The sequence below is a fragment of the Microbacterium sp. 2MCAF23 genome (genome assembly GCF_052115565.1).
Taxonomy (GTDB): Bacteria; Actinomycetota; Actinomycetes; order Actinomycetales; family Microbacteriaceae; genus Microbacterium.
In genome coordinates this window covers 170,602-282,871 of the sequence record NZ_JBFRGY010000002.1, presented here as the reverse complement: position 1 = coordinate 282,871, position 112,270 = coordinate 170,602, and the positions used below count along the sequence as shown (strand labels likewise).

The window sequence follows — 112,270 nt, the reverse complement described above, 5'->3', positions numbered from 1 at the left end:
ATCGCCCACGAGCTCGGGCTCCCGGCGCCGCTGATCACCGTGGGAATGCGCGAGCACGAGTTCGGTGAGGCGGAGGGCCTGCTCTGGGACCAGTACCGGGAGCGGTTCGGAGCGCGTCGCGACGAGGTGCCCGGTGCCGAGACTGCACAGCAGCTGACGGAGCGCGCACTCGCATCGCTCGCCCGGATCGATCTGGCGGCGCGGCGCCGCTCGGCACCACGAGTCGAGTCGGTGCTGGTGTGCACCCACGGCGGCGTGATCCGGGCCCTGCTCGAGCATGCCTCGGGTGGCACGCTCCCTGCGCCCGGCGAACGACTGGGGAACGCCTCCGAGCACCGATTCGCAATGGACGGCGGCGGGTTGCGGCTGCTCGACACGGCCACCGTCTGAACGTCGATCCCGTGGGGCGGCAACCCGGTCGGGAACGAGGTCGGGCGTAGGATCGAAGACGCCGCCGATCCCGAGGAGAGCCGTGAATCCTGCCCCTGCACCGACCTGGCGGATGTGGCTGATCTGGATCGTGGGCGTGTCGGCCTACGTGCTGTCGATCACGAACCGCACGTCCCTGTCCGCCGTCGGAGTGGACGCCGCGCACCTGTTCCAGGCCGACGCATCGACGCTGTCGCTCTTCGCGGTGCTCCAGCTCGCGGTGTACGGGCTCATGCAGATCCCCGTGGGTCTGCTGCTGGACCGTTTCGGATCCCGGCCGATCATGGTCGCCGGCATGCTGCTCATGGCCGTCGGCCAGCTCGTGATGGCGTTCGCGCCGAACGTCGGGGTCGCGATCGTCGCGCGCATGATCCTCGGCGCCGGCGACGCCGCGATCTTCCCCGGCGTGCTGCGCCTCGTCGCGATCTGGTTCCCCGCGCAGCGCGGCCCGCTGATGGCCCAACTGACCGGGATCGTCGGCCAGCTCGGTCAGCTCGTCGCGCTGCTCCCCCTGCCCGTCCTGCTGCACTCCACCACGTGGTCCGTCACGTTCGGCTCTCTCGCGGGGCTCGGCGTGCTGTTCACGGTCCTCGTATTCGCCCTGATCCGCAACCGCCCGCCCGAGCTGACCGAGGACGTCTCGGTCAACACCGACACCGGCGCGATTCGCGTCGTCACCTCTCAGGCGGATCTGCGCGTCTCCCTGCGTGAAGCTCTCGCGCATCCCGGGACCCGACTCGGATTCTGGACCCACTTCACGACGCCGTTCGCCGGTACGGCCTTCATGATGCTGTGGGGCATCCCGTTCCTCACGAGCGGCGAGGGCCTCTCGATCGGCGCGGCCTCGCTCGTGACGACGGTCTACGTGTTCTTCGGGATCCTGTTCGGTCCTGTCCTCGGGACGCTGTCGGCGCGCCATCCGACGAGCCGATCGCTGATGCTCGTGCTGCCGACGATCGCCCTCCAGGTGCTCGTCTGGCTCGGTGTGATCCTGTGGCCGGGCACGGCTCCACTGTGGCTGCTCATCCTGCTGGCCATCGCGCTGGCGACCGGCGGCCCGGCCTCGATGGTCGCGTTCGACCACGCGCGCACGCACAACCCCCAGCATCGGCTGAGCACCGCCACCGGAGTGGTCAACGGCGGGGGCTTCCTCGCCGCACTCATCGCGATCTTCCTGATCGGCCTGGCGCTCGACCTGCAGGGCGCGGGCACGCCTGCCACCTACTCGCTCGACGCGTTCCGCTGGGCGTTCCTCACCCAGGTCCCGCTCTGGGTGCTCGGCACGGTCTTCATCGTGCGGGAACGGCGCCTGACCCGGCGGGTGCTCGGGCTGGACCGCCCCCGGAACCGCTGACCGCGCGGCCCGGGACCGCGCGGTCAGTCACGTTCAGCCCAGCAGCATCGCCCGGCCGGGCTCCTGCAGCACGTCGGCGACGGCCTTCAGGAACTGCGCCCCCTCGGCCCCGTCCACGATCCGGTGGTCGAAGGACAAGCTGAGCGTCATGACGTCGCGCAGCGCGATCTCGCCCTTGTGCTCCCACGGCATGCGCCGCACTGCGCCGAGCGCAAGGATCCCGGTCTGCCCCGGCGGCAGGATCGGGGTGCCGGCATCGATCCCGAACACGCCGATGTTGGTGAGCGAGAACGTGCCGCCGACCAGATCGGCCGGCGGGGTCTTGCCGCTCCGCGCCGTGCGGGTCAGCTCGGCGACCGCCGCCGCGAGTTCACCGAGCGGCATCCGTTCGGCATCGCGGATGATGGGCACGATCAACCCGCGCTCGGTGGCGGCGGCGATGCCGAGGTCCACGAAATGCTGCTGCACGATCTCGCCCGCCTCGCCGTCCCACCGCGAGTTCAGCCCGGGATAGGACGCGAGCGCGAGGCAGACGGCTTTCGCGACCACGGTGAGCACTCCGATGCGCGGTGCGTCCGGTGCGGCGCTCGCCCGCAGCGAGGCGATCAGTTCGGTCGTCGCGGTGACGTCGACCGTGTGGAACGTGGTCACGTGCGGTGCGGTGAACGCGCTCTGCACCATCGCCTCGGCGGTGTGCTTGCGCACGCCCCTGATCGGGACGCGGGTGGTCGCCCGTTCCCCCCTGGCGGCGCGGGCGGGCGCTGCGGTCGGCGCCGGAGCTGCAGTCGTCTCGGCGGGCGCGCCTGCGCCGCGCTGCCCGACGCGCTCACGGTAGGCGTCCACGTCCGCGCGGGTGATCACCCGGTCGCCCAGCTCGGCGGAGACGAGCGCGAGGTCCACGCCCAGGCTCTTCGCGTAGGCCCGCACCGGCGGCGTCGAACGCGGACGCTCCCCGCGCACGGGCGGCGCGGGGACGACCACGATGTCATCGTGCGGTGCGGCGACGCGCACGTCGACGTCGGAGGCTACCGTGGTCGTCGCGGACGCGGATCCGGCCGCGGCCCGGCGGGCACGACGCTGCGGGCGGCCGTTCGACGGCGCCGCACCGTAGCCGACGAGGTTCGGCCCTGAGCCCTCCTCGACCTCGGCGGACGCCGGAGCCTTGGGGGCCGTGGCAGCCTGACCTTCGATCTCGAAGCCCACCAGCGGGGCGCCGACCGGAACGACGTCGCCGGCGGCGGCGTGCAGCGACGTGATCACGCCGGCGTGCGGTGAGGGCAGTTCGACGATGGCCTTGGCGGTCTCCACCTCGGCGAGCGTCTGGTTCAAGGTGACGGTGTCGCCCTCGGCGACCAGCCACTGCACGATCTCCGCCTCGGTGAGGCCCTCACCGAGGTCGGGGAGAAGGAACTCCTGCTTCATCGGTCGACCCCTTCCAGCAGTTGCTCGTCGTCGCAGACCCGGTCGACCGCGTCGAGGATCCGGTCGAGGTCGGGGAGGTGGAACTTCTCCAGCTTCGCGGGCGGGTAGGGGATGTCGTGGCCGGTGACGCGCAGCGGTGCCGCCTCGAGCCAGGTGAAGCACTTCTCGGTGATGCTGGCGATGACCTCGGCGGCGACCCCCGCCTCGCGCGCGGCCTCGTGCACGACCACGACGCGACCGGTGCGGCGCACCGAGGCACACACCGTGGCGTAGTCGACCGGCGACAGCGAGCGCAGATCGATCACCTCGAGCGACCGTCCCTCCGCCTCGGCGGCCTCGGCCGCATCGAGCGCCGTGCGCACCATCGCACCGTAGGTCACAACGGTGACGTCGGTACCGTCGCGCACCACTCGGGCGAGCCCCATCGGTGCCGCGTCCGCAAGTGGGGTCTCCAGGTCCACCTCGCCGTTGGCGTGGTAGAGCCGCTTGGGCTCGAAGAGGATGACCGGGTCGTCGCTGGCGATGGCCTGGCGCAGGCACGTGTACGCGTCCTGAGGATTCGACACGGCGACCACGCGGAGCCCTGCGGTGTGCACGAAGTACGCCTCGGGCGACTCGGAATGGTGCTCGGCCGCGCCGATGCCGCCGCCCCAGGGGATCCGGATCGTGATCGGCATCGGGACGGTGCCCTGCGTGCGGTAATGCAGCTTCGCGACCTGGGACACGATCTGGTCGAAGGCGGGATACACGAATCCGTCGAACTGGATCTCGACGACCGGGCGGTAGCCGCGCATGGCAAGGCCGACCGCGGTGCCGACGATTCCGGACTCCGCCAGCGGAGTGTCGATCACCCGCTCCGCGCCGAACTCGTCCAGCAGCCCGTCCGTGATGCGGAAGACTCCGCCGAGCTTGCCGATGTCCTCGCCGAGCAGCACGACCTTCGGATCTGCCGCCAGCGACTGCCGGAGGGCGGCGCCGAGCGCCTTGCCCATCGTCATCTGCGCCATGTCACACCTCCGCGAGAGTCGCGAGGTAGCGCTCGTAGTCGGCGCGCTCCTCGGCGATGCCGGTGTGCGGTTCCGCGTACACCCCGTCGAACACGGCGAGCGGTTCGCGCGTCCTGAGGCTGAGGCAGGCCGCCCGCATCTGCATGGCGGCCTCATCGGCCTCCGCCGCGAAGCCCGCGGCGATCTCGTCGGTGAGCGCACCCTCGGCGCGCAGCAGGGCCTCCACACGCGCCAGCGGATCCTTGCCGCGCCAGTACTCGAGCTCGGCCGGGTCCCGATAGCGGGTCGGGTCGTCAGCCGTGGTGTGCGGACCCATACGGTATGTGACCAGCTCCAGGAACGCCGGGGTTCCGCCACGGGCCTGCTCGAGAGCCCAGCGGGTCGCGGCGAACACCGCGAGCACGTCGTTGCCGTCCACGCGCATGCTGGGGATGCCGAAGCCGGGGGCGCGTCCGGCGATCGGATGCTGCGACTGCACGGCGACCGGCTCGGAGATCGCCCAGTGGTTGTTCTGGCAGATGAAGACGACCGGGGCGCGGTAGGAGGAGGCGAAGACCATGGCCTCGTTGACGTCGCCCTGGCTGGTGGCCCCGTCGCCGAAGTACGTGACCGCGACCTGGTCGGAGCCGTCGTGCAGGATGCCGAGCGCGTAGCCGACCGCGTGCAGGGTCTGCGCGCCGATGATGATCTGCAGCGGAGCCATGTGCATCACGGCGGGGTCGTAGGCGGCGCCTTCCTCACCGCGCCACATCCGCACGTAGTCGCCGGGTTGCGCCCCGCGCGCCAGCATCACGCCGGTCTCGCGGTAGCTCGGGAACACCACGTCGTCGTTCTTAAGGGCGCGGGCGGAGCCGATCTGCGCAGCTTCCTGGCCCTGACACGGGGCCCACAGGCCGAGCTGTCCCTGACGCTGCAGCGCGACACCCTCGGAATCGAGGCGGCGCAGCACGATCATGTCGCGCAGCAGCGACAGCAGCTGTGCGGAGCTGATGTCGGCCACGTACGGGGTCAGACGCGTGTCATTGCGGCGACGGCCGTGGGCGTCGATGAGGCCGGCCGGTTCGTCCAGGCCGATGCCGGTGACGGTGATCGGATCAAGGTGGGTTGACATCTTCGTCCTCCTCAGTGGATCCGCCCTCGTGAGAAGGATCCGGTGCGTCTTCGCTTTGCCTTGAGAGTACGTCCGCTTGACACGTCGCTCAAGCATTCCCGCAGGTCCTGAGCATGTTGCCAAATCAACGCCCTGAGCAGGGTGCTAGCCTTTGGCAACATGGCAACCCTCGATCGCACCGATCTCGACATCCTCGAGATGCTCTCGGCCGACCCTCGCACCACCGTGGTCGCAATGGCCGAGAAGCTGCGGCTCTCCCGAAACACGATCCAGGCTCGGATGGCCCGCCTCGACCAGACCGGCGTGTTCCTCCCCTACGAGCGCGCCTTCTCCCCCGCCGTGATCGGCTACCCGTTGCAGGCGTTCGTGAGCATCGGCGTCCGTCAGACCGAGCTGCCGCGGATCATCGCGGAGCTCGCGCGCGTGCCGGAGGTCGTGCAGGCGCACGGGCTGAGCGGCTCGATCGATCTGCTCGCCCTGGTCGCGTGCCGCGACGCCCGCCATCTCTTCGACACCGACGCCCGCATCCTCTCGATCGACGGCGTCGAGCGGACCGAGACCTCGCTCGCGATGGGCGAGGTCATCCCGTTCCGCGTCGGTGGTCTTATGGGGCTGGCACGGCGAGAGGCCGGAGGAAGCGTCTGATCGCTCCCGCCGCCTCGGCCGGTGTCTCGTAGTGGATCAGGTGCCCGACGTGTGCGATCTCGACGAGCTCGGCGTCGGGGAACAGCGTCGCCAGGCGCCGCTCCGCCTCGATCGGCGTGATGTCGTCGCGTTGCGCCGCGATCAGCAGCGTCGGGACGGCGATGTGCGGCGCGAACTCCCGGACATCGTGCGAGACACTCGTGCGGAAGGCCTGACTCAGGACCCCGCGGTCAGCGAACCGTGAGAAGTACGTGTCGTGCTGGTCGTGCACGAACCGGCGCAGTTCGGGATCCCGGGTCTTCGCCATGGCGATGCTCATGCCCCGCACGATGATCCTGTTGCGCAGGAGCTCGGTGCCGATGCCCTCGGGCAGCCGCGCACCGAGCGCGTAGTAGAGGATCGCGAGACGCGTGAGCACAGCCTTCGGACCCTCCAGTGCCGGCGCGCCGATCGGGTTGACCAGGATCAGCCGCGGGGTCTCCAGCCCGCCGGCGACAGCGGCAGAGGCCACGATCGAACCGAACGAATGCCCGAGGATCACGGCTCCGGGAGCCACCTCCGCGGCGAAGTCGATGAGCCACTGCGCGTACGCATCGATGTCGTGCACGCGGCCGGGCAGCGGCGCGGTCTCACCGAACCCCGGCAGATCAGGCATGATCACGCGGATCCCGGCGGCGAAGCCTGCCCCACCGGCACCGTGCAGGTGCGCGACAACGGGCTCCAGCCCGTGGTGCTCGCCACGGAAGCCGTGCACTGCCAGCACGGTGACCTCGGCGTCGTCGGGGCCGTAGCTCCAATACGCCGTACGCCCGCCGAGGACCTCGGCCTCCTGCCGGTGCACCGCGATGCGATCCAGACGCGCAGCATAGGGCGAGGGTGCGGGCATGCATCGAGTCTACGGGCGGGATCGGCATCGCCTGAGCGCACTGCCGCGTGCCGGAACGGCGATGTCCGAGCCGCACCCTACGGTGGCGTCATGACCGCTTCGACGCCCCTTCCGCCCTGGTTGACCCGCGTCGGAGTGTTCGACCTGGAGACCACCGGGATCGACGTCACCCGGGATCGCATCGTCACCGCGCACGTCGGTGTGCTCGACCACCACGGCGCGGAGATCGCGGCCCGCACCTGGCTGGCGGACCCTGGGATCCCCATCCCCGCCGGTGCCACGGCGATCCACGGCATCACGTCCGAACGCGCGTACCGCGACGGTTCCCCTGCTGCGCAGGTCGTCGCCGGGGTCGTGGCCGCACTGCGGTCGCTGCTCGATCAGGGCGTCCCGGTCGTGGCGTACAACGCGGCCTTCGATTTCTCCCTGCTCGCTCATGAGGCGCGTCGGCACCGGATCTCGCCCCTGGAGAACCCCTCCCCGGTGATCGACCCATTGATCATCGACAAGACCTACGACCGGTACCGGCCGGGCAAGCGGACCCTGGAGATCGTGGCCGCGCACTACGGCGTCGATCTGACCGGCGCGCACGACGCCTCGGCCGACGCCGTCGCGGCAGGGCGGGTCGCGCAGGCACTCGCGCAGCGCTTCCCCCTGCCGGAGAGCGCAGGCGAGCTGCACACCCGGCAGATCGGCTGGGCACGTGCGCAGGCCGCGAGCCTGACCGACTACTTCGTGCGGATAGGCCGGATCGAGCCCACCGAACGCGTCGACGGCCGCTGGCCCGTCCGCGACGACGATTCCTCCCGCCGTCACGCCCCCGCGGGATCCTTCTGACGCTGCCGCTCGATCGCGAAGAACCCGGCGCCATACCGCCCCCACGGTCCGGGTCGTAAAATGGAGGGTTACCCGATGGAGGGAGACGCGATCGCCATGACGACCGACACCGAGCGCATCGAGATGCTCGAACACGAGATCGAGAGGATGCAGACGGTCATCGACTTCCTGCACATGACGTTCGCTCAGGAGCCGAAGCGCAAGAATCGCTTCCGACGCGTGATCCGGCACGCAGAGGGCAAGATCGACGGCATCCGCTTCGCCCTCGAGACGATCCGCTCGACGGCGCCCGCCGTCGACGGCCCGGGCGCCGCATAGACAACGGAAGGCCCCCGCCTCGATCGAGGACGGGGGCCTTCGCAGAGGCGATTACTTGGAGGAACCGCCGAAGTTCTTGAAGCGCTGGTTGAACTTCTCGACACGTCCGGCCGAGTCCATGATGCGCTGCTTGCCCGTGTAGAACGGGTGCGAGGCCGAGGAGATCTCGACGTCGATGACGGGGTACTCCACGCCGTCCAGCTCGATCGTCTTGTCGCTCGTGACCGTCGAACGGGTCAGGAAGGTGTCGCCCGAGCCGAGGTCGCGGAACACGACGGCCTGGTACGTGGGGTGGATGTCAGTCTTCATGGGATTCCTTACGTGGTGCCCTGGATTGTGCCAGGGGCGAGGGAAGTCTGTGGCGCAACGAGCACCAAGGATCGATTCTAACAGATCACGCGGCGCGCGCCGCGTACCGCCCGTCGGCCCGGTCCAGCGAGATGGGCATGCCGAAGGCCTCGCTCAGCGCTTCTGCGGTGAGGGTCTGCTCGATCGGCCCCGCCGCGACGATCGCGCCGTCGCGCAGCAGCAGCACGTGCGTGAACCCGACGGGGATCTCCTCGACGTGATGGGTCACCATCACCATCGCCGGCGTCGTGGGCGACTGCGCGAATCCGCCGAGCAACGCGAGCAGCTCCTCGCGTGCGCCGAGGTCGAGGCTCGCGCTGGGCTCGTCCAGCAGCAGCAGTTCCGGGTCGGTCATCACGGCTCGGGCGATCTGCACGCGCTTCTGCTCGCCGTCGCTGAGCGTGCCGAAGTGACGTTCGGCGAGGTGCTCCAGGTGCCATTGCTCGAGCACCCGCATCGCACGGCGCTCGTCGATCGACTCGTACGACTCGTTCCACCGCCCCATCACGGAGTACGCCGCCGTCATGACGGTGTTCAGCACGGTCTCATCGGCAGGGATCCGGCGGGCCATCGCCGAAGAGGCGAAACCGATCCGCGGACGGATCTCGAAGACGTCGGCCCGCCCGAGAGTCTCCCCCAGGATGTCCACCCGGCCCTGCGTCGGGTGCATCAGCGTGTCTGCGAGCTGAAGGAGCGTCGTCTTGCCCGCGCCGTTCGGCCCCAGCACGACCCAGCGCTGGTCGTCCTCGACGGTCCAGGAGAGATGATCGACGATGTTGCGTCCGTCGCGGCGCACCACGACGTCCGAGAATTCGAGGACGGCAGACATGCCCTCAGCCTATCGGTCGGGCCGTGAGCTCCTCGTAGAGCGCCGTCGTCGTGTCGGCGATCGCGGCCCAGCTGAACTCCTCCGCCGCACGGCGCCGACCCGCCTCGCCATATGCCCGAGCCTGCTCCGGATCCGAGACGACCTCGGTCAGCACGGCGGCAAGATCCGACACGTAGCGGTCCGGATCCACGGGCGTCCCGGTGCCGTCCTGCACCTGCTCGATCGGTACCAGCCGTCCTGTCACGCCGTCGACGACCACCTCGGGTATGCCTCCTGTCGCAGTGCCCACGACCGCGGCGCCGCAGGCCATCGCCTCGAGGTTCACGATGCCCAGCGGCTCGTACACCGATGGGCAGACGAACGTCGTGGCGGCAGTGAGGATGGCGGACAGCTCGTGACGCGGAAGGAACTCCTCGATCCAGACCACCCCGGTGCGGGTCGCGGTGAGCTCGGCCACCAGACCGCGCACCTCATCCAGGATCTCCGGGGTGTCCGGTGCTCCCGCGCAGAGCACGAGCTGCACCTCAGGGGGCAGCTTCTCGGCGGCGCGGAGGAAATACGGCAGGCCCTTCTGCCGAGTGATGCGTCCGACGAAGACGACGGACGGCCGCGACGGGTCGATCCCGTGCTTCGCGAGAACCGCGGGATCGTCGACCGGCTGCCAGGCGTCGACGTCGATGCCGTTGTAGATCACGTGCACCTTCGCCGGGTCCACCTGCGGGTACGCGCGCAGGATGTCGTTGCGCATGCCTCCGCTCACCGCGATGATCGCGGCCGCGTTCTCGTATGCGAGCCGTTCGATGCCGCTCGAGACGGCATAGCCGCCGCCGAGCTGTTCGGCCTTCCACGGACGCAGCGGTTCCAGGCTGTGCGCGGTGAGCACATGAGGGATGCCGTGCAGCTGCGAGGCGATGTGCCCGGCGAAGTTCGCGTACCAGGTGTGGCTGTGCACCACGTCGGCCCCGGCGATGTCCGGCACCATGTCGAGATCCGTGCCGAGCGTCTGCAGTGCGGCGTTCGCATCGGCGAGTTCGGCAGGAGTCCGATAAGCCGTAACCCCCTGTTCATCCCTGTCCGCACCGAACGCCCTGACCCGTACGTCGACGCTCCCGCGCAGCGCTTTCACCAGTTCTGCGGCGTGCACGCCGGCCCCTCCGTAGATCTCGGGCGGGTACTCCTTGGTGATGATGTCGACGCGCATGTCCTGAAGGTAGTACATCGCGGCGACGGGGCTCTATGGTGGACGCATGTCGGCACCAAAGAAGGTTTTCGGGATCATCCTCGCCGGCGGCGAGGGCAAGCGACTCATGCCTCTGACGGCGGATCGGGCCAAGCCCGCCGTGCCGTTCGGCGGGCAGTACCGGCTGATCGACTTCGCGATCTCCAACCTGATCAACTCGGGACTGCGGCAGATCGTGGTGCTCACCCAGTACAAATCGCACAGCCTGGATCGGCATATCTCGCAGACGTGGCGGATGTCCGCGCTGCTCGACTCCTATGTCGCCTCGGTGCCCGCTCAGCAGCGTCTCGGCAAGCGCTGGTTCTCCGGTTCCGCCGACGCGATCCTGCAGAGCCTGAACCTGATCCTGGATGAGAAGCCGGACATCGTGGTCGTGATCGGCGCCGATCACGTCTACCGCATGGACTTCACCCAGATGATCGAGGCGCACATCGCCTCCGGCGCACGCGCCACAGTCGCCGGCATCCGTCAACCGCTCGCACTCGCCTCGCAGTTCGGCGTCATCGACGTCGCGGGCGATGACTCCGGCCGCATCAACGAATTCCTGGAGAAGCCCTCCGATCCGACCGGGCTGCCGGACTCGCCGCACGAGGTGCTGGCCTCGATGGGCAACTACGTGTTCGACGCCGACGCTCTCATCGAGGCCGTCGAGGCCGACGGCGAGCTCGCAGGGTCCGACCATGACATGGGCGGCGACATCATCCCGTACTTCGTGAACCGCGGCGAGGCCGGGTTCTACGACATGAAGCAGAACGAGGTTCCCGGTTCCTCCCCGCGCGATCGCTCCTACTGGCGGGATGTGGGCACGATCGAGTCGTTCTTCGACGCGCACATGGATCTCATCTCGACGCTGCCGATCTTCAACCTCTACAACATGGAGTGGCCGATCCACTCCCAGGCGGTGAACTCGCCGCCGGCGAAGTTCGTGCGGGACTCCGTGGGGCGGATCGGAAACGCGATCGACTCCATCGTCTCGCTCGGATCCGTGCTCTCCGGCACACACCTGGAGCGCAGCGTGGTCGGCCCCTGGACCCTCGCCGCTGGCGGATCGACCATCACCGACTCCGTGCTCTTCGACGGGGTGAGGGTGGGCCAGGGCGCGCGCGTGCACCGGGCGATCCTGGACAAGAACGTGGTGCTGCTGGACGGTGCGACCGTGGGCGTCGATCGTGAGCGCGATCTCGAGCGCGGCTTCACGATCACGGAGACCGGGCTCACGGTGGTGGGCAAGGGGCAGCGCATCGAGCGCTGACCACTCCCCTGCCGTGATCGTCACAGCGGCGGAGACGGCCGACCCCGGCCGCTACGCTCGTCGAGTGACTTCCGCGCGCTTCCTCGTCGTCCTCGATGCCGATTCCACGCTGATCCGCAACGAGGTGATCGAGCTCCTCGCGGACGAGGCCGGGCGCCGCGCCGAGGTGCAGGCCGCAACCGAGGCCGCCATGCGCGGGGAGGTCGACTTCGCAACGAGTCTGCGCTCGCGCGTGGACGCGCTGGCGGGAGTCCCCACAGCGGCGTTCGAGCGGGTGCGGAGCCGCATCCAGCCCACCCCTGGCGTGCGCGAGCTCATCGCAGCGGTGCACGAGCGCGGCGGCGTGGTCGGCGTGGTCTCGGGCGGTTTCCACGAGATCCTCGACGCCGTCGCGCCCGCACTCGGCGTGGACCGGTGGCGCGCCAACCGTCTCGAAGTCCGCGGCGACGCCCTGACCGGACGGGTCGACGGAGACATCGTGGACGCCGCGGCCAAGGCGGCCTCATTGCGGGAATGGGCCGCCGAGCTGGGCGTCGCGCCGCACGCCACGATCGCGATCGGCGACGGAGCGAACGATCTGCAGATGATGGCCGCGGCCGGGCTCGGTCTGGCCTTCAACGCCAAGCCCGCCGTCCGCGCCGCGGCCTCGCTCGTGGTGGGCCCTGTCGACCTGTCCGAGGTCATCCCGCTGCTCCCCTGATCGCACACCCGTGTCGCCAGACCGGACGGCGCCGGGTCTGGCGCTTTGTCGGTGGGCCTGCTTAGCGTGGATCCATGGACATCCTCCTCGTTCCCGGCCTGTGGCTCGACGCCGACTCGTGGGCACCCGTGCTCGAACCGCTTCGCGCCGCCGGTCATACGCCGCGCCCGCTGACCATGCCCGGAGCCGGCGTCCCTGCGCCGGAATCGTCCGGCATCCGCATGAGCGACTGGGTCGACACGGTGGTCGCCGCGATCGACGAATCCGCGGGCGATGTGGTGCTCGTCGGCCATTCCGGAGGCGGCAACGTCATCTGGGGCGCCGTCGACGCCCGGCCCGATCGCGTGCGTCGCGCCGTGTTCGTCGACACCGTCCCGCCTCCGCCCGGCAGCGGCATCAGCGAGTTCCCCGTCGTCGACGGAGTGATCCCGTTCCCGGGCTGGGACTTCTTCGACGCCGATGACGTCGCCGACCTCGATGCCCGGGCGCGGGCGGCGGCTGCCGAGACCGCGCAGAGCGTGCCGGCACAGGTGCCGACGGATCCGATCGCGCTCACGGATCCGCGTCGCTACGACGTGCCTGTGACGCTGCTCATGGGATCGCTCACTCAGCCCGAACTCGAGGGATACCTCGAGCAGTGGGGTTCGTACGGCGACGAATACCGCAGCATCCGCAACGCCGAGGTCGTGCGGATCGGATCCGGCCACTGGCCGCAGTATTCGGCGCCGGAGCGGCTCGCAGAGCTCCTGGTCGCGGCTGTGCACTGACAGCAGCGATCCCCGCCGGCTCGGCCCGTCAGGACTGCTTCAGTGCCCCATGCCGAGGCCGCCGTCGACCGGGATCACGGCGCCGGAGATGTATGCGGCGTCATCGGAGGCGAGCCAGGTGACCACCCCGGCCACCTCGTCGGCTGAGGCGAAGCGGCCGGCGGGGATGCTGGCCTTGTACTGCTTCTGCGTGTCCTCGGGCAGCTCCGCGGTCATGTCGGTCTCGATGAATCCGGGCGCGACGACGTTCGCGGTGATCCCGCGGGCGCCGAGCTCGCGGGTGAGGGAGCGCGCGAAGCCGACCAGCCCGCTCTTCGACGCGGCGTAGTTGATCTGCCCCGCCGAGCCGTAGAGCCCGACCACGCTGGAGATGAGGATCACCCGACCGAACCGCGCCTTGAGCATCCCCTTCGACGCGCGCTTCACGACGCGGAACGATCCGCCCAGGTTCGTCGAGACGACGCTGTCGAAGTCGTCCTCACTCATCCGCAGCAGCAGCGTGTCCTTCGTGATGCCCGCGTTCGCGACGACGATCTCCACGGGGCCGAGCTTCTGCTCGACCTCCGTGAACGCCGCGTCCACGGCCGCCGCGTCGGTGACGTCCGCGCGCACGGTCAGTGTGCCTTCGGGACCTTCGCCGCTGCGCGCGGTGACGGCGACGCGGTAGCCGTCACGCACGAAGCGCTCGGCGATCGCGCGACCGATGCCGCGGTTTCCGCCGGTGACGAGGACGACGCGATCAGTGCTCATGCGGGCTCCCAAGAATCGAGGTGTACGGCACGCAAGCCTATCGAGCGGAAGTGGCGGCAGGAATTGACAGAGCCCTGACGGCACGCGAATCTGTGAGGTGACCAGTCTCTGTGATCGACCGCGAGGAGCAGCATGAGCAACGACAACGGCGGCATCCCGCCCCAGGGCCAGCAGCCCCCCGCCTATCCCGGCGCGCCGGTGCCCCCGCAGCAGCCCGCCTACCCGGCCGCCGCCCCGCAGGCTCCGGTGCCGCCGGCGCCGGGCTACCCGGCCTCGGCCCCGCAGCAGCCGGCCTACCCCGCGCCGCAGCAGTCGACTGCGCCGACTTATCCGGGTGCCGCCCCCGCGTCCCCCGGATACCCCGCGCCGTCGTATGCGCAGCCGTACGGCCAGCCGTACGCTGCGCCGCTGAAGTCGAACGGCCTTGCGATCACGGCTCTCATCTGCGGCATCGCGGGCGTACTCCTGTGCTGGCTCGCCTACATCGTGATCCCCTTCCTCGCATCGCTCACCGCGATCATCACGGGCCACATGGCTCTGGGGAAGATCAAGCGTGATTCGGCGCTCGGCGGCAAGGCTCTCGCGATCACCGGCCTCGTGCTCGGCTACGTCGGCGCGGTCCTCAACCTGATCATCGGCGTGGGCTTCCTCCTGCTGATCATCTACGGCATCTCGCAGGGCAGCAGCAGCTACTGATCCGCCGCCCCCGGCATCCCGCCCGGTCGCGGCGGCGTAGGCTGGAGTCATCGTGAGAAGGACTCCAGACGCCGCCGTGACCTCCCTCCCGCGCGCACCGCGTGACGAGGCGAGGAATCGTGTGCGCCACTACGTGATCACGATGTCGATCCGCATGATCTGCTTCGTGCTGATGTTCGTGGTGCAGCCGATGGGCTGGTGGACCTGGGCGTTCGGCATCGCCGCCGCCGTGCTGCCGTACATCGCGGTCGTCTTCGCCAATGCCGGCGACGACTCCGTACCCACCGGCGTCGAATCGCCGCGCATCGAGATCGAGGCCCCTGCCGAGGAGCGGCCCTCCGCGTCGCAGGAGCCCCCGGTGATCACGATCTCCGAGACCGTCGCGCATCCCGCCGAGCCGCGCTCGTGAACCCCAGGGAACCCGTCCTGAAATGCTCGCGTGCCGGCTGTCGCGCGGCGGCGACGCATCGGATCGTGTGGCGCAACCCGCGAATCCACGGACCCGAGAGGGAGAAGGTGTGGCTCGCGTGCGGCGAGCACCTGAGGTTCCTGTACGACTATCTGCGCGCCCGCGACTTCCCGGCGCGCATCGACACGGCCGTGGGTGAGGGCGAACTCGAATGATGCGCCAGCGCCTGCTCCGCTGGAGCGCGTACCTCGCCGTCGCACTCGTCTTCGCGGTCGTGTGCGCCTATCTGTCGAACTGGCAGTTCTCCCGCAATGACGGCCGTCAGACGCAGCTCGAGCTGGTGCAGCAGAACTACCATGCGAAGCCCGTGCCGCTCGGCGAAATGCTGGCGCCGGGAGAGGCTCTTCCCGAGAAGGCGCAGTGGCACCCGGTCGAGTTGCACGGCCGGTACGAGCCATCGGGACAGCTGCTGGTGCGCAACCGACCGCACGGCGGCACCAGTGCCTTCGAAGTGCTCGTGCCGTTCCGCACCGACGACGGACGCGTGTTCATCGTCAATCGCGGCTGGGTGATCGCCGGGGACGGATCCGACGTGCCGACGTCGATCCCGGCGCCTCCCGCCGGAGAAGCCACGGTGGTCGCACGGCTGCGTCCCGCCGAACCGCTGCCGCCGTCGGGCCGCGGGGCCCCTGAGGGCCAGGTGCCCAGCATCAACCTCGCACTCGTGGCGGACAAGATCGGCGACGGGTCCGCCGTCGACACCGGCGCATACGGAGAACTCGTCAGCGAGTCCCCTGCGCCGGCCACCCGCCCGCACGCCTTCGAAGCACCCTCCGACGACCCCGGTCCGTTCCTCTCCTACGCGATCCAGTGGATCCTGTTCGCGATCATGGGCTTCATCTTCATCGGATACGTGATCCGCACCGAGGTCGTCAAGCACCGCGACGAGGCCGCCGGTCGCGCCCCGCGCGGGCCGCGGCGCCGCCGCGACCGCGACATGGCCGACGAGGACGCCCTGCTGGACGCCGTCGAGCAGCACTGAGGCGCTCGATTCGCACCTCCGCGTCGTCGCCGCTCCGAGAGCGACGGCGGTCGAGCGTCAGGCGAGCTCGATGAGGTCCTGATACTCCTGGGACCAGATGTCCTCGACACCGTCGGGCAGGATCAGCACCCGCTCCGGGTTGAGCGACTGCACCGCACCGGGGTCGTGGGAGACGAGCACGACGGCGCCCTCGTAGTGCGCGAGCGCACCCAGGATCTCTTCGCGAGAGGCCGGGTCGAGGTTGTTCGTGGGTTCGTCGAGCAGCAGCATGTTCGCCGCCGAGACGACCAGCGTCGCGAGTGACAGACGGGTCTTCTCGCCACCGGAGAGCACGCCCGCCGGCTTGAGCACGTCGTCGCCGGTGAACAGGAACGATCCCAGCACCTTGCGCGCCTCGGTCTCATTGATGTCGGGGGCGGCCGACATCATGTTCTCCAGCACCGAGCGGGAGACGTCGAGGTTCTCATGCTCCTGCGCGTAATAGCCGACCTTGAGGCCGTGCCCGGGTTCGAGCTGACCGGTGTCGGGCTGGTCGACCCCTGCGAGTATGCGCAGCAGCGTCGTCTTGCCGGCGCCGTTGAGACCGAGTACGACGACTTTCGAGCCGCGGTCGATCGCCAGGTCGACATCGGTGAAGATCTCCAGCGAACCGTAGGACTTCGACAGCCCCGAGGCCATGAGCGGGGTCTTGCCGCAGGGCGCCGGCTTCGGGAAGCGCAGCTTGGCGACGCGCTCGACCTGGCGCACCTCGTCGAGCCCCGAAAGCAGCTTCTCCGCACGGGCGACCATCTGATGCGCGGCGGCGGCCTTGCTGGCCTTCGCGCCGAACCGGGCGGCCTGCTGCTGCAGCGAGGTCGCCTTCTTCTCGGCGTTCGCACGCTCCTTCTTGCGGCGCTCCTCATCGGCCACCCGCTGGCGCAGGTAGTTCTTCCAGTTCATGTTGTAGATGTCGATCATCTGACGGTTCGCATCCAGGTAGAACACCCGGTTCACCGTCTCGCCGACGAGCTCCACGTCGTGGCTGATCACGATCAGCCCACCCTTGTAACCCTTCAGGAACTCGCGCAGCCACACCACGCTGTCCGCGTCGAGGTGGTTGGTGGGCTCGTCCAGGATCATGGTCTCGGCATCGGAGAACAGGATCCGGGCAAGCTCGATGCGCCGCCGCTGACCGCCGGAGAGCGTCTTGAGCGGCTGGTCGAGGATCCGGTCCGGCAGCGACAGGTTGTTCGCGATCGACGCGGCCTCCGCCTCGGCGGCGTAGCCACCCAGCGCCTCGAACCGCTCGGTCAGGTTCCCGAATCGCTTCATCGCCTTCTCGGCGACGGCCTGATCCGACGAGCCCATCTGCTCCGAAGCCTCGCGCATGCCGAGCTGCAGGGAGCCGAGGCCGCGTGCATCCAGGATCCGGGTGCGTGCGAGCATCTCCGGATCGCCGGAACGAGGATCCTGCGGCAGGTACCCGAGCTCACCGCTGCGCTCCACCTTGCCGTCGGCGGAGATCAGATCTCCTGCCAGCACCTTCGTGAGCGTGGTCTTGCCGGCGCCGTTGCGGCCGACGAGACCGATCTTGTCGCCGTCGGCGACGCGGAAGGAGACGTTCTCCATGAGGAGACGCGCTCCCACGCGGATCTCGAGATCGTGCACGGCGAGCACAGCAGACGTCCGTTCTTCAGAAGGGGGTGAGCGGCCGGATGGCCAGCCTCCCAGTATAGGACGCGTGGCTGGGCCGGATCTGCGTGCCGGGGACGGGACGAGCGGGCCTCAGTCCAGCCCCCGCGCGGCGAGGGCCTCCCCCACCGCGTCGGCGTGCCGCAGCGTGCGCACGAGCAGGGGAACAGCCATCCGCGGCCCCAGTCGCACTCCGCGGGCTTCCTGCGCTTCGCGGACGCGGCGCACGAAGCCGCCGACGACCGGGACCATCGTGAGAGTCAGCGACAGGACGAGGGCCACGGCCTCGGGGTTGACCCCGAGCGGTCGCAGCGGTCGGAGCAGCCATGCGATGACCGCCATCAGCTCGCTGGTCGATGTGGTGCGGGTGAGCAGTTCGGCCAGCAGCAGGAGCGCAACGAGCCGACCCGTGTTCACGATCGCCGCCGGGATGCCCACGAAGACCACGAGCGTCGCGCCCAGGATGAGCACCAACCAGCGCAGACGCCACCAGGCCTCCCCCAGAGCGCGAGCGCCGAGCCCGCCCAGCAGGAACAGCGCGCTGATCGCCGCCGCCGCACCGCCGACGGCGATGCCGGCGCCCTGCGTCGCCGGGACGAACGAGAAGGAGAACGCACTCAGCGCCAGGAGCGCGAGCTTGACCCCCGCGGGCGTCCGGTGCAGGAAGCCGGATCCGGGACGGTAGAGCGAGATCATCCCAGGGCCCTCAGGCGCAGACCTGCAGGTATGCGGAGATCACGTCGTCCGGCGCGCCCTGCGCGAGCACGCGCCCCTGCTCGATCAGCACGACCTCATCACAGCGCCCGGCGAGGTCGAGGTCATGGGTCACCAGGACGAGAGGCGCCTCCAGCTGCAGCAGCGCATCGCCGATGCGGCGGCTGTTGCGCAGGTCCAGGCGCGTGGTGGGCTCGTCGGCGACGACGAGCTCCGGACGGCCGATCAGCACCGAGGCCAGGGCGAGCAGTTGCTTCTGACCACCGGAGAGCTCCGACGCGGGCGCGTCGCGCAGCGCGCCCAGGCCGCACCAGTCCAGCGCCTCCTCCACGCGCCCGGTACGCTCATCCGCGGGGAGGCCCCGCAGCGACAGCGCCAGATCCTCCGCGGGCGTCGGCATCAGGATCTGAGCCTCCGGATCCGCGAACACGAAGCCCACCCGGCGTCGCACCTCGCGCGTGTTCCGCGCCGGATCCAGGCCTGCCACGCGCACGGATCCGGTCGTCGCGACGTGAAGCCCGTTCAGCAGCCGGACGAGACTCGACTTGCCCGATCCGTTCGCGCCGATCACGGCGGTCCTTCGCGCCGTCAGCGTCATCGACACGTCGTCGAGGATCGTCCGCCCGTCCAACTGCAGCGAGACCGCGCTGAGCTCGACGTCAGGCGACACGCGCAGCCGTCCGCAGGAACGCCCGCGGATAAGCCCGCTGCAGCGCGACGCACAGCACGGTGGCGGCGGCCGCCTTGATCAGGTCTCCCGGAAGGAAGACGAGACTCGACAGCGCCGTGGCGCCGAGCGGTACGCCTGTGACGAGCGCCTGTACGGGGATCCCGAACAGGTACACGACTCCGATACCCCCGAGCACGGCGGCCAGACCCGCTCGCCACCACGTGACACGACGCGAACCAAGGACCAGTCCGATCACGACGACGCCCGCGATCCAGCCCAGCAAGTACCCTGCGCTCGGACCGACGAACACCCCCAGGCCGCCTCGGCCGCCCGCCAGCACCGGAAGGCCGATCACGGCCAGGGCGAGGACGGCGAGCACGGACAACGGCGCCAGACGCGGACCGAGGATCAGGCCGGCGAGCATGACGCCGAGCGTCTGTCCGGTGATCGGCACTCCGCCGGGCAGCGGGAAGATCACGAGCCCCAGCGCGATGATCAGCGCTGCGAAGACGGCGATGCGGGCGGCGTCGGCGCCCCACGGACGGGAGGTCGAGGTCATGGGTTCCCCTTCGGATCTGCTTGCGCGCGGCGGATCGGTCACGGCCAGCGCGCTTCCTGAACAGTGTTCACCTGAACGGCGTTCAGTATACTCATCCGCATGACCCCTGCGCGCACCGGACGCCACGATCGCGAGCAGATCATCGGCGTCGCTCTCGAGCTGCTCGACCGCTACGGCCTGCCTGATCTGACCATGCGACGCCTCGCCACGGAGCTCGAAGTGCAGGCGAGTGCCCTCTACTGGCACTTCGACAGCAAGCAGGACCTGCTGTCAGCCGTCTCGAACCGGATCCTCGCGGGCATCCCCGAACCGACCCCCGGTGAGGACCTGCTCGATGCGGCGCACGCCGTACGCGATGCGTTGCTGTCGTACCGCGACGGCGCCGAGGTCGTCATGAGCTCCGCGGCTCTGCGTCCCGGGCCCTCCCGCGCAGAGGACGCGCTCCGCGCGGCGCTGTCGCCGACGCTTCCCGACGCGGGTCTCGCGGCCACGGCCGTCCTGCAGTTCATCCTGGGCCACACCACCCTCGTGCAGCAGCGCATGCACGGCGAGAGCTATGGCGCCGCGAGCTCCACGGGCGCCCTGGACCGCGGTGGCCATGACGCCGCGGTGTTCGACGCGGGGATCACCCTGCTCAGCCGCGGTGCGGATCTGACCTCGACACCGCGCTGACGGCATCCGCGTCGGTCGCACCGGGTCCGTCCCCGATCCGCAGCCCGGGCAGCACCGCGATCACGATGGCGGCTGCCGACACGGCGAACACCGCAGGGAACCCCGAACCGCCGATCGGCAGGCTCACGAATAGCAGCCCCGCGAGGGCGATCGTCACCGCGGATCCCGTCGAATCCGAGATCGAGAGCGCCGAGGAGTTGAACCCTTCGTCCGCAGGCGTCGAGTAGGCCAGCGTGAGCACGTTCAGACGGGGGTAGAGCAGCCCGATTCCGCCGCCCGCGATCCCCCAGAGCACCACGACCGCCCACGGCATCGACCTCGTGACGGCGAGGGCGACGAGCCCGAGCAGCGACGCCGACAGCAGCGTCAGGCTGATGACGACCATCCGTCGGCTGCCCAGCCTCTCGCCGTACCGTCCCTGCACGGCGGACGCCGCCGACCAGGCGAGGGCGGACGTGGTCAGGGCGAGTCCGGCGATGGTGGGGCTGAAATCGAACCGCTCCATGAGCATCCTGGGCACGTAGGCCTCTGCCGCGAAGAACGCACCGGCGACGAGGCCGCGCATCAGCACGACACTGGGAAGTCCCGGCGCCGCACGCAGCGCCCCGGACGGAAGCAAGGGGCGGATCGCGAGGGCGATGGCGACGATCGCCGCGAGGGCGACGGGCCAGCCGACGGCAGGGGCGGCATCGGAGGCGAACCCGACGGCGACCGCGGCGACCGCGACGACGACGGAGAGCAGGATCCGGACGCCGATCCGCCCTGCGGACGGCGCCGTGTCCGCAGGGGCGGCGTGATCCTGTTGCGTGCGCAGGTCGACGGCGCGGAGCCGGACGATGACGAGCAGGAATGCGATCACGTTCAGCACGGCGACGCCGAGGAAGGTCCAGCGCCAGTGCACGAACTGCGCGACGGCACCGGCGAGGAACGGGCCGATCATCGACGGGACGACCCAGGCGGCCGCGAAGGCGGCGAAGATGCGCCCGTGCAGTGACGGAGGGTAGACCCGCGCCACCACGACGTACAGTGCGACCGTCTGCCCGCCACCGCCGAGTCCTTGGATGAGCCGGCCCAGCACCAGCGTGTACATGTCGGTGGCGGCCCCCGCGATCACCAGCCCCACGATGAACAGCGCGACGGCCGTGTACAGCGGCGCCCTCGGGCCGACCCTGTCACTCCATGCCCCGCTGGCGACCATGCCGATGACGCCGGTCGCCAGCGTCCCGGCGAAGGCCACCGCGTACAGCGCATCACCGTGCAGATCGGCCGCGACCAGCGGCATGACCGTCGTCACCGCCAGCGCCTCGATGGCGCCGAGGAAGATGAGCACGACGGATCCGACCGTGATGCCGAGTCGGTGGCGGTCCCAGATGGTCGCGGCGGGGGCCGGCGTGGTCACCCGCGCACCAGCGCCGCGATCCGGAGCACGGCTTCGGTCAGCACCTCCGGCGAGCAGCCCAGATTGATGCGGACATGCCCGCGTCCTTCCGCGCCGAATGTCGGTCCGCGGTTGAGCGCGACCTTCGCCTCGCGCAGTATCCGGCCGGCGGGGTCGTCGCCCCAGCCGAGGTCGCGGAGGTCGACCCAGGCGAGATAGCCCGCATCCGGGAGGCGGTAGCGTGCACCCGGGATGTGCTCGGCGAGCAGTCGACCGAGCAGTCGCCTGTTCTCATCGAGGGCGACGAGGAGGCCGTCCAGCCAGGCGTCGCTCGCGGGATCCCAGGCGGCTACCGCCGCCATTGCGCCGAAGAGGCCCGTGCGCCACTCCACCTCGGGCGGCAGTCCGCGCACCACAGCGGCGGTCTGCTCGCTCGCGGTGACCATGATCGCGCATTTCAACCCGGCGAGGTTGTATGCCTTGCTCGCACTGGTGACCGCGTAGCCGATCTCCGCCGCGAGCGGTGACGCGGCGAGGAACGGCGTGAAGTCGATTCCCGGCTGCACCAACGGCGCGTGGATCTCGTCGCTCACCACGACGGCCCCGTGTGCCGCGGCGATCTCCGCCAGCCGCGCCAGCACGGCGCGGCTGTGCACCGTGCCGGTGGGGTTGTGCGGGTTGCACAGCAGCACGGCGCGCGCACCGCCGGCGAGGGCGCGTTCGATGCCGTCGACGTCGAGGACCCAGGATCCGTCCGAGTCCAGGAGCGGCACGCGCTCCGCGACGCCGCCGGCTTCCTCGATGCAGTCGAAGAACGGCGGATACACCGGCGGCGCCACGACCACCCGGTCCCCCGGTGCCAGCACCGCGCGCAGGATCTCGACCACGCCCATCATCACGTCGCACGTGGATCTAATGTGCGAGCCCTGCACGCTCCAGCCGAACCGGCGCTGCGCGTACGCGACGAACGCGTCCCGCAGGCCGGGGTCGGGCGGGGTGTATCCGGTGTCGCCCAGCTCGATCGCCTGGTGCAGACGCTCGGTGATCGCTTCGGCCAGGGGGAAGTCCGTCTCCGCCACGAACAGCGGCAGCACGTCGTCCGGATAGGTACGCCATTTGGTGCTGGAGCGGCGACGAAGCTGTTCGAGCGGCAGCGCGCGGAGGGCTGCGGTGCGTGCGGCGGCGAAAGTCACCCTTCGAGACTATCGACGCGGGAACGCCGAAGGGTCTGACGCCGTCATACGGCGTCAGACCCTTCGGTCGAAGCGTGTCAGATCGCGAAGCCGAGCGCACGCATCTGGTCGCGCCCGTCGTCGGTGATCCGCTCGGGGCCCCACGGCGGCATCCACACCCAGTTGATGCGGAAGCGGTCGACGACATCGTCCAGCGCCTGACCGGTCTGCTCCTCGAGCACATCGGTCAGAGGGCACCCGGCGCTCGTGAGCGTCATGTGGATGACGAGGGCGTCATTCTCCTCGTCCCAGGAGAGGTCGTAGATGAGACCGAGGTCGACGACGTTGATCCCGAGCTCCGGGTCCACGACGTCCTTGAGCGCCTCGGTGACCTCGTCGTACTTCTCTCCGGTCAGCGTTGCCGTCATGCCTTCAGCCTACGCTTCGATGGGAGCGGCGGGGTCGAGGAAGCGATCGTAGCCCTCGTCCTCGAGACGGTCGGCGAGCTCCGCACCGCCCTCCTCCACGATCTTGCCCGCGACGACCACGTGCACGTAGTCGGGGCGGATGTAGCGCAGGATGCGGGTGTAGTGCGTGATCAGCAGGACGCCGAGGTCCGTCTGCTCCTTGGCGCGGTTGACGCCCTCGGAGACGATCTTCAGCGCGTCGACGTCGAGGCCGGAGTCGGTCTCGTCGAGCACGGCGATCTTCGGCTTGAGCACCTCGAGCTGGAGGATCTCGTGCCGCTTCTTCTCACCGCCGGAGAAGCCCTCGTTGACGTTGCGCTGCGCAAACTTCGGGTCCATGCGCAGGTTCGCCATGGACGCCTTCACGTCCTTGGTCCACTGGCGGATCGAGGGCGCCTCGCCGTCCAGCGCGGTCTTCGCCGTGCGCAGGAAGTTGGTGACGGTGACACCCGGGATCTCGACCGGGTACTGCATGGCGAGGAAGAGACCCGCGCGAGCGCGCTCGTCGACGCTCATCGCGAGGACGTCCTCACCGTCGAGCGTGATCGAACCGCTCGTGACGGTGTACTTCGGGTGACCCGCGATCGTGTACGCCAGGGTGGACTTGCCGGATCCGTTCGGGCCCATGATGGCGTGGGTCTCGCCCGTGCGCATGGTGAGGGTGATGCCGTTGAGGATCGGCGTGGTGCCCGCCTCGGTCTCGACGGTGACGTGCAGGTCCTTGATCTCCAGGACGGTCATGGATGGTTCCTTCGTATTCGTGAAGCTTCGTGTGCGGATGCCGGGCTCAGAGGCCGCTGACATCCTTCGTGACGGTGGGGTCGATCATGAGGTCGTCTCCGACGATCTCCGTGACGTACACCGGGACCGGCTCGTAGGCCGGAAGGTTCAGCGGCTTGCCCGAGCACAGCGAGAACGCAGAGCCGTGGGCCCAGCACTCCAGCGTGGTGCCCTCGACGAACCCCTCGGACAGTGAGATGTCACCGTGCGTGCAGGTGTCACCGATCGCGTGGATCTGCCCTTCGGAGTCGAGCACGACCGCGATCGGCACCCCGTCGAGCTCGACGCGCAGCGGAGTGTCCTCCTGCAGGTCGCTCACGGCGCAGGCCCGCTGGGCGGTCACGCGTTCACCGCCTGCAGCTCGAGCTCGATCGCGGCGAGCAGCTCCTCTTCGAGGGAGGGCACGCCGAGACGCTGCACGATGTCGCTGAGGAAGCCGAGGACGACGAGGCGGCGCGCCTCCTCCTCGGTGATCCCGCGCGCCTGCAGGTAGAACAGCTGCTCGTCGTCGAAGCGTCCGGTGGCGCTGGCGTGGCCCGCACCCAGGATGTCGCCGGTCTCGATCTCGAGGTTCGGGATCGAGTCGGCGCGTGCGCCCTCGGTGAGCACCAGGTTGCGGTTCGCCTCGTAGGAGTCGGTGCCGGTCGCGTCGGGACCGATGAGCACGTCGCCGATCCACACGCTGTGCGCGCCCTGACCCTGCAGCGCGCCCTTGTACAGCACGTCGCCGATCGTGTGCGCGCCCTTGTGGTGCATATAGACCTGGCTCTCCAGGTGCTGACCGGCGTCCGCGTAGGACAGACCGTACAGGCGTGCCTCGGATCCGGCTCCGGCGAGTTCGACGTTCGGGTTGACGCGCACGACACCGCCGCCGAAGCTCACCACGAAGTGCGTGAGCGACGCATCGCGGTCGACGCGGGCCTGGTGCGCCGAGGCGTGGATCGCGTCGTCGGCCCACTCCTGCGCGCTCACGACCGTGAGCCGGGCGCCGTCTCGCACGAGGATCTCGACGTTCTGGGCGAGCTGGGCGGATCCAGTGTGCCGGAGCACGACCGTCGCCGAGCTGTTCGGGCCGGCCTCGATCACGATGTGCTGATCGGCGCGCAGCTCGGCGCCCTGCCCCACCAGCTGCACGAAGATCGGCTCGGCGATCTCCTCGTCGGCGGGGATGGCGATGTGCTGCGCCTCGGTGCCGCCCTGCCAGGCGACGGCGGAGACGACGTCCTCGGGACGGAAGAACTCGCCGCGCGGGGCATCGCCGAAGCCGAGTGCCGTACGGAGGTAGCGGGAAGGCGTCACATCGACCGTGACACCGTCGCTGTCGGAGCTGGTCTGGAACAGCCCGGTCAGCTGCGCGACGGGTGTGTGCTTCCAGTTCACCTCGCGACCGGTGGGCACGCCGAAGTCGGCCGCGTCGAACGAGTGCGGCCGCTCGGAGCGGGTCTGCACCGGCGCGGTGGCTGCGTTCGCGACCTGGGCGGCGGGGTCGATGTGGGCGTGCGTATCCTGCGCCTCAACGGGCGCGGTCGTAGCGGCGGTCATTCAGCCGACCGATCCTTCCATGCCCATCTCGATGAGCTTGTTGAGTTCCATCGCGTACTCCATCGGCAACTCGCGCGCGATCGGCTCGATGAAGCCGCGCACGATCATCGCCATCGCCTCGTCCTCGGGCATGCCGCGGGACTGCAGGTAGAAGAGCTGCTCCTCGCTGACCTTGGAGACCGTGGCCTCATGGCCGAGCTGCACGTCGTCGACGCGGATGTCGATGGCCGGGTAGGTGTCGCTGCGGGACTTCGTGTCCACGAGCAGCGCGTCGCAGCGCACCGTGTTGGCGGAGTGATGCGCGTTCGCATCCACCCTGACCTCGCCGCGGTAGCCGGCGCGGCCGCCGCCACGGGCGATGGACTTCGACACGATCGACGACTGCGTGTACGGCGCCATGTGGATCATCTTCGCGCCGGCGTCCTGATGCTGACCGGGACCGGCGAAGGCGACGGAGAGGGTCTCGCCCTTGGCGTGCTCGCCCATCAGGTAGATCGACGGGTACTTCATCGTCACCTTGGAGCCGATGTTTCCGTCCACCCACTCCATGGTCGCGCCCTCGTGCGCGACGGCGCGCTTGGTGACCAGGTTGTAGACGTTGTTCGACCAGTTCTGGATCGTCGTGTAACGCACACGGGCGTTCTTCTTGACGATGATCTCGACGACCGCGGAGTGCAGCGAGTCGCTCTTGTAGATCGGGGCGGTGCAGCCCTCGATGTAGTGCACGTAACTGTCCTCGTCGGCGATGATCAGCGTGCGCTCGAACTGGCCCATGTTCTCGGTGTTGATCCGGAAGTAGGCCTGCAGCGGGATCTCCACGTGCACGCCCTTGGGCACATACACGAAGGATCCGCCGGACCACACCGCGGTGTTCAGCGCGGCGAACTTGTTGTCGCCGGCGGGGATCACAGTGCCGAAGTACTCCTCGAAGAACTCGGGGTGCTCGCGCAGCGCGGTGTCCGTGTCCATGAAGATGACGCCCTGCTGCTCCAGGTCCTCGCGGATCTGGTGGTAGACGACCTCGGATTCGTACTGCGCGGCCACACCGGCGACGAGGCGCTGGCGCTCGGCCTCGGGGATGCCGAGGCGCTCGTAGGTCTCGCGGATGTCCTCCGGGAGGTCCTCCCAGCTCTGCGCCTGCTTCTCGGTGGAGCGGACGAAGTACTTGATGTTGTCGAAGTCGATCTCGCTGAGGTCGGCGCCCCAGGTCGGCATCGGCTTGCGGCCGAAGAGCTGCAGGCCCTTCAGACGCGTCTTCAGCATCCATTCCGGCTCGCTCTTGAGCGCCGAGATACCCCGCACCACGTCCTCGGAAAGGCCGCGTCGCGCGGTTGCGCCGGCCGCATCCGTGTCGTGCCAGCCGAACTCGTACACCCCCAGACCATCCAGCTCCGGGCGGTCGATCAGCACATCCGACATCACACTCTCCTCTTGGGCCGTAACGGTTCATCCGCCCCGGCACACCGTCGCTCCCATCGAGTCTGCAGGGGAACGGGTGCCGCTTCTGGGCCCTCATCATGGACGCAAAGCATTCGCGCCTAAACTGTTGTCGATGGCAGAGCCATGCACATTCCGCGCTCCTGCGACCATCGCCGACACCTGAGATTCTACAGGTTCCCTCCGACATCCGGGCCGCAGTGCGCCCGCCGGAAGGGTTCCGGAGGAGCCATGCCCGAGATCGTGACACCGTCCGCCCGCCGTACCCGCTCCGGATTCCTGGGCCGAGTCCATGATCGGCTTCCCGATCGGGTCGACCTCCGTGTGCGGATCGCCGCCTGGGTCTCGTTCGTGCTGGAAGTGGCGATCGTCGGCACCGGCGGCGCCGTCCGCCTCACCGATTCCGGGCTCGGCTGCGAATGGCCGCTGTGCACTCCGGACTCGCTGTTCCCGACAGCGGCGCAGAGCTATCACTCGCTGATCGAGTTCGGCAACCGCGGCCTCAGCTTCTTCGTCGGCCTCGCCGCGATCGCCGTGATCGTGCTCATCTCCCGCTTCCGCGCGGAACGACGCGACCTCTGGGTCATGTCATGGATCATCTTCGCGGGTGTGCTGGTGCAGGCCGCGGTCGGCGGGATCCTGGTCATCTTCCAGCTGCACCCGAACATGGTCGCGTTCCACTACCTCGTGTCGCTCGTGCTGGTCGCCGTGTCGGCAGCCTTCCTGGTGCAGATGCGGCAGCCGCGCGGCACACGGGTGCGCGCCGTTCCGAAGGGCGTCGCGATCCTTGTGCACATCACCTCGTTCGTGCTGGCGTTGACGGTGCTCTTCGGGGTGCTCACCACCGGCGCAGGCCCGCACTCCGGCGACCCCGCGGTGACGCTGCGCAACGGCTTCGACGCGACCCTCCTCGAGCACGTGCACTCCTGGCCGGCGTACGCCCTGTTCGCACTCACCCTTGCCTTGCTCATGATCACCCTGGCGAACTCGCTCTCCGCGATCCGCAATGCGGTGATCGCCCTGCTCGCGATCGAGCTCGTGCAGATCGCCGTGGGCCTCTACCAGGCGCGCAACGCGCTGCCTCCGCTCGCCGTGGGTGTGCACATGGTGCTGGCAGCGATACTCGTCGCGGCGTGCACGGTGCTCGTGCTGCGGCTGAAGCGCCCCGGGGCGACGTGGCCTGCAGCCGCAAGCACTCCGAGCGCCGGCACCGCGGACGCCGGGCCCTCGCACCCTCGCGACTGACGCGCCCTCTCGGCTGATCCGCTCCGCCGGTCAGCCGGCGCTGCGTTCCGCTCCCGGGCTGCCGTCCTGCGCCCAGGCGACCCCGAGGGCGAACAGCGTGGCCACGCCGTAACGCTCCATCGCCGCCGCGATCCTGCGCCGCCCGGTGCGCGGCGTGATGCCGAGCGAGCGGGATGCGGCATCCAGGGTCATCCCTCGTCGCATCCGGTGCAGCAGCTGTCCGTACCCGCCCGGATCCTTCTCGACCGGACTGGCCTGCTGCCAGAGCTCCGCGAAGTAGGCCTTCGCCATCCCGGCGATCACAGGGCTCGCGACGGCGAGCACGCTCTGGGGCGCCGTCTCGCCCCACACCAACGGCACCCCGGTGACATCCAGGTCGTCCACCCAGAACCAACTCGGCGGATCCGGCAGCATGCGGAACTCCACACCGGAGTCCCCGAACGCGCGCACCATGGCGGACAGCTGCTCGTCGAGCGGCATCGCAGGGATGATCGCCTGCACCGAGGAGTATGTCGACATCGCCGCGGCGAACGCCCTGCTGCGCTCGGGACTGCTCGCGCGATACCGGTCGAGGTCGGTGAGCACGGCCCGCACCCGACCACTGGAACCCACCCGGGATGCCTGGACGGCGAACCACAGGTCCTCGGCGGCGTGCGGGCCGTGGGCGCTCTGCAGCGAGAGCCGGTCCTGAGCCACCGCCTCGCCGAAGTTCCAGGACGAGGTGCGACGGGCCACGGCGTCCACGATCGCCGCGAGCTGGTCGCTGCGGGACTGCGCCTGGGCGCGCTCGGACTGCAGCACCCGTTCGATCGCGATCGCCGCGGCGTGCACCGGGGGGTTGAGCAGGATCAGCTCGTCCTGCAACGACAGGCTTCCCGCTTCGGCAAGGCGCTCCAGACTCGCGAGCGCGAGTCCGTGGTCGAGCCCGGAACGCGCGACGACCGCATGCACGTCGAAGGGGCGCTCGCGCAGCAGCAGATCCAGCAGCTCGTCGTCGCTCATGTCATGTCCTCTTGCGGACAGCGCGCGAACCGGTCCTTGCGCCGTCCTGATCAGGTCAGTTGGAATGTGTTCTGGACGCTAGCAGGATGTTCGGGATCAGGGACGGATCCTCACCTGCGTGCTAGGGACGCGGGTCCCGGCGCAGGGACGCCGGGACCTCTCCCCCTGATCCGCACTTGCGTGGTGCAGCGGATCGCGTCGGCGTCGGACGCATACCGGCCTCATAGGCGATGCAGACCGGACGCACGAGTTCGCCCGTGAGGCTGGGTCCATGACACGCGCATTGAATCGCAGCCTCCCGTTCTGGATCCTCGTCGTCGCCTCGATCGGCCTCATCGCCGCAGGGGTTCTCACCGTCCTCGACCATCTCGGCACCATGACCGCCACCCTCAAGGACGGCAGTGCGACCGGGCTCGAGGTGTACGGGGGTCAGTCCTGGATCGTGCTCGGTTCGGCCCTGATCGGGGCGGGTGCGCTGGGCGTGCTGCTCGCCCTCGCGCTCACGGTCCTCTCCACCCTGCTCGGCGCCGCCACGGCGCAGCCCGTCGACAGGGCGCCTCTCGCGTTCGACGACGTCGACCTCGGCCCGGAGCCCGAACTCGACCCCGAGGGGGCGCTCGACGCACCTGTCGCGCCGCACGAGATCGAGCGGGAGCAGCAGATCGAGACCGAAGCCGACGAGGCGACGACCGAGGAGGCTCAGAAGGGCAGCAACGGATCGATCGCGACGGCCACGAAGATCAGCGTCAAGTAGGTGATGGAGGCGTGGAAGACGCGCATCGGCTTGGCCGATGCGCCCTTCACCGCCTGCGCGTACAGCCGGTGCGACTCGTACACGAACCACCCGCCGAACACCAGCGCCGACACGGTGTAGACCAGGCCCATCCCAGCCACCGGGATCAGCAGCAGGGAGCAGGCCAGGGTCGCCCACGCGTACAGGATGACCTGCAGCCCCACCTGCGATGCGGAGCGGGTGACGCCGAGCATGGGCACGTCGACGTCGTCGTAGTCGTCCTTGTACTTCATCGACAGCGGCCAGTAGTGCGCCGGAGTCCACAGGAACACCAGCACGAACAGCACGAAGGCCGGCCAGTCCAGCGATCCGGTGACAGCCGCCCAGCCGATGAGCACGGGGAAGCATCCGGCGATGCCGCCCCAGATGATGTTCTGCTCGGTGCGGCGCTTGAGGATCATCGTGTAGATCACGACGTAGAAGAAGATCGCGGCGGCGGAGAGCATGGCGGCGACCCAGTTCGTGGTCAGCCAGAGCCAGACGGTGGAGGCGACGGCGAGCACCCAGGAGAACACCAGGGCTCCGCGCGGGGAGACCTCGCCGGTCACCAGCGGGCGCTTCTCCGTGCGGTGCATGTGCGCATCGATGTCGCGATCGATGTACATGTTGAAGGATGCGGCGGATCCGGCGCTCAGGGATCCGCCGATCACCGTGGCCGCGACCAGCCACAGGTTCGGCAGGCCGTGCTGCGCGAGGAACATCACCGGCACGGTGGAGACGAGCAGGAGCTCGAGCACACGGGGCTTGGTCAGCTCGACGTAGGCCTTGATGGTCCGCTTCAGAGAGCGCTCGGCGGCGACGGACTCGATGGTGGTCGCGATGCTGACCGCCTCCTTCATGCGCACACGGGAACTCATTCATCCTACGCCACGGTGCGGGTCCGGCCCGCCCCTCCTTCCCGCCCCGAGCACCGCTGCGAGGCGCGTCGCGCAACAATGTGTCGTGACCGGGCACACGGCGATGCGTCCGCACTATGCTGAAAACACTCGCGCGCCCGTCAACGTGCCAGCCCTTCCGTGATGTCGCGGGTGGCGCGCAGACAGCGGGCGCACACACTGTCTTCGAAAGGGCTCTGGAGTGTCGGAACTGCTGTGGGAAGAGATCGATCGGCGCGCGGTGGACACCGCTCGGGTTCTGGCGGCGGATGCCGTGCAGAAGGTCGGGAACGGTCATCCGGGTACGGCCATGAGCCTGGCCCCCGTGGCCTATCTGCTCTACCAGCGCGTCCTGCGCCACGACCCCGCCGACACCCACTGGATCGGGCGCGACCGGTTCGTCCTGTCCGTGGGGCACTCCTCCCTCACGCAGTACATCCAGCTCTACCTGGGCGGATTCGGCCTCGAGCTGACCGACCTCGAGGCGCTCCGCACCTGGGGCTCGCTGACCCCGGGCCACCCGGAGTACGGCCACACCAAGGGCGTGGAGATCACGACGGGACCGCTCGGCCAGGGCCTCGCCTCGGCGGTGGGCTTCGCCTACGCCGCCCGCTACGAGCGCGGCCTGTTCGACCCTGAGGCCGCCGCCGGCACGAGCCCCTTCGACCACTACGTCTACGTGATCGCCGGAGACGGCGATCTGCAGGAGGGCGTGACGAGCGAGGCCTCCTCGCTCGCGGGCCACCAGCAGCTCGGCAACCTCATCGCCATCTACGACTCCAACCGCATCTCGATCGAGGGCGACACCAACGTGGCCTTCACCGAGGGCGTGCGCGAGCGCTACGAGTCGTACGGCTGGCAGGTGCAGCACGTGGACTGGGTGCGCACCGGCACCTACGTCGAGGACGTGAAGGAGCTCTTCGACGCGATCGAGCAGGCCAAGGCGGAGACCTCCAAGCCGTCTCTGATCATCCTGAACACGATCATCGGCTGGCCGGCGCCCAACAAGAAGGGCACCGAGTCCGTGCACGGCAACGCCCTCGGCGCGGACGAGGTCGCCGAGACCAAGGTCGTGCTGGGTTTCGATCCGGAGAAGTCGTTCGTCGTCGAGGACGCGGTGATCGAGCACACCCGTGAGCTCGGCGCCCGCGCCGCCTCCGAGCGCGCCGCGTGGCAGCAGGACTTCGATGCCTGGGCCGCGGCGAACCCGGAGCGCAAGGCGCTCCTGGACCGGCTCGAGGCACACGAGCTGCCCGAGGGCATCGAGGACGCGCTGCCCGTGTTCGAGGCGGGCACCGAACTCGCGACGCGCGCGGCGTCCGGCAAGGTCATCAACGCCCTCGCCCCCGAGCTCCCCGAGCTGTGGGGCGGATCCGCCGACCTGGCCGGATCCAACAACACGACGATCGCAGGCGCCAAGTCCTTCATCCCCGCGACCTGGTCGACCCACGACTGGGACGGCAGCCCCTATGGCCGCGTGCTGCACTTCGGCATCCGCGAGCACGCCATGGGCTCGATCCTGAACGGTATCGTGCTGCACGGCCCGACCCGGCCGTTCGGCGGCACGTTCCTCATCTTCAGCGACTACATGCGCCCCGCGGTGCGCCTGGCCGCGCTCATGAACGTGCCGAGCGTGTTCGTGTGGACGCACGACTCGGTCGCACTCGGCGAGGACGGCCCCACGCATCAGCCAATCGAACAGCTCGCCTCGCTGCGCGCGATCCCCAACCTGACCGTGGTGCGCCCGGCCGACGGCAATGAGACCGCCGCCGCCTGGCTGGAGATCCTGCGCCGCCACGGCGGCCCCACCGGCATCGCGCTGACCCGGCAGAACGTGCCGAACTTCGCGCGCGGCACGGGCGAGGCATCGGGTGACACCTTCGCCGCGGCGTCGAACACGGTCAGAGGCGCATACGTCCTGGCCGAGGCTCCGAACGGCACGCCGGACGTCATCCTCATCGCGACCGGATCCGAGGTGCAGCTGGCCGTCGCCGCCCGCGAGGCTCTGGCCGCCGAGGGCGTCAACGCCCGCGTGGTGTCCGCCCCGTCCCTGGAGTGGTTCGCCGAGCAGGACGAGGCCTACCGCGAGGCGGTGCTGCCGTCGGGCGTCAAGGCTCGCGTCTCGGTCGAAGCCGGATCCACCCTCAGCTGGCACGGCATCGTCGGCTCGACCGGCCGCTCGGTTGGAATCGACCACTTCGGGGCCTCCGCCGACTACAAGACCCTGTTCCAGAAGTTCGGCATCACCACGGAGGCCGTCATCGCGGCCGCCCACGAGACCATCGCCGCTTCCGCGGCCGCTTGAGCAATACGTAAGAGGAGATCCGCATGACCACCCCCACCGCAGCCCTCTCCGCCGCAGGCGTCAGCATCTGGCTCGACGATCTGTCCCGCAGCCGCATCACGTCCGGCAACCTCGCCGAGCTCATCGCCACGCGCAACGTCGTGGGTGTGACCACCAACCCGACGATCTTCGCGAACGCGATCACCAACCCCGACGACACCTCGTACGACAGTCAGGTCGCGCAGCTCGCCGCCTCCGGTGCAAGCGCCGAAGAGGCGATCTTCGAGGCGACCACGCAGGACGTCCGCGACGCCCTCGACGTGTTCCGCCCGGTGTGGGAGGAGACCGGGCACGTCGACGGCCGCGTGTCGATCGAGGTCTCCCCCGACCTCGCGCACGACACCGAAGGCACCATCGCTCAGGCCAAGGAGCTCTGGGCCAAGGTCAATCGCCCGAACCTGCTCGTGAAGATCCCCGCGACGAAGGCCGGGCTGCCCGCGATCACGGCGGCGATCGCCGCCGGCATCAGCGTCAACGTGACGCTGATCTTCAGCCTGGAGCGCTACGCCGAGGTGATCGACGCCTACCTCGCGGGCCTCGAGCAGGCGAAGGCCGCCGACATCGACCTCTCGACGATCCAGTCGGTCGCGTCGTTCTTCGTGTCGCGCGTCGACACCGAGACCGACAAGCGCCTCACTGCGATCGGCACGGACGAGGCCATCGCGCTCAAGAGCAAGGCTGGTCTCGCGAACGCTCGCCTCGCGTACGAGCTGTACGAGCAGACCTTCGCGGGCGACCGCGCCGCGGCCCTGCTCGCCGCCGGTGCGAATCGCCAGCGACCGCTCTGGGCCTCCACAGGTGTGAAGGACCCGGCGCTGCCCGACACCTTGTACGTCACCGAGCTCGTCGCAGCCGACGTCGTCAACACGATGCCGGAGAAGACGCTCGAGGCGACCTTCGACCACGGCGTCGTCACCGGCGACACCGTCACCGGTACCTACGACGAGTCCCGCGCGGTGTTCGCCGGTCTCGCCGCGGTCGGCGTCGACTTCGACGACGTGACCCAGGTGCTCGAGGACGAGGGCGTCGCGAAGTTCATCGACTCCTGGCACGAGCTGCTCGGCCAGGTCCGCGAAGGACTGGAAGCCCAGCGGTGAGCTTCGAGATCCACACGTCCGGGGCGCCGAAGGCGGCGATCGACGAGGTCGTCCCGCGCCTGGTGGGCGAGCTGATCGCCTCCCGGATCACCAACGGCGATCCGACCGTGTGGGGCGAAGCCGCCGAGGCCGAGGCGAGCATCCGCCTCGGCTGGGTCGACGCCGTGAGCGTCTCGCGCCCCCTGGTGCCGGAGATCCTGGCACTCCGAGCCGACCTCGCGGCGAAGGGCGTCACCCGGGTCGTGCTGGCGGGGATGGGCGGATCCTCACTCGCTCCCGAGGTCATCTCGCAGACCGCCGGCATCGACATCACGATCCTCGACTCGACTTCGCCCGGGCAGGTGCTCGCGGCGATCGACGCAGGACTCTCCGACACGGTGCTCGTGGTGTCGTCCAAGTCCGGCTCCACGGTCGAGACCGACTCGCAGCGCCGCACGTTCGAGGCGGCATTCAGCGATGTCGGCATCGACCCCGTCGAGCGCATCGTCGTCGTCACCGATCCCGGCTCGCCTCTCGACGAGTCGGCGCGCGCCGCCGGCTACCGGGTGTTCAACGCCGATCCGAACGTCGGCGGCCGGTACTCCGCCCTCACCGCATTCGGGCTGGTGCCGTCGGGTCTCGCCGGCGTGGACATCACCGAGCTGCTCGACGAGGCCGAAGCCACGCTGCTGCAGGTCGCGATCGACTCCGCCGAGAATCCGGCGCTGCTGCTCGGCGCGGCGATCGCCGCGAGCGCACAGGCCCCGGGCGGGCCGCGCCGCGACAAGCTGGGTCTGATCACCGACGGCACCCACATCGTGGGTCTGCCCGATTGGATCGAGCAGCTCGTCGCCGAGTCGACGGGCAAGGAGGGCACGGGAATCCTTCCTGTGGTCCTGCTCCCCGTCTCCCCCGAGGTGGAGAACCGGCCGGTTGACCTGCAGCTGGTGCGCCTCGTCGACGATGCCGACGAGTTCCACCTCCGCGAACGCCACCCCGGCGAGATCCTCGTCAGCGGCACGCTCGGCGCGCAGTTCGTGGTCTGGGAGCACGCCACCGCTGTCGCGGGCTACCTGCTCGGAATCAACCCGTTCGACCAGCCCGACGTGGAGTCGGCGAAGGTCGCCACCCGTGGGCTGCTGGACGCGCGCCCGGAGCCGTCGCCCGCAGCCTTCGTGCAGGACGGCGTCGAGGTGCGCGCGTCCGACGCCTCTCTGCTCACGTCCGGCACGATCGCCGGGGTGCTCGACGCTCTGTGGCAGACGCTGCCGACGGATGGCTACGTGTCCATCCAGGCCTACGTGAACCGCCTCGAGATGCCGCAGCTGCAGGGCCTGCGCGAACTCGTGGCCGCGGACTCGGCACGTCCGACCACCTTCGGCTGGGGCCCGCGGTTCCTGCATTCGACGGGTCAGTATCACAAGGGCGGTCCTGCCCAGGGCGTGTTCCTGCAGATCCTGGAGCGTACGGACCTGGATCTGGAGATCCCGGATCGTCCATTCACGTTCGGCCAGCTCATCGAGGCACAGGCCGCGGGCGACGCCGGTGTGCTCGCCGCGCACGGCCGCCCCGTCGTGACCCTGACGATCACCGAACCACAGGACGATGTGCTCGACCTCTTCGAGGCCGCGCAGTAGGCATTCCACAGAGCACTCAGGAGAATCCCCCACTGATGACTGTTCCCGTCTCCCGCGGCCGCAACCCGCTGCGCGATCCCGACGACCGCCGGCTGAGCCGGATCGCGGGGCCCAGCGCTCTGGTGATCTTCGGCGTCACCGGCGATCTGTCGCGCAAGAAGCTGATGCCCGCCGTCTACGACCTCGCCAACCGCGGCCTCCTGCCCCCCGGGTTCGCCCTGGTCGGCTTCGCCCGCCGCGACTGGGAGGACCAGGACTTCGCCCAGGTCGTCTACGACGCCGTCAAGGAGCATGCGCGCACCCCGTTCCGCGAGGAGACGTGGGCGCAGCTGCTGCAGGGCATCCGGTTCGTCTCGGGCGAGTTCGGCGACCCGGACGCGTTCCGACGCCTGCGCGAGACGGTCGAGAAGCTCGACGTCGAACGCGGCACCATGGGCAACCATGCCTACTACCTGTCGATCCCGCCGAACCAGTTCCCGCTCGTGGCGCAGCAGCTGCGCGACTCGGGGCTCGTCGAGGGCCACGAGGACGCCGACCACTGGCGCCGGGTGGTGATCGAGAAGCCGTTCGGGCACGACTTGGCCTCGGCCCGTGCGCTGAACGACGCGCTCGAGGGCACCTTCCCGGCCGACTCGATCTTCCGCATCGATCACTACCTGGGCAAGGAGACGGTGCAGAACATCCTGGCGCTGCGCTTCGCGAACGAGCTGTACGAGCCGATCTGGAACCGCAACTACGTCGACCACGTGCAGATCACGATGGCCGAGGACATCGGCGTCGGCGGCCGTGCCGGCTACTACGACGGCATCGGCGCTGCCCGCGACGTCATCCAGAACCACCTCCTGCAGCTGCTGGCCCTCACCGCCATGGAGGAGCCGATCAGCCTGTCCGCAGAGCACCTGCGCGCCGAGAAGGAGAAGGTGCTGGCGGCGGTGTCGCTGCCCGACGACCTTTCTCTCGCGACGGCTCGTGGACAGTATGCGGGCGGCTGGCAGGGTGGTGAGCAGGTCACCGGGTTCCTCGACGAGGACGGCATGGATCCGGAGTCCGCCACCGAGACCTATGCCGCGGTGAAGCTCGAGATCAACACCCGGCGCTGGGCGGAGGTGCCCTTCTACCTGCGCACCGGCAAGCGTCTGGGCCGCCGCGTCACCGAGATCGCGGTCGTCTTCAAGCGCGCCCCGGAGCACCTCTTCGGCAGTGGACAGACCTCCGAGCTCGGCCAGAACGCGCTGGTCATCCGTGTGCAGCCGGACGAGGGCGTCACCCTCCGCTTCGGTTCGAAGGTCCCGGGCAGCGGCAGCAATGTCCGCGACGTGACGATGGACTTCGGCTACGGACACGCCTTCACCGAGGCCAGCCCCGAGGCGTACGAGCGGCTCATCCTGGACGTGCTGCTCGGCGACCCGCCGCTGTTCCCGCGCCATGAAGAGGTCGAGCTCAGCTGGAAGATCCTCGACCCCGTGGAGCAGTACTGGGCCGCCGAGGGCGGTCCCGTGGAGCAGTACGCTCCCGGATCCTGGGGACCGGCCTCCGCCGACGCCCTGCTCGCCCGCGACGGACGTGTCTGGAGGCGCCCGTGATCATCGATCTGCCCGACACCACCACCAGCCAGGTCGCGAAGAACCTGGTCAAGGCCCGCGAGGAGGGCGGCGTCGTCGCCCTCGGCCGCGTGCTCACGCTCATCATCGCCGCGACCGACGATGTCGCCGAGTCCGCCATCGACGCCGCGAACGACGCATCCCGCGAGCACCCGATGCGTGTGATCGTGCTGACCACGAGCGACGGGGATTCCCACCTCGATGCGCAGATCCGCGTCGGCGGCGACGCCGGTGCGAGCGAGGTCGTCGTGCTGCACGCCTTCGGCGACGCCGCGAGCAACGAGGAGAGCCTCGTCACGGGTCTGCTGCTGCCCGACGCCCCCGTGGTGGTGTGGTGGCCGCGCGAGGCTCCGGAAGCACCTGCGGCCTCTCCCCTGGGCCGCATCGCGCAGCGCCGCATCACCGATGCAGCTACCGCGCAGGACGTGCGCGCTCAGCTCGAAGTTCTCGGCCGTACGCACGTGCCTGGCGACACCGACCTGGCCTGGACCCGGCTCACGCACTGGCGCGAGCAGCTCGCGGCGGTGCTGGATCAGCCGCCGTACGAAGACGTCACGGCCATCGAGGTGCGCGGGTCCGCCGCCTCGCCGTCCACGGCGCTTCTGGCCGGCTGGCTGCGCCTCGCTCTCGATGTGCCGGTGCGCTGGGCGTATGAGAGCCCTGAGGTGTGGCACGAGGGCATCAAGTCGGTGCGCCTGACCCGTGCGAACGGCGACATCCTGCTGGAGCGCCCGGTACCGGGATCCGCCGTGCTCACCCAGCCCGGGCAGCCCGACCACGAGCTGCACCTGCCGCGGCGCACGCTGCGCGAGTGCCTTGCCGAGGAGCTGCGCCGCCTCGACCCCGACGTGCTCTACGGCCGCGTGATCACCGAGGGCTGGGAGCTGCTCGAGGCCCCGGAGCCGGTGGCCTGACGATGGCTGCGGATTCCCCCGCCAAGCGGGTCGTCATCGGCGAGGACCCGGCGTCTCTCGCCGGCATCGTGGCTGATCGGTTCCTCGTCCGCGTGCACGCACGCATCAGGGACGGGCGGCTCGCCCACATCGCCCTCACCGGAGGCAGCATGGGAACCGCTGTGCTGCGGGCGGTCGCCGAGCACCCGCGCGCGTCCGAGGTGGACTGGTCGCTCGTGCACTTCTGGTGGGGCGACGAGCGCTTCGTGCCGGCGGACGATCCCGACCGCAACGCGGGACAGGCGCGGGCGGCGCTGCTGGACCGCATCCCGGTCCCGCCGGAGAACGTGCACGAGATGGCGGCGAGCGATGCGGGGCTGAGTCTGGACGAGGGCGCCGCGGCCTACGCGGCGGAGCTCGCGCGCTTCGGCGATGCGGAGCGTGCCTGGCCGTCGTTCGCCGTGTGCTTCCTCGGCGTCGGCCCCGACGGGCACATCGCCTCGCTCTTCCCGGACCACCCGGAGATCACGGTGACCGACGCCGCGGTGCTGCCGGTGCGGAACTCGCCGAAGCCGCCACCAGAGCGGATCACACTGACCCGTCCGGTGATCAACGCCTCCAAGCGGGTGTGGCTCGTGCTCACCGGCGCGGAGAAGGCCTCGGCACTCGGTCTCGCCCTGGCGGGGGCGAACTACGAGAACGTGCCGGCCGCCGGCGCCAAGGGGCGCAAGCGCACCGTGTATTTCGTCGACGAGGCAGCGGCCGCCGAGGTCGCACCCGACCTCATCGACATCGATTACTGACCGACCCCGCAGGGCCGGATCCGGTTCCCGCTCAGGCCCCTGAGGATCCGTTCCCGCGCTCATCGGCGTCTCCGCCGGCGCGGGGAGCGTCTTCACGGCGGAACGGGGCCACGTTCGACGGCCACTCCGGCGCATCGGGATGATGACCCGGAGCACCCTCGGAAGCACGCCCGGGCGAGGCCGAGGGCGCGGCAGCCTGCGACGCGGCCCCGCTGGGCGGCGTCTGCGTCGTCGAAGATCCGGATTCCTCGCGCGCGCCGGAGGGCGTCGCATCGCCGGAACTGCCCCGAGTGATCGGCAGCTCCTGGCTCTCGCTGATGACCTGCGGATGATAGCGGGCGAGCGTGACCACGCCCCAGCCCGCGATCGCGCCGGAGACCCCGAAAGCGATGAACACCCACGGCGGCGCCGCTGCTCCCTCTTCGAGCACGAGCAGCCCGATCAGCACCGCCACCATGGGGTCGACCACGGTGAGCCCGGCGATCACCAGATCCGGCGGACCGGAGCCGTACGCGGTCTGCACGAAGTAGGCGCCTGCGGCACCCGCCGCGATCAGGGCGATCACGCACACGGCGGTGAGCCAGTCGAACTGCCCGAACTGGATCCGGCTGATCACGGCCTTGGCGAGCGTGGCCACGAAGCCGTAGAGGATGCCGGCGCCGGTCACATAGAAGAGCGCACGCATACGGCGCCGCAGGATCAGCCAGCAGGTGCCGAGCACGATGATGACGACCAGCAGGATCGTGAGGATGGTGAACAGCTGGATCTCGCTGATCTCGCGCTCCACGGCGAACAGGGCCGCGAACAGCACGAAGATGAAAATGCCGCCCACGCACGCGAAGATCGAGACGAGCGAGCGCTTGGTCGGCGCGACGCCCGTCACCCGGGCGTTCAGCAGCGTCGTGATGACGAGCGCGATCGCGCCGAGCGGCTGAACCACGATCAACGGCGCCTTGGTGAGCGCAGCCAGCTGGCAGACGATGGCGAGTGCCAGCATGAGGGTGCCGATGATCCAGGAAGGGCGTGTGAGCAGCCCGCGGACCTGCGCCCAGCTGAGGCCTGTGGCGGCGTCGGAGCCGCTGAGTCGCTCCACCTTCTCCACACCGCGGTGCTGGTACTGCGCGCCGAGCGACATGAACACAGCTCCGGCGAGGGCGAGAGGGATGCCCATCAGCAGACCGGGGTTCTGGAACACCCCGGCGAGATGCTCGCCGACGTCGGCCGTCCCCATGGTCCGCGTCACGTTCTCCAGCACCCTTCGAGCCTACCTGCCGCCCGCCGCCGACTAGGGTTGACGCGTGGCTGTGCTTCCGATTCGCATCATGGGCGACCCCGTTCTGCATTCCCCCGCCGATCCGGTCGGCGAGATCACCGATGAGATCCGCACTCTGGTGGCGGACATGCACGAGACCATGGACGTCGCCCCCGGCGTCGGACTCGCCGCGCCGCAGGTCGGTGTCGGCCTGCGGATCTACGTCTATTCGTATGTCGACGACGACGAGAACCCGTGGCGCGGGGAGATCATCAACCCTGTGCTCTGGATGGCGCCCCTCGAGCCTGGCTCCCCCGACCCGGACCTCGAGTCCGAGGGCTGTCTGTCCTTCCCCGGCGAGCGGTTCCCGCTGCGCCGCTCGGAGCGAGTGCTGGTGACCGGCATGGATCTGAACGGCGACGCGGTGCGTATCGAGGTCGACGGGTGGCGCGCCCGCATCATGCAGCACGAGTTCGATCATCTCGACGGCATCCTCTACGTCGATCGCCTCGACGACGGCGACTGGAAGACCGTGCAGAAGATCGCCCGCAAGCGTGGCTGGGGCCGCCCCGGCGCCAGCTGGCTGCCCGGCGTGGACGATCTCGAAGGCTGAACCCGAGAACTTCCACTCGGCACAGAAATTCCCCAGGACAGCGCATCTTTCGCGCAGGTTTGAGATTTCCTCTTCCGCACCGGTACGTTCGTACCGTTCCCGCGTTCTGCGTGGATTCATAGCTTCTAGAGGGGGAATTCCCATGAACGACCGCGCTCTTCTCCGCCGCGTCGCCGTCGTCGGCTCTGCGCTGGTCTTGGCCGCCGGGCTCAGCGGCTGCAGCGTGATCGGCAGCATCCTCGGCAACGGGGGCGGCGACGCGCCGCGCGACGACAAGGCCCAGGTCACCCAGAGCTCGAGCATCGGCATCTTCAATCTCAAGCTCGGCGACTGCAAGATGAGCGATTCCGGGACGACCGTCAGCGACACCGACGTCGTCCCGTGCGACAAGCCGCATGACGAAGAGGTCTTCTACGAGTTCAAGCTCCCCGACGGGGAGTACGACTCCGCCGCGATCGACAAGGAGGTCGAGAAGTGCGCGGGTGACGCCTTCACGACATTCATCGGCATCGCGTACGACGACTCGACGCTCGACGTCGCGTACATGACGCCGACGAAGGACACGTGGGAGGAGATGAACGACCGTCTCGTCCAGTGCATCGTGAGCGACCCGGCCGGACAGACCACGGGCTCCCTCAAGGGATCCGCGCGCTGAGCGCGCCGGAAGCCGCGTCCTAGGAAGGGTCCGCTGCGGTGGGCCCTTCCGTCGTTCACGACGTGCGCGACGACGCGCCCGGGCGTCGTGCCGTGGCGGAGTCGGGACGCAACCTTTGCTATAGTTGACGAGTTGCCCGCGCAGCGGGAAGCATTCCTCGGTAGCTCAATTGGCAGAGCAGCCGGCTGTTAACCGGCAGGTTCTTGGTTCGAGTCCAAGCCGGGGAGCCAACGTGTGGCCCCCGATCCCAGTATTTTCAAGGGATCGGGGGCCATTTGGCTATTCCGAACACTCGTGTGAAAGTCGCTCCAACTCACCTTAAACTCACCGAAAACAGCCGGTTCCCGAGTGGTCTACGCGTTGATACGCGTTAACACTATGCCGTGTGCGGCCTGCCTGCTTAGGGTGGCCTCATGACTGTGCATGATGCGACTGATTCAGGCCGCACCGACCGGCTCGCGGCGGCTGATCTTCCGACGTTGCTGACCAAGGAGGACGTGGCGGAGTACTTCGGCGTTTCGCCTCGAACGATCGAGGCGTGGCGTCAGGCTGATACCGGGCCGGCTCCGATCAAGATCGGCAAGCATCTTCGGTGGACAGCTACGTCCGTCCGGGAGTTCGTCTTGAGCCAGGACCAGAGCGTCGAGTAGTGCCGCCGGGCATGGCGTACGCAGAGTCCGCAGCTCACCGCTCCGGCGAATCATGCCGATTCGAGTTCGCCGGCCTCGATGAGAACGCCTCGGCGGCGCAGCGGCTCGGGCACCCTGTCGACATCGACGAGGTCTGTCAGTTCCGTCGCCCAGGGGGTCCATCGGGCGGTCGGATCCCCGGAGGTTTCGGTTACCCAATGTGGCGTCGGGATGCCACGACGGGCGGTCACATATTCGACGAGGCCGGCGATTGCCCACGTCCATCCGTCTTCCTTTGATTCCGGCTCGTCGATAGTCAGTGCAGCTACAGCGAGGACGTCGCAGACCTGGAGGGTGCTCGCAAATTGGAGGAGCGCCTGTGCGGCGGCGTTGCGGTCGCCGTCCCCGAGGTGGTCCTGGATCCGGGCGGCCGTCTCTGCCGCGCTTGCGCGGCCGTGCGTGTCGACCACGATAAGCCGGGCGCCGAGTCCACGCGCCCATGCCTCGGCCGTCGATACGCGGGGATCCCGACGACCATGCTCGTATGCGTAGATGGCGCTTGTGTCGATACCCGTGCGCGCGCCAAGGATCGTCGCGGGAAGACGTCGACGATGTCTAAGCCGGATGAGTTGATCAATCAAACATCGCCAAAGTATAGGGCGAATTCGCCCTATACTCCCGTGTTGCACAGGCGGCCGATTATCAGCAGCACGAGGCCCCGGGGAACCACGACGGTACATCTTCGACCGGTTCGATGAGCGTCGCCAGATCCTCGAGACCGAGCTGACCGCCGACTGCATCGAGTCCGAGCGCCTCGTCTCATTCCTCGAGAGACGTGACGAGTACGCTAGCCACAACGTCTTCTGGATGCGCGAGCTCACCCGCCTGAAGTTGGCCAGCAGATCGACAAGGGCATGGGTCTCAACGAGACACTTGCCCGAGGCTACTGCAGCGGCGTAGGCGACTGGGGTGCCCCTCAAGGCACGAATCGGGCCGCTCTCGCCAACTTCGGCAGTTCGCTTCGTAGTGCCCTATATGAATACGGCAGGCTGACTGGCTTCAGTCCGGCGAACACGGGCAGCAACGCCTCTTGGCGCTTGATTGCCTTCGCCTTCACCGTAAGCAGGTGAACCTCCGTTCGGTCAGGTTGCGGGACGTTCAGTCGGTCAAAGAGGCGATTGCGTGTCTCCTGAGCCACAACGAGGTCAATCTCCATCGCGTACCGGAAGCAGAAGAAGCCGACCCCTCGGAGGCTCGCCATCGCCTGCAGGTGGTTGTCTGTGAGTTGCGCGACCACTTTGCTGTAATCCGAAGCCTTCGGAAACAGCGTAGACAGCAACGAGTCCGTCTTGGCCTCGGCCCCGTACTGCGGGTAGCCCTTGGAATCCAGGCTCGCCTTGCGCTCACCATTCTTGTACGGGAGGAAGTAGTCCTTATCGACGACGAACGCGCTCGCGATCCCGAGTTCCCGGAGGATGTGAAACATGTGTGGAATCTGGTCGACCCCATCGAGCGCGACCAGACTCATGCCTAGCTCTGCGGTATCGGCGCCGGCCTCCTGAAGCAGCGCCAGGATCACCACGGAGTCGATCGGGCTCTCCGTAACAGTCACGAAGTCGGCAAAGATGAACTCGGAATTCCTCCGTCGATGGAACTTGTAGTAGGAGTCACGGTCCAATTTGTGTCGGGTGAAGAAGTCTGAGGGTATCTGCCGAATCTGCGCCTCGAGGCCACGGTTCTTCCCCTTGATTCGACGACACAGCACGACTTGCTCATGATCGAGGGAGTCCACGACGGTCGGTGAGTGCGTGCTGAAAAGGACCTGGAGACCCAGGCTCATGATCCGGTTGATGAGCTGACGCTGCGCCTGCGGGTGCAGGTTCTGCTCGGGTTCCTCCATCCCGAGGACGAACGTCTTGCTCTGAAGCTCCGCGAGGTATGCGTACAGCGCGAAGATAGCCATGCTCTGGGTACCGCTACCGCTGTCCGCAAGAGGGATAGACTGCCCTCCCTCGTTCACGCTCAGTGCGAGGTTGGCCAGGAGGAGCTTGTAATCGGGCTGCGATGAGTAGCTCAACTCGAAGCTGAAGGGGCCGTCGCTTGGTGCGACCTTACGAAGCTGCTTCTCGAACCCAGACAGAGAGTTCTTCTGCAGCTGGCCACCGAGCTTCGCCACCTGCGGGCTGACCCGGTCACGCTGGCGGTTCGAAGTGACCCACTCGTCAACGGCACGCTCCAATAGACCTGACGACGGCTCGTGCGCGACGGCATGATCTCGCCGAGTGGGGATGAGTGCGTATGCGACCTGCTTGCGGAGAGCATCGTGAAATCCGGGGGCAGCTGGCTGCCACTTGCCGGCGACAAACACGTTCCAGACGGCCTGTCGGCGGAACTTGAGTTGCGCTCGCACTTGGCCCGAACCCGACTGCACCCTCGGCAGGGCTGGGTCGTTCGCGAGCCCATCGATCGTGACCTCAATCACTGACTGCATCGTCCGGCTGTACGCATGGTTGCCGTTCTCGAAGTCGGCCTTCTCGCCGTCGAAGTTGAAAAAGGCGTTCAGTGCCCGAAGAATTGTCGATTTGCCCGAGCCGTTCTGGCCCACTAGCGCCACGGTGTCGCCGAGCTCGATATATGCCGATGCAATCGCTCGAAACTTCTCGATCTTGAGGCGCGTGATCCGGACGCTCCCGGACGGTGCCGCCGCAGCGACGCTGGGTACAGCAGTCACCGCCTTCACGCCCCCACTAGGGTCAGCAGCGAATCGTAAGAGTCGACGACGTCATACTTCACGCCGTCGCGCTCGGCCTTGTCGTTGAGGGCGGCGAAGAACTTCTTCGCACACTCGATCTTGGCGTTCTCGACGCCCTTGAGCTGGAGGGTCGACATGGAGCCCTTGGTCTCGGCGACGAAGTACACGTGCTTGACGTTTGTCACGTCGTCGCGGAAGGCGATGGCCCAGTCGGGGTTGTAGTCGCCGACTGGCGTCGGGATGAAGAACCCGCGGGGCAACTTGGAGTAGACGACAACCTCGTCGCTGACGTCGAGTCTTTCGACGAACGATCGCTCGACCTTGGAGTCCGTGACGACGTACTCGTAGACGCTCTTCTTGAGCTTGTCCCCAGCCTTCGTCAGATCCTGGGCGGTCTGGTTCTCGGTGAAGATCGAGGAGTCGTAGCTGCTGTCGAGCGGGTCGTAGGTCAGGTGCTCGACGATGACAGTTGCCTTCTGCTCGTTGATCAGGCGAGCAGTCTCGGTGATGAACTGCTCGGGGTTCTGCTTGAACTTCGCGAAGGTGCCGGGGTTGATGCCGGTGAGGATCGCTGCGCAGGTGCGCCTAGTGAGTTGAGTCTTCTCCGCGATCTCTCCGAGCAGGTCGTACTTCACGGTCGAGCCGGCCGAGACCGCCGAATGCTCGACCTTGGTCTCCGAGACCTTGAAGCCGGTGCCGGCTTCGAGTTGCTCGACCTCAAGGCCGACGACCTGTTTGCCGGCCTCGACAAGGTACTGCATTACGGTCACGTTGAGTGAGGTGTCGAGCACGCGAATGCAGTTGCGGATCAGCTCGGCGGAGTCGAACTCCACCTGGTAGACCGCCTTGTGGTTGATGCGGCCCCACAATTCTTGGAACTCGCGCTTCTTGAAGTTCGTCTCGTTGAACGGAATCCTCTTCGGCTTGCGGCCATCGGTCGGCTTGGGCACGTCGAGGTAGAGCGCGTCGACGAGAGGCCAGACGAAGTCGATGACCGTCTTGAGCGCCTCGGCTGTCGGAGCGGCGAGCGTCCCGTCTGCCCGTGCGTCCTTGTACGTCTGGGTGACGAAGCCGTCGTCATCAATGTAGTCGTTGCGGATCAGGTGGTTGTAGAGCGCCTGCGCGAGCGCCTTCTCCATGACGCTCGTCGAGCCGTTCTCGAGCGTGATCTGCTTTCCGGTGAAGTAGTCGACGCTCGCCTTGCGCGGGCGGGCCGACAGCGACTCGATGATCTCCTTCTGCAGCGCCGTGACGAAGTCGGTGTAGGACTCATCGGTGACGACAGTCAACTCGTTGATGTCATGCACGGTGACTGGGTTGTCCATCCGCTCGCCGTGTTGGTCGACCGACAGGCGCAGGCCTCGCCCGATCTCCTGTCGCCGCGTTGTAGTGTTGTCGCTCTTCTTGAGCATGCCCATCACGAAAACATTGGGGTTGTCCCAGCCCTCACGCAGCGCCGAGTGTGACCAGATGAAGCGCACCGGCTCCTCGAAGGACAGGAGCCGCTCCTTGTCCTTGAGGATCAGGTCATAAGCGTCCACGTCATCCGACTGACCTGCGAAGTCACCCCTTGCGGCGATTTTGCCGTTGACCATCTGCTTCGTCTTCTTGTCGATGGAGAAGTAACCCTCGTGGGTCGAGCGCACCGGGATCGCCTCGACGTGCTTGCGGAAGCGCTCTGCGGCCTCATCGAAGTCGAGCTGGCTGAGATGGTCAGCCAAGACTGCCTCGTACTCCTCCTCGAACAGCCGAGCGTACTCGCCAAGGGTGTCCTCGCGGGTGTAGTCGCGGTACTTGGCGACCTCGTCGATGAAGAATAGCGACAGCGTCTTGATTCCCTGCGCGAACAGCTCGCGTTCCTTGTCGAGGTGGGCGCGGATGACTTCACGGATCTGGATGCGACGTTTCTGATCCTCCGCGATGTCTTCGGTCACTTCACCGGCGCCGATGACATCGCCGTTGCTTAGCTCGATGATGTCGCGGTTCGCGTCGACGTCCCGGATGAACAAGCCCTTGTATGCCTCGATTCCGCCGGAAATGTCGTGCAGATTCATGCCCTGGCTGAGTCGCTTCATCTGCCGTTTGATGCCCTGGGCGGTTTGCACCTCCAGTTCGACGCGAGCCTTAGGGAAGTCAGCGCCCTTACCGATCTCCAGACCATCCACGTAGAGGTACGCCGTGCTTCCGGCCAAGTGCTTGACTGTGATGCCGCGTACGGCAATCTTCTTCACCAGTTTCTGGTTGTATGCATCGACGGCGTCGAGACGGTGCACCTTGGTGCGCTCGACCTTGTGCGTGGCTGAGTAGCGCAGCGCGAACAGCGCGTTGAACAGCCCGAGTGCCTCCAGCGACTTCGATGGCTTCTTCGCATCGCCCTCGATCTTCTGAGGCTCGTCGATGATCAGGATCGGCCGGTTCGCCGCGATCACATCAATCGGCTTTCGGGACTGGAAGTCGTCGAGCACTTCGTAGATGCGGCGGGCGTCCTTGCCCGTGGCGTTGAACGCCTGGATGTTGATGATCATCACCTGCACGCCCGCGTCAGACGAAAATCGCTCGACTTCGTGCAGCCGCGACGAGTTGTAGACGAATGTGCGTGGCTTGGTCCCGTATAGCTGCTGGAAGTGCTCCGCGGTGATGTCAAAAGACTTCTTCACGCCTTCACGGATCGCGATCGACGGCACGACCACGATGTACTTCGACCAGCCGTATCGCTTGTGAAGTTCCATGATCGTCTTCGTGTAGACGTAGGTCTTGCCGGTGCCGGTCTCCATCTCGATGTCGAGATTGAGTGGGGCCGCCGACTTCTTCACCGGGTCCTTGAGATCCTTCGACAGCGGCAGCCCACGACGCTGCTGGACCCGGTGGATGTTCTCCAGGAGCTGCGGCGGCGTCAGCGCGATCTCGGCGTTGCGAAGTCCAGCATCCTCCAACAGGGTCGCTGCGGCCTCCTTGCCGGGGTCGATGCGGTACTTCACCCCGTCGGCATACGGCTGCCCGCTGAACACATCGACCACGGCGTCGACGGCTTCGGTCTGATACTGCTGAACCTTGAATTGGAGCTTCATCGAGTCAGATCGTCCTAACCTCGGTCTCGGGGGACACCTCGCGGAAGATTTGCTCGGCGTTGATACGCGCCGCGTCGGTGGCGAAACCTGCGTCCAGGAAAACGGCGCGCAGAGGATGACGACCTGCGATCTCCTTCACAACGGCGTCGGTAACCTCATCTGCAAAGCACGCGATGAGGGCGCTGTCGGCGACCGAGAGCACCCGTCGCGCGCTAATCTCCTCGACCTCGATCGGTTCAGCGAGGTCGAGCCCCCAATCGAGCAACACCTGGAAAAGCAGGTCCTCGTCTTCGCGGTCGGACTTGACGCTGCCGACAGCATCTGTGAGCGCGACCTGCACGAGATCGTCCGCGGACACGAGGGTGTCGGTCATGTTGGTGGTCGCTACGTGAAGCGACCGAAAACCGACGTCGAGATTGACCCCAAGTAGTCCGGCAGCCTGTTTAGTTTGTGCCCCGGCCCGGCGCAGTCGTTCTCGGCTGATTCCGGCGATGGTGTCGTAGTGCGGGTGGTCGACAGCTTCGTCTAGTTGGACGAGGATGTAACGGCGTCGCCCACCATCTGCCGCATTGAGGTCCATCACGGCGTGTCCAGTCGACCCAGAGCCTGCAAAGAAATCGAGAACAACCGCGTCCTTCGCGCCGGCGGTGACAAGGCGGAGCCAGCGCGCAAGGACGCGTCGGTCCTTCGGGTTCTCGAAGACGATCTCGTCCATTAGGTTTCGCATGTCGGTGCTGGCGGCTTTGCGATCCTGCTCGAACACCGATATCGCGACCTGCTCGCTCGTCTCATCGAGGAATGAGATCCCGCGGGGGATCGCTGTCTCGTCCGGACCAAACCAAATCTGACCTTCCGCGATGCGGCGATCCATCTCGTCCTTCTGGAAGCGCCATCCGGTCTTCGGAAGCGTTACTGGCCTGCCTGTTTCCGGGTGGAGAACCTCATAAGTGGGGCCACCACGTCCAGGCCACGTGATGTTGCCGTAAGTGTTCATCGGTCGGCCAGTGCCCGGCTGAAGTTGGTCATACCGTGCCACCGAGTCGGTAATTTCGCCGGCGCTCTTCTTGCTCTTGAGCCAAGCCTTCCACTGGGCGGAGGCGTCTTCGTCACTCTGGCGGGCGCCCCAGATCGACGTGGCCTTTGTCAGCGCTGCATCGAGCCCAACCTTTGGCTCGCGCCACCGCACACCGAGCTCGCTAAGACGTGCCTCGTTCCTCGCGTAGATCAGCATGTAGTCCGCGCCGTTTGAGACGTAGCGTGAGTCGTTCTTCCGGCCGCCCTGCCACACGACATCAGAGATGAAATTATGGGCGCCGAAGACCTGGTCGAGGAGGGCGCGAAGGTTCGCGTGCTCGGTGTCGCCGACCGCGGCGATAATCACTCCGTCGTCGGTCAGCAGGCTGCGAGCCAGCTTCAGCCGGGAGTACATCATGCTCAACCAGTCGGAGTGGAAGCGGCCGTTCGCCTCGGTGTTCGCGACGAGGCGGTCGCCCGTGTCGGACCTCTGGCCTGAGCGGGCGAGATAGTCGGCGCTCGACTCTGCGAAGTCATCGTCGTAGACGAAGTCGTTGCCGGTGTTGTACGGCGGGTCGATGTAAATCACCTTGACCTTGCCTAGGTACGACTCCTGGAGCAGCTTGAGCGCGTCGAGGTTGTCGCCTTCGATGAAGAGGTTCCGTGTCGTGTCAAAGTCGACCGATTCCTCGCGCACTGGGCGCAGCGTCTTCGCGATTGGCGCGTTGGCCGCGAATGCCGCGGCGCGCTTCCCGGGCCAATCGAGCTGGTAGCGCTCCTGCGGTCCCTCTACCACATGATCAGAAAGCTCCTGGCGGAGCAGGTCGAAGTCAACGGCGAGAGTCACGTTGCCCTGCGCATCTCTCGTCTCGGTGATGACCTGCGGGAACAGCTCGGAGATCATCTCGACGTTGCGTGCTGCGAGGTCGGGTGAGTGCAGTGAGCGCTTTTCCATCACGCGCCACTTCCCAGAACCACGAGGTCATATGGTCTTGACCTCCGTGCCAGGCGACAGCTCACGGAAGAGCTGCTCGGCGTTGATCCGATCCGCGTCGGACTTGAATGCCGAGTCGCGGAACACCGCGCGCAGTGGCTGAAGTTTCGCGATTTCGGTGACCGCATCAGCAGACACCTCCTCGCTGAAGCACGCGATGAGTGCGTCGTCGTCGACGCGGAAGATCTCTCTCTCTCTCTCTCTCTCTCTCTCTTAAGCGGTTCGCGCTGGATCGGCAGGCTGAGGTCGAGCCCCCAATCGAGGAGCACCTGGAAAAGCAGATCCTCGTCCGTGCGGTCAGGCTTCACGCTGTCGATCATCTCGGTCAGTGACGCTTGGACGAGGTCCTGGGTTGAGGCGGAGGTGTCCATCATGTTCGTGGAGTCCACGCACATGGCGCGCAGCCCGATGTCCGTGCAAAGCGGACCGAGGTCCACGCCGGCATTCTTCAGGCGATCGCGGGTGATTGCAGCGATGGACGTGCCCTCCTTCCCAGCCACCCGCTCCGCGACCTGAACCAATATGAAGCGCCGCTGGCCCCCGTCAGAAGCGTTGACAGCAAACACCGCGTGACCGGTGGTTCCGGATCCGGCGAAGAAGTCCATCACGAGATCGTCGTCCCTCGTCGCCCAGCCGATGATTCGTGACAAGAGTCCGACACTTTTTTCGGTGTCGAACTTTTCGGTCTCATTGCCGCTCAGGGTCAGGTCCATCCAGTTGTCGCTAAGCAGCTTTCCCTCGCTCGGCGGCACGTAATACTGGACCACACCATTGGCGTTTAGTCGAACAAAGTTGAGTTTGACGTTCGTGGCTGCGAGATGGTCGAGGTAATAGGTATCCAGGTCGATACGGTCGGCGTGCTCCGCAAGGTAGGTCGCGTAGTTCTGGGCAGCCTCTTTCGTGCGACCTTCCTCCCAGCGCCACTGACCCGAGGTCGGGGTTGAACCGAAAAGCTCGTACCGCATGGTGGGGCGATCCGTTCCCCGCCAGAAGGTGTCCCATTTCCCCGGCTTTGAGTCGGCGTGGGCAAGGGAGAGCTTTGGAAGACGTACCGCTTCGCTCCGCGCGTACAGGAGGACGTACTCATGGCCCTGTGACAACGCGCTCACATCTTCGAACTGGGCCTGGACGTTCTTGATTCCTCGACGTACCGCGATCGTGTTCTTGTGGCTGCCAGGACCGAAGATCTCGTCGCAGATCTTGATCAGGTTGTGCAGTTCGTGAGAGTCGATGCTGATGAAGAGTAGGCCGTCATCGGTCAGGAGGTTCCGTGCCAGCTTGAGCCGCGGGTACATCATGCTCAGCCAGTCGGAATGAAATCTGCCGTTCGACTCAGAATTGGTGATGAGGCGGTCGCCGGAGTCGGTCCGCTGTCCAGATCGTTCCAGGTAGTCGGTAGTCGACTGTGCGAAGTCGTCCTCGTAAACGAAGTCGTTGCCGGTGTTGTAAGGCGGGTCGATGTAGATCAGTTTGACCTTGCCGAGATAGGCCTCCTGCAGCAGCTTGAGGGCATCGAGGTTGTCGCCCTCGATGAACAGGTTCTTCGTCGTATCGAAGTCGACGGACTGCTCGCGCATGGGGCGAAGAGTCTTGGCGATGGGGGCGTTTGCGGCGAAGGCCGCGGCCCGCTTACCGGGCCAGTCGAGCTGGTAGCGCTCCTGCGGTCCCTCGACGATGTGGTCGGCAAGCTCCTGACGGAGGAGGTCGAAGTCGATTGAGCGACGGGGTGCACCATCGGCGTCAATCGACTCGGTGACGACTGTCGGGAAGAGTTCCGCGAGCTTTTCGATGTTCGCCTGGGTGAGGTCGGGGGACGTCATTCGGAGCTTCTCAATGGTCACTTCTGCTCTTCCAGTTCTGCTTGCTTCGCCTTCAACGCGCGGCGTAGATCGATCTTTCGATTGAGTTGAGGCTCCGAGCGGAGCCTGCGCTCGAGTCCGGCAATTTCCCTCTGAAGTCGGCGCACCGCTTCCAATCTCACACCAACATCAGACATCTCTTCGCCCGGTCGAGTCTCGATGGGAGTCAGCGGAGCGAGGATAGCGGAGTAGAGGGCTGGTAACGAGATGGCGGTCGGCAAGGGCACCCGTTCAGCATCGGTGGGCATCCATCGCGTCGAGTAGTGCGCCGGCGTCTTCGATGTTCCCCTGCCCCGCGGCTTGTGGGCGGCAACCATCCGAACCTCGCGGCGCCCTGCTGCTTCGCGGGTGACCTCGAAGACGATCGGATTCGGAATCGCCTGGTCGATGGCGGCCAGCACAGCGTCGGTAACATCGTCGCGCTTGCTGTCGATCTGGAAGACCTCAATCTCGGGCACCGCGGGACTGCTCGGCAGATTGATCGTTTCCTCAGCGAGCTTGTGTGTCCATGTGATGCGGTGAACTTCGGCGACGAACTTCTCGCGCAGCGCCGCCGTCACGGTGGCGTTGTCGTACAGCTTCTCCTTCGGAACGCGGGCGCCGAAGCGACTGCCGGCCGGCCACTGGTAGAGGACGTCGGTCATTGCGTTGCCGCCGGATCGACCACAGCGATAAAGGCGATCAGCTCGAAGTCATCGAGCCCTGCGATCTGCTGCGTGAGGGCGGTGGTGTGACCGCCACGGAAGAGACTGTCGATGTCGCGTTCTTCAGTGACATCAATCATCGACCGGATCGCATCCGTCAGGAGCGCCGAGTACATGCCCATGTCGGAACCCTCGTGGGTGGCCTCATTGAAGATGCGGGTGACCTCCGCGACGGGCTCGTCGTACGGGCGAGATCCCGTCCGAACGAGGTCCAGGAGGAGCTTGGCTTCAGTGTGGTCGGCGATGACCTCACCGCTGTCGTCCACATAGACGAGGTAGTGCGGGTGCAGCCGGTTTCCGCGATTCACAGCAGGGTCAGCGTTGACGTTCTTCAACGCGAAGATGACGCCGGGCAGCAGTCCCTTGGAAGCGTCCGCAGGGATGACGGCGTGCAAACCTCGTGGGGCCGTCGCGACGTCGCCATACTCGTCCATGTAGGCGAGTAGGTCCATCCGGAAGTCATTAAGACCGAGATCTGTGATCGAAACACCCGCACGCACGTCCTCAAGCTCGATGTTCTCGCTCTGCAGCTTGCGAAGCTGCTCCTTGCGGAACGCGGCATCCGAGTCCTCGGGGTTCAACACGTTGTCATCGGCAGAGCCGGCGAGATCGGCAATGACCATTCGGTTCTCGACGCGCTCCTTGAGGTTGATGTACTCGTCGAGCGAGATGTCGGGCCAGAAGTTGACGAGTTGGATGACCTCGTTCGTCGACCCGATGCGGTCGATTCGGCCGAACCGCTGGATGATCCGCACCGGGTTCCAGTGGATGTCGTAGTTGACGAGGTAGTCGCAGTCCTGAAGGTTCTGCCCCTCGCTGATAACATCCGTGCCGATCAGCACATCGATGTCGCGCGTCTCATCGGGCATTGTCAGGTGACGCTGCTTGGACGTCGGGGAGAACATCGACATGATCTGCTGGAAGTCGAAGCCTGTACCGAGCGTCGACTTCGCGCCGTGGCTACCGCCTGTGATCACGGCGCTTTCGAGCCCCGCCTGCTGGAGCGTCGGCGCAAGCTCGCGATAGAGGTAGTTCGCGGTGTCGGCGAAGGCGGAGAAGATCAGGACCTTGCAGTTGTCGGCGTTGAGCGGACACTCCGCCTTCTGCTCGACGAGATGCTGGAGCTTGCGGAGCTTGAGATCGTGTTCAGGGGTTACCTTCTGCATCTCGTCGAGCAGCTCACGGAGGGTCTCGCGATCGTTCCAGAGATCGCGCTGCCAGGACTCGATGTCGACATCATCGAGGTCGATCCTGATCTTCTCGCCGAACGACAACGCCTCGACGTTGGCATCGTCCTCATCGTCGAGGTCGAAGTCGAGATCGTCGAGGTCGCGGATCTCGGGAATAGCTCCCGCATGGTTGTTCAGTCGGGTGAGGGTGCTGTCGACGGCATCCTCGATCTTCGCCAGCGTGAGTCGGAAGGCCTCGACCGAGCTCTCGAGCCGCTTCAGCAGGTTCACCGTCATCAGCTTCTTCAGGCCCTCCTCTCGCCCCTTCTGGCCGAGGTTGGAGCGGGCGTTGCCGGCCGTGATGTTGTAGAGGTCTTCGTACTTGTTGATGCGACTCGGAAAGACGTACCTGAGAGGTGTGTAGACCGCGAGCTCGAGAGCTTGCAGTTGCTCGAAGATCTCGTTGAACGAAGGAACGTCAGGCAGATCCGTGAGCGCTTCGCGGATTGATGCCGGCGGCAGACGCTTTGGGAAGGGGCCGATCTCGCTCGTGTCATAGAACGCCTGGATGTGCTTGCGGGAGCGCGCGATGGTGACCGCGTCGAGCAGCTCGAAGAAGTTGAAGTCGAGCATCTGCAGGATCCGGTCGGCGGTGCGTTCTTCGGCAGGGAGCTTCGACCACTCGTTGAACACCGTCTGCGCGTCTCGGAAAACCCGCTCGACCGATGTCGAGAGCGTGAGCTTGGCGGCGAGGGTGTCGCTCTCACCCTCGTAAGCGAGCTGCAGCTGATTCTTGAGATCGTTGAATCGGTTGTTCACCGGCGTAGCCGAGAGCATCAGCACCTTGGTCTTCACGCCTTCGCGGATGACCTGCCTCATGAGCCGCTGGTAGCGCGACTCCTTCTCTTCGGCGTAGTCGGCGTTGCGGAAGTTGTGCGATTCGTCGATGACGACGAGGTCGTAGTTGCCCCAGTTGATGCGATCCAACCGGAGGCCGAGCGACTCGCCCCGCGTGCGCGAGAGATCCGTGTGTGCGAGCACGTCGTAGTTGAAGCGATCACTCGCGAAGATGTTCGTCGTGAGGTTGGCGTTGTAGTTCGTCCAGTTTTCCGCGAGCTTCTTCGGGGCCAGGACGAGCACTGACTTGTTCCGCAGCTCGTAATACTTGATGACCGCCAGGGCGGTGAATGTCTTTCCCAGGCCGACGCTGTCGGCGAGGATGCAGCCGTTGTAAGTCTCGAGCTTATTGATGACTCCTGTCGCGGCATCCCGTTGGAAGTTGTACAGGCTCTGCCAGACCTTGGTGTCCTGGTAACCGGTGCGATCGTTGGGAAGCACATCTTCGCTGATGTCGTCGAGGAACTCGGCGAAGATGTTGTAGAGCATGAGGAAGTAGATGCGCGCCGGCGAGTTCTCGGCGTACACGCTCGCGATGTAGTCGTAGACGGCCTGCGTGACGTCATTCAACTGGCCCGGGCTCGCCCAGATCTGGTCGAACAGGTTGAGGAAGCTGCTCGCCTCGGGGGCGCCCTCGAACTTCGTGACCATGTTGGAGACCGCATTGCCGCGCTCGTAACCGAGATCGGCAGTGGTGAAGCCCTGCAAGGGCATGTACGCGGCACGGTCATCGACCACCGCGAACTGCTGCATATGGTGGCCGCTGGCGTTCGATCGGAACGTGACCTTCTCGCGCACCCACGCCGCGCACTCACGAGCGATCGCACGCTGCGTCAACTGATTGCGGAGCCGCACCTCGAACTCGGAGCCGTAGAGCGACGATTCTGCATGAGGGATGAAGAATTCTCGGCGGTCCTTGCGCAGCTTGTCGGTCGCCTGGCCGTTACTGAACGACGGAGAGGTGAAGATGAACTCGAGCTCGTCGAGGTGCTCGAGTTCGCTGCGCAGCGCCTCGAAGGCGAAGATCGAGAATGTTGATGCCGCGATACGGACCTTTGAGCCGCGGCCGATCTCTGCCTTGAGATCGTCACCCAGCAGGTCAGAGACATTGTCGATGATCCGCATGTTCAGGCGCTGCCCTTTGCGCCGCCGCCACGCACCCAATCGTCAACCTCAGTCGTCTGGAACTTCCACAGACGCCCGACTTTGTGCGCCGGCATTCCCTTGTCGGCTATCCAGGCGTAGATCGTGTCCTTGGTTACCCCGAGGTAGTCCGCGATGTCGTCGGCAGAGAGCCAGGGTTCAGACAAGCGGACTCCTCGAGGTAAATTGAACCGAATCTTTCCGGATATGTCCGAGACTAGCGGGTCAACGCCGGGCGGCGTCAGAGCAACGTGACGGACTAACAGGAGTGGCCGTCGGCGGCAACCCGCAGCTTGTGATGTTCGGGGTGCAGCGTCGACACCCAGAGGTGGATCACGTACTGAGCTCCGGTGGCCCCGCACTCCTCGCAGGTCTCGATGCCCCCTCGGCGGCGTGGATCGCCTCGTTGAATCTTCGTTGTACTCGCTGACGTCGTCCGTCGGTGCGGCGTAGAACGAAAGCGAACCGAACGTCGACTTGCACTGCTGCAGGACGCAGCCCGGCGCGATCGCGCTCAGGCGAGCGTCGAGTCGCGCCAGCAGCGAGTACCAGCCGGGGCTGACGTCGAGGATGGGCGGCCAGCCCGGCGCGATGAGGTTGATGAGTCGCTGCACGTCGGGTGGATGCGTACGATGCTCCATCGTTCCGATAATCCACCCTTCGATCGCGGGTCTGCGAGCGGCCGTCCCGTGCGGTCGCATCCATTCGTAGTCATGTCATCCGACAATCCGTTCTCAGGCCTCGGCGCTCCAACTTGATGCCGCACCCATTGGAGGCGGCAACAGCGGCCGTCCCGACGATGTCGGCGGCAGTTCTTATGCTGAAACTATGGGGACACGTAAGAACGGCAGGAGCTATGCCCAGCCGTTGAACACACAGGTGAAGCGGTCGAAGGTGCCACAGCCCGTCCGTGAGCGAATCTGGGGACGTGCCGCTGCACGATGCGTGCTGTGCGCGAAGTGGCTCATCGACGAACGCGAGTTTTGGCACGCGATACCGACAGGGCAGATCGCGCACAACGTCGCTGCGGAAAACGGCGCGAAGGCACCGCGCGGCGACTCGCCGCTCGGGTCGAAGGAACGTGCGGCAGAGGAGAATCTGCTGCTCCTCTGCGGTGATTGTCACCGACGGATCGACTCGCCCGAGTATGTAGACAAGTACACGGTGCAGTTCCTTACGGAGAAGAAGAACGAGCACGAACGTTGGGTACGCGACGTCACTGATTTTGCCCGTCTTCGCCCAGCCATCGTCTTGCGGATGACATCGCAAGTGCGCGGAACATTCAGCCCAGCATCCAAGGAACAAGTCGGTGAAGCGCTGAGACAGGTCGGACTAACGGGCATGCATGCCGACTCCCGAACCGGACTGTTCGATATCAGGGCGCTCAATGACGAGACTGACGGCTGGGCCTGGGATGCCGCTGGCAAGGAGATCAGGACTCAGATCGCCCGTATCCACGAAGCGATCGCTGCCGGTGACGCCAGCGTCGTCGCCGTCTTCGCTCTCGCGCCAATTCCAATGCTCGTAGAGCTTGGCGCCGAGCTGGACGACAAGACGGAGACTCTGCTGTTCCGGCGCGCGCGGAGGGATACGCCCGACGCGTGGGCTTGGACCGATTCAGACGCTCCAGCCGTGTCATTCGGACTCAGCGATTCTGTTCCAGGAAACCGGGACAGCAGCGCGACCGACGTGGTCGCGTTTGTTGACGTCAGCGTGAGAGTCGATCCGTCGAGGGTTCCCCCGGAGCTCGCAGATGTACCGACGATTCGCCTATCGGTCGCTGGCGAACCCTCCGCTGACGTGATAGCAACCCGAGCAGATCTCGAATCGTTCGCGCGTGCCTGGCGAGACCTGCTGTCGACAGTCGAGTCCCGATGGCCGAATGCCCGGCGGCTCCACATCTTGGCGGCAGTTCCCGCCACCGCCGCCGTATCGATGGGACGCCACCGGATGCGTGCGGTCCACCCGACGTTCGTTTTGTATCAGCGTGAAGAAGACGGAACAGATGTTCCAGTTATGGAGGTGCGAGGATGACCGCTCTCGTTCGTGAGTTCAACGCGTTCCTTCGGGACCAAGTCAACCTGAACCAGACTCGGGTCGACACACTCCAGGCCCGAGTGTCGAGCCTCGACGCCTTCTTGGCTGACGACTCCGTGCTCGCGGATCTCGTGGCCGACGATGTCATCCCGCAAGGTTCGTTCGCGCACAAGACGATCATCCGACCGTACACAGGCAATGACTTTGACGCAGACGTTCTCCTCCCGATGGATGAGCAGTCGGGCTGGGCACCGAAGAAGTACACAGTAGAGCTTCAGAAGGCCCTCGAAGCCTCCAGCCGCTACGCCGGCAGGGCAACCCTGGGCAAGCGTTGCGTCACTATCGACTACGCCGACGATTTTCACATCGACGTCGTGCCATTCGTCACACGTGCCGATGGGCTGACGTACATCACCCATCGCATCGATGACGAATGGATTCGACAGGACCCCATCGCGCTGACGAGTTGGATCGAGGACACCGCCCGGATCACCAACGGACATCTCATCCGCGTGATCCGCCTCGTGAAGTACCTAAGAGACCGCAGTTCACTGAACGTGGCTTCGGTCGTCTTGACTGCTCTCCTGACCGGGCGAGTGCACAGCTTCGCTGGCGTCGACGACTACAAGAACGTCGCGACGACTCTGGTCTCACTGGTCGAGAACTTGAACGACTACATCGGACCCATGACGACGGTGCCATGGGTCGATGACCGCATCGGTCAGAATCTCGCGAATCGACTCACACCGTCGGGGTTCACGAACCTGCAGAGCCAGGTGAACACTTGGGCGCGGAAGATGAGGGCGGCACTCGATGCGCCCGCGGATGAGAGCCTCGACCTGTGGCGAGAGATTTTTGGGCACAAGTTCGGCACGCCCAGCTCGTCCGCGCTCGTGCTTGCGGCCTCGGCCGCTCCGATCGAGACCTACGAGAAGCGGGAAGCGCCCGGCGAGCAGTTCATGGAGAGAGATCACCATATTCCAGTACAGCTTGACCGTAGCGTTCGGTTCCGTCTGGTTGGACGGATGTCCTCCACTCAACGCGCTAAGGGCCGCTACCGGCCCTTGAACGCGACCGGCAATCACGTTCCGATCGGGCGCAGCCTGAGCTTCACCATCGAAGACTGCACAGTTGAGCCTCCTTATGACGTGTACTGGAAGGTGCGGAATGCGGGAATCGAAGCCGTCGAGCGGAACAGCCTGCGCGGCCAGATCACTAGAGGAGGTGGTACTCGCTTCGAGAGCAGCCTGTTCCCCGGTAATCACTGGGTTCAGGCGTGGATCGTGAAGAACGGCGTCGCCGTCGCCACGGACACTCAGGATGTGACGATCACGAAGAGGTAGCCCTGCCTGCGGAATCATTGAGTGCGACGGTAGCCGGTATGCTACCGGGCTGACGTTGCGCTTCCGGCCCTGACCGCGCAACTGTCCGTCTTGACGGCAACAGCGCACACTCTCGACGTGCCGCGCTGCGGCTGCGGGCGCTTTGATCCTGAGCGTTGCAGCTTGGTTCAACTCACGCGAATCAACCCGAAACATCGCCGGGGAACTCGTCCCAACGAGTATTGTGATTCTTGCGGAGTGCTCCGGGCGTGTTGAAAGCTATTGCTGGCTGACCTGGTATTTCCGCACTGAAACTATCCATGATGTGGCGTCCCTCGGGCAGGCCTCGGTCGTGTGCTTCCTGAACGGCAGGTTCTTGGTTCGAGTCCAAGCCGGGGAGCGATCCCCTCGAAGGCCCCGTCTCACGACGGGGCCTTCGTCGTTCCCGAGCGGGCACAGCCACGACGATTCGGGGTCGTCGGGCGTTACGGCTCACCTCATGCCGGGACCACTCAGCGCGGGTGCTCGGTGCCCGGGGTCCAGAGCAGATCCGCGCCCGCGCCCCGTGCGACCACATGGCCCTCGCGGATCATGAGCGTCTCCGCGCCCAGTTCGCGTGCGAACGCCGCATCATTGCTGACCAGGAGCGCCGCCATCCCGCGTTCGGTGCGGCGGCGCGTGATCGCGGCGAACACGACGGGCCGCACCTCCAGGTCGAGGTTCGCGAGCGGCTCGTCCGCGATCAGCACGGTCGGATCGAGCACCAGGGCGCGGGCGATCGCGACGCGCTGGCGCATGCCCGCGCTGAGCTCGTACGGAAACGACGCGGCGAGGCCCAGCGGCAGGTGCAGTTCGTCCAGCAGCGTCGCCACCCGGATCGCCAGCGCCTTCACGTTCACGCGCCGCTCGCGCTGCAGGATCGGCTCTGCGATGATCTCCTGCACGGTCAGCTGCGGAGTGAGCAGCGCCCCGGCGTTCTGCGGGAGATAGCCGGCCCGATACGTCAACTCGCGCAGCCGGCGTCCGGGATGACGCACCGAGACGCCGCATACCGTCGCGGATCCGCCGACGACCCGGATCGAGGGGTCGGCGGCGCCGGCGAGGGCGCCGACCAGCGTCGACTTCCCGGCTCCGGTGGCACCGGCGATGCACATCAGCTCCCCCGCCGGCAATGCGAAGGTCACGCCATCGATCGCCCTGGTGGGAGCGGAGTGCCCGATCCGGTCGATGACGATGTCCTCGCAGACGATCGCGGTGGATGCATCCCCCGTCGCACGTGCCATGCACCCATCCTGCCCGATGCCTGCGGGCTCGGCGCCCTGGACCGCGGCGGGCCTCAGTACTCGATGAAGCGCTGCCGCTCAGCGTCGATCTCGACGATGCGACGCGCGATCGAACGGGCGCCCTCGGAATCGGCGGGCAGTCGCTGGATCGCACCCAGCAGCTCGTGCTTCTCCCGCTCCAAGCCGCGCACGATGAGCCGGCGGCAGAGGTCCGTCGCGGATGCTCGGGCGCCCTGCTCGTCCCGCGCGGGGAACGCAGCCATGAGCAGCTCACCACCCAGTCCGCGATACGGCTCCCGCACGGCGTCCACGGCCTGCAGCGCCCAGCCCGGTCGCTGCCGGTCGGAGATCTGCGCCACGGCCTCGCGCACGGCGTCCAGGGCGGGCACGGAGAACGGCGCGGTCATCGCGCGCTGCAGCAGTTCCGGATCGAGCTGATGCCCGTACTGCAGCGCTCCCATGAGCGCGTCGCGCTCGAGTGAGGCCTCCCCCGTGCGCGGAAGCGTGGCGAGCGTCACCACCGGAATGGATACCGGCGCGGAGGGGCCGTCGAGCGCGCCGGGATGCGAGCCCATGGCCGCTGTCGTGGTCCGCTGCTCTCGGGTTCCCGCATCGCCCTGACGGCGGCGTTCATGGCGGCGTACCTCCGCATGCACGTCCGTGGGGTCCATGCCGAGCCGGCGGGCAAGGATTCGCTCGTACTCGGGACGCAGCAGGGCGTCGCGAATCTCGCCGACGATCGGTGCCGCCGCGCGCAGTGCGCCGACGCGCCCCTCCGCAGTGCCGAGATCGAACGAGGCGATCTTCCGATCGATCACGAACTCGAACATCGGCACCTTGGCCGACATGAGGCCGCGCACGGCCTGGTCGCCGCGCTGCAGGCGCAGATCGCACGGGTCCAGCCCGTCGGGCGCCACGGCGACGAAGGTCTGCGCGTTGAACCTGTCGTCCTCCGTGAAGGCGCGCAGCGCCGCCTTCTGACCCGCCTCGTCGCCGTCGAACGTGAACACGACCTCGCCGGCCGCGGAGTCGTCGCCCATGACCCGGCGCAGGAGCTTGATGTGCTCGGCCCCGAAGGCCGTACCGCAGGTCGCGATGGCGGTTGTGACGCCGGCGAGGTGGCACGCCATCACGTCGGTGTACCCCTCGACCACGACGACGCGCTTGGGATCGCCGCGGGAGATGTCGCGCTTGGCCAGATCCAGTCCGTAGAGCACCTGGGCCTTCTTGTAGATCGGCGTCTCCGGGGTGTTCAGGTACTTCGGCCCCTGATCGTCGTCGTAGAGCTTGCGGGCGCCGAACCCGATGGTCTGGCCCGTCACGTCACGGATCGGCCACACCACCCGGCCGCGGAACCGGTCGTACACGCCGCGCTGGCCCGCAGAGACCAGTCCGGCCGCGGTGAGCTCGTCGCGGGTGAACCCCTGCGCGCTGAGCGCCTTGAGCATGCCGTCCCAGCCGCGCGGTGCGTAACCCACGCCGAAATGGGCGGCGGCCCCCGCGTCGAACCCGCGCTGGCCGAGGAACGCGCGCGCAGACTCGGCCTCCGGGCTGAGCAACTGGCCGCGGAAGAACTCCGCGGCCGCCGTGTTCGCGGCGTAGAGCCGGCTGCGCCCGCTCGTCTCCGGCGCGGGACCGCCGTCCTCGTAGTGCAGGGTGTATCCGACGCGACCGGCGAGGCGCTCCACCGCCTCGGTGAAGCTGACGTGGTCCATCTCGCGCAGGAACGAGTACACGTCCCCTGAGGCGCCGCAGCCGAAGCAGTGGTAGTAGCCGACCTGCGGGCGCACATGGAAGCTGGGGCTCTTCTCGTCGTGGAACGGGCACAGGCCTTTCATCGAGCCCACCCCCGCGGACTTCAGCGAGACGCGCTCCCCCACGATGTCGGCGATGTTGGTGCGCGACTTGACCTCGTCGACGTCGGCCTGCAGGATCCGGGGCATCAGCGCCCGCCGTGTTCGACGTCGACGAGCGCAGCCCGGGGGGTGTGCGCAGAACGCGGCCTGGCGTGCCGGGGCGACCAGATGCCGACCTCGGCGGGGTCGATGTCCCCGACCAGCCGGTTGTGCCAGTCCACCGCGGTCTGATCCGTCAGGCTGGCGACCTGATCCACGACCACTCGGGCGCGCTCTGCATCGGATCCGGCCGCGTGGAAGTCCGCGGCGAAGGCCGGTTCGAGCACGTCGGCGCCTGCGGTCCACAGGGCATCCGTGGACCACAGCGCGTCGGCGAGGCGCTTGAGCACCCGGCGCTGCTCCTTGTAGACGCCGCGACGGGCGTCGATCGTGACGATCGCCTGCCCCATGATCCCCTTGAGCACAGCGATCTCGGCCTCGATCACCTTCGGCACCACCACGTGCGCGCTGTACCGGGCGAGACTCGTGCCCGGATATGCCTCTCGGGTCGCGGACACCGCGGCGCGCGCGAAGCGGCCGATCATGTCACTGGTGAGGTTCTTCAGCCTGGCGAGATCACGCCGCGACCGGTCGAAGGAGCTCAACCACATCGGCTGCCGGGTGAGTCGGTACAGCGCGTCGGCGAGATCCTCGCGGGTGAAGTCGTATCCGACCCACTGCTGAACGCGCCCGACCAGCGCGTGATGCTCGGCCGGATCCGCCAGCTGGGCGACATCCAGGTACCCGTTGACGATCGCGTCCTCGAAGTCGTGCACCGAGTAGGCGATGTCGTCGGAGAGATCCATGATCTCCGCCTCGATGCAGCGCAGGCGTCCCGGTGCTCCCTCACGCATCCAGCGGAACACGTCCTCATCGTCGGGGTACACACCGAACTTGAGCCGGCCTCCGGGATCGGGCAGAGGGCTGTCGACGGTCCAGGGGTATTTGCAGGTCGCATCGAGGCTGGCCCTGGTGAGGTTGAGTCCGACCGAGCGATCGCGGTCGTCGAGCACCTTCGCCTCGAGGCGCGTGAGGATCCGCAGCGACTGCGCATTGCCCTCGAAGCCGCCGATGTCCTCGGCCCAGTCGTTGAGCGCGCGCTCCCCGTTGTGCCCGAACGGCGGGTGCCCCAGGTCGTGGCTGAGGCATGCGGTGTCGACGACATCGGCGGACACTCCCAGGGCCACCGCGAGCTCGCGGCCCACCTGCGCCACCTCGAGCGAGTGCGTGAGACGGTTGCGGGCGAAGTCCGCGGTGCTCGCCGGGCTCAGCACCTGGGTCTTCGCCGCCAGACGGCGCAGACCCGCCGAGTGCAGAACCCGCGCGCGGTCCCGGGCGAAGTCGTCCCGTTCGGAGCGGTGGGTCTCGGCGAAGAAGCGGGCGGCGTCGTGCGCGTCGTAGCCATCGACGCGCACGACGTCCTCAGCCGCCACTGTTCTCGACCTCGGCGCCGCGCATCATGTCGGTGACCTCGGAGGCGACCTCGCGCGAATCCAGCCATCCGTCCGGCAGCGCCGTGCGCTTCGGCGTGCCCGCGCGACCGCGCTGGCCCTCGGCTGGCGCACCCGGATACGGCGCGTCTCCGAGCGTGCCCAGGATGTCGTCGATCTCCTGCAGAGTCGACACGCGGGCGAGGGCTGCCCTCGTCTCGCCGCCCACCGGGTAGCCCTTGAAGTACCAGGCGACGTGCTTGCGCACGTCCTTGCAGCCTCGGTCCTCGTCCTCGAAGAACTCGACCAGGAGCTCCGCGTGCCGGCGGAACGCGTCCTTGACGAAGCCCAGGGTCGCGTCGACCTGCACCGCGTTCTCGTCACCGAAGGCGCCGGCGAGCTCGCCGAACAACCACGGTCGGCCGAGGCAGCCACGGCCGACCACGACACCGTCGCAGCCCGTCTCGGTCATCATCCGCACCGCGTCGTCCGCGCTCCAGATGTCACCGTTGCCCAGGACCGGGATCGAGGTCACCGCCTGCTTGAGCTCGCCGATCGCCGACCAGTCCGCATGTCCGGAGTAGTACTCCCCCGCCGTCCGCGCGTGCAGCGCGACCGCGGCGGCCCCGGCGTCCTCTGCGGCACGGCCCGCGTCGAGGAACGTGAGGTGATCCTTGTTGATGCCCTTGCGCATCTTCACGGTGAGCGGCACGTCGCCCGCGGCCTTGACGGCGCGGTCGACGATGTCGGCGAACAGTCCGATCTTCCACGGCAGCGCCGCTCCCCCGCCCTTGCGGGTGACCTTGGGCACGGGGCAGCCGAAGTTCAGGTCGATGTGGTCGGCCCTGTCCTCCGCGACGATGATCCGCACGGCCTCGGCGATGGTGGCCGGATCCACCCCGTAGAGCTGGATCGATCGCGGCGTCTCGCTCTCATGATGCTGGATGAGACGCATGGTGATCGCGTTGCGCTCCACAAGCGCCCGCGAGGTGATCATCTCGCTGACGTACAGCCCCGCGCCGTACTCGCGGCACAGGCGACGGAACGCGGTGTTGGTGATGCCCGCCATCGGCGCGAGCACGACGGGGACGTCGATGCGCAGCGGACCGATCTGCAGGGGCCGGACGGAGGCAGGGGCGAGAGTCATATCCTGTCCATTGTCCCAGATCCGAAGCCTCCGATCCCCGTCGCTCCTAGGCTTGGGGATATGTCCGACACCTCGCTGCGCCAGATCCCCTTCACCGATGCCGACGGCGGCACCCGCACCCTCGACGACTACGGCACCGGCCCCGTGCTGGTCGTCAACGTCGCCTCGAAGTGCGGGCTGACGCCGCAGTACGCGCAGCTCGAGGAGCTGCAGCGCCGGTTCGGCGACCGGGGCCTCACCGTGGTCGGGTTTCCCTGCAACCAGTTCTTCGGGCAGGAACCCGGATCCGTGGACCAGATCCTCGAATTCTGCTCCACGACGTATGGGATCTCGTTCCCGATCAATGACAAGGTCAAGGTCAACGGGCGCGGCGCCGCCGATCTCTACAAGACCCTCAAGCAGACCGAGGACGGTCACGGCAAGGCGGGGCGGGTGGAATGGAACTTCGAGAAGTTCCTCGTCGCCCCGGACGGATCCGTGCGGCGCTTCCGTCCGCGCCAGGTCCCCGACGACCCCGAGATCGTCGCGGCCATCGAGGACGCCCTGGCCTGACCACCCCCGCCACCTGATCGGAAGGGGGCGGCGGGGCGTCAGCCCTCGAGCACCTCGGCGGTGTCGCCGCGCTTCGCCCACAGCTCGCGCAGCACGCCCGCGAACGCCTCCGGCGGCTGTGCGCCGCTGACGCCGTACTGCCCGTCGATCACGAAGAACGGCACGCCCTGGATGCCGTAGGCCTGAGCCTGCGCCTGATCCTGACGCACGTCCGCCAGGTGCCGCTCCGTCTGCAGGGCCTCGAGCGCGGCCTCACGGTCCAGACCGATCTCGGCGGCGAGGTCGGCCAGATCGTCGATGCGGCCGACGTGGCGTCCCTCGACGAAGTAGGCCGACATCAGCCGCTCCTCCATGTCGTGCTGGCGTCCCTGTGCCTTGGCATGGTGCAGGAGCTCGTGCGCCTTGACGGTGTTCGTGTGCTGCAGCAGGTCGAAGCGGTAGTCGAGCCCGGCTTCCTTGGCGACGCCGGTCACGCGGTCGAGCATCTGCTCCACCTGAGCGCGCGGCATCCCCTTGTGGCCGGCGAGGAAGTCGGCCTCGTCGCCCTCGAAGTCGACGGGAGTGTCCGGCGAGAGCTCGAAGGAGTGGAACGTGATCGACACCTGCGGCGCGTCCTCGTCCTCCGCGGTGGCGGCGAGACCCGCCTCGAGATTGCGCTTGCCGATGTAGCACCAGGGGCAGGCGATGTCGGACCAGATGTCGATCGAGATGGGTTCACTCACACATCGATTCAACCGCATGTTCCCGGGGATATTCCGGATGCTAGCCTCTTCCGGTGCCCGCCGACCCCGCCCCCGCGCCGCGGCGGACTCTCATCGCAGGCGTGACCGGGAGCGGGAAGACGACGCTGGCACGCCGTCTGGCAGCGACACTGGGGCTGCGCCATGTCGAGATGGACGCGCTGTTCCACGGGCCCGACTGGACTCCGCGTCCCACATTTCTCGACGACGTACGGGAGTTCGCCGCGACCGACAGCTGGGTCACGGAGTGGCAGTACTCGAGCAGAGGCACGGATCCGATCCTCGCCCCGCGCGCAGACCTGGTGATCTGGCTCGACTATCCGTATCGCATCGTGCGCACGCGTCTGCTGTGGCGGACGATCTCCCGCAGCGTGCGCCGCACCGAGCTGTGGAACGGCAACCGCGAGAAGCCGCTCTGGGACATGCTCCGCCACGGTCCCGAGGAGAACATCCTGCGCTGGCAGACCACGACACTGCACAAGTGGCGCGACCGCATGCCCGAGATCGCCGCAGAGCATCCGGATCTGCCGATCCTGCGGTTCACGCACCCGCACGAGACCGAGGAATGGGTGCGGACGCTGCGGGACAACGGCTGACCGCCGCCGCAGCACCGCTCAGAACAGCAGTGTGGCGAGGCGCTTACGCGCCGCGACGACACGCGCATCCGCGTCGCCGACCAGGCCGAACAGCTCGACGAGGCGCTCGCGGACGACGCCCTGCTCGTCGGCCGGCACCGCGGTGAACAAGTCGAGAAGCCGGTCGAACGCATCGGCCACGTGGCCGCCTGCGACGTCAAGGTCTGCCACGGCGAACTGCGCGGGAATGTCCGTCGGCGCAGCCGCAGCCGCGGCGCGCGCCTCGTTCAGGTCGAGATCCTGGGTGCGGAACAACAGCCGGACCTGCCCGAGGCCCGATCGGGCCTCCTCGTCACGCGGATTCTCCGCCAGAGCCTTCTCGTACGCCTCGATCGCCGCAGCGAAGTCCCCGCGCTCGATCGCGTCGAACGCCGCCTGGTGCAGCGGTGGCAGCGGCTGCTCGACCGGCTCTGCCGCATCGTCCCCGGCAGCGGCTTCGCCGACCGGGATGGTCCCGGTCACGCCGTGCTGCGCCGCCAGCTGCAGCAGCTGCGCGAACACCTCCCGCACCTGCTCCTCGGGCACGGCGCCGGTGAACAGCGGCACGGGCTGACCCGCCACGAGCGCCACCACCATCGGGATCGACTGCGCGCGGAACCCCTGGGCGAGCTGCGGGTTGGCGTCCACGTCGACCTTGGCGAGCACGACGCGGCCTGCGAGCTCGGTGACGACCTTCTCCAGCACCGGGCTGAGCTGCTTGCACGGGCCGCACCACTCGGCCCACAGGTCGACGACCACGGGAACGCGCTGCGACAGCTCCAGCACCTGCCCGAAGGTGGCATCGGTGACGTCGACGACCAGCGGGATCGCGGCGCCGTCCACCGGGCCCTGCTCCTGGTCCGGAGCACCTGATGCAGGTGCGGCCGGGCGATTGCGCAGCGAGGAAAGGTCGACAGCGCCGCGGAGGGCGGCGGCGGACAGCTCGGTCATTTGATCTCCGTCACACTCTGGAGCTGCTGGGACGCTGCCAGCAGCGTGATCTTGTCGTCGGATCCCTGCGCGGGCACGGCGAAGAACAGCTGCATCCCGTACACGGACACGAAGCCCGTCTTCGACTCGTCCACGCCCGTCAGAGCTTTCGCGGGAGCATTCACCACGGTGCCGTTCGTGTCGACGTTCTTGATCGAGGCGTCGGTGCTGGTCGGCTTGATCGTCTGCGAATCGTCGACCGTCACCGAGACGATCGCGCCGCTGTCGATGCTCGACATGGAGACGGGCGCGCCGGCGCCGGCGGTGGCGGCGAAGGCGAGACTCGACGTGGCGTCGGCGCCCTTGTCCTTCAACGCCTGGAGCACGGTCGCCCGGCTGTCCTGCACGGACTTGGCGAAGGCGAGCGCCGACTTGTCGAACTTGTCGTAGAACTCGCTCTTCTCGCCCTGATCGATCACGTTCGCGAACTCCGCGGCCAGCTCATCCGGCGCGGCCACGAGGAACGGCGAGTCCGGCGGGGTGAGCTTGGCGCCCAGCCACGCAGGAGCCATGTTGGGCAGCTTCGCGGACGCCTGCATCTCGGCGACCGAGGAGATCTTGTAGTCGGACCACGGATCCGGCTGCGTCATCATCATGATCAGCGGGGCGACCTTGTCGTCGCTGCCGTGCTCGACGAGCATGAGCACGGTGCGCGGCCACGAGTCGTACGCCTGGGGCACGAGGATCTTGACCTTGTCGGCCGGGATCGTCGCCGGCAGCGAGAAGTCGGCGACGCTCTTGCGCACGGCATATGCGGTCTTGCGCGCCTCGAGGGCCGCGCCCTCCAGGCGGGTCCCCGCCTTGGCCGCGTCGAGGTTCTTGTCGGCGTCGGCGAGCGTGCCCGAGATGCTCTCCAGGATCCGTGCTGCCTGCGCCTCGGTGACGGCGGGAGCCTGCTGGCCCGCCTCGACGGCCTGGGTCTCGGTCGGCGTCGGAGTCGGCGAGGTCGCGGGATGCGGCCAGATGTCCGGCGAGCAACCGCTGAGCAGAGCGGCGGTCACGCCGACCGCGGGCAGCAGGAGCAGCGCCCGTCGACGCCTCGGACCCATGGCACGGCGCTCGCGCACGACGCCGTCCTGACTCGACGCCTGATCGGACTCCGGCGACGCCTGGTCCCCAGCTGGAGCGGGGTCCGCCTCGGGGGCCGCGTCGATGGCGGCGCGGTCCGCGACGTCGATGGGTTCGGTCACCGGAAGGGGCGGCGGGGCCTTGCGGCGCGGGCCACGGCCCCTGCGCGAATGCCGGATCGCGAGCACGTACAGGACCAGCCCGACCAGGAAGAGGATGCCTCCCGCGACCATGAGCGGCCCTGCCCACGGCGTCGCGGTGTCGAGGGGCCACTTCAGCACCACATCGGTGGGCGCCTCGGCCTTCCCGTCCGAGGCGACCAGCACGCTCACGCCGTCGGGCACCTGCATCCGATCGACCAGCGAGTTCTTGTCGGTGAAGCTGTCCAGCCACAGATCGGATCCGGCGGGGTTGCGCTGAACGTCCTTCGCGCCGTCGCTCGCGACGGTCGGCTCGATCACCTTCGCGGTGGTGGTGCCGTTCTTGGCGAGGGAGATCCGGTTGTAGCTGGCGTCGCTCAGCCAGGCCTCGAGATCGGCGGTGCGCGCCTGAGCGACGAAGATCGTGCCGTCACCGTGGGCGACGAGCGTCTGCTCCCCCGGGTGGGCGCGGAGGACGGCGGAGTCGATCACCGTGTACGCCTGCGGGGCCTTCACGGCCAGCTCGGCCGCGACGTCCTTCGGGCCGAGGAAGATGGTCCGCTGCGCGATGCCCGTCCCGATCAGGACGGCCGCCAGCACGAAGGCCAGAACAGCCCATACAAAACGCACGAAAAGTCTCCTCCGCGATCCTCGGGCAGGCGCCCGGGATCTCCGCTCGACGTTTCAGACTAGCGAAACGACCTGTATGGATGCCACGAGAGGCCCCTCGGCGCGCTCAGCCACGGCCGTTCGGCGATGCTCTGAGGCTCTGTGAGCTGCGCCGGTTACGCTGAAGAGCCCAGCCCGAAGGATCCCATGAAGCTGCACAACCCGTTCCGCACCGCCCTGGTGGCGACCCTCGGCGTGGGCCTGGGCATCATGCTCATCCAGAGCGTGCAATCCCTGTCCACGATCCTGCTGTACGTCGGAACAGCCTTGTTCCTGAGCCTCGGCCTGGATCCGATGGTGAGCTGGCTGACCCGTCGCCGTCTGCCTCGGTGGGCGGCCGTGCTGATCACGATCCTGGTCGTGCTCGGGGTGTTCGCGGGCATCGTGCTGATGGTGATCCCCATCCTGGTGACCCAGATCTCCCAGCTCGTTCAGCAGATCACGCAGATCGTGAACAGCGGCACGGCCATGGCCGACTTCAAGCACTGGCTGGAGGGGCTGCTCCCCAATCTCGACGTCGACACCGTGTTCGGCTATGTCAACGACTGGCTGAACAAGAACCTCGGCGATATCAGCAGCTCGATCGGACAGGGCGTGATCGTGGTCGGAGGTGCCCTCTTCGCGGGGATCAGCGGCACGTTCATCGTGCTGATCCTGACGATCTACTTCACGGCGGCGATCCCGTCGCTCAAGGGCGCCGTGTACCAGGTCGTCCCCGCCTCCAAGCGCGACCGCTTCATCGATCTCGCCGAGCAGATCACCGCCTCGGTCGGGCACTACGTCATGGGCCAGGTCGCCATGGGCGTGATCAACGGCGTGCTGAGCTTCATCTTCCTGTCGATCATCCAGGCGCCCTTCCCGATCGTGCTCGCAGTGATCGCGTTCTTCTTCTCCCTGATCCCGCTCGTCGGCACCCTGACCGGCTCGACGCTCATCGTGCTGCTGTGCCTGATCCCCGGGCTCGGGTCTCCCCCGTGGGCCTGGTTGATCGCCGCCGCCTACTACCTCGTGTACATGCAGATCGAGGCCTACGTCATCTCGCCGCGTGTGATGAACCGCGCGGTCGCCGTGCCCGGAGCCGTGGTCGTGATCGCGGCGCTGTCGGGCGGCGCGCTGCTCGGCCTGCTCGGCGCGCTCATCGCGATCCCGGTCGCGGCCAGCATCCTGATCATCTACCGCCAGGTGCTCATCCCGAAGATGAACGAGAGATAGCCGCCCTCAGGCCGCGGGCCACTCGCGCGGCAGCGGAAGTGCGGCGGGGTTCACCGCCGAGACGATCTCGTCCAGCACGCGACGAGTCTGACTCTCACCCACCCAGAGGTGCTTGCCGCCGTCCACGGCGATGAGCTCGACGTGCGGGATCGCTGCGAACCGCGCCGCGGCCTCGGCCGGACGCAGATAGTCGTCGAGCTCGGGGACCAGGACCACCACGCGCCGCTCGTCGTGCGCCCAGGCGGCCACCTCGTCGGCGGTCGCGCGATGCAACGGCGGCGAGAGCAGGATGACGCCCTCGATGTCGTGCTCGCGGCCGTACTTGAGCGCGAGCTCGGTGCCGAACGACCAGCCCACGAGCCATGGCCGGGGCAGGCCGCGCTCCCGCGCGAACGCCATCGCCGCGGTCACGTCGTGGCGCTCCGCCGCTCCGCCGTCGAAGACGCCCTCGCTCGAGCCTCTCGGCGAACTCGTACCGCGTGTGTTGAAGCGCAGCACGGCGAGATCGGCCAGCGCCGGCAGCCGTGCCGCCGCCTTGCGCAGGATGTGCGAATCCATGAAGCCGCCCGCGGTGGGCAGCGGATGCAGCGTGACGAGCGTCGCCACCGGATCCGCGGCCTGCGGCAGGGCGAGTTCGCCGACGAGGCGCAGCCCGTCCGCGGTGCGCAGTTCGATGTCCTCGCGTCGCGCGGGCAGAGGGCGAGGTCCGCGGATCTCCACGTCAGCTCCTGTTCCAGCAGCCGTTGTGCCAGTGCCGCCGAGCGGCCAGGTCGGCCGCGTCACCGAGCACGCCGTCCGCGCGCCAGACCACCAGATGCGCGGTGCGCGCAGGGATCACGCTCCGACAGCCCGGGCACACGTACTCCTTCTGCGCCTGCGCCGCCGTCAGAGGCTGGACGTACCACTCCGAGCCGCCCCGCGCCTCTGTACGCTTCCATCCGGCGATCAGCCGGTCGAGCGAATCCTCCTGCGGGCGCTCCTGACGTCGTCGATGCGGGCGTGGCATGGGTGAGCGCCGCTCACCACCAGTTGTTGGCGGACCAGAACGCCACGGCGGCGCCCCAGCTGCCGTAGCGGCCCACGGCGTAGCCGTTGCCCCAGCGCAGGTTGTCGACGGGGTCATAGCCGTTCCCGGGCACCTTGCTGCACGGCAGCGCCTGCACCAGACCGCACGCGCCGGATCCGCTGTTGGTGGCGTTCGGGTTCCAACCGCTCTCGCGGCTCACGATGTAGTCGACGTAACCCCAGTCGCTGGATGCGATGCCCGCTGCGGCCATCCACTCCGCCGGCGCGCCGCCGCCGCTGTAGTACATCGGTCCCGCATCCCCCGATGAACCGGAAGAAGAGGAGGAGTCATCGCTGGAAGCGACCACCGGCTCAGGCGTCGGAGTCGGCTTCGGCGCGACATAGACGTCGAACGCATCGCGCGTCTGCGTGGTGGGCGTCACGCCGTGCACGGAGACGGTGATGTTCTGCGCGTCGCGGGCCGCCAGCGAATAGGCCGTGGTCGCCGCGGCGTGGGCGGGCTCCGAGGCCGACATCGCGAACCCGGCGGGAGCCACGATCGCGACGGAGAATCCGACCACGGCGAGCCCTGCGAGCACCGCGGAGGTCGCACTCCGACCGGGGCGTGCATTCGCCACCGGACGGGGAGCTGTGGCTGCGTCGTTCTGCACGGCGGTTCGGGGGCGCGCCGCAATCGAATCGTTATCGGGAGTCACAATGGGTCCGAGTTTAGCCAGCCGAACCTGAATTCGCCATGAGAATCGCTCAACGGATCGCGAGCAGCACGTCGATGGTCGCGTCGAGGAGCGCATCGACCTGCTCCTCGCGGTAGCCGCGGCGCTGCATCCGGAACGCGGTCTGACGCACCTGCTCCGCTGTCAGCGCGTCGCCGTCGCGGAGGAAGCGCACGATGCGCTTGGCGACGTGATCTACTTCGTCGACGCGGTATCCGAAGGTCAGCATCCCGGTGCGGGCGAACTTGTGCCCCTGCGGTCGGGTGAGGTGGTCCAGGATCACCTGCGCGTCGGTGCGCGCCCGCCCGACCCAGGCGGAGGCGCCGTCCGTGGAGACGACGAGGGCGCGCTCGCGCTGCGCGAATGCCTCCTCGACCCTGGCCAGCGCGGCGTCGACGGCGGCGATGTCATAGCCGCCCCGCACCAACGGGAACGAGGCCGCGCGGATGTCGGAGGATCCGATTCCGTCCGCCTCGTCCTCGAACGCACGACGCGCGCGGAGCAGGAACGTGTCGACAGCGGCGCGCTGATAGCCCTTCTCCCTTCGCGGGAGCACGGGAAAGCTCGGCGCGGCGCCGGAGGCGTCGCGATCGGTTCGTGCGGAATCGGTCATGCTGCCGCCAGAGGGGTGAGAAGGAGGTACAGGGCGAGCGCGACCACAGCGGAGGGGAGCATGCTGTCGAGCCGATCGAGCAGACCGCCGTGCCCGGGGATCCAGGAGCTCATGTCCTTGATTCCGAGATCGCGCTTGAGCAGCGACTCCCCCAGGTCGCCGATCGTCGCGGAGGCCACGAGGACTGCGCCGACGATGAGGCCGGCCCACCATGGCAGGCCGAGGAGAAAGACGCCGACGAGGGCACCGGCGACCAGAGATCCGAGGACCGCACCGGCAAAGCCCTCCCACGTCTTCTTGGGGCTGACGCGAGGCGCCATCGGATGACGCCCGCCACGCCCGAACAGCAGGCCTGAGGCGTAGGCGCAGGTGTCGGCCACGACCACGACCACGATGAGCGAGAGCACCCACCACTCTCCGCGGGGCTGACGCAGCAACATCAGCATCAGCGCGCCGAGGAACGGCACATACACCTGGATGAACCCGCCGGCCAGGGCGTCGGTGAGGACGTCGCCGTAGGTGCGCCCGTCCTTTGCGACCATCTGAGCGACCAGACGCCACACGACGACGCCGAACACGGCGACGAACAGCATCACCCAGGTCAGCCAGGCCTCGGCGAAATAGCCGCCCGCCGCCAGCGCCGCCCCGAGCACGAGCTGCGGCCACAGGTCGACCTTGCGTCCGCCGCTGCGCAGCGCGAGCACGAGCTCCCAGACGGCGATCAGGATGATGGCGAGGCCGATCACCACGAACGACCACTTCGCCAGCAGCAGGGAGGCGAGGATCACACCGCCGATCAGCAGGCCGACGCCGGTCGCGACAACGAGATCGCGCCCGGTGCGCTCCTTGATGCGCTCGTTCGCCTGATCCAACTGGTCACGCGCGTGCGAGACGTGCGTCTCGATCTCAGCCTTCTTTGCACGGAACTGCGCCTGCAGGTTCTCGCCGCTGCGCTGGGGCAGATTCTCGCCACTGCGCTGGGGCAGATTCTCGCCACTGCGCTGGATCGGATTCTCCTGGCCGCGCGGCGGTGGGATCTCGTCGTCGCGGCGCTGCTCAGCGTCATGGATGCGCGACGGAAGCGGCGGTCTCGGAGGGATCCTCGACGCGTCCTCGTCGCCGGAAGGGGTGCTCATAGGCGGTCTCAGACCTCGAGCAGCTCTGCCTCTTTGCGCTTGACAGCCTCGTCGATGAGGTCGACGTGCTGGCGCGTGAGGGCGTCGAGCTCCTTCTCGCCGCGAGCGATCTCATCCTCGCCGAGGTCGCTCTTCAGGCCGTCCAGCTCATCTTTCGCCTTGCGCCGGATGCCGCGGACATGCACCTTCGCGTCCTCGCCCTTGCTCTTCACGAGCTTGACGTACTCCTTGCGACGGTCGGCCGTGAGCTCGGGCATCGTGACGCGCACGATGTTGCCGTCGTTCGTCGGGTTCGCGCCCAGGTTCGGCATGTCGCGGACCGCCTGCTCGATGGCCTTCAGCGCGGTCTTGTCGTAAGGGGTGATGATCAGCGAGCGCGCCTCCGGATTGGCGAGCGATGCGAGCTGTGCAAGCGGAGTCGGCGTGCCGTAGTAGTCCACCAGGACCTTCTGGAACATCTGCGGGTTCGCACGGCCGGTGCGCACCGTGCTGAAGTCCTCCTTGGCGGCCTCGACGGCGCGCTGCATGCGGGAGGTGGTGTCGGCGAGGACATCCGCGATCACGGTGACTCCTTTTCGTCAGGGGGTTGCGTCTCAAGTCTATCGGGGAGGATGTGCGGATCCCCGGCCCTACGCCCAGCGGCGCGGCCCGGGGATCCGATGCTCTCAGGCGATGACGCGGGTTCCGATCGGTTCGCCCAGCAGCGCACGGGTGATGTTGCCCGCGGGCTCCATGCCGAACACGCGCATGTCCATGCCGTTGTCCATGCACAGGCTGAACGCCGTGGAGTCCACGACCTTGAGGCCGCGCACGAGCGCGTCCTGGAAGGTGATCTCCTCGATCCGCTCCGCCGAGGTGTCCTTCTTGGGGTCGGCCGTGTAGATCGCGTCCACGCCGTTCTTGGCGACCAGGACCTCGTCGGCGCCGATCTCCAGGGCACGCTGCGCTGCGACGGTATCCGTGGAGAAGTACGGCAGGCCCGCGCCCGCGCCGAAGATCACGACGCGGCTCTTCTCCATGTGCCGCTCTGCACGCAGCGGCAGGTACGGCTCGGCGACCTGGGTCATCGCGATCGCGGACTGCACGCGCGGCGACGCACCCGCCTGCTCGAGGAAGTCCTGCAGCGCGAGCGCGTTCATGACCGTGCCCAGCATGCCCATGTAATCGGCGCGGGCACGATCCATGCCGCGCTGGCTCAGCTCCGCTCCGCGGAAGAAGTTGCCGCCGCCGACGACGACCGCGATCTCGACCCGGTCGGTGGCCGCCGCGATCTCTCGCGCGATCTGGCTGACGATGTCGGGGTTGACCCCGAGCTGGCCGCCGCCGAAGGCCTCACCGGAGAGCTTGAGGACGACGCGTCGTCGCCCCTGTCGTTCGGTCATGGAGTACTTCCTCTCGTCTGGGAAAAGATATCGTCTGCAGCCCCCGCGCAGGAGCGGGGCATGACGAAGGGGTCCGGATCCTGGTGGATCCGAACCCCTTCGATGCTGTTACGCGCCGACCTTGAAGCGGGCGAAGCCGGTCACGTTCAGACCGGCGTCCTTCGCGACCTGGCCCACGGACAGCTTGTTGTCCTTGGCGTAGTCCTGCTCGAGCAGGGCGACCTGCTTGAAGAACGCGGTCACGCGACCCTCGACGATCTTCGGCAGGGCGGCCTCGGGCTTGCCCTCGTTGCGGGAGATCTCGGTGACGATCTCGCGCTCCTTCTCCACGTCCGCGGCCGGGACGTCCTCACGGGTGAGGTAAGAGGGGTTCGCGAACGAGATGTGCTGCGCGATGCTGCGGGCGGTCTCCGCGTCGTCACCCGTGTAGGCGACGACGACGCCGATCTGCGGCGGGAGGTCCTTGCTCGTGCGGTGCAGGTAGACCTCGGTCCGCTCGCCGGAGATGGTGGCGACGCGACGCAGTTCGACCTTCTCGCCGATGATCGCGGCCTCGTCGGAGATCAGCTGCTCGACGGTCTGACCGCCGGCGTCCGCCGCGAGGGCGGCCTCGACGCTGTCCGCCTTGATGGCGGCGGCTGCGTCGGCGACCTTGTCGGCCAGCGCGATGAAGCGCTCGTTCTTCGCGACGAAGTCCGTCTCGCAGGCGAGCTCGACGAGCGTCACGGCGCCGTCCTGCTCGCGGGCGACGACCAGGCCCTCGCTGGTGGAACGGTCAGCGCGCTTGGCGTTGCCCTTCGCACCCTTCAGGCGAAGGATCTCGACGGCCTTCTCGACGTTTCCGTCGGCCTCTTCGAGCGCCTTCTTGGTGTCGACCATTCCCGTTCCGAGCTGCTCACGCAGCGCCTTGATGTCGGCGATGGTGAAGTTGGCCATGTTGTGGTGGCTCCTTGCTTCGTATGTATGCGTGGTGGATGCCGGTCAGCTGGCTTCTGCCAGATGACCGATAGGCGATTACTTGTCGGTCGACTCGGCGGCGGCGACCTCGGCCACCGTCTCGTCGGCAGCAGCGGCGATCGTCTCGTCGTGCGCCTCGGCGCCGGCCTCGTCCGCAGCGGACTCGGTCGCGGCGACCTCTGCGGCTGCGCCCTCGACGACCTCGGCCGCGGGGGTCTCGTCGGCGGCGGGGGCCTCGAGGAGCTCCTGCTCCCACTCGGCGAGCGGCTCGGCGTCGCCGACCTCGGGGTTGTGCTTGAGCTGCAGGCCCTCGGCCGCGGCGTCGGCGATGATGCGGGTCAGCAGCGAGACCGAGCGGATCGCGTCGTCGTTGCCGGGGATCGGGTACTGGAAGTCGTCCGGGTCGGCGTTGGTGTCGAGGATGCCGATCACCGGGATGCCGAGCTTCTTGGCCTCGTCGATGGCGAGGTGCTCGCGCTTGGCGTCGACGACCCACAGGGCCGACGGGGTCTTGGTCAGGTTGCGGATACCGCCCAGCGACTTGTGCAGCTTGTCGAGCTCGCGCTTCTTGAGCAGCAGCTCCTTCTTCGTGAAGCCCGATGCGGCCGGGTTCTCGTAGTCGAGCTCCTCGAGCTCCTTCATGCGGGCGAGACGCTTCGCGATGGTGGTGAAGTTGGTGAGGAGGCCACCGAGCCAGCGCTGGTTGACGTAGGGCTGCCCCACGCGCGTGGCCTGCTCGGCGAGGATCTCCTGCGCCTGCTTCTTGGTGCCCACGAAGAGGATGGTGCCGCCGTGTGCGACCGTCTCCTTGACGAAGTCGTAGGCCTTGTCGATGTAGCCCAGCGACTGCTGCAGGTCGATGATGTGGATCCCGCTGCGCTCCGTGAGGATGAAGCGCTTCACCTTCGGGTTCCACCGGCGGGTCTGGTGTCCGAAGTGAACGCCGCTGTCGAGCAGCTGGCGGATGGTGACGACGGCCATGGTCGTACTCCTTGTTCGTTGAGGTTGTGCTGCCGATCGGGTGATCGGCGATCCTGGTGCCCGGCGACACTCCGCTCTCCTGCGAGAGACCTGTGGAGTGTTCGCCACGTTGAACGCTGTGGGCACGCGTAGTCACCCCGACAGACGGGGTGCCGTGCAAGCATATCAGGGTCGCGACGCCGGAACACGCGCGATCCGTCCGCACAATCCCGCCGGTGCGCAGGCTGTGCACCGATTGCGCGGAAGACTCACTGAGCGAACGCCGCACGGCGGAGGATCGGAGGATGCACTCTCCTCGCCGCCTTGCCTCCCCGAATCGCGGCGGGCGTCCGCCGCTCGGGCTGCTCGCGGTGGCGGCCGCATTGCTCGGCGGGCTGCTTCCCGTGGTGCTTTCGGCGGCGACGCCGGCGGCGGTCGCGGCTGGAGGTCCTGCACGCACCGGCGACGTCGGTCAGGTCGAGGTGAGTTCGCGGGTTTCGGGCCGGGGTCCGGCAGCTTCGGGCCTTGGTCCCGCGACTCCGGGCCTTGGTCCGGCAGCGGAGGGGCGCGCTTCGGCGGGTGGCTCCTCCTCGCTGCCGGACCACGATTGGCTCTGGCCGATCGAGGGCGCGCGTTCGGTGCTCGTGCCGTTCCGGGCCCCCGCGCACGACTACGGACCCGGGCACCGCGGCATGGACATCGCGGCGACAGGCGGGGCCCGAGCACCGGCCGACGGCGTGATCGCGTTCCGAGGCGTGGTCGTCGACCGTCCGCTGCTGACGATCGACCACGGCAACGGCCTGGTCACGACGTTCGAGCCCGTGCAGTCGGAGTTGGCCCCCGGCACGATCGTGCATCGAGGGGAGGTCATCGCGACCCTGTCCACCGGCGGGCATACGCCCGCCGGTGCCCTGCACGTCGGTGTGCGCTGGAACGGCGTCTACATCAACCCCCTGCTGCTGTTCGGCGACGTGCCGCGCGCGGTGCTGCTGCCCTGCGGGACCGACGGCTGCTGACCACTGCCACGGGCATGATGGCGACGCGCGTCCGTGCGTCCGTCACGCCCGTGGGTGCGCGAGGCGGTAGCTCGCCGCGAGGCGCTCCGCCGAGACGTGCGTGTAGATCTGGGTTGTCCCCAGACTCGCGTGCCCGAGGATCTCCTGCACCGCGCGCAGGTCCGCTCCACCGTCGAGCAGGTGCGTGGCAGCGGAGTGGCGGAGCGCGTGGGGTCCCACGGTCTCCGCGCCGATCACGGGCGCGAGCACACGGGCGACCAGTTCGTACACCGCGCGCGGTCCCAGGGCTCCTCCGCGCGCACCGCGGAACAGCGCAGGGCCTGGCCGCTCCGCGCGTGCGACGAGCACGGGTCGGGCGCGGCGCAGGTACGAGGCGACCGCATCACGCGCCGGCGCGCCGAACGGCACGACGCGCTCCCTGTCGCCCTTGCCGAGCACGCGGGCGGTGCCTCGGTCGAGGTCGACGTCGTCGACGGCGAGCCCGCACAACTCGGAGACGCGCATGCCCGATCCGTACAGGAGCTCCAGGATCGCGCTGTCGCGAAGGCGGACAGGATCTCCGTCGAGTGCGGCGTCGCGCGCCTCGTCGAGCAGCACGCGCATCGCGTCGGCCGATGCCACCGCCGGCAGGGTGCGCCCCCGCTTGGGTGTCACGAGGCGCAGCGCGGGGTCGTGCGCGATGAGCCCGGCCTCGGCGGCCCAGGCGAAGAACGAGCGCACCGCCGCCGTCCGTCGAGCCAGGGTCGATCGCGCGTCACCCCGCTGCGTGGCTCGCCACAGCCAGTCCCGCAGCGCCTCGAGATCGACGTCGTCGAGCGCCGCATCCGCCGTCGACGCCGCGAGATCGGCCAGATCCGACCGGTACGCGCGCACCGTCGCCGGCGACAGCCGCCGCACCTGGGCGAGGTGCGTCGTGAACGCCGTGGCGGCCTCGGATACGCGCATGACTCCAGCATGCGCTCCCCGGCTCTGCACCGGCGGGAGCACGCGCGGGCACCACGACCTCTCATTGCAGGATGCTGCGCCACCCGTGCTCGGAGCGGACCGCGCTGCCATCCAGCTCCAAGATGCCGAGGAGCGCCTCGACTCGATCCGCGCTCAGCCCGCTGCGCTGCGCGAGCTGCGTGCTGCTGCGTGGCGTGCGCACGTTCAGCGCGTCGGCCAGGCGCACCATGTCCGGATCCTCCGAGGCCGTCGCCGGCGTCACCGCGGCGACCCCGAGCAGCTCGCGCACGTCGGCGACGGACGTGATGCAGCGCGCGTCGTAGTCGCGCAGCAGCCGGTGGCAGCCCGCGGACGCGGTCGAGGTGATCGGACCCGGTACGGCGCCGAGCGGTCTGCCGAGCGCGGCCGCGTGCCCCGCCGTGTTCAGGGACCCGCTGCGGTGCCCGGCCTCGACCACGACCGTCGCGGCGGAGAGCGCACTGATCAGCCTGTTGCGTGCCAGGAACCGCCACTTGGTCGGGGCGGTGCCGCAGGCCACCTCGCTCACCAGCGCGCCACTCGTCAGAATCCGCTCGAACAGCTGCGCATGCCCGCTCGGGTAAGGCCGATCCACCCCTCCGGCGAGCACGGCCACCGTCCTTCCTCCGGCACGAAGCGCGGCGCGGTGCGCCGTACCGTCGATCCCGTACGCGCCTCCGGAGAAGATCACGCGCCCCTCTGCGGCGAGCTCGGCCGCCAGCTCCCCCGCGACGTGTTCGCCGTAGCTCGACGAGGCCCTGGCGCCGACGAGCGCGACGCCGTCTCCCGTCAGCACCGTCGGATCGCCACGCAGCCACAGCGCGTGCGGGGCATGCGCACCCAGATCTGCTGCGCACGCGGGCCATTCCGGATCGGGCGGCAGCAGAAGGCTCGCTCCGATGCGTGCTGCGGTCCGCAGCGCTCCGAGATGCGGCAGCGGGTCGAGCCGGGGAGCCCAGCGTCGCCGCCCGTCCCGCAGCGCTCCCGCTGCCGGGCGGTCGTCCACGCCATCCTGGCGATCCCCCTCACCGCTCGCCATGAGGTCCAGTGCCTCCTGGGGCCCGAGCGCGGCGACGAGCGCGCCCGCGACGCCGTCGCCAGGCTCGGTGATGAGATTCCAGATCAGGCCGTCACGCACCTCGGGCCGCTCCGCATCGGGACGGACACGGGTGGCCGCCTCAAGGAAGCGCTCGTCCTCCCGGAAGGCGCGCAACCGTGCCGCGAGTGCTCCGCCGCCCGGTGCGCGCCGCTCGCTGCGCTCCGCGCTCCCCGCCGCAGTGGTCTGCTCCGTCGCGCTCATGCCGTCATCCCCTTCTTCAGGAACAGGGCGCGCCCCACATGGGCGAGCCCCGGTGCGTCCGCACCCGCCAGGTCGGCTACCGACCACGCCAGCCGCAGGACCCGGTCGTATCCGCGCAGCGTGAGGGCCCCGCGTTGCAACGCGCGATCCAACGGCGCCCGCGCCTCGGCGGGGAGCCGGAAATCTCCCTGGCGCAGCCATGTGCCTGGCACGTGCGCGTTGAGCCGCCACGGCGTGCCCCTCCAGCGCCGCGCAGCGCGGTCCCGCGCCTCCTCGACCCGCCCGCGCGCATCGGCCGTCGAGAGCGTGCCGCGCTCCTGCGTGCTGACCTGGGCGGCCGAGACACGGGCGACCCGCACCTCGATGTCGAGCCTGTCCCGGATCGGACCGGACAGCCGTGCCGCATAGCGCCGGATCGCGGAGGGAGGGCAGATGCACTCCTCGCCGACCACGCCGAAGGCTCCACAAGGGCACGGATTCGTGGCGAGCACCAGCTGGAACCGCGCGGGGAAGCGCGTCGTGAACTCGGCGCGATGGATCTCGATCATCCCCGCCTCCAGTGGCTGCCGGAGCGCGTCCAGGACACCGCCCGGGGCCTCGGCCGCCTCGTCGAGGAAGAGCAGCCCGCCATGGGCTCGGGCGATCGCACCTGGCCGGGCCGCTCGGGATCCGCCGCCGATCATGGCGGCGATCGACGCACTGTGATGGGGCGCGACGAACGGCGGCCGGAGGTCCAGGCGGGTGAGGTTCTCCCCCATCAGCGAACGGATCGAGGCGGCTTCGAGGGCCAGCTCCTCGTCGAGGTCCGGGAGGATCCCGGCGAGCCTGCGCGCCAGCATGGTCTTGCCGGCGCCGGGCGGACCGGACAGGAGCAGGTGGTGCCCTCCTGCCGCGGCGGCCACGAGGGCGGCGACCGCCTCGTCCTGTCCGATCACATCCGCCAGCTCCGGCGCAGGACCACTCCGCGCCGGTGTCGCCGCGGCGAGCACCGGTTCAGGATCGCCGAGCTCGGCCAGCTCGGCACCGTGCAGCAACGCCACGTGGGCGAGGCTCACGGCCGCGTGCACCTCGAGCCCCGGTACGAGCCGGGCCTCGGCCTCATTCGCGACGGGCACCACCGCCCGCTCGAACCCGGCCTTCCGCGCCGCATGCAGCGCCGGTAGCACCCCGGGAATCGGGCGCAGCCGCCCGTCCAGTCCGAGCTCGCCCAGATGCACCGTGCGAGCGAGCGAGACCTCATCGAGGGATCCGGTCGTGCCGAACGCCGCGATCGCGATCGCGAGATCGAACGCGGCCCCGTGCTTGGGCAGGCCGGCGGGCGACAGGTTCACCGTGAGCTTGCGCCGCGGCAGGTCGAGGCCGCTGTTGCGGCAGGCGTTGTGCACACGGCGCACCGCCTCGCCGAGCGCGCGGTCCGCAAGCCCGATGAGATCGAACCCCGGCGTCTGCTGCGAGAGATCCGCCTCGACGTCCACCATGTGGCCGTTCAGCCCGGTCAGGGCGACCGCCCAGGTGCGCGCGGTCATCGCAGATCCTGCAGGTGTTCGAGGACTCCGATCGCCGGATCCGCGCCCACGATCCCGATCGCCTCGAGCCGCAGCGCCTGCCCCCGGCTCGCCATCGGGTGCTCCCGCACCCATACGTGCACCAGTCGCCACAGCCGCTGCCGCTTGCGCTCGTCGATCGCTTCGAACGGGTGTCCGTAGTCGAGGGTGCGCCGAGTCTTCACCTCGACGAACGCCAGCGTGCCATCGCGCTGCGCGACGATGTCGAGCTCACCCTGATCGCACCGCCAGTTGCGGTCGAGGATCCGGTATCCGAGTCGGGTCAGGTGCGCTGCGGCGCGGTCCTCCCCCGCGCGTCCAAGATCGTCTTTGGCTGCCATGATCGACAGCCTGACCGCCGCTGCGGCGTCGTGGAGCGCCGTTCACGCAACCCGTGCGCAATCGGCGGGATCATCCGCCTGGGGAGGAAGATCGCGGGAGGGGCAGCGGTCAGGCCAGAGGGCGCCCGCCACGGCATGAATCACTCGCCGTCGAGTGAGAGCTCCTGCGGCAGTTCGAACTCGCGGCGCGACAGCTCCTCGACGTTCACGTCCTTGAACGTGAGCACGCGCACGGACTTCACGAAGCGGTCGGCGCGGTAGATGTCCCACACCCAGACGTCATTCATGGACACTTCGAAGTAGAAGTCATGCTCGGTGTCCCGGCGCACCACGTTGACCTCGTTGGCGAGGTAGAAACGGCGCTCGGTCTCGACCACGTACTGGAACTGCAGGACCACGTCGCGGTACTCGCGGTACAGGGCGAGCTCGAGCTCACGGTCGTAGTCGTCGAAGGCGTCGTCATCCATGATCCCCCCATCCTACGAGAGCGGGATCCGCGGGGCCGCATCCTCGCGCGCGGTCAGAACAGCGTGGGCGCGTCGGCGATCGCCCAGGACAAGCGGTGGTGGCGGGTCAACCCGCGCAGACGGATCGCCTCGCGGTGCTCGATGCTCGCGTAACCCTTGTTCCGCTCCCACTGGTAGTGCGGGAACTCGGGCGCCAGGTCGACCATGAGGGCATCGCGTGCCACCTTGGCCAGCACCGAGGCCGCGGCCACCGACGCGCAGTCCCGGTCGGCCTTGATGATCGAGCGCACGTTCAGGCGCCCGGGATGCACGGCAGAGACGTAGTCGTGGTTGCCATCGAGGATCACGAGCGCCGTCGAGGCCTCCCAGGCGTCCCCACAAGCCGCGATGATCGCACGGGACGCGGCGAGGCCCAATGCGCGCATGATGCCGACCTCGTCGATCTCGGCGCTCGAGGCCCAGCCCACCGCGCTCGCAGGCGCCCAGGCGCCGGCACGGTCGGCGACCTCGGGCCGGCGCTTCTCCGGCACCAGCTTGGAGTCGCGCAATCCCTGCGGCACCCGCCGTCGTGCGGCGGCCGCGTCCACCACGGTCGCGCCGACGGCCACCGGGCCGGCCAGCGCTCCTCGCCCGACCTCGTCCAGGGCGATGAGATGGGAGTGCTCCCGCAGCAGCCGCCGCTCGAGGACCAGGCTAGGCTCGACGACCGCCACGGCGGCGCTCCTGTGGCTTCGGCTTCGACACCCCGTTGAACACGGCGTAGTGACCGTCGACGAGGCCGAACCGGTCGAACGGCCACGTGGTGAGGAATGCGCGCCCGACGATGTTCTGCATCGGCACGAATCCGCCCCCGGGCTGATCCTGGTGATAGCGCGAGTCCTCGGAGCGCGTGCGGTTGTCCCCCAGCACCCACACCGCGCCCTTGGGCACGGTGACATCGAACGGGATGCTGGACGCGCGTGCGTCGCCCACGCCGGGTTTGAGATACGACGACTCGTCGATCGGAGCGCCGTTCACGGTGAGCTGGCCCAGTGAGTTGCAGCACACGACATGATCACCCGGAAGGCCGATGAGGCGCTTGACCAGATGGTCGTCCGAGTCGGGGGCGGCGACCCCGATCAGGGTGAGGAACCATTCCCCGGCCTCGAACAGCGGGGACCGCGGCGGCTGCGGCGGCGCCGGCGGCAGCCAGCCGCCCGGATCCTTGAAGACCACGACGTCGCCGCGGTGATAGCCGTTCCAGTGCGGAGTGACCTCATCGACGAGGATGCGGTCCTTGACGAGCAGCGTGTTCTCCATCGAGCCGGACGGGATGTAGAAGCTGCGCACCACGAAGGTCTTCACGAGGAAGGAGACCAGCACCGCGATGAGCAGGATCACCACGACGTCGCGGAGGAAGATCACCCAGCCGCGTCGTCGCGGCGTCGTCTGCTCCCGCACCGCGTCGGCGGGTCCGGCCGCCGCGAGCTCTTCCGTCATGCGCCATCCTTCACAGGCCTCGGCCGTCGACTGACGGCGCCTTCCAGCTTCTCATGTCCAGGGAACGAACAAGCGCCCCGGGAACCGTGTCTCGGGGCGCTTGTTCGAAAGCGGATGGGTCAGCGCGCGTCGCGCTTCTCCTTGATCTTCGCCTTCTTGCCGCGCAGGTTGCGGAGGTAGTACAGCTTGGCGCGGCGCACGTCGCCGCGGGTGACGACCTCGATGTGGTCGATCACCGGGGAGTGCACCGGGAAGGTGCGCTCGACGCCCACCTGGAAGCTGATCTTGCGGACCACGAAGGTCTCGCGCACACCGTCGCCCGAGCGGCCGATGACGACGCCCTGGAAGACCTGGATACGGGAGCGGCTGCCCTCGATGATGTTGACGTGCACCTTGACGGTGTCGCCGGGGAAGAAGTCGGGGATGTCGGAGCGGAGCGAAGCCGCGTCGACGACGTCGAGGATCTGCATGATCGTCTCTCTCTGCATTCGCCTCAGGTCGCATGCATGTAGGAAGGGGTGAAAGGAGTGTTGTGTGCCGAACGGAGCGCTGAGCGCCCGCGGGTTCCCCTGAGGCAGAACCGGGTCACGGCACAAAGAACCATTCTGCCATGGAACCGGATCCGCACCAAAACGGGATCGGCCCGCACCGGCCCGCGGCTCAGCGCGCGGAGAGGCCGCGCCCGGGGCGCGAGGAAGACCGCGGCCGCGCGCTCCGGGTGTCAGGCCCCTGAACGGTCCGTCTCCGTGATGACGAAGACGTCTCCCTGCTGCGACATCCGCTCTCGCTCAGGGCCGCCAGGATCCCCGTATGCCGCGGCGCGCATCGCTTCGCCGTCGATCGCGAATGCGGCCCTGCCGCGCTCCGCCAGGTCCTTCCAGAGCTGCCAGAGGGTCGACCAGAACACGCCGAGGAACGCCACGATGGTGCCGGTCAGCAGCCAGCCGAACGCGCTCTGCGGGAAGAAGCCCAAGGCGATCGTGAGGCCATGCCACACGGTGAACCCGATGACGTCGCGCCAGGAGACCGCGCGCTCCTCTCGGACGGTCGGGCGCGCGCGCACGAGCAACCCCAACGCCACCTCACCGACGAGCACCGAGGGTAGAGCGACGAACAGCACCCAGAGGAAAGCCCAGCCTCCGGCCTGGAACACGCCCCAGCCGATGAACAGCCACAGCGGCAGCACCAGGGCGGCCGGGAACAGCCAGGAGAAGAAAGCGCGCCGGATCCACATACCGCGATGCTACGTCGGGGGCACCGACGCGGATCCGCGCGTTCGCTGTGAGCGTCGCCGGCGGAGAGGCGTCGGCCGCCAGAGAGGTAGGAGAGAATGGACCAGACGAGAGGACTGGGAATGATCGAACTGCGCACCCCCGCCGAGATCGAGGAGATGCGGGCGGCCGGACGCTTCGTGGCGGAGACGCTGGCGACGCTACGTGCCGAGACCAAGGTGGGCACGAACCTGCTCTCGATCGATCGGCGCGCGCACGACATGATCCGCAAGGCCGGTGCCGAGTCCTGTTACATCGACTACCACCCCTCGTTCGGCGCGAGCCCGTTCGGGAAGGTCATCTGCACGTCCGTGAACGACGCCGTGCTGCACGGACTGCCCCACGACTACACACTGCGCGACGGCGACCTCGTCTCCCTCGACTTCGCCGTCTCCGTCGACGGCTGGGTCGCCGACTCCGCCGTGTCGTTCGTGGTCGGCACCCCGCGCGATGAGGACCTTCGCCTCATCGACACGACCGAGCGCGCCCTGGATGCAGCGATCGCGGCGGCCGTGGTCGGCAACCGGATCGGCGACATCTCGGCCTCGATCGCCGCCGTCGCTCACGGCGAGGGCTACTCGATCAACACGGACTTCGGCGGGCACGGCGTCGGCCGCATCATGCACGGCGACCCGCACGTGCCCAACGACGGCCGGCCCGGACGCGGCTTCCCGCTGCGCGCCGGCCTCGTGATGGCGCTGGAGCCCTGGTTCCTCGCGACCACGGACGAGCTCGTCACCGACCCGGACGGCTGGACGCTGCGCAGTGCCGACGGCTCCCGTGGCTCGCACTCGGAGCACACGGTCGCGATCACCGAGGACGGCCCGATCATCCTCACCGACCGCACGTTCCTCGGCGTCGACTGATCCCGGATGCGCCTGCGCTGAGGCGTACCCCGGAGCCGAGCGGCCGCTGTGCCGAAGCGGGTCCTGTGCCATTCTGTCGGCATGCCTCTCGCCGCACGGATGCCGGATCGCCTGTTCCTCGCGCGGCATGGCCAGACCGAGTGGAATCTCGAGCGCCGGATGCAAGGTCGGCTCGACTCCCCACTCACCTCCGCCGGCATCGAGCACGCGCATGCGATCGCACGACAGCTGGAAAGCTCAGGCGTCGGGCTGATCTGCACGAGTCCGCTGGGACGCGCACGACGCACCGCGGAGATCGTCGCCGAACACCTCGATGTGGTCGTGGTCGTCGTCGACGAACTCGCGGAGGTGGACCTGGGGACCTTCGCGGGGCGCACCTGGGATGAGATCGATGAGACCCACCCCGGTGTCCGCGCCCTGCGGTCGGAGAACCGATACGGATGGGCGTTCCCCGGTGGCGAAAGCTACGCGTCGGCGCGACCGCGGGCGCTCCGGGCGCTGGAGGAGTGCTCCTGGGCCGGTGAAGGAACACCGCTTCTCGTCACGCACGAGATGATCGGCCGGCTGCTGCGCGGCGCCATGCTCGGGTACGGGCATGCGGACACGCTCGCGCTGCGCCACCCGCATGGGATCGTCTTCGAACTCACCCACGGAACAGAGCGCCTGCTCTGAGAAGTTCGTCAGGATCCCGATCCGCCTTCGGTCGGTCGCCATGAGGCAGCGCGGGACGGAGCTCAGCCCTCTTCGGACAGCAGGTCGGGGCGGCGGCGGCGGGTGCGCTCGAGCTGTTGCTCCCGACGCCAGGCAGCGATCGCGCCGTGGTTCCCGCTCAGCAGGATCGGCGGCACCTCGCGCTCGCGCCAGACCGACGGCTTCGTGTACGAGGGGTACTCGAGCAGGCCATCCTCATGCGATTCCTCGACGAGGCTCTCAGGGTTGCCGACGACACCGGGGATGAGCCGGCCGATCGCCTCGATCATCGCCATGACGGCGACCTCTCCCCCGTTCAGCACGTAGTCGCCGAGACTGATCAGGCGCACTTCGCCCAGGCTTGCGGCCTCCTCGAACACGCGCTCGTCGATGCCCTCGTAACGGCCGCAGCCGAAGATCAGATGCTCGCGGTCGGCGAGCTCGCGCGCGGTCGACTGCCGGAACACTTCGCCCGCCGGTGACGGGAAGATGATGGTGGGGCGAGCGTCGAGCGGCTCCGGAACAGAAGCCGTGCGAGCGGGCTCGGCCGCGAGCTGGTCGAGCGCGAGCCCCCAGGGCTCCGGCTTCATGACCATGCCGGCGCCGCCCCCGTAGGGCGTGTCGTCGACGGTGCGGTGCCGATCGCTCGTCCAGTCCCGCAGGTCGTGGACGTTCAGGTCCAGGATCCCGCTGTCGCGTGCCTTGCCCAGCAGCGAGAGGGTCAGCCCGTCGAAGTACGACGGGAAGATCGAGACGACGTCAATCCGCACCGGGAGCGTCCTGCTCAGAGGCGTCGGCGGGTGCGTCCTCGTCCGCGAGCTCCTCGAACAGCCCGGCGGGCGGCGTCACGACGATGCGTCCGGCGGCGATGTCCACGGTCGGCACGATCGCCGAGACGAACGGCACCATGATCTCGGATCCGATCCCCGATGCAGGCCGGACGATGAGCAGATCCTGCGCGGGAAGGTGATCGACGCGGATCACACGCCCGACGACGACGTCATCGCGGACGACGTCCAGCCCGGTGAGCTGGTGGTCATACCAGGCGTCGTCTTCGGGCTCCTCGGTCTCGTCCTGGTCGATCCACAGGATCGCCTTGACCAGGCCTTCGGCCGCGGTGCGGTCGTCGACGCCCTCGAAGAACACGACGGAGCTGCCGTTCATCACCCGGTGCTCGCGGACGGTGATGGACTTGCCGTGCCACGGAGATGCCTCAGGCACCTGCAACGTGAACTCGGCGCCGGGCACGAAGCGCCCGGCCGGATCGTCGGTGTACAGCTCCAGCTTGAGCGCGCCCTTGAGGCCGTGCGCCTTGACGAGGCGCCCGACGCGCAGCTGGTTGCGGCCTGACGGGCGGTCGGTGGTGGCCACGCTCAGTCGTCCGCGACGTCGACGCGAACGCGACGTCCGTCCGCGAGCGCGGTGATCAGCGTCCGCAGGGCCTTGGCGGTGCGGCCGCCGCGCCCGATCACGCGACCCCGGTCATCGGGGTGCACGTGCACCTCGAGGACGTCGCCGCGGGGCGACGAGGTGGCGGTGATGGTGACATCCTCCGGGTGATCGACGATCCCCGAGACGATGTGCTCGAGCGCGGCAGCCAGCACGACGGATTACTCCGCGTCGGTCGCAGCGTCGGCTGCGTCCTCGGCGGCGGTCTCGACGGAAGCCTCCTCGGCGGGAGCCTCCTTCTTCTCGACCTTGGGCTTGATGACCGACTTCTTGGAGGAGTCGGCCTCGAAGGCCACCTTCTCGCCGGCGACCTTGAGGGTGGACTTCGCGTCCTTGTCACCCTTGAACTTGCCCCAGTCGCCCGTGATCTTGAGGATGGCGGCGACCTGCTCGGTCGGCTGCGCGCCGACCGACAGCCAGTACTGCGCCCGCTCGGAGTCGACCTCGATGAACGAGGGCTCCTCGGTGGGGTGGTACTTGCCGATCTCCTCGATCACGCGACCGTCGCGCTTGGTGCGCGAGTCGGCGACGACGATGCGGTAGTACGGCGCGCGGATCTTGCCCAGGCGCTTGAGACGAATCTTGACAGCCACGATTCTCCTGAATGGTGTGGAAGGAAGACGAACTGATCACCTGGAGCGTGGGGTGCACACCCGGTGGAAGCTCTGCGGGTGGATCACGGCCGGATAGAGGGTCGAGCGGTGATCCAGCTGTCCATTCTGCCAGATCCGCGGCCCTGAGGCGAAACGACGCGGATCACGGTGGGTTTGACCGCCATCCGACCTGTACTGCATGACATATTACTGGGTAGAGTGAGGGCATGTCCGATGTGATCGCCGATCTCGCCCTCATCGATGCGGCGACCCTCGCGGCCCGCGTGAGCATGGCCGACGCGATCCGGGCCGTCGGCGAGGTGCTCCGCAGCGGCTTCGACCCCGAGGGCGATCTGCCCCGCACGATCCTCGATATCCCGCACGGGCAGCTGCTGCTCATGCCCGCCGCCTTCGGTGGGATGGCCGGACAGAAGCTCGCCTCCGTCGCTCCGGACAACCCGGCACACGGACGGGACCGCATCCAGGCCGTCTACGTGGTGCTGGACGGCACGACGCTCGCGCCGATCGCCGTCATGGACGGCACGGCTCTCACTTCTCTGCGCACGCCGGCCGTCAGCGCCGCCGTGGTGGACGCGCTGGCCGGCCCCGATGCCGGCGACCTCGTCGTGTTCGGCACCGGACCTCAGGCCGTGCAGCACGTCCGGGCGCTCTGCACCGTGCGCGCGCTCCGCACGGTACGCCTGATCGGACGGGATCCGGCCAAGGCCGCGGATGCCGCCGCCCACGCCCGGGACTTCGCGACGGAGGCGGATGTCGCCGTCGGATCCGTCGCGGACCTCGCCGCCGCCGACCTCATGGTGTGCGCGACCACGGCGACGGATCCGCTCTTCGCCGCCGACGCGGTGCGCACAGACGCCACCGTCGTCGCGATCGGCTCGCACGAGCCCGGTAAGGCGGAGCTGCCGCCCGCTCTGCTCGGCCGCGGTCAGGTCGTGGTGGAGAGCCGTCGCGTCGCGTCGACGGAGGCCGGGGACGTCATCCGTGCCCTGGATGCCGGCGCGCTGCATCCGGAGGAGCTCGTCACGATGCATGAGCTCTTCACGGGGAAGGTCTCCCCCGCCAAGGACCGGCCGAGGATCGTGAAGACGTGCGGCATGGGGTGGCAGGATCTGGCGGTCGCCGCCCGCGCCGTCCGCGCCGGAGAGGAGCGATGATGACCATGATCACGGAGGATTGGCACACCGCCGGAGAGCCGTTCCGGATCGTCGAGGGCGTGCCGACCCACGGTGCCACCGTCGCCGAGCGCCGGGTCGACGCGATGAACGGCGAGGCGGACGGCGTCAGACGCTTCCTCTGCCTCGAGCCCCGCGGCCACGACGACATGTACGGCGGCTTCCTCACGCCGCCCGACGACGCCGGCGCCGACTTCGGCGTGCTGTTCTGGCACAAGGACGGCTTCTCCACCGCGTGCGGGCACGGCACCATCGCGCTTGGAGCCTGGGCGGTGCGCACCGGTCGCGTGCCCTCGGATCCGGACGGCGAGACGACGGTCACGATCGATGTGCCGAGCGGTCGCGTGCAGGCCCGCGTGCGACAGCAGGGCGGCCGGATCACCGAGGTGGTGTTCCGCAACGTGGAGTCGCGGGTGCTCGCGCGCGGCATCTCCCTGGAGACGTCGCACGGGCCGGTCGACGTCGACCTGATCTTCGGCGGCGCCGTGTATGCGACGCTGCCCGCCTGCGCGGTCGGCCTGTCCGTGCTCCCGGAGCACACCGCCGACCTCATCCGCATCGGGCGCGAGATCAAGTGGGCGCTGAACGAGCATCCGGCCGCCCAGCTCGATGACGCGCGGCTGAGCGGCGTCTACGGCACCATCCTGGTCGACGACCTCGGACGCACCGAGCGCGGCCCCTGGCAGCGCAATGTGACGGTGTTCGCCGACGGCGAGGTGGATCGCAGCCCGTGCGGATCCGGAACAGCCGCCCGTGTGGCGCTGCTCGCGGCATCCGGCGTGCTCGGCGACGGCGAAGAGCTCACGCACGACTCGATCCTCGGAACCCGCTTCCACGCGACCGTCGCCGAGCGCACCGCGGACGGCGTCATCCCCGAGGTGCGCGGCCTCGCGCATCGGGTCGGATCGTGCGCCTTCGAGCTCGACGAGGGCGACCCGTTGCCCCAGGGCTTCAGCCTGCGCTGACGTCCGGGGCCGGCCCTATCGTGAGGGATCCTGGCTCGCCCGGCTCACCCTCACCTCCGATCACCGTCAAGGAGTACCTATGCGCACCGGATCCCTCAGCATCCTTGGAGCAGCCGTCTGGGACGGCGCGCGCTTCGAGGAGCGCGACCTGCACATCGTCGACGGCCGCGTCGCCGATCGCCCGGCCGACGGCGCGACGACGGTGGGCGGTCATGGCCGCTGGCTCATCCCCGGCCTCATCGACGCACACTTCCACGCCTACGCCACGAGTCAGGACGGGCTGGAGGACGAGCGCGGCCCGCTGAGTTTCGCGGCGATCAACGGGACCCGCCGTCTCGGTGCGGCGCTGCGACGCGGCTTCACCACCGTGCGCGACGTGGCAGGCGGCGACATCGGCCTCGCGCGCGCGATCGATGCCGACCTCTTCGACTCGCCGCGCTACCTGTTCACCGGCCCCGCACTGAGCCAGACCGGCGGCCACGGGGATCCGCGCTCCGCGCACATCGACATCTGCTTCACGCACGGACACATGTGCGAGATCGTCGACGGGGTCGAACCGTTGCGCCTCGCCGTCCGGAACCGGCTGCGCACGGGCGCACACGCGATCAAGGTGATGACGTCCGGCGGAGTGTTCTCGCTGACGGATCCGATCCGGGTGCCCCAGTACTCCGAGGAGGAGCTGCGGGCCGTCGTCGCCGAAGCCACCCGGCAGCAGTCCTACGTCGCCGCCCACGCGTACTCCCCGGAGGCGGTGCGGCACTCGATCGACAACGGCGTCCGGTCGATCGAGCACGGCAACCTCATCGACTCCCCGACGGCGCAGCGCATGGCCGAAGCGGGCGCCTTCCTCGTTCCCACGCTCGCCGCCTACGACGCCATGGACCGACGCGGTGCGGGGATCGGCCTCAACGCCGTCTCCCTCGCCAAGAACGCCGAGGTCCTCTCGCACGGACAGGAGGCGGTGCGTCTCGCACTCGCCGCCGGCGTCCCGGTCGGTTTCGGCACCGATCTCATGGGCGAGCTCGAGGACGATCAGCTCTGCGGGGTGCGTCTGCAGGTCGAGGCGGCCGGCGCGGCGGAGACGCTGCGATCCATGACCACGGTCAACGCCTCCCTCATCCGCGACGAGCGCGCCGGACACCTCGGCCTCGGCGCGTACGGCGACGCCGTGCTGCTGACGGCCGACCCCCTGGCCGAGCCCTCGGCGTTGTGGGAGCAGGACGCGCGCGCTCTCGTGGTGCGCGCCGGGCGTGCCGTCGGCTGATCCGCCGGCGGCAGAGCTGATCCGCCGAGGACGGAGAAGGGGCGGCCGCCCGTCGTCGGGCCGGCCGCCTCACTCGTGCTCGCGCCTCAGCGGGCGGACGCACCCCACTCGGTGGAGCGGCCGGCCTCGCTGCGGGTCTGCGGCACGTGCCACGGGTTGTCGTCGCGCAGCGGCGGCGGAAGCAGCTCCTGCGGCGCGTTCTGATACGCCACTCCACGCAGGAACCGGGTGATGCCGGCCGTGCCCACGCTGGTCGCATCGGTGGTCGTCGCAGGGTAGGGGCCGCCATGCTGCATCGCCGGAGTCACTGAGACGCCCGTGGGCCAGCCGCCGAACAGCACGCGGCCGCTCGTGGCGGCCAGGGCGTCGACGAGCACGTCAAGGGATCCGTCGGCCAGCTCGGCCGGACGCGCGTGCACGGTGGAGGTGAGGTTGCCGGGGAACAGCTCCTCGTGCACCGCAGGCAGCGCCGATGCGTCGGTGTAGCGCACGATGATGGACAGCGGTCCGAACGACTCCTCGAGCAGTGCCTCTCGGTGCGAGCGGAGCGTTTCGAGGTCAACGGCGACGACCGTGGGCGTGGCGTGGCGCTGTCCTTCCTCGTCCTCGTGGACCTCGCCCTCGGCGAGGACGGTCGTGCCTTCCGCGCCGAGCACGGCGGACCTGCGGCCCTCGAACGCCCGCCCGATGCCGGGGTTCAGCAGGCGGTGCTCTGCCACACCCCCGACCGCGGGTGCGACCGCGGACAGGTCGGCGTCGGCCGGCACGAACAGGAAGCCCGGCTTCGTGCAGAGCTGACCGGCGGATCCGGCCACGGACGCGACGAAGCCCTGCAGCAGCTCGGCATCGGCGTACGTCGCGTACACCGGATTCACGCTGCCCAGCTCGCCGTAGAACGGGATCGGCCGCGGACGGGCGGCGGCGATGTCCGCGAGCAGACGCCCGACGTGCGTGGAGCCGGTGAAGGCCCCCGCGCGGATCCGCTCGTCCTGCAGCAGGTCGACGCCGTTCTGCTGCCCCTCGATGAGCTGGAACACGCCCGTCGGCATCCCGGCGCCTTCGAGTGCCGCCGCGACGATGGCGGCCGTGCGCCGGGACAGCTCGGGGTGCCCCGAGTGCGCCTTGACCACGACCGGGCAGCCCGCGGCGAGGGCCGCCGCGGAGTCTCCGCCGGCGACCGAGAACGCGAACGGGAAGTTCGACGCCGCGAAGTTCAGCACCGGTCCGACCGGCTCCAGCACGCGGCGGACGTCCGGACGCGGGCCGATCACGTAGTCGGGATCCGCAGCGTCGATCCGCGCGTCGAGGTAGGCGCCGCCGGCGATCGTGTCGGCGAACAGGCGCAGCTGCCAGGAGGTGCGCTTCACCTCGCCCGTGAGCCGCGCCTCGGTGAGGCCGGTCTCCCCCATCGCGATCGCGATGAGTTCTCCCGCGTGCGCGTCGAGGGCGTCGGCGACCGCGACGAGCGCGGCGCCGCGATCGGTCGGCGACGTGGCGGCGAAGGCGCGGGCCGCGGACGCCGCCCGCGCGGCGACCTCGGACACGGTGGGCGTGCTCTCAGACATGCATCTCCTCCTAGAAGACGAAGCCCTCGGGGAACGGGTCGTCCCCGTCGAGGATGTACTGGCCGAGCCCGGTCACCCAGGCTCGGCCGGTGATCGTGGGGATCACGGCGGGCCTGTCGCCCACGCTCGTCTCGCCGACCAGCCGGCCGACGAACTCCGTGCCGATGAACGACTCGTTCACGAACGGCGTGTCCAGTGCGAGCTCACCGCGAGCGTGCAGCTCGGCCATGCGGGCGCTCGTCCCGGTGCCGCAGGGCGACCGGTCGAACCAGCCGGGGTGGATGGCCATGGCGTGACGCGAGCGGACAGCGTCGGATCCTGGCGCGATGAATTCCACGTGGTGCACGTGGTTCGCACCCTCCAGCAGCGGGTGCGCGGGTGGGGCCTGCGTGTTGATCGCGTCCATGATCTGCAGGCCGGCGCGGACGATGTCGCCCTGCCGAGCGCGATCGAACGGCAGCCCGACCTCGTCGAGGTCGACGAGTGCGTAGAAGTTGCCGCCGAACGCGACCGAGTAGGTGATCTCGCCGATCCCGGGAACCTGGATCCTCTCGTCGAGACGGTCCACGAAGCTGGGCACGTTCTCGATCGTGACGTTCACGGCGCGTCCGTCCTCGACCGAGACACGCGCGATCACGAGCCCCGCCGGAACGTCCAGCCGGATCTCGGTCACCGGCTCCGCGACCTCGACCATGCCGGTCTCCACCAGCACGGTGGCCACTCCGATCGTGCCGTGCCCGCACATCGGCAGGAATCCGGATGCCTCGATGAACACCACACCCCAGTCGGCGTCGTCGCGCGCCGGCGGCTGCAGGAGCGCGCCCGACATCGAGGCGTGCCCGCGCGGCTCGTTCATGAGGAAGCCGCGCAGCCCGTCGAGGTGCTCCATCGCGTACAGGCGGCGGTCGTTCATCGTCGCGCCGGGGATCCGGCCCACACCGCCCGTGACGACGCGGGTCGGCATGCCCTCCGTGTGCGAGTCGACGGCCTGCAGCACCCGGCGCGCGCGCATCAGCGGACTCCGGCGGGCCGGGCGTGCAGACGCCGGAGCACGGACGGCGTGCGCATCAGGCGACGACCGCCGAGCGCGCGGCGAGGGCAGCCAGGGCGCGCTCGGTATCGGCGGTGACCTGTGCGCGCTGCTCGGCGCTCAGCGGGCCGCGCGGCGGACGGGTGGGGCCGCCGTAGGAATTGCCGCAGATGTCCATGGAGAGTTTGATCGCCTGCACGAACTCGGTGCGCGAGTCCCAGCGGAACACGGCGACGAGCTGCTCGTACAGGGCCTTGGCCTCGTGCCATTTGCCGTCGGCGCAGAGGTTGTAGAGCTCGACCGCCTCGCGCGGGAACGCGTTCGGGTAGCCGGCGAACCAGCCGACGGCGCCGTTCACCATGAGCTCGAAGAGCACATCGTCGGCCCCCGCGATGATGTCGATGTCGCAGAGTTCCTTGATCTCGTAGACGCGGCGCACATCGCCGGAGAACTCCTTGATGGCCACGACCTCTGGGATCTGGGCGAGCTTCGCCACGAGCGCCGGCACCAGGTCGACCTTGGTGTCGAAGGGGTTGTTGTAGGCCATGATCGGCAGACCGGCCTTCGCGACCTCCTCGTAGTGCGCGATGACCTCGCCCTCGTTGGCGCGGTAGATGGTCGGCGGCAGCAGCAGCACGCCGTCCGCACCGTCCTCGCGAGCCAGCTCGGCCCACTTCCGCGCCTGGTGGCTGCCCACGCCGTGCACGCCTGCGATGACGATGCCACGGCCGTCCACGGCCTCGACAGCGACCTGGATGACCTTGCGGCGCTCCTCGTCGGTGAGCGAGGAGTACTCGCCGAGCGAGCCGTTCGGACCGACACCGCGGCAGCCGTTGGACATCAGGAAGTCGACGTGCTCGCCGAACTTGTCGTAGTCGACGGCGAGGCCTGCGGGCGCCGAGGAGTCCTCGGTGAACGCGAGGGTCGTCGCGACGACGACGCCGCCGAGGTCCATGGTCTGCTCAGTCATTGCGATGTCCATTCTCTCCTGTGCCCGGCCGCCGTGGCCGGGCTCTCGTCGGTGGTCCGTGCGCTGCTCGTCCGCTGGTCGCGGACCGCTCCGGAACGTGTTGCGACATCCTCGTCGCAGTAGTATGTAACATATCACCCACTACAAGGAGTGGACAAGATCCTCCATGTGGTTCAGTCCGCGAGGTCCGACCGGGTCGCGGCGAGCTCGCCGATCCGCACCGAGGACAGCACAGGACGGCGGTCGTAGCCGACCAGCGCGCCCGCGATGTCCTCGACACTGCGGCCGCAGGTGCGCCCCTGGCATGCGCCGAGACCTGCACGCGTGGCGAGCCGCATCCCTCGCGATGAGACGTCGGCATACTCGTCGAGCGTCCGCCGGCGCACCGATTCGCAGCGGCATACGATGGTCTCCGCGTCCAGCCAGGCGGTCCAGCCGGATCCGATCCGATGCGTCTGAAGCCGGGCGGCGAAGGCGCGCATGCGACGGCGCGCGGCCAGCGGCGCACGGTATCGGATGTCCGCTGGGGCGACCCCGGCCGCGGCGAGACCTGCCACCGCCCCCTCGGCGAGCGCCGCGTCGGCCCCGCCGATGCCGGTGATCTCCCCCGCGGCGTAGACGTTTTCGACGCTCGTGTCCTGCTGGGACCCGACGCGCACGAATCGGTCGGATCCGATCTCGCATCCTGCCTGGATCGCTGCCTCGAGCCGGGGGGTGAAGCCGTGGCCGAGCGCGACGGAATCGCATTCGATCGTGCGCTCGCTGCCCGGGATCGGGCGCCAGTCCCGGTCGATGCGCTGCACGGTCGCCGCTTCCACGGCTGTGCCGCCGTGGATGCGCGTGACCGCCGCGCCGAAGCGGTACGGCGTGCGGTGCGCCGCGAGCGAGCCGAGATACGAGGCGAGCTCCCCGGCCTTGGCGGTCGCGGCGGCGAGCTCCCACGGGCGCCGCCCCCAGCCTCGCGCGACGGCCGTGACGCTCGCCGCCTCCACGACCTCGGCCACCTCCCCTCCGACGTGGCCGATGCTCTGCGCGACGGGGAGCAGGAACGGGCCCGCCCCGCCGAGGACCGTGCGCGTGCCGAGCCGCACCCCGTCGCGCTTCGCGAGCGCCTGTGCGGCGCCGGCCGAGGTCACGCCGGGAAGCGTCCAGCCGGGCACCGGCAGCACGCGGTCGTGCGCACCGGTGGCGATCACCAGGGCGTCGGCCAGGACCGTCTCACCGCGGCGCTGGGCGGCGTCCGCGGGTCCGATGAGCGCGTGCACGCGCAGGGGAGCTCCCGGTTCGATGCGCCACACCGACGCGGAGGCGAGCACGCGCGCGCCCTCGAGCTGCTCCTGCAGCGATCCGAACCGCTCGGTCTGGTGCTGAAGGTGCGGATCCGTGATCCCGGGGTGGTGCCGCCAGAACTGTCCGCCGATGCGCTCCCCCTCGTCCAGGACCGTGACCGCGGCACCGGCCTCGACCGCGGCCGCGGCCGCAGCCAGCCCCGCCGGCCCCGCACCGATGACCACCACGCGTCGCGCGCTCATGCCCGTCCCTCCCGCTCGACGACATCGCCGTCGCACGCCGCGCGCTGACAGGCGCGGACGCCCTCCACGCCGTTGACCGTGACGACGCAGTCCTGGCAGATGCCCATGCCACAGAAGATGCCCCGCTTCTCTCCCGCCGCCGTGCGCCATGTGCGCCGGCCGGCGCCCAGAAGCACACCGGCGATGGTCTGCCCGTCCCGCCCTTCCACGGCCGCGCCGTCCACGATGATCTGCACGCTCACGCGGCGGCCTCCTTTCCTGGTGCGCCCGTACTGCGTCTCTCGACGCCGCCCTGGCCCCGCCCGTCGGAGCCCTGCAGGCTCGCCCGCGAGGGCAGGAACGGCGTGGGATCCAACGGCGCCGGAGTACCCAGCACGGCGTGCGCGATGAGTGCGCCCGTGGTCGGCGCGAGTCCGATGCCCGCCCCCTCGTGCCCCGCCGCGTGGAAGAGTCCGGCGATGGTGGCATCGGCGCCGATCGCCGGCAGATGATCCGGCGCGTACGGGCGGAAACCGTAGTAGGTGCGCAACAGCATGGTGTCGCGCAGGAACGGGAACAACCGCGTCGCCTTGGCGGCGATCTCGGACAGCGGCGCGAGCAGGCCGTCGCCCGAGAAGCCGACGCGCTCCCGGCTGGATCCGATCAGCACGGTGCCGGACGGCGTGGACTCGACCACGGTCGATGTCTGCAACGCGGCGTCGCCGGATCCGACTGCACTCACGTAGTCGGCGTCGTAGACCTTGTGGAACACCCGCTGCGGCATCGCCGCCGTGACGAGGATCGTGCCGCGGCGCGGCCGGATGTCCAGCACGCTGCCGAACAGCGCCGCCGTCTCTCCCGCCCAGGGGCCAGCGCAGTCGACCACGGCGTCGGCCTCGACCAGCCCGCCCGCCGTGCGCACCCCCGTCGCACGTCCCGCCACGACGACGCCCGCGACGACCTCTTCCACGATCAGCCGCGCGCCGAGGTGCACCGCCCGGGCGAGCATCGCCTGCGTGGCGAGGCTCGGCTGCACCTGCGCATCGTCGGGGTAGTGCACGCCGAGAGCGATCTCCGGGCTCAGGTGCGGCTCGGCGGCGCGCACGGCTACCTCCTCGAGCGCTTCGGCGCGGATGCCGATGCCGTGCTGCGAGACCGCGAAGGACCTCAGCGCGTCGGCGCCCCCGGGGAAGGCGACGACGATGCCGCCCTTCGCCTCGAACTCGGTCGCGGGCTGACCGGGAACGCGATCCGCGTCGAGGCGCGCGGCCAGGGCGCGCCAGGCGCGGTTCGCCTCGATCGCGAGATCGGCCTCCGGTCCCGGTTCCTTGTCGGAGACGAGGATGTTCCCCTCGCACCGGCTCGAGGTCTCCCCCGCGACACCGCTGCGATCGATGACGATCACTTCGGCGCCCGCTTCGGTCAGGGCGAGTGCGCACGCCGCGCCGATCGCCCCGGCGCCGATCACGACGACCCTCATCCTCAGCCGCCGAGGTACGCGTCGACCACGCGCGCGTCGGCGGCCAGCTCCGCGGCCGAGCCGGAGAGCGTCGCCCGACCGGTCTCCACCACGTAGGCGCGGTCCGCGATCCGCAGCGCAGCGCGCGCGTTCTGCTCGACGAGCAGCACGGTCGTGCCGTGCGCATTCACCGCCTGGATCGTCTCCATGACCTGCTTCACGACGAGCGGCGCGAGCCCCATGGATGGCTCGTCCAGCAGCAGCAGCTTCGGACCTCCGATGATCGCGCGCCCGATCGCCACCATCTGCTGCTCGCCGCCGGAGAGCGTGCCGCCCTGCTGCTTGCGGCGCTCAGCCAGTCTCGGCATGAGCGCGTACACCTGATCGACGCGCTGGGCGATCAGCTTCTGGTCCCGCACGGTGTAGCCGCCGAGCAGCAGGTTCTCGTGCACCGTCATCGTGGAGAAGATCCGCCGTCCTTCCGGCACGTGCACGAGTCCCGCGGCCACGATGTCCCACGGCTTCGCGGTGGCGAGGTCCATGTCGCCCCAGCGCACCGTGCCGCTCTTGGGCCGTACGAGCCCGGAGAGCATGTTCATCGTGGTCGACTTGCCGGCGCCGTTGTTGCCGAGCAGGCAGACGATCTCGCCCTCGTGCACGTCGAAGCTGAGCTCTCGCAGCGCGTGGACGCGGCCGTAGTAGACGTCTGCCGCCTGGACTGTGAGCGAGCTCATGAGCGCTTCCCCTTCTTCGTCGTGCCGTCGCCTTCGAGCAGGGACAGGTCCACCGTGCCGGTCTGCAGCTTCGTGGCGTCCAGCGGCTCGTCCTCGACACCGAGGTACGCCTCGATCACGATCGGGTCGTGCTTGATCTGCTCCGGCGTTCCGACGGCGATCTCCTTGCCGTAGTTGAGCACAACGATGCGCTCGGCGAGCTCCATGATCAGCCCCATGTCATGCTCGATCAGCACCACCGCGACGCCGAGGTCCCGGATGCGCCGGATGAGCTGCATGAGCGCCTGCTTCTCACTGAAGTTCAGACCCGCCGCCGGCTCGTCCAGCAGCAGCAGCTTCGGACTCGTGGCCAGCGCCCGTGCGATCTCCACGCGGCGCTGCTCGCCGTACGGCAGCTGCGTCACGTAGAGGTTCTCGTCGTCCGTGAAGCCGACGAAGTCCAGCCAGCCGCGCGCCGCCTCGGCACAGGCGAGCTCGGCACGGCGGTAGCCGGGAGTGTGCAGGAAGGTCACCCAGAAGCCCTCGCGCAGGTTCGCGTGCATGGCGGTCTTGACGTTGTCCAGCACGCTGAGCTCGCGGAACAGCCGCAGGTTCTGGAACGTGCGCGCCATCCCCCACTTCGTCACCCGCGACGGCAGCACCCGGTAGAGGCCGAAGCTCTGCAGCAGGTCCACCAGGCGCAGCTTCCGCAAGAAACCCGGCGCCTGGCGCACGATGTCGTTGCCGTCGAACACGACGGATCCGGACGTGGGCAGATAGAACCCCGAGATGCAGTTGAACGCGCTCGTCTTCCCCGCTCCGTTCGGCCCGATGACGGCGAGGATCTCGCCTTCCTGCACGGAGAAGCTCAATCCGTCGACGGCCTTCACACCGCCGAACTGCAGTCGCAGGTCCGAGACCTCCAGCAGCGCGCTCATCGCGTCTCACCCTCTTCCGCCGTCGCGTCCTCCGCCTCGATCGGCGTCTCATCCTCGTCGACCGGCACCGGCGACAGGAAGCCCTGGGTGGGCGGCGGCACGGGTCTCCGCTTCTTCAGCCACGGCAGGATCGCCGTGGAGGGCCAGAGCCCCGCCGGGCGGAACAGCATCACCACGACGAGCAGCAGGCCGAAGATGAGGAAGCGCCATTCTGAGAAGTCGCGCAGCAATTCCGGGGCGAGCGAGACGAACAGCGCACCGATGATCACACCGGGGGTGGAACCCATGCCGCCCAGGACGACCGCCATCAGGATCAGCGCCGAGTAGAGGAACTGGAAGCTGTTCGGGCTGATCGCGCTGAGGTGCGTCGCCATGAGCTGCCCCGCCACACCGGCCCACACCGCGCCGATGATGTAGGCGGAGATCTTCGCGAGGTAGGTGTTGATCCCCATCGCCTCGGCGGCGTCCTCATCGTCGCGGACCGCCTTCCAGGCGCGCCCCATCTTGCCTTTGGCGAGCCGGCCCGCGCCGATCACGCCGACGAGCACGACGATCGCCGCGACGAAGTAGTAGAAGAGCACCCGCTGCGGGAAGACGAGTCCGCCGATCGTGAGGCCGTCGGCGAAGCTCCAGCCGCCGAAGCTCCACGTCGGGATGCCGTGGATGCCGGAAGGGCCGCCGGTGATCTTCAGATTGTTGGCCGTGATCCGGATGATCTCGCCGAAGCCGAGTGTGACGATGGCGAGGTAGTCGCTGCGCAGACGCAGCGTCGGTGCGCCGATGATGACGCCGGCCACCATGCAGCACAGGATCGTCGCCGGAAGAGCCATCCACATGGGAAGCCCGACCACGGTGGTGAGGATGCCCGAGACGTAGGCGCCGACTGCGAAGAAGGCGATGTAGCCCAGGTCCAGCAGACCCGCGTAGCCGACGACGACGTTGAGCCCCATGCAGAGCATCACGTAGATCAGCGCGCTGGTCGCGATCGACATCGTGTACCGCGAGGCATCGATGAACGGGAGCACGGCGAGGAGCACGATGCACACCCCGCCGAGGGCGCGCAGGAAACCCTGCTGCGAGGAGAGCACGCCGCGGGGCGCGGACGGACGGTCGAACAGCGGCGAGGGCGCGCGCAGCTTCCCGTCGCGCAGCGCCGAGGTCACGGAGCCTGGGGTTGCGGTGCCGGACATGTCACATCCTCTCGACGACGCGGGCGCCGAGCAGCCCCGTCGGTTTGAAGGTGAGGAAAAGGATGAGGAACGCGAACGAGAACACGTCGCGCCATTCGCCGCCGAACCATGCGGATCCGAACGACTCCAGCAGGCCCAGCAGCAGTCCGCCAAGCATCGCGCCGTAGAGGTTGCCGATGCCGCCGATGACCGCCGCGGTGAACGCCTTCAGACCGATGATGAATCCCATCAGGAAGTCGATCGAGCCGTAGTAGGCACCGGCCATCACGCCGGCGGCTCCGGCGAGGGCGGATCCGATGAAGAACACTGTCGCGATCACGCGGTTCACGTTGATGCCCATGAGCTGCGCGCCCTGCGGATCCAGCGCGATCGCGCGCATCGCCCTGCCCTGACGGGTGCGCTCGACGATGTGCGCGAGCACGAGCATCAGGCCCGCGGCGATGATGACCAGCACGATCTGCGCCGGGGTGATCCGCATGCCGAGGAAGTCGAAGCCGGCGGACTCCAGCCGCACCGGGAACGCCTCGGGGTTCGGCCCGAAGATCTGCCGCACGGCGTACTCCAGGGTGAACGAGACGCCGATCGCGGTGATCAGCACGGCGAGCCGTGGGCTCTTGCGCAGCGGACGATAGGCGATCCGCTCGATGCCGACGCCGATGAGGCCGGTGGTCACCATGGACAGCAGCAGGATCACCAGCAGCAGCGGGATCGAGCTCTCATTCGAGATCCCGAAGGCCGAGAGCGTCGCGAAGCCGGCGAACGCGCCGAGCATGTAGATGTCACCGTGCGCGAAGTTGAGCAGCTTGATGATCCCGTAAACCATGCTGTATCCGAGCGCGACGAGGGCGTAGAACGAGCCGACGATGAGGCCGTTCCAGATGAGTTGCATCACGAGGATGTCCTTTCCGGGGTGAGCGAAGGCCGTACGGGGGCGATCCGCGAAGATCGCCCCCGCGGTCGGCTCAGCCCTGGAGGTTGTCCTTGAGGACGAACTGGCCGGAGGACGGATCGATCGAGACGATCACGAAGCCGCCGCCCGACCGGGTGTGGTCGGGCATGAACGTGAGCGGACCTGCGAGCGTCTTGAAGTCCTTGAGTCCCTCGAGCGCCTTGACCACACCGTCGAACTTCGTGCCCTTGGCCGTCTTCATCGCCTCGGCGACCACCTTGACCGCGTCGTAGGACTGGGTCGAGTACGGACCGGGGTCGGCTCCTGCGAGCTTCTTGTAGTCGGCGATCCACTTCTCGGCGCCCTTGAGCATGTCGGGCGTCTGGGTGAAGGTGCCGAGCACGTTCTCGGTGTAACCCTTGCCCGCGATCTCGGCGAACTTCGCGTCCACCGATCCGTCGCCGACGAGGAAGGACCCGCTGAAGCCGGCGTCCTTGGACTGACGGGCGATCAGACCACCCTCCTGGTAGTACCCGGTCCAGTACACGAGGTCGGGCTTGGCGCCGGAGAGCTGGGTCGCCACGGCGGAGTAGTCGTTCTCACCGGGCGTGATCACCGCATTGAAGTCGACCGTGAGGCCCGCGTCCTTCGCCTGCTGCGCGAACGAATCGGCGAGATCCTTCGAGTAGGCGGTCGCATCGTTGATCGCCGCGACGGTCTTCGCTCCAGACTTCTGCGCGTACTTCACCGCCGACGCGGCCTGCTGGGTGCCCGTGCCGTTGATGAGGAACACGCCGGGGAGCTTCTGCTTCACGAGCTCGTTGGAGTTCGCCGCCGGGATCACCGTCGGGATCTTCGCCTCGTTGAAGATCGGCAGGGTCGGCAGCGTGGCGCCCGAGCAGTACCCGCCGACCGAGGCGACGACGCCGTCGGTGACGAGCTTGTTCGCGGCGGCGACCGCGGTGGTCGCATCGCACGCGTCGTCCTGCACCTCGAGCTGCAGCTTGCGCCCGTCGATGCCGCCGTCCGCGTTGATCTCGTCGATGGCGAGCTGCGCGCCGTTCTTCATGTAGTTGCCGAACGCCGACTCGCTGCCCGAGAACGGCGCGAGCATGCCGAGCTTGATCGGTCCGGATCCGCCTCCGGATCCGCTGTCGCCGCCGCTCGCGAGACCTCCGGAGCAGCCGGCGGTGGCGAGCAGAGCGCCCGCTGCGACGACGACGGAAAGTGCGCGCAGGGCGCGTGTGGTTCGGGTGTGCATGTGAGGACCTCCTGGATGCGACATTGCATTCGTGGTGAATACCATGTGACACATTACTCATGCGGAAGGCTCAGCGGAAGGGGGTCCTGGCTCAGTTCTCCTCGCGCCCGCTCCACACACCGCCGACGTGGCCCAGGTGCCGGCGCATGAGCGCCTCCGCACCGTCGCCGTCTCCGGCGACGAGCAGATCGACGAGCTCCGCGTGCTCTCGCGCGGTGGGCATGAGGGTGTCGGAGTCGGCCAATCGCACGAGCCCCACCAGGCGGGTCTGCTGACGGAGTTCACGCACGGTGTCGACGAGTTTCTGGTTTCCCGTGACCGCGAGGATGCGCAGGTGGAAGGTCGTGTCGGCCTCGAGGTACTCCTCGAAGCGGCGTTCCTGTCCCGCCGCCACGATGCGCTCCGCGAGCTCGCGGAGCTCCTTCTCGAGCGCCTCGTCGATCGCCCCGGCGACGCGCCGCATCGGCGGTGCCTCCAGCAGCAGACGCACGTCGGTGAGCTGGTTCAGCTCGTCGGCGGAGACTTCGGTGACTTGGAAGCCGCGGTTGCGGATGGGCCGGAGGAAGCCGCGCCGCGCGAGATTCAGCATCGCCTCGCGCACGGGGGTGGCACTCACCCCGAAATCGCCGGCCAGGGTGGGCACCGTCAGCACCTCTCCTGGGGGCGTCTCCCCCGACACGATCCGCGCCCCGATCATGCGCTCCACCTGCTCGCGCAGACTCTCCGCAGGAACGAGAATGGAGCCGGCACTCATGCGCGGCACCCGTCGCAAAACGTCATACGGCACATGCTAGCGCCGTGCATGCCATCATTGGCCGACGACCTCCTGCACCGAATCGAGGCCCCATGCCGATCGAGTTCGCCACCTCGCCGCGTTCCACGGTCGGACTGGAGTGGGAGCTCATGCTCGCCGATCCGGCCACCGGTGATCTGGTCGGGCGTGCTCCCGAGCTGCTGCGCGATCTGGAGGGGGCGAGCGCGGACGAGCGGCACACCGTCACCGGCGAGCTGCTGACCAACACGATCGAGGTCACGAGCGGCATCGGATCCACCGTCTCCGCCGCCGTGGCCGACATCGCCGCCGCGATCGCGGCCGTCCGCGCCGCGACAGATCCGGCCGGCATCGAGCTGCTCTCCGCAGGCAGCCACCCCTTCGCGCAGTGGTACGACCAACAGGTCACCGACAAGACGCGCTATCACTCGCTCATCGAGAAGACGCAGTGGTGGGGCCGCAACATGATGATCTGGGGCATCCATGTGCACGTCGGGGTCGAAGACCGCGACAAGGTGCTGCCGATCATCGGCGCACTCACCTCGTATCTGCCGCATCTGCAGGCGCTCGCCGCCTCGAGCCCGTTCTGGGCCGGAGAGCGCACCGGCTATGCCTCGAACCGCGCCCTCGTGTTCCAGCAGCTGCCGACGGCGGGCCTGCCCTGGCCGCTCCCGGACTGGGCGGCCTACGAGGGCTACCTCGACGACATGGTGCGCACCGGGGTGATGTCCGATGCCACCGAGGTGCGCTGGGACATCCGCCCCGCACCGCGCTGGGGCACGATCGAGGTGCGCGCCTGCGACGGCATGTCGACCCTGCACGAGCTCGCCGCGGTCGCCGCCCTCACCCAGGTGCTGGTGGAGTCGTTCTCCCGTGATCTCGACGAGGGACGGACGCTGACTCCGCTCGCGCCGTGGTTCCACCGCGAGAACAAGTGGCGTGCGGCCCGCTACGGACTCGATGCCGAGCTCATCGTGTCGGCCGACGGTGCGCAGCGCTCGGTGCGGGAGCATCTGACCGAGGAGCTGGAACGGCTCGCGCCGGTGGCGGCGGATCTGCAGTGCTCGGCGCAGTTCGGCGGGGTCGCCGACATCCTGCACGGCGGCGCGAGCTATGAGCGCCAGGTCGCCGTGGCCGACGCGACCGGCGGCGATCTGCACGAGGTCGTCGAGCACCTCATCCGCGAGTTCCGCTCGGGCCCCGAGACGCTCTGAGCGGGACGAGCCCGGGTTCTCCGACGGCGATGCCGCGGCTCTCGAAAGGTCAGCCCTCCACGAGCTGGCGCGCGAGCCCCTCATCGAGCACCACGTCGGTGACCAGCCGCGCCCCGATCGCCGCCTGCAGCGACGGCAGCTTCTGCGCCCCCGCCACGACGCAGAATCGCCGCGCGACGCGGCGCAGTCGGTCCAGACCGGGCCCGGTCGCACGGGCGTTCACCGCGATGTCCTTCCAGGTGCCGTCGGCACGGAAGAACACCGTCGCCACGTCGCCGATCGCTCGATCCTCGCGCAGGCTCCGATAGTCGTCCCGGCCCAGATAGCCACCCACATAGACCCGGCTGGGCACTTCGGCGCTCGGCGAACCCACGCTGAACACGGCGAGGTCCATTTTCGCCTGCAGATCCAGCACCCGCAGCGTGCTGCGTTCGCGCCACATCGCCTCCCGTGTGCGGGGGTCGTCGAAGAAGGCGGGCACGGGGAACTGCTGCACCTGAGCGCCGAAGGCGGAACCGAAGCGCTGCAGGATCTCGCTCGAGTACTCCACGCCGCTGGTCAGCGTGTTCCCGGCGCCGTTCAGCTGGACGATGGTCGTGCCGCGGGTCTCCTTCTGCCCGAGGTCGCGGCTGACCGCGCTGATCGTCGAACCCCAGGCGAGCCCGACCACCATGTTCGAGTCGATGATCTGCGTGAGCAGGCGGCCCGCGGTCAGCGCCACGCGTTCGAGACGCTCCACCTCGGTCACGCTCTCCGGCATCGGCACGACGTGCGCGGTCACGTGCAGACGGTCGTGCAGCTGCTGCTCGAGCTCCCCCGCATGTTCGAGGGGAGAGTTGATGCGGATGTCGACGAGCCCCACTTCACGTGCATAGCTCAGCAGGCGGGACACCGAGGAACGGGAGGTCCCGAGTTCGTCGGCGATGACATCCATCGTCTTGTCCTGGAGGTAGTAGAGCCGGGCTGCGGTGAGGGCCGCGACCGCCTTCGACTGGCGCTTCCGTTCAACCATTTCGAGCCCTTCGCGTATCGATTCGACCGATTCTTGCACATTCGTGCACGGCGCTTGACCATACGGGCGGCTGGGGGAATGCTGTGAGAAATCCGGAAGGAGACGAAGATGACCGACCACGTCCACAACGCCGCAGAACGCCCCGAGGTGACTCGCGTCCGCGAAGCGGGCCGTACCACCGTGCTGGTGATCGGCGGCGGGATCAACGGGATCTCCACCTTCCGCGACCTCGCTCTGCAGGGAGTCGACGTGGTCCTCGTCGAGCGCGGCGACTTCGCCTCGGGAGCGTCCTCCGCCTCGAGCCACATGATCCACGGCGGCATCCGCTACCTCGAGAACGGCGAGTTCCGCCTCGTCAAGGAGTCGGTCACCGAACGCAACGGCCTTCTCAAGATCGCCCCGCACTACGTCAAGCCACTCGAGACGACGATCCCGATCTACTCGACCTTCTCGGGGATCCTGTCCGCGCCGCTGCGGTTCCTCACGCACAAGTCCGGAAAGCCGCAGGAGCGCGGCGCCTTCCTCATCAAGATGGGCCTGACCATCTACGACACCTTCTCGCGCGACGGCGGCATGGTCCCGCGGCACAAGTTCCTCGGCCGCAAGAAGTCGCTCGCCGAGCTCCCCTCGATGGACCCGAAGATCAAGTACACCGCGACCTACTACGACGCCTCCATGCACGACCCCGAGCGCCTCGCGCTGGACGTGCTGCAGGACGGTCGCGCGGCGCACCCCGGTGCAGTGGCGCTGAACTATGTCGAGGCCATCGGACACGAAGGGGACGCGGTGCTCGTGCGCGACCGCGAGAGCGGGACCGAGTTCCCGATTGCCGCGGACGTCGTCGTGAACACCTCGGGCCCGTGGACCGACCTCACGAACGAGGCCATGGGCGAGCTGACCCGCTTCATGGGCGGCACCAAGGGGTCGCACATCGTTCTGGACAACCCCGAGCTGCACGCCGCGACCAGAGGCCGCGAGATCTTCTTCGAGCACTCCGACGGCCGCATCGTGCTGATCTACCCCCTCAAGGGCAAGGTGATGGTCGGCACCACCGACATCGACGCCGACCCCCGCGAGGTGCCGCTGTGCACCGAGGAGGAGATCGACTACTTCTTCGATCTCGTGCACCACGTCTTCCCGACGATCGACGTGAACCGCGATCAGATCGTGTATCGCTTCAGTGGGATCCGTCCCCTCCCCCGTCACGAGGACACCGCACCCGGATTCGTCTCGCGCGACTACCGCGTGGAGGTCGACAACAGCCGCGCCGTCCCGCATCTCAGCCTGGTCGGCGGCAAGTGGACCACGTTCCGCGCCCTCGGCGAGTCGCTCTCCGACCGGATCCTGGAGCTGCTGGGTCGCACGCGCGTCGTATCGACCCTGGGTCGGGCGATCGGTGGCGGCAAGGACTACCCGCAGGACAACGCGGCGCGCGTCGCCTGGATCGCGAAGAACCTGCCCGGCGCCGGCGAGCGTGCCGAGCAGCTGCTGAAGCGCTACGGCACCCGCGCCGCCGAGGTGTGGACATTCGTCGAACAGGGCCCGGACGCCCCGCTTGCCGGTGGGCAGCTCTCGACGCGCGAACTCGAATGGATGGTGCAGAACGAGCTGACCGTGCGCCTCGAGGATGTCATCCTGCGCCGCACCAGCCTGGCGTTCACCGGCGACGTCACCGAGGAGATCCTCGAAGAGGTCGCCGAGGCGCTCGCGCCGCTGCAGGGCTGGGACCGCGCACGCGCTGCCCACGAGATCGAACTGACCCGGGAACTGCTGAACACCCGGCACGGACTGTCCCTCGTCGCCCGCACGCGCGGGTAACGGGGTTCCGCCGCCGCCCTCCTCGGCGTCTACTCGAACACCGCATCGGCAGAGGGGCCGATGCTCTGCGAAAGGTCAATGGAGACATGCCTGAAGTGAATATGGGGCTCTATTTCCTGTCCGAACTCGTCGGAACGGCGATGCTGATCCTCCTCGGATGCGGTGTCGTCGCCAACGTCGCCCTGGCGAAGAACAAGGGTCTGGGCGGCGGCTTCCTGATGGTGAACTGGGGATGGGGCCTGGCGGTCTTCGCCGGCGTGCTCGTCTCCGCCTACTCCGGAGCCATCCTGAATCCGGCCGTCGGCATCGGACTTCTGGTCGCGAACAAGATCTCGTTCGCTCAGTTCGCCGTCGCCGCGGGCGCGGAACTGCTCGGTGCGATCATCGGTGCCGTGCTGTGCTGGCTGGCGTACAAGCAGCACTTCGATGAGGAGCCCGACCCGGCGAACAAGCTCGGCGTCTTCTCGACGGGCCCTGCGATCCGCTCCTACGGCTGGAATCTCGTCACCGAGATCATCGGCACGTTCGTCCTGGTGTTCGTGATCTTCGCGTTCGCCGACTACGGCGACGTCAAGGTCGGCACGCCGGGAGGCCTCGGCCCGCTGACGGCGCTGCCCGTCGCCCTGCTCGTCGTCTCGATCGGCGCTTCGCTCGGTGGCCCGACCGGCTACGCGATCAACCCGGCTCGTGACCTCGGCCCGCGCATCGCTCACGCGATCCTGCCGATCAAGGGCAAGGGCTCGAGCGACTGGGCGTACTCGTGGGTTCCGGTGGTCGGCCCGCTCATCGGCGGTACCATCGCCGCTCTCCTCGCTCCGGTGCTCCTGCACCTCGCGAAGTAACCCGAACCGCTATTCAAAGGAGAACTGCACATGGCTGATTACGTCATCGCCATCGACCAGGGCACGACCTCGAGCCGCGCCATCATCTTCGACCGCAAGGGCAGCATCATCGCCACCGGTCAGAAGGAGCATGAGCAGATCCTGCCGCAGGCCGGCTGGGTCGAGCACGACGCGTCGGAGATCTGGGCCAACGTCCAGGAGGTCATCGGCCTCGCTCTGACGCGTGCGCACCTGACCCGCCACGACATCGCCGCGGTCGGCATCACCAACCAGCGCGAGACCGCCGTGGTATGGGACAAGACCACGGGCAAGCCCGTGTACAACGCGATCGTCTGGCAGGACACGCGTACCCAGCCCATCGTCGACCGTCTGGCTGCCGACGGCGGCGTCGAGCGGTTCAAGCAGATCGTCGGCCTGCCGCTGGCGACCTACTTCTCCGGCACGAAGATCGCCTGGATCCTCGAGAACGTCGAGGGCGCGCGCGCCAAGGCGGAGGCGGGCGACCTGCTGTTCGGCACCACCGACAGCTGGGTGCTCTGGAACCTCACCGGCGGCGTCAACGGCGGCGTGCACGCCACCGACGTCACCAACGCCTCTCGGACCATGTTCATGGACCTGGAGACGCTGCAGTGGCGCGACGACATCCTCGAGGCCTTCGGCGTGCCGAAGTCGATGATGCCGTCGATCCGCTCCTCTTCCGAGGTCTACGGGGCCGCGGAGGGATCCTCGCTGCTGCGGGAGACCCCGATCGCCGGCATTCTGGGCGACCAGCAGGCGGCGACGTTCGGCCAGGCGGCGTTCAACACCGGTGAGAGCAAGAACACCTACGGCACGGGCTGCTTCCTGATCTTCAACACGGGCGAGGAGATCGTCCATTCGAAGAACGGGCTGCTCACGACCGTCGGCTACAAGCTCGGCGACGGCCCGACGCACTACGCGCTGGAGGGCTCGATCGCGGTCACCGGATCCCTCATCCAGTGGCTGCGCGACCAGCTCGGGATCATCGACTCCGCCCCCGAGGTGGAGGAGCTGGCCCGCCAGGTCGAGGACAACGGCGGCGTGTACATCGTGCCGGCGTTCTCGGGTCTGTTCGCGCCGTACTGGCGTCCGGATGCCCGTGGCGCGATCGTGGGTCTGACCCGCTACGCGAACAAGAACCACATCGCGCGCGCCGCGCTCGAGGCGGTGGCGTTCCAGACCCGCGACGTGCTCGACGCGGTCAACGCCGACGCCGGAGTGGACCTCACCGAGCTCAAGGTCGACGGCGGCATGGTCGCGAATGACGCGCTCATGCAGTTCCAGGCCGACGTGCTGGGCGTCCCGGTGGTCCGCCCCGTGGTCGCCGAGACGACCGCGCTGGGCGCCGCCTATGCGGCCGGCCTCGCGGTCGGGTTCTGGAGCGGCCTGGACGACCTCTCCGCCAACTGGCAGGAGGACCGTCGCTGGGAGCCGAGCATGGATGCCGCGGAGCGCGACCGCCAGCTGCGGCTGTGGCGCAAGGCCGTCACCAAGTCGATGGACTGGGTCGACGACGACGTGAAGTGATCTGACGCACGAAGAAGGCGGGCCCGGAGGAACGATCCTCCGGGCCCGCCCTTCTCATGTCCCAAACGGGATGGATCAGGGGGTCAACCCGGCCTTCACGGGAGCGCTGCGGTGCAGGTCGCCGCCGAATGC

Annotated in this window: 112 protein-coding genes and 1 tRNA gene (2 of these 113 running past the window's edge); 40 read left to right on the top strand and 73 right to left on the bottom strand. The window is 68.3% G+C overall.

The window, feature by feature from the left end; genetic code table 11:
- Both AB4078_RS02830 and AB4078_RS02825 read left to right on the top strand, forming a co-directional pair.
- A protein-coding gene (locus AB4078_RS02830; protein ID WP_441975869.1) for a histidine phosphatase family protein crosses the window boundary here: on the top strand, positions 1–390 show its 3' portion. It extends 195 nt beyond the left edge of the window; 390 of the gene's 585 nt are visible here — the last part of the coding sequence; its start codon lies off the left edge, out of view; the stop codon is at positions 388–390.
- Positions 391–502: 112 nt separating this feature from the next.
- Positions 503–1,783 (top strand): MFS transporter, encoded by a 1,281-nt coding sequence (locus AB4078_RS02825; protein ID WP_440732426.1) that lies wholly within the window; start codon positions 503–505, stop codon positions 1,781–1,783.
- Positions 1,784–1,816: 33 nt separating this feature from the next.
- Here the strand turns inward: AB4078_RS02825 and AB4078_RS02820 are convergent, their stop codons facing one another.
- The 3 genes from AB4078_RS02820 to AB4078_RS02810 are packed head-to-tail and all read right to left on the bottom strand — an operon-like array spanning position 1,817 to position 5,323.
- Positions 1,817–3,205, bottom strand: coding sequence for a dihydrolipoamide acetyltransferase family protein (locus tag AB4078_RS02820; RefSeq protein WP_441975868.1), 1,389 nt, complete (start codon positions 3,203–3,205; stop codon positions 1,817–1,819).
- Positions 3,202–4,212: an alpha-ketoacid dehydrogenase subunit beta gene (locus AB4078_RS02815; RefSeq protein WP_441975867.1), complete on the bottom strand. Its 1,011-nt coding sequence runs from the start codon at positions 4,210–4,212 to the stop codon at positions 3,202–3,204. Before AB4078_RS02815 ends, AB4078_RS02820 begins: the two co-directional genes overlap by 4 nt.
- Before the next feature lies 1 nt (position 4,213).
- A complete protein-coding gene (locus AB4078_RS02810) occupies positions 4,214–5,323 on the bottom strand; it encodes a thiamine pyrophosphate-dependent enzyme (RefSeq protein WP_441975866.1) in 1,110 nt (369 codons plus the stop codon).
- A 159-nt stretch (positions 5,324–5,482) separates the two neighbouring features.
- Between AB4078_RS02810 and AB4078_RS02805 the strand changes: the two genes are divergently transcribed.
- Positions 5,483–5,968, top strand: a complete 486-nt coding sequence (locus tag AB4078_RS02805; RefSeq protein WP_440731705.1) for an Lrp/AsnC family transcriptional regulator — start codon at positions 5,483–5,485, stop codon at positions 5,966–5,968.
- Here the strand turns inward: AB4078_RS02805 and AB4078_RS02800 are convergent.
- Positions 5,928–6,854, bottom strand: coding sequence for an alpha/beta fold hydrolase (locus AB4078_RS02800; protein ID WP_441975865.1), 927 nt, complete (start codon positions 6,852–6,854; stop codon positions 5,928–5,930). The genes AB4078_RS02805 and AB4078_RS02800 overlap by 41 nt on opposite strands.
- A gap of 90 nt (positions 6,855–6,944) precedes the next feature.
- Between AB4078_RS02800 and AB4078_RS02795 the strand changes: the two genes are divergently transcribed.
- Complete coding sequence (locus AB4078_RS02795; protein ID WP_441975864.1) at positions 6,945–7,691, top strand: exonuclease domain-containing protein; 747 nt, start codon at positions 6,945–6,947, stop codon at positions 7,689–7,691.
- Between the two features lie 96 nt (positions 7,692–7,787).
- Positions 7,788–8,009, top strand: a complete 222-nt coding sequence (locus AB4078_RS02790) for a hypothetical protein (protein WP_441975863.1) — start codon at positions 7,788–7,790, stop codon at positions 8,007–8,009.
- Positions 8,010–8,060: 51 nt separating this feature from the next.
- On the opposite strand, the gene AB4078_RS02785 is transcribed toward AB4078_RS02790, so the two are convergent.
- The 3 genes from AB4078_RS02785 to glgA form a co-directional block, all read right to left on the bottom strand.
- A complete protein-coding gene (locus AB4078_RS02785; protein ID WP_233309421.1) occupies positions 8,061–8,318 on the bottom strand; it encodes a type B 50S ribosomal protein L31 in 258 nt (85 codons plus the stop codon).
- Positions 8,319–8,403: 85 nt separating this feature from the next.
- On the bottom strand, positions 8,404–9,186 hold the full coding sequence (locus AB4078_RS02780; protein ID WP_441975862.1) for an ABC transporter ATP-binding protein: 783 nt from the start codon (positions 9,184–9,186) through the stop codon (positions 8,404–8,406).
- Between the two features lie 4 nt (positions 9,187–9,190).
- Positions 9,191–10,387, bottom strand: a complete 1,197-nt coding sequence (gene glgA / locus AB4078_RS02775; protein WP_441975861.1) for a glycogen synthase — start codon at positions 10,385–10,387, stop codon at positions 9,191–9,193.
- A gap of 46 nt (positions 10,388–10,433) precedes the next feature.
- Between glgA and AB4078_RS02770 the strand changes: the two genes are divergently transcribed.
- From AB4078_RS02770 to AB4078_RS02760, 3 genes are all read left to right on the top strand, one after another.
- A complete protein-coding gene (locus AB4078_RS02770) occupies positions 10,434–11,678 on the top strand; it encodes a glucose-1-phosphate adenylyltransferase (protein WP_440731699.1) in 1,245 nt (414 codons plus the stop codon).
- 64 nt (positions 11,679–11,742) lie between these two features.
- Complete coding sequence (gene serB, locus AB4078_RS02765) at positions 11,743–12,378, top strand: phosphoserine phosphatase SerB (RefSeq protein ID WP_441975860.1); 636 nt, start codon at positions 11,743–11,745, stop codon at positions 12,376–12,378.
- Positions 12,379–12,452: 74 nt separating this feature from the next.
- Positions 12,453–13,145 carry an alpha/beta fold hydrolase gene (locus AB4078_RS02760; RefSeq protein ID WP_441975859.1) on the top strand — a complete coding sequence of 231 codons (693 nt, stop codon included), beginning with the start codon at positions 12,453–12,455 and terminating at the stop codon, positions 13,143–13,145.
- Positions 13,146–13,184: 39 nt separating this feature from the next.
- Here AB4078_RS02760 and fabG read toward each other — a convergent pair whose 3' ends face one another.
- Positions 13,185–13,895, bottom strand: coding sequence for a 3-oxoacyl-ACP reductase FabG (gene fabG, locus AB4078_RS02755; RefSeq protein WP_440731696.1), 711 nt, complete (start codon positions 13,893–13,895; stop codon positions 13,185–13,187).
- A 132-nt stretch (positions 13,896–14,027) separates the two neighbouring features.
- On the opposite strand from fabG, the gene AB4078_RS02750 reads away from it, so the two are divergent.
- The 4 genes from AB4078_RS02750 (at position 14,028) to AB4078_RS02735 (ending at position 16,042) form a co-directional block, all read left to right on the top strand.
- Positions 14,028–14,591 (top strand): DUF4190 domain-containing protein, encoded by a 564-nt coding sequence (locus tag AB4078_RS02750; protein WP_441975858.1) that lies wholly within the window; start codon positions 14,028–14,030, stop codon positions 14,589–14,591.
- Between the two features lie 76 nt (positions 14,592–14,667).
- The gene (locus tag AB4078_RS02745) at positions 14,668–15,000 is read left to right on the top strand and encodes a DUF3099 domain-containing protein (RefSeq protein ID WP_441975857.1); all 333 of its coding nucleotides are present in this window, start codon (positions 14,668–14,670) and stop codon (positions 14,998–15,000) included.
- Positions 15,001–15,065: 65 nt separating this feature from the next.
- Complete coding sequence (locus AB4078_RS02740) at positions 15,066–15,215, top strand: hypothetical protein (protein WP_440731693.1); 150 nt, start codon at positions 15,066–15,068, stop codon at positions 15,213–15,215.
- Positions 15,212–16,042, top strand: a complete 831-nt coding sequence (locus AB4078_RS02735; protein WP_440731692.1) for an SURF1 family cytochrome oxidase biogenesis protein — start codon at positions 15,212–15,214, stop codon at positions 16,040–16,042. Before AB4078_RS02740 ends, AB4078_RS02735 begins: the two co-directional genes overlap by 4 nt.
- Positions 16,043–16,099: 57 nt before the next feature.
- On the opposite strand, the gene AB4078_RS02730 is transcribed toward AB4078_RS02735, so the two are convergent.
- From AB4078_RS02730 to AB4078_RS02715, 4 genes are all read right to left on the bottom strand, one after another.
- The gene (locus AB4078_RS02730; protein ID WP_441975856.1) at positions 16,100–17,698 is read right to left on the bottom strand and encodes an ABC-F family ATP-binding cassette domain-containing protein; all 1,599 of its coding nucleotides are present in this window, start codon (positions 17,696–17,698) and stop codon (positions 16,100–16,102) included.
- A gap of 108 nt (positions 17,699–17,806) precedes the next feature.
- Positions 17,807–18,409, bottom strand: a complete 603-nt coding sequence (locus AB4078_RS02725; protein ID WP_441975855.1) for an energy-coupling factor transporter transmembrane component T family protein — start codon at positions 18,407–18,409, stop codon at positions 17,807–17,809.
- A gap of 10 nt (positions 18,410–18,419) precedes the next feature.
- Positions 18,420–19,097 (bottom strand): energy-coupling factor ABC transporter ATP-binding protein, encoded by a 678-nt coding sequence (locus AB4078_RS02720; protein ID WP_441975854.1) that lies wholly within the window; start codon positions 19,095–19,097, stop codon positions 18,420–18,422.
- Entirely contained in the window at positions 19,087–19,656 is a 570-nt protein-coding gene (locus AB4078_RS02715; protein ID WP_441975853.1) for a biotin transporter BioY, read from the bottom strand. Before AB4078_RS02715 ends, AB4078_RS02720 begins: the two co-directional genes overlap by 11 nt.
- Positions 19,657–19,755: 99 nt before the next feature.
- Between AB4078_RS02715 and AB4078_RS02710 the strand changes: the two genes are divergently transcribed.
- Positions 19,756–20,328: a TetR family transcriptional regulator gene (locus AB4078_RS02710; protein WP_441975852.1), complete on the top strand. Its 573-nt coding sequence runs from the start codon at positions 19,756–19,758 to the stop codon at positions 20,326–20,328.
- On the opposite strand, the gene AB4078_RS02705 is transcribed toward AB4078_RS02710, so the two are convergent.
- From AB4078_RS02705 to sufB, 7 genes are all read right to left on the bottom strand, one after another.
- On the bottom strand, positions 20,291–21,727 hold the full coding sequence (locus AB4078_RS02705) for an MFS transporter (RefSeq protein WP_441975851.1): 1,437 nt from the start codon (positions 21,725–21,727) through the stop codon (positions 20,291–20,293). The two genes, AB4078_RS02710 and AB4078_RS02705, sit on opposite strands and share 38 nt — an antisense overlap.
- Positions 21,724–22,899 carry a MalY/PatB family protein gene (locus tag AB4078_RS02700; protein ID WP_441975850.1) on the bottom strand — a complete coding sequence of 392 codons (1,176 nt, stop codon included), beginning with the start codon at positions 22,897–22,899 and terminating at the stop codon, positions 21,724–21,726. Before AB4078_RS02700 ends, AB4078_RS02705 begins: the two co-directional genes overlap by 4 nt.
- Before the next feature lie 77 nt (positions 22,900–22,976).
- A complete protein-coding gene (locus AB4078_RS02695; RefSeq protein ID WP_045252088.1) occupies positions 22,977–23,306 on the bottom strand; it encodes a metal-sulfur cluster assembly factor in 330 nt (109 codons plus the stop codon).
- A 9-nt stretch (positions 23,307–23,315) separates the two neighbouring features.
- Complete coding sequence (sufC, locus tag AB4078_RS02690; RefSeq protein ID WP_440731684.1) at positions 23,316–24,086, bottom strand: Fe-S cluster assembly ATPase SufC; 771 nt, start codon at positions 24,084–24,086, stop codon at positions 23,316–23,318.
- Positions 24,087–24,132: 46 nt separating this feature from the next.
- Positions 24,133–24,468 carry a non-heme iron oxygenase ferredoxin subunit gene (locus AB4078_RS02685; RefSeq protein WP_292721013.1) on the bottom strand — a complete coding sequence of 112 codons (336 nt, stop codon included), beginning with the start codon at positions 24,466–24,468 and terminating at the stop codon, positions 24,133–24,135.
- Entirely contained in the window at positions 24,465–25,667 is a 1,203-nt protein-coding gene (gene sufD / locus AB4078_RS02680) for a Fe-S cluster assembly protein SufD (RefSeq protein WP_441975849.1), read from the bottom strand. Before sufD ends, AB4078_RS02685 begins: the two co-directional genes overlap by 4 nt.
- On the bottom strand, positions 25,668–27,086 hold the full coding sequence (gene sufB, locus AB4078_RS02675; protein ID WP_440731682.1) for a Fe-S cluster assembly protein SufB: 1,419 nt from the start codon (positions 27,084–27,086) through the stop codon (positions 25,668–25,670).
- Between the two features lie 249 nt (positions 27,087–27,335).
- Between sufB and AB4078_RS02670 the strand changes: the two genes are divergently transcribed.
- Positions 27,336–28,349 carry a COX15/CtaA family protein gene (locus tag AB4078_RS02670; RefSeq protein ID WP_441975848.1) on the top strand — a complete coding sequence of 338 codons (1,014 nt, stop codon included), beginning with the start codon at positions 27,336–27,338 and terminating at the stop codon, positions 28,347–28,349.
- A 30-nt stretch (positions 28,350–28,379) separates the two neighbouring features.
- Here the strand turns inward: AB4078_RS02670 and AB4078_RS02665 are convergent, their stop codons facing one another.
- Complete coding sequence (locus tag AB4078_RS02665) at positions 28,380–29,351, bottom strand: hypothetical protein (protein WP_441975847.1); 972 nt, start codon at positions 29,349–29,351, stop codon at positions 28,380–28,382.
- Positions 29,352–29,622: 271 nt separating this feature from the next.
- On the opposite strand from AB4078_RS02665, the gene AB4078_RS02660 reads away from it, so the two are divergent.
- The gene (locus AB4078_RS02660) at positions 29,623–30,105 is read left to right on the top strand and encodes a dinucleotide-utilizing enzyme (protein WP_441975846.1); all 483 of its coding nucleotides are present in this window, start codon (positions 29,623–29,625) and stop codon (positions 30,103–30,105) included.
- Here the strand turns inward: AB4078_RS02660 and AB4078_RS02655 are convergent.
- Positions 30,051–30,983, bottom strand: coding sequence for a heme o synthase (locus tag AB4078_RS02655; protein ID WP_441975960.1), 933 nt, complete (start codon positions 30,981–30,983; stop codon positions 30,051–30,053). The two genes, AB4078_RS02660 and AB4078_RS02655, sit on opposite strands and share 55 nt — an antisense overlap.
- 238 nt (positions 30,984–31,221) lie before the next feature.
- Here AB4078_RS02655 and tkt point away from each other — a divergent pair, with 238 nt between their 5' ends.
- From tkt to pgl, 6 genes are read left to right on the top strand one after another with little or no spacing between them, the layout of a single operon-like run.
- On the top strand, positions 31,222–33,324 hold the full coding sequence (gene tkt, locus AB4078_RS02650; RefSeq protein ID WP_440731678.1) for a transketolase: 2,103 nt from the start codon (positions 31,222–31,224) through the stop codon (positions 33,322–33,324).
- Positions 33,325–33,347: 23 nt separating this feature from the next.
- Complete coding sequence (tal, locus tag AB4078_RS02645) at positions 33,348–34,460, top strand: transaldolase (RefSeq protein WP_441975845.1); 1,113 nt, start codon at positions 33,348–33,350, stop codon at positions 34,458–34,460.
- The gene (locus AB4078_RS02640) at positions 34,457–36,076 is read left to right on the top strand and encodes a glucose-6-phosphate isomerase (protein WP_441975844.1); all 1,620 of its coding nucleotides are present in this window, start codon (positions 34,457–34,459) and stop codon (positions 36,074–36,076) included. Before tal ends, AB4078_RS02640 begins: the two co-directional genes overlap by 4 nt.
- A gap of 35 nt (positions 36,077–36,111) precedes the next feature.
- Positions 36,112–37,659 (top strand): glucose-6-phosphate dehydrogenase, encoded by a 1,548-nt coding sequence (zwf, locus tag AB4078_RS02635; RefSeq protein ID WP_233309394.1) that lies wholly within the window; start codon positions 36,112–36,114, stop codon positions 37,657–37,659.
- On the top strand, positions 37,656–38,591 hold the full coding sequence (locus AB4078_RS02630; protein WP_440731675.1) for a glucose-6-phosphate dehydrogenase assembly protein OpcA: 936 nt from the start codon (positions 37,656–37,658) through the stop codon (positions 38,589–38,591). The genes zwf and AB4078_RS02630 overlap by 4 nt, the downstream gene beginning before the upstream one ends.
- Before the next feature lie 2 nt (positions 38,592–38,593).
- On the top strand, positions 38,594–39,373 hold the full coding sequence (gene pgl / locus AB4078_RS02625) for a 6-phosphogluconolactonase (RefSeq protein ID WP_441975843.1): 780 nt from the start codon (positions 38,594–38,596) through the stop codon (positions 39,371–39,373).
- A 31-nt stretch (positions 39,374–39,404) separates the two neighbouring features.
- Here the strand turns inward: pgl and AB4078_RS02620 are convergent, their stop codons facing one another.
- Positions 39,405–40,628 carry a DMT family transporter gene (locus AB4078_RS02620; RefSeq protein WP_440731673.1) on the bottom strand — a complete coding sequence of 408 codons (1,224 nt, stop codon included), beginning with the start codon at positions 40,626–40,628 and terminating at the stop codon, positions 39,405–39,407.
- A gap of 43 nt (positions 40,629–40,671) precedes the next feature.
- Between AB4078_RS02620 and def the strand changes: the two genes are divergently transcribed.
- The 4 genes from def to AB4078_RS02600 all read left to right on the top strand — a co-directional run bounded on the left by def (position 40,672) and on the right by AB4078_RS02600 (position 42,543).
- On the top strand, positions 40,672–41,238 hold the full coding sequence (gene def / locus AB4078_RS02615) for a peptide deformylase (protein WP_440731672.1): 567 nt from the start codon (positions 40,672–40,674) through the stop codon (positions 41,236–41,238).
- A 142-nt stretch (positions 41,239–41,380) separates the two neighbouring features.
- Positions 41,381–41,893: a septum formation family protein gene (locus tag AB4078_RS02610; RefSeq protein WP_441975842.1), complete on the top strand. Its 513-nt coding sequence runs from the start codon at positions 41,381–41,383 to the stop codon at positions 41,891–41,893.
- A 154-nt stretch (positions 41,894–42,047) separates the two neighbouring features.
- Positions 42,048–42,123, top strand: a tRNA-Asn gene (locus AB4078_RS02605).
- Positions 42,124–42,306: 183 nt separating this feature from the next.
- The gene (locus AB4078_RS02600) at positions 42,307–42,543 is read left to right on the top strand and encodes a helix-turn-helix transcriptional regulator (protein ID WP_441975841.1); all 237 of its coding nucleotides are present in this window, start codon (positions 42,307–42,309) and stop codon (positions 42,541–42,543) included.
- A 50-nt stretch (positions 42,544–42,593) separates the two neighbouring features.
- Here the strand turns inward: AB4078_RS02600 and AB4078_RS02595 are convergent, their stop codons facing one another.
- The 8 genes from AB4078_RS02595 to AB4078_RS02560 form a co-directional block, all read right to left on the bottom strand.
- Entirely contained in the window at positions 42,594–43,163 is a 570-nt protein-coding gene (locus AB4078_RS02595) for a helix-turn-helix domain-containing protein (protein WP_441975840.1), read from the bottom strand.
- 335 nt (positions 43,164–43,498) lie between these two features.
- Positions 43,499–45,262: an ATP-dependent nuclease gene (locus tag AB4078_RS02590; RefSeq protein ID WP_441975839.1), complete on the bottom strand. Its 1,764-nt coding sequence runs from the start codon at positions 45,260–45,262 to the stop codon at positions 43,499–43,501.
- Complete coding sequence (locus AB4078_RS02585) at positions 45,259–48,342, bottom strand: type III restriction-modification system endonuclease (protein ID WP_441975838.1); 3,084 nt, start codon at positions 48,340–48,342, stop codon at positions 45,259–45,261. The genes AB4078_RS02590 and AB4078_RS02585 overlap by 4 nt, the downstream gene beginning before the upstream one ends.
- 4 nt (positions 48,343–48,346) lie before the next feature.
- Complete coding sequence (locus AB4078_RS02580) at positions 48,347–50,311, bottom strand: site-specific DNA-methyltransferase (RefSeq protein ID WP_441975959.1); 1,965 nt, start codon at positions 50,309–50,311, stop codon at positions 48,347–48,349.
- Positions 50,311–52,191 carry a site-specific DNA-methyltransferase gene (locus AB4078_RS02575; RefSeq protein WP_441975837.1) on the bottom strand — a complete coding sequence of 627 codons (1,881 nt, stop codon included), beginning with the start codon at positions 52,189–52,191 and terminating at the stop codon, positions 50,311–50,313. The genes AB4078_RS02580 and AB4078_RS02575 overlap by 1 nt, the downstream gene beginning before the upstream one ends.
- Positions 52,188–52,853, bottom strand: a complete 666-nt coding sequence (locus AB4078_RS02570) for a DUF4391 domain-containing protein (RefSeq protein ID WP_441975836.1) — start codon at positions 52,851–52,853, stop codon at positions 52,188–52,190. The genes AB4078_RS02575 and AB4078_RS02570 overlap by 4 nt, the downstream gene beginning before the upstream one ends.
- Positions 52,850–56,104 (bottom strand): helicase-related protein, encoded by a 3,255-nt coding sequence (locus tag AB4078_RS02565; protein WP_441975835.1) that lies wholly within the window; start codon positions 56,102–56,104, stop codon positions 52,850–52,852. The genes AB4078_RS02570 and AB4078_RS02565 overlap by 4 nt, the downstream gene beginning before the upstream one ends.
- A 2-nt stretch (positions 56,105–56,106) precedes the next feature.
- Entirely contained in the window at positions 56,107–56,289 is a 183-nt protein-coding gene (locus AB4078_RS02560) for a helix-turn-helix domain-containing protein (protein WP_441975834.1), read from the bottom strand.
- A gap of 661 nt (positions 56,290–56,950) precedes the next feature.
- On the opposite strand from AB4078_RS02560, the gene AB4078_RS02555 reads away from it, so the two are divergent.
- Both AB4078_RS02555 and AB4078_RS02550 read left to right on the top strand, forming a co-directional pair.
- Positions 56,951–58,156 (top strand): SAVED domain-containing protein, encoded by a 1,206-nt coding sequence (locus AB4078_RS02555; protein ID WP_441975833.1) that lies wholly within the window; start codon positions 56,951–56,953, stop codon positions 58,154–58,156.
- Positions 58,153–59,502 carry an SMODS domain-containing nucleotidyltransferase gene (locus AB4078_RS02550; protein ID WP_441975832.1) on the top strand — a complete coding sequence of 450 codons (1,350 nt, stop codon included), beginning with the start codon at positions 58,153–58,155 and terminating at the stop codon, positions 59,500–59,502. The genes AB4078_RS02555 and AB4078_RS02550 overlap by 4 nt, the downstream gene beginning before the upstream one ends.
- A 491-nt stretch (positions 59,503–59,993) precedes the next feature.
- Here the strand turns inward: AB4078_RS02550 and AB4078_RS02545 are convergent, their stop codons facing one another.
- The 4 genes from AB4078_RS02545 to dusB are packed head-to-tail and all read right to left on the bottom strand — an operon-like array spanning position 59,994 to position 65,236.
- On the bottom strand, positions 59,994–60,764 hold the full coding sequence (locus AB4078_RS02545) for an ATP-binding cassette domain-containing protein (RefSeq protein ID WP_440731670.1): 771 nt from the start codon (positions 60,762–60,764) through the stop codon (positions 59,994–59,996).
- Positions 60,765–60,817: 53 nt separating this feature from the next.
- Positions 60,818–62,707, bottom strand: a complete 1,890-nt coding sequence (dnaG, locus tag AB4078_RS02540; RefSeq protein WP_441975831.1) for a DNA primase — start codon at positions 62,705–62,707, stop codon at positions 60,818–60,820.
- The gene (locus tag AB4078_RS02535) at positions 62,707–64,092 is read right to left on the bottom strand and encodes a deoxyguanosinetriphosphate triphosphohydrolase (protein WP_440731668.1); all 1,386 of its coding nucleotides are present in this window, start codon (positions 64,090–64,092) and stop codon (positions 62,707–62,709) included. The genes dnaG and AB4078_RS02535 overlap by 1 nt, the downstream gene beginning before the upstream one ends.
- Entirely contained in the window at positions 64,082–65,236 is a 1,155-nt protein-coding gene (gene dusB / locus AB4078_RS02530) for a tRNA dihydrouridine synthase DusB (RefSeq protein ID WP_440731667.1), read from the bottom strand. The genes AB4078_RS02535 and dusB overlap by 11 nt, the downstream gene beginning before the upstream one ends.
- A 60-nt stretch (positions 65,237–65,296) precedes the next feature.
- Between dusB and AB4078_RS02525 the strand changes: the two genes are divergently transcribed.
- Positions 65,297–65,788, top strand: a complete 492-nt coding sequence (locus AB4078_RS02525) for a glutathione peroxidase (protein ID WP_440731666.1) — start codon at positions 65,297–65,299, stop codon at positions 65,786–65,788.
- 38 nt (positions 65,789–65,826) lie between these two features.
- On the opposite strand, the gene AB4078_RS02520 is transcribed toward AB4078_RS02525, so the two are convergent.
- Positions 65,827–66,510, bottom strand: coding sequence for a DsbA family oxidoreductase (locus tag AB4078_RS02520; RefSeq protein ID WP_440731665.1), 684 nt, complete (start codon positions 66,508–66,510; stop codon positions 65,827–65,829).
- 53 nt (positions 66,511–66,563) lie between these two features.
- Between AB4078_RS02520 and AB4078_RS02515 the strand changes: the two genes are divergently transcribed.
- The gene (locus tag AB4078_RS02515; RefSeq protein WP_441975830.1) at positions 66,564–67,124 is read left to right on the top strand and encodes an AAA family ATPase; all 561 of its coding nucleotides are present in this window, start codon (positions 66,564–66,566) and stop codon (positions 67,122–67,124) included.
- A gap of 18 nt (positions 67,125–67,142) precedes the next feature.
- Here the strand turns inward: AB4078_RS02515 and AB4078_RS02510 are convergent, their stop codons facing one another.
- Together AB4078_RS02510 and AB4078_RS02505 are read right to left on the bottom strand one after the other, a co-directional pair.
- Positions 67,143–68,093: a tetratricopeptide repeat protein gene (locus tag AB4078_RS02510; protein WP_440731663.1), complete on the bottom strand. Its 951-nt coding sequence runs from the start codon at positions 68,091–68,093 to the stop codon at positions 67,143–67,145.
- Positions 68,090–69,970, bottom strand: coding sequence for a glycosyl transferase (locus AB4078_RS02505; RefSeq protein WP_441975829.1), 1,881 nt, complete (start codon positions 69,968–69,970; stop codon positions 68,090–68,092). Before AB4078_RS02505 ends, AB4078_RS02510 begins: the two co-directional genes overlap by 4 nt.
- Positions 69,971–70,156: 186 nt before the next feature.
- Between AB4078_RS02505 and AB4078_RS02500 the strand changes: the two genes are divergently transcribed.
- Complete coding sequence (locus AB4078_RS02500; protein WP_441975828.1) at positions 70,157–71,221, top strand: AI-2E family transporter; 1,065 nt, start codon at positions 70,157–70,159, stop codon at positions 71,219–71,221.
- A gap of 6 nt (positions 71,222–71,227) precedes the next feature.
- On the opposite strand, the gene AB4078_RS02495 is transcribed toward AB4078_RS02500, so the two are convergent.
- The 9 genes from AB4078_RS02495 to rpsB form a co-directional block, all read right to left on the bottom strand.
- Entirely contained in the window at positions 71,228–71,941 is a 714-nt protein-coding gene (locus AB4078_RS02495) for an alpha/beta hydrolase (RefSeq protein ID WP_441975827.1), read from the bottom strand.
- 1 nt (position 71,942) lies between these two features.
- Positions 71,943–72,227 (bottom strand): hypothetical protein, encoded by a 285-nt coding sequence (locus AB4078_RS02490; RefSeq protein ID WP_440731659.1) that lies wholly within the window; start codon positions 72,225–72,227, stop codon positions 71,943–71,945.
- A 13-nt stretch (positions 72,228–72,240) separates the two neighbouring features.
- On the bottom strand, positions 72,241–72,897 hold the full coding sequence (locus AB4078_RS02485; protein ID WP_441975826.1) for a transglycosylase SLT domain-containing protein: 657 nt from the start codon (positions 72,895–72,897) through the stop codon (positions 72,241–72,243).
- 94 nt (positions 72,898–72,991) lie between these two features.
- Entirely contained in the window at positions 72,992–73,573 is a 582-nt protein-coding gene (locus AB4078_RS02480; protein WP_440731657.1) for a DivIVA domain-containing protein, read from the bottom strand.
- Complete coding sequence (locus tag AB4078_RS02475) at positions 73,570–74,709, bottom strand: phosphatidate cytidylyltransferase (protein ID WP_441975825.1); 1,140 nt, start codon at positions 74,707–74,709, stop codon at positions 73,570–73,572. The genes AB4078_RS02480 and AB4078_RS02475 overlap by 4 nt, the downstream gene beginning before the upstream one ends.
- An 8-nt stretch (positions 74,710–74,717) precedes the next feature.
- The gene (gene frr, locus AB4078_RS02470) at positions 74,718–75,272 is read right to left on the bottom strand and encodes a ribosome recycling factor (protein WP_045273202.1); all 555 of its coding nucleotides are present in this window, start codon (positions 75,270–75,272) and stop codon (positions 74,718–74,720) included.
- Between the two features lie 102 nt (positions 75,273–75,374).
- Positions 75,375–76,091 carry a UMP kinase gene (gene pyrH, locus AB4078_RS02465; RefSeq protein WP_440731655.1) on the bottom strand — a complete coding sequence of 239 codons (717 nt, stop codon included), beginning with the start codon at positions 76,089–76,091 and terminating at the stop codon, positions 75,375–75,377.
- A 108-nt stretch (positions 76,092–76,199) separates the two neighbouring features.
- A complete protein-coding gene (tsf, locus tag AB4078_RS02460) occupies positions 76,200–77,027 on the bottom strand; it encodes a translation elongation factor Ts (RefSeq protein ID WP_440731654.1) in 828 nt (275 codons plus the stop codon).
- Positions 77,028–77,105: 78 nt separating this feature from the next.
- Positions 77,106–78,029, bottom strand: a complete 924-nt coding sequence (gene rpsB / locus AB4078_RS02455; protein ID WP_441975824.1) for a 30S ribosomal protein S2 — start codon at positions 78,027–78,029, stop codon at positions 77,106–77,108.
- 284 nt (positions 78,030–78,313) lie between these two features.
- On the opposite strand from rpsB, the gene AB4078_RS02450 reads away from it, so the two are divergent.
- Positions 78,314–79,024 carry a murein hydrolase activator EnvC family protein gene (locus AB4078_RS02450; protein WP_441975823.1) on the top strand — a complete coding sequence of 237 codons (711 nt, stop codon included), beginning with the start codon at positions 78,314–78,316 and terminating at the stop codon, positions 79,022–79,024.
- Between the two features lie 42 nt (positions 79,025–79,066).
- Here the strand turns inward: AB4078_RS02450 and AB4078_RS02445 are convergent, their stop codons facing one another.
- From AB4078_RS02445 to AB4078_RS02405, 9 genes are all read right to left on the bottom strand, one after another.
- On the bottom strand, positions 79,067–79,969 hold the full coding sequence (locus AB4078_RS02445) for a tyrosine recombinase (RefSeq protein WP_440731651.1): 903 nt from the start codon (positions 79,967–79,969) through the stop codon (positions 79,067–79,069).
- A 61-nt stretch (positions 79,970–80,030) separates the two neighbouring features.
- A complete protein-coding gene (gene dprA / locus AB4078_RS02440; RefSeq protein ID WP_440731650.1) occupies positions 80,031–81,287 on the bottom strand; it encodes a DNA-processing protein DprA in 1,257 nt (418 codons plus the stop codon).
- Entirely contained in the window at positions 81,284–82,813 is a 1,530-nt protein-coding gene (locus AB4078_RS02435) for a YifB family Mg chelatase-like AAA ATPase (protein WP_441975822.1), read from the bottom strand. The genes dprA and AB4078_RS02435 overlap by 4 nt, the downstream gene beginning before the upstream one ends.
- Positions 82,810–83,172, bottom strand: a complete 363-nt coding sequence (locus AB4078_RS02430) for a YraN family protein (RefSeq protein ID WP_440731648.1) — start codon at positions 83,170–83,172, stop codon at positions 82,810–82,812. Before AB4078_RS02430 ends, AB4078_RS02435 begins: the two co-directional genes overlap by 4 nt.
- A 140-nt stretch (positions 83,173–83,312) precedes the next feature.
- Entirely contained in the window at positions 83,313–83,639 is a 327-nt protein-coding gene (locus AB4078_RS02425; protein WP_045273217.1) for a DUF2469 family protein, read from the bottom strand.
- A gap of 53 nt (positions 83,640–83,692) precedes the next feature.
- Complete coding sequence (locus AB4078_RS02420) at positions 83,693–84,352, bottom strand: ribonuclease HII (RefSeq protein WP_441975821.1); 660 nt, start codon at positions 84,350–84,352, stop codon at positions 83,693–83,695.
- Positions 84,333–85,118, bottom strand: a complete 786-nt coding sequence (gene lepB, locus AB4078_RS02415; protein WP_440731646.1) for a signal peptidase I — start codon at positions 85,116–85,118, stop codon at positions 84,333–84,335. Before lepB ends, AB4078_RS02420 begins: the two co-directional genes overlap by 20 nt.
- Positions 85,119–85,237: 119 nt before the next feature.
- On the bottom strand, positions 85,238–85,588 hold the full coding sequence (gene rplS, locus AB4078_RS02410) for a 50S ribosomal protein L19 (protein WP_440732424.1): 351 nt from the start codon (positions 85,586–85,588) through the stop codon (positions 85,238–85,240).
- A 251-nt stretch (positions 85,589–85,839) separates the two neighbouring features.
- Positions 85,840–86,352: an MFS transporter permease gene (locus AB4078_RS02405; protein ID WP_441975820.1), complete on the bottom strand. Its 513-nt coding sequence runs from the start codon at positions 86,350–86,352 to the stop codon at positions 85,840–85,842.
- A 120-nt stretch (positions 86,353–86,472) separates the two neighbouring features.
- Between AB4078_RS02405 and map the strand changes: the two genes are divergently transcribed.
- Positions 86,473–87,255: a type I methionyl aminopeptidase gene (map, locus tag AB4078_RS02400; RefSeq protein WP_441975819.1), complete on the top strand. Its 783-nt coding sequence runs from the start codon at positions 86,473–86,475 to the stop codon at positions 87,253–87,255.
- Positions 87,256–87,336: 81 nt separating this feature from the next.
- Positions 87,337–87,927, top strand: a complete 591-nt coding sequence (locus AB4078_RS02395; protein ID WP_441975818.1) for a histidine phosphatase family protein — start codon at positions 87,337–87,339, stop codon at positions 87,925–87,927.
- Between the two features lie 62 nt (positions 87,928–87,989).
- Here the strand turns inward: AB4078_RS02395 and trmD are convergent, their stop codons facing one another.
- Genes trmD through rpsP form a run of 4 tightly spaced genes read right to left on the bottom strand, consistent with a single transcriptional unit; the run spans position 87,990 to position 89,987 of the window.
- Positions 87,990–88,715, bottom strand: a complete 726-nt coding sequence (gene trmD / locus AB4078_RS02390) for a tRNA (guanosine(37)-N1)-methyltransferase TrmD (protein ID WP_441975817.1) — start codon at positions 88,713–88,715, stop codon at positions 87,990–87,992.
- Positions 88,705–89,316, bottom strand: coding sequence for a ribosome maturation factor RimM (gene rimM / locus AB4078_RS02385; RefSeq protein WP_441975816.1), 612 nt, complete (start codon positions 89,314–89,316; stop codon positions 88,705–88,707). The genes trmD and rimM overlap by 11 nt, the downstream gene beginning before the upstream one ends.
- Before the next feature lie 2 nt (positions 89,317–89,318).
- Positions 89,319–89,549 (bottom strand): RNA-binding protein, encoded by a 231-nt coding sequence (locus tag AB4078_RS02380; protein WP_045273224.1) that lies wholly within the window; start codon positions 89,547–89,549, stop codon positions 89,319–89,321.
- 6 nt (positions 89,550–89,555) lie between these two features.
- Positions 89,556–89,987 carry a 30S ribosomal protein S16 gene (gene rpsP, locus AB4078_RS02375; RefSeq protein WP_441975815.1) on the bottom strand — a complete coding sequence of 144 codons (432 nt, stop codon included), beginning with the start codon at positions 89,985–89,987 and terminating at the stop codon, positions 89,556–89,558.
- Positions 89,988–90,214: 227 nt separating this feature from the next.
- Between rpsP and AB4078_RS02370 the strand changes: the two genes are divergently transcribed.
- The 3 genes from AB4078_RS02370 to AB4078_RS02360 all read left to right on the top strand — a co-directional run bounded on the left by AB4078_RS02370 (position 90,215) and on the right by AB4078_RS02360 (position 93,409).
- Positions 90,215–91,162, top strand: a complete 948-nt coding sequence (locus tag AB4078_RS02370; RefSeq protein ID WP_441975814.1) for an ornithine cyclodeaminase family protein — start codon at positions 90,215–90,217, stop codon at positions 91,160–91,162.
- Positions 91,162–92,145: a proline racemase family protein gene (locus AB4078_RS02365; protein WP_441975813.1), complete on the top strand. Its 984-nt coding sequence runs from the start codon at positions 91,162–91,164 to the stop codon at positions 92,143–92,145. Before AB4078_RS02370 ends, AB4078_RS02365 begins: the two co-directional genes overlap by 1 nt.
- 79 nt (positions 92,146–92,224) lie before the next feature.
- Positions 92,225–93,409, top strand: coding sequence for an amidohydrolase family protein (locus tag AB4078_RS02360; RefSeq protein WP_441975812.1), 1,185 nt, complete (start codon positions 92,225–92,227; stop codon positions 93,407–93,409).
- Positions 93,410–93,495: 86 nt separating this feature from the next.
- Here AB4078_RS02360 and AB4078_RS02355 read toward each other — a convergent pair whose 3' ends face one another.
- From AB4078_RS02355 to AB4078_RS02300, 12 genes are all read right to left on the bottom strand, one after another.
- Entirely contained in the window at positions 93,496–94,974 is a 1,479-nt protein-coding gene (locus AB4078_RS02355; RefSeq protein WP_441975811.1) for an aldehyde dehydrogenase family protein, read from the bottom strand.
- 10 nt (positions 94,975–94,984) lie between these two features.
- The gene (locus AB4078_RS02350; RefSeq protein WP_441975810.1) at positions 94,985–95,986 is read right to left on the bottom strand and encodes a proline racemase family protein; all 1,002 of its coding nucleotides are present in this window, start codon (positions 95,984–95,986) and stop codon (positions 94,985–94,987) included.
- A gap of 55 nt (positions 95,987–96,041) precedes the next feature.
- Positions 96,042–96,974: a dihydrodipicolinate synthase family protein gene (locus tag AB4078_RS02345; protein WP_440731634.1), complete on the bottom strand. Its 933-nt coding sequence runs from the start codon at positions 96,972–96,974 to the stop codon at positions 96,042–96,044.
- A gap of 173 nt (positions 96,975–97,147) precedes the next feature.
- A complete protein-coding gene (locus tag AB4078_RS02340; RefSeq protein ID WP_441975809.1) occupies positions 97,148–98,506 on the bottom strand; it encodes an FAD-dependent oxidoreductase in 1,359 nt (452 codons plus the stop codon).
- A complete protein-coding gene (locus tag AB4078_RS02335) occupies positions 98,503–98,748 on the bottom strand; it encodes a (2Fe-2S)-binding protein (RefSeq protein WP_441975808.1) in 246 nt (81 codons plus the stop codon). Before AB4078_RS02335 ends, AB4078_RS02340 begins: the two co-directional genes overlap by 4 nt.
- Positions 98,745–99,965, bottom strand: coding sequence for an NAD(P)/FAD-dependent oxidoreductase (locus AB4078_RS02330; RefSeq protein WP_441975807.1), 1,221 nt, complete (start codon positions 99,963–99,965; stop codon positions 98,745–98,747). The genes AB4078_RS02335 and AB4078_RS02330 overlap by 4 nt, the downstream gene beginning before the upstream one ends.
- Before the next feature lie 2 nt (positions 99,966–99,967).
- A complete protein-coding gene (locus AB4078_RS02325) occupies positions 99,968–100,678 on the bottom strand; it encodes an ABC transporter ATP-binding protein (RefSeq protein WP_440731630.1) in 711 nt (236 codons plus the stop codon).
- Positions 100,675–101,595 (bottom strand): ABC transporter ATP-binding protein, encoded by a 921-nt coding sequence (locus AB4078_RS02320; RefSeq protein ID WP_441975806.1) that lies wholly within the window; start codon positions 101,593–101,595, stop codon positions 100,675–100,677. Before AB4078_RS02320 ends, AB4078_RS02325 begins: the two co-directional genes overlap by 4 nt.
- Positions 101,592–102,785 (bottom strand): branched-chain amino acid ABC transporter permease, encoded by a 1,194-nt coding sequence (locus tag AB4078_RS02315; protein ID WP_441975805.1) that lies wholly within the window; start codon positions 102,783–102,785, stop codon positions 101,592–101,594. The genes AB4078_RS02320 and AB4078_RS02315 overlap by 4 nt, the downstream gene beginning before the upstream one ends.
- Position 102,786: 1 nt before the next feature.
- Positions 102,787–103,674 (bottom strand): branched-chain amino acid ABC transporter permease, encoded by an 888-nt coding sequence (locus AB4078_RS02310; RefSeq protein WP_440732423.1) that lies wholly within the window; start codon positions 103,672–103,674, stop codon positions 102,787–102,789.
- A gap of 73 nt (positions 103,675–103,747) precedes the next feature.
- Positions 103,748–104,935, bottom strand: coding sequence for a branched-chain amino acid ABC transporter substrate-binding protein (locus tag AB4078_RS02305; protein WP_441975804.1), 1,188 nt, complete (start codon positions 104,933–104,935; stop codon positions 103,748–103,750).
- Positions 104,936–105,026: 91 nt separating this feature from the next.
- Positions 105,027–105,689, bottom strand: a complete 663-nt coding sequence (locus AB4078_RS02300) for a GntR family transcriptional regulator (RefSeq protein WP_441975803.1) — start codon at positions 105,687–105,689, stop codon at positions 105,027–105,029.
- Positions 105,690–105,781: 92 nt separating this feature from the next.
- On the opposite strand from AB4078_RS02300, the gene AB4078_RS02295 reads away from it, so the two are divergent.
- On the top strand, positions 105,782–106,921 hold the full coding sequence (locus AB4078_RS02295; RefSeq protein WP_440731625.1) for a glutamate--cysteine ligase: 1,140 nt from the start codon (positions 105,782–105,784) through the stop codon (positions 106,919–106,921).
- 49 nt (positions 106,922–106,970) lie between these two features.
- Here the strand turns inward: AB4078_RS02295 and AB4078_RS02290 are convergent, their stop codons facing one another.
- Positions 106,971–107,933, bottom strand: coding sequence for a sugar-binding transcriptional regulator (locus AB4078_RS02290; protein ID WP_440731624.1), 963 nt, complete (start codon positions 107,931–107,933; stop codon positions 106,971–106,973).
- A 108-nt stretch (positions 107,934–108,041) separates the two neighbouring features.
- Here AB4078_RS02290 and AB4078_RS02285 point away from each other — a divergent pair, with 108 nt between their 5' ends.
- From AB4078_RS02285 to glpK, 3 genes are all read left to right on the top strand, one after another.
- The gene (locus AB4078_RS02285; RefSeq protein ID WP_441975802.1) at positions 108,042–109,751 is read left to right on the top strand and encodes an FAD-dependent oxidoreductase; all 1,710 of its coding nucleotides are present in this window, start codon (positions 108,042–108,044) and stop codon (positions 109,749–109,751) included.
- Positions 109,752–109,837: 86 nt separating this feature from the next.
- Positions 109,838–110,593 (top strand): MIP/aquaporin family protein, encoded by a 756-nt coding sequence (locus AB4078_RS02280; RefSeq protein WP_440731622.1) that lies wholly within the window; start codon positions 109,838–109,840, stop codon positions 110,591–110,593.
- A 30-nt stretch (positions 110,594–110,623) separates the two neighbouring features.
- The gene (glpK, locus tag AB4078_RS02275) at positions 110,624–112,138 is read left to right on the top strand and encodes a glycerol kinase GlpK (RefSeq protein WP_440731621.1); all 1,515 of its coding nucleotides are present in this window, start codon (positions 110,624–110,626) and stop codon (positions 112,136–112,138) included.
- 75 nt (positions 112,139–112,213) lie between these two features.
- Here glpK and AB4078_RS02270 read toward each other — a convergent pair whose 3' ends face one another.
- Positions 112,214–112,270 carry the 3' end of an endo-beta-N-acetylglucosaminidase gene (locus AB4078_RS02270; protein ID WP_441975801.1) on the bottom strand. Its footprint extends 2,046 nt past the window's final position, so the window shows 57 of its 2,103 coding nt (coding positions 2,047–2,103); the start codon falls outside the window, past its right edge; the stop codon is at positions 112,214–112,216.

Coding starts and splice junctions, on each gene's coding strand:
- dprA (WP_440731650.1), bottom strand. CDS start 81,287: ATGAGCGCGACGGAGCAGACCACTGCGGCGGGGAGCGCGGAGCGCAGC.
- AB4078_RS02425 (WP_045273217.1), bottom strand. CDS start 83,639: ATGGATGACGACGCCTTCGACGACTACGACCGTGAGCTCGAGCTCGCC.
- AB4078_RS02305 (WP_441975804.1), bottom strand. CDS start 104,935: ATGCACACCCGAACCACACGCGCCCTGCGCGCACTTTCCGTCGTCGTC.
- pgl (WP_441975843.1), top strand. CDS start 38,594: ATGGCTGCGGATTCCCCCGCCAAGCGGGTCGTCATCGGCGAGGACCCG.
- AB4078_RS02300 (WP_441975803.1), bottom strand. CDS start 105,689: ATGAGTGCCGGCTCCATTCTCGTTCCTGCGGAGAGTCTGCGCGAGCAG.
- AB4078_RS02725 (WP_441975855.1), bottom strand. CDS start 18,409: ATGATCTCGCTCTACCGTCCCGGATCCGGCTTCCTGCACCGGACGCCC.
- AB4078_RS02545 (WP_440731670.1), bottom strand. CDS start 60,764: ATGGCACGTGCGACGGGGGATGCATCCACCGCGATCGTCTGCGAGGAC.
- AB4078_RS02285 (WP_441975802.1), top strand. CDS start 108,042: ATGACCGACCACGTCCACAACGCCGCAGAACGCCCCGAGGTGACTCGC.
- AB4078_RS02665 (WP_441975847.1), bottom strand. CDS start 29,351: ATGAGCGACGACGAGCTGCTGGATCTGCTGCTGCGCGAGCGCCCCTTC.
- AB4078_RS02550 (WP_441975832.1), top strand. CDS start 58,153: ATGACCGCTCTCGTTCGTGAGTTCAACGCGTTCCTTCGGGACCAAGTC.
- glpK (WP_440731621.1), top strand. CDS start 110,624: ATGGCTGATTACGTCATCGCCATCGACCAGGGCACGACCTCGAGCCGC.
- AB4078_RS02525 (WP_440731666.1), top strand. CDS start 65,297: ATGTCCGACACCTCGCTGCGCCAGATCCCCTTCACCGATGCCGACGGC.
- tsf (WP_440731654.1), bottom strand. CDS start 77,027: ATGGCCAACTTCACCATCGCCGACATCAAGGCGCTGCGTGAGCAGCTC.
- AB4078_RS02490 (WP_440731659.1), bottom strand. CDS start 72,227: ATGCCACGCCCGCATCGACGACGTCAGGAGCGCCCGCAGGAGGATTCG.
- AB4078_RS02395 (WP_441975818.1), top strand. CDS start 87,337: ATGCCTCTCGCCGCACGGATGCCGGATCGCCTGTTCCTCGCGCGGCAT.
- AB4078_RS02820 (WP_441975868.1), bottom strand. CDS start 3,205: ATGAAGCAGGAGTTCCTTCTCCCCGACCTCGGTGAGGGCCTCACCGAG.
- AB4078_RS02475 (WP_441975825.1), bottom strand. CDS start 74,709: ATGAGCACCCCTTCCGGCGACGAGGACGCGTCGAGGATCCCTCCGAGA.
- sufD (WP_441975849.1), bottom strand. CDS start 25,667: ATGACCGCCGCTACGACCGCGCCCGTTGAGGCGCAGGATACGCACGCC.
- AB4078_RS02710 (WP_441975852.1), top strand. CDS start 19,756: ATGACCCCTGCGCGCACCGGACGCCACGATCGCGAGCAGATCATCGGC.
- AB4078_RS02315 (WP_441975805.1), bottom strand. CDS start 102,785: ATGTCCGGCACCGCAACCCCAGGCTCCGTGACCTCGGCGCTGCGCGAC.
- fabG (WP_440731696.1), bottom strand. CDS start 13,895: ATGAGCACTGATCGCGTCGTCCTCGTCACCGGCGGAAACCGCGGCATC.
- AB4078_RS02370 (WP_441975814.1), top strand. CDS start 90,215: ATGTCCGATGTGATCGCCGATCTCGCCCTCATCGATGCGGCGACCCTC.
- AB4078_RS02280 (WP_440731622.1), top strand. CDS start 109,838: ATGCCTGAAGTGAATATGGGGCTCTATTTCCTGTCCGAACTCGTCGGA.
- sufC (WP_440731684.1), bottom strand. CDS start 24,086: ATGACCGTCCTGGAGATCAAGGACCTGCACGTCACCGTCGAGACCGAG.
- rpsB (WP_441975824.1), bottom strand. CDS start 78,029: ATGGCCGTCGTCACCATCCGCCAGCTGCTCGACAGCGGCGTTCACTTC.
- AB4078_RS02715 (WP_441975853.1), bottom strand. CDS start 19,656: ATGACCTCGACCTCCCGTCCGTGGGGCGCCGACGCCGCCCGCATCGCC.
- AB4078_RS02750 (WP_441975858.1), top strand. CDS start 14,028: ATGAGCAACGACAACGGCGGCATCCCGCCCCAGGGCCAGCAGCCCCCC.
- zwf (WP_233309394.1), top strand. CDS start 36,112: ATGACTGTTCCCGTCTCCCGCGGCCGCAACCCGCTGCGCGATCCCGAC.
- AB4078_RS02660 (WP_441975846.1), top strand. CDS start 29,623: ATGACACGCGCATTGAATCGCAGCCTCCCGTTCTGGATCCTCGTCGTC.
- AB4078_RS02435 (WP_441975822.1), bottom strand. CDS start 82,813: ATGACCGCGCGCACCTGGGCGGTCGCCCTGACCGGGCTGAACGGCCAC.
- AB4078_RS02795 (WP_441975864.1), top strand. CDS start 6,945: ATGACCGCTTCGACGCCCCTTCCGCCCTGGTTGACCCGCGTCGGAGTG.
- dusB (WP_440731667.1), bottom strand. CDS start 65,236: ATGACTCTCGCCCCTGCCTCCGTCCGGCCCCTGCAGATCGGTCCGCTG.
- AB4078_RS02330 (WP_441975807.1), bottom strand. CDS start 99,965: ATGAGGGTCGTCGTGATCGGCGCCGGGGCGATCGGCGCGGCGTGCGCA.
- map (WP_441975819.1), top strand. CDS start 86,473: ATGATCGAACTGCGCACCCCCGCCGAGATCGAGGAGATGCGGGCGGCC.
- lepB (WP_440731646.1), bottom strand. CDS start 85,118: ATGACGGAAGAGCTCGCGGCGGCCGGACCCGCCGACGCGGTGCGGGAG.
- AB4078_RS02290 (WP_440731624.1), bottom strand. CDS start 107,933: ATGGTTGAACGGAAGCGCCAGTCGAAGGCGGTCGCGGCCCTCACCGCA.
- AB4078_RS02340 (WP_441975809.1), bottom strand. CDS start 98,506: ATGAGCGCGCGACGCGTGGTGGTCATCGGTGCGGGGCCGGCGGGGCTG.
- AB4078_RS02350 (WP_441975810.1), bottom strand. CDS start 95,986: ATGCGCGCGCGCCGGGTGCTGCAGGCCGTCGACTCGCACACGGAGGGC.
- AB4078_RS02655 (WP_441975960.1), bottom strand. CDS start 30,983: ATGAAGGAGGCGGTCAGCATCGCGACCACCATCGAGTCCGTCGCCGCC.
- AB4078_RS02815 (WP_441975867.1), bottom strand. CDS start 4,212: ATGGCGCAGATGACGATGGGCAAGGCGCTCGGCGCCGCCCTCCGGCAG.
- AB4078_RS02405 (WP_441975820.1), bottom strand. CDS start 86,352: ATGTGGATCCGGCGCGCTTTCTTCTCCTGGCTGTTCCCGGCCGCCCTG.
- AB4078_RS02325 (WP_440731630.1), bottom strand. CDS start 100,678: ATGAGCTCGCTCACAGTCCAGGCGGCAGACGTCTACTACGGCCGCGTC.
- rplS (WP_440732424.1), bottom strand. CDS start 85,588: ATGCAGATCCTCGACGTCGTCGACGCGGCTTCGCTCCGCTCCGACATC.
- AB4078_RS02480 (WP_440731657.1), bottom strand. CDS start 73,573: ATGACCGATTCCGCACGAACCGATCGCGACGCCTCCGGCGCCGCGCCG.
- AB4078_RS02810 (WP_441975866.1), bottom strand. CDS start 5,323: ATGTCAACCCACCTTGATCCGATCACCGTCACCGGCATCGGCCTGGAC.
- dnaG (WP_441975831.1), bottom strand. CDS start 62,707: ATGCCCCGGATCCTGCAGGCCGACGTCGACGAGGTCAAGTCGCGCACC.
- AB4078_RS02805 (WP_440731705.1), top strand. CDS start 5,483: ATGGCAACCCTCGATCGCACCGATCTCGACATCCTCGAGATGCTCTCG.
- sufB (WP_440731682.1), bottom strand. CDS start 27,086: ATGTCGGATGTGCTGATCGACCGCCCGGAGCTGGATGGTCTGGGGGTG.
- AB4078_RS02555 (WP_441975833.1), top strand. CDS start 56,951: ATGGGGACACGTAAGAACGGCAGGAGCTATGCCCAGCCGTTGAACACA.
- AB4078_RS02355 (WP_441975811.1), bottom strand. CDS start 94,974: ATGTCTGAGAGCACGCCCACCGTGTCCGAGGTCGCCGCGCGGGCGGCG.
- AB4078_RS02570 (WP_441975836.1), bottom strand. CDS start 52,853: ATGACCGACGTCCTCTACCAGTGGCCGGCCGGCAGTCGCTTCGGCGCC.
- AB4078_RS02735 (WP_440731692.1), top strand. CDS start 15,212: ATGATGCGCCAGCGCCTGCTCCGCTGGAGCGCGTACCTCGCCGTCGCA.
- AB4078_RS02585 (WP_441975838.1), bottom strand. CDS start 48,342: ATGAAGCTCCAATTCAAGGTTCAGCAGTATCAGACCGAAGCCGTCGAC.
- AB4078_RS02825 (WP_440732426.1), top strand. CDS start 503: ATGTGGCTGATCTGGATCGTGGGCGTGTCGGCCTACGTGCTGTCGATC.
- AB4078_RS02770 (WP_440731699.1), top strand. CDS start 10,434: ATGTCGGCACCAAAGAAGGTTTTCGGGATCATCCTCGCCGGCGGCGAG.
- tal (WP_441975845.1), top strand. CDS start 33,348: ATGACCACCCCCACCGCAGCCCTCTCCGCCGCAGGCGTCAGCATCTGG.
- AB4078_RS02695 (WP_045252088.1), bottom strand. CDS start 23,306: ATGACGGCAACGCTGACCGGAGAGAAGTACGACGAGGTCACCGAGGCG.
- AB4078_RS02610 (WP_441975842.1), top strand. CDS start 41,381: ATGAACGACCGCGCTCTTCTCCGCCGCGTCGCCGTCGTCGGCTCTGCG.
- AB4078_RS02565 (WP_441975835.1), bottom strand. CDS start 56,104: ATGCGGATCATCGACAATGTCTCTGACCTGCTGGGTGACGATCTCAAG.
- AB4078_RS02450 (WP_441975823.1), top strand. CDS start 78,314: ATGCACTCTCCTCGCCGCCTTGCCTCCCCGAATCGCGGCGGGCGTCCG.
- pyrH (WP_440731655.1), bottom strand. CDS start 76,091: ATGACCGAACGACAGGGGCGACGACGCGTCGTCCTCAAGCTCTCCGGT.
- AB4078_RS02430 (WP_440731648.1), bottom strand. CDS start 83,172: ATGGCAGCCAAAGACGATCTTGGACGCGCGGGGGAGGACCGCGCCGCA.
- AB4078_RS02780 (WP_441975862.1), bottom strand. CDS start 9,186: ATGTCTGCCGTCCTCGAATTCTCGGACGTCGTGGTGCGCCGCGACGGA.
- AB4078_RS02800 (WP_441975865.1), bottom strand. CDS start 6,854: ATGCCCGCACCCTCGCCCTATGCTGCGCGTCTGGATCGCATCGCGGTG.
- AB4078_RS02310 (WP_440732423.1), bottom strand. CDS start 103,674: ATGCAACTCATCTGGAACGGCCTCATCGTCGGCTCGTTCTACGCCCTC.
- AB4078_RS02790 (WP_441975863.1), top strand. CDS start 7,788: ATGACGACCGACACCGAGCGCATCGAGATGCTCGAACACGAGATCGAG.
- AB4078_RS02785 (WP_233309421.1), bottom strand. CDS start 8,318: ATGAAGACTGACATCCACCCCACGTACCAGGCCGTCGTGTTCCGCGAC.
- AB4078_RS02510 (WP_440731663.1), bottom strand. CDS start 68,093: ATGACCGAGCTGTCCGCCGCCGCCCTCCGCGGCGCTGTCGACCTTTCC.
- AB4078_RS02760 (WP_441975859.1), top strand. CDS start 12,453: ATGGACATCCTCCTCGTTCCCGGCCTGTGGCTCGACGCCGACTCGTGG.
- AB4078_RS02600 (WP_441975841.1), top strand. CDS start 42,307: ATGACTGTGCATGATGCGACTGATTCAGGCCGCACCGACCGGCTCGCG.
- AB4078_RS02320 (WP_441975806.1), bottom strand. CDS start 101,595: ATGAGCGCGCTGCTGGAGGTCTCGGACCTGCGACTGCAGTTCGGCGGT.
- AB4078_RS02345 (WP_440731634.1), bottom strand. CDS start 96,974: ATGACTGAGCAGACCATGGACCTCGGCGGCGTCGTCGTCGCGACGACC.
- AB4078_RS02500 (WP_441975828.1), top strand. CDS start 70,157: ATGAAGCTGCACAACCCGTTCCGCACCGCCCTGGTGGCGACCCTCGGC.
- glgA (WP_441975861.1), bottom strand. CDS start 10,387: ATGCGCGTCGACATCATCACCAAGGAGTACCCGCCCGAGATCTACGGA.
- AB4078_RS02580 (WP_441975959.1), bottom strand. CDS start 50,311: ATGGAAAAGCGCTCACTGCACTCACCCGACCTCGCAGCACGCAACGTC.
- AB4078_RS02365 (WP_441975813.1), top strand. CDS start 91,162: ATGACCATGATCACGGAGGATTGGCACACCGCCGGAGAGCCGTTCCGG.
- AB4078_RS02670 (WP_441975848.1), top strand. CDS start 27,336: ATGCCCGAGATCGTGACACCGTCCGCCCGCCGTACCCGCTCCGGATTC.
- AB4078_RS02445 (WP_440731651.1), bottom strand. CDS start 79,969: ATGCGCGTATCCGAGGCCGCCACGGCGTTCACGACGCACCTCGCCCAG.
- AB4078_RS02295 (WP_440731625.1), top strand. CDS start 105,782: ATGCCGATCGAGTTCGCCACCTCGCCGCGTTCCACGGTCGGACTGGAG.
- AB4078_RS02360 (WP_441975812.1), top strand. CDS start 92,225: ATGCGCACCGGATCCCTCAGCATCCTTGGAGCAGCCGTCTGGGACGGC.